This window comes from Allobosea sp. 05L423 (genome assembly GCF_056397745.1).
This window is the reverse complement of the sequence record NZ_JBFTOA010000003.1, coordinates 776,823-892,165: the sequence shown is the minus strand read 5'-3', so window position 1 is coordinate 892,165 and position 115,343 is coordinate 776,823. Positions and strand designations below refer to the sequence as shown.

95 protein-coding genes, 1 tRNA gene and 2 pseudogenes (1 of these 98 only partly in view) are annotated in these 115,343 nt (G+C 64.4%); 41 read left to right on the top strand and 57 right to left on the bottom strand.

Annotation, left to right across the window (positions count from 1 at the left end; translation table 11 throughout):
• Positions 1-147 precede the first annotated feature (147 nt).
• Positions 148-1,062: an AEC family transporter gene (locus AC1DNE_RS12420; protein ID WP_441472091.1), complete on the top strand. Its 915-nt coding sequence runs from the start codon at positions 148-150 to the stop codon at positions 1,060-1,062.
• A 100-nt stretch (positions 1,063-1,162) separates the two neighbouring features.
• A complete protein-coding gene (locus AC1DNE_RS12415; RefSeq protein ID WP_441472090.1) occupies positions 1,163-1,414 on the top strand; it encodes a hypothetical protein in 252 nt (83 codons plus the stop codon).
• A gap of 27 nt (positions 1,415-1,441) precedes the next feature.
• On the opposite strand, the gene dprA is transcribed toward AC1DNE_RS12415, so the two are convergent.
• The 4 genes from dprA to AC1DNE_RS12395 all read right to left on the bottom strand — a co-directional run bounded on the left by dprA (position 1,442) and on the right by AC1DNE_RS12395 (position 5,698).
• Entirely contained in the window at positions 1,442-2,659 is a 1,218-nt protein-coding gene (gene dprA / locus AC1DNE_RS12410) for a DNA-processing protein DprA (protein ID WP_476766478.1), read from the bottom strand.
• Positions 2,660-2,677: 18 nt separating this feature from the next.
• Positions 2,678-3,301 carry a glycerol-3-phosphate 1-O-acyltransferase PlsY gene (plsY, locus tag AC1DNE_RS12405; protein WP_441472089.1) on the bottom strand — a complete coding sequence of 208 codons (624 nt, stop codon included), beginning with the start codon at positions 3,299-3,301 and terminating at the stop codon, positions 2,678-2,680.
• Positions 3,302-3,434: 133 nt separating this feature from the next.
• Entirely contained in the window at positions 3,435-4,736 is a 1,302-nt protein-coding gene (gene pyrC / locus AC1DNE_RS12400) for a dihydroorotase (protein ID WP_441472088.1), read from the bottom strand.
• 17 nt (positions 4,737-4,753) lie between these two features.
• Positions 4,754-5,698 carry an aspartate carbamoyltransferase catalytic subunit gene (locus tag AC1DNE_RS12395; protein ID WP_441472087.1) on the bottom strand — a complete coding sequence of 315 codons (945 nt, stop codon included), beginning with the start codon at positions 5,696-5,698 and terminating at the stop codon, positions 4,754-4,756.
• A 157-nt stretch (positions 5,699-5,855) separates the two neighbouring features.
• Here AC1DNE_RS12395 and AC1DNE_RS12390 point away from each other — a divergent pair, with 157 nt between their 5' ends.
• Positions 5,856-6,992 carry a serine hydrolase domain-containing protein gene (locus tag AC1DNE_RS12390; protein WP_441472086.1) on the top strand — a complete coding sequence of 379 codons (1,137 nt, stop codon included), beginning with the start codon at positions 5,856-5,858 and terminating at the stop codon, positions 6,990-6,992.
• A gap of 28 nt (positions 6,993-7,020) precedes the next feature.
• On the opposite strand, the gene panB is transcribed toward AC1DNE_RS12390, so the two are convergent.
• Complete coding sequence (panB, locus tag AC1DNE_RS12385) at positions 7,021-7,839, bottom strand: 3-methyl-2-oxobutanoate hydroxymethyltransferase (protein ID WP_441472085.1); 819 nt, start codon at positions 7,837-7,839, stop codon at positions 7,021-7,023.
• Between the two features lie 209 nt (positions 7,840-8,048).
• Here panB and topA point away from each other — a divergent pair, with 209 nt between their 5' ends.
• Together topA and AC1DNE_RS12375 are read left to right on the top strand one after the other, a co-directional pair.
• Entirely contained in the window at positions 8,049-10,709 is a 2,661-nt protein-coding gene (gene topA, locus AC1DNE_RS12380) for a type I DNA topoisomerase (RefSeq protein WP_441472084.1), read from the top strand.
• A gap of 198 nt (positions 10,710-10,907) precedes the next feature.
• A complete protein-coding gene (locus AC1DNE_RS12375; RefSeq protein WP_441472083.1) occupies positions 10,908-11,378 on the top strand; it encodes an aminoacyl-tRNA deacylase in 471 nt (156 codons plus the stop codon).
• A gap of 139 nt (positions 11,379-11,517) precedes the next feature.
• On the opposite strand, the gene AC1DNE_RS12370 is transcribed toward AC1DNE_RS12375, so the two are convergent.
• Positions 11,518-12,603 carry a DUF2778 domain-containing protein gene (locus tag AC1DNE_RS12370; RefSeq protein ID WP_441472082.1) on the bottom strand — a complete coding sequence of 362 codons (1,086 nt, stop codon included), beginning with the start codon at positions 12,601-12,603 and terminating at the stop codon, positions 11,518-11,520.
• Between the two features lie 459 nt (positions 12,604-13,062).
• On the opposite strand from AC1DNE_RS12370, the gene AC1DNE_RS12365 reads away from it, so the two are divergent.
• Entirely contained in the window at positions 13,063-14,322 is a 1,260-nt protein-coding gene (locus tag AC1DNE_RS12365) for an MFS transporter (protein WP_441472081.1), read from the top strand.
• A 157-nt stretch (positions 14,323-14,479) separates the two neighbouring features.
• On the opposite strand, the gene AC1DNE_RS12360 is transcribed toward AC1DNE_RS12365, so the two are convergent.
• Entirely contained in the window at positions 14,480-16,804 is a 2,325-nt protein-coding gene (locus tag AC1DNE_RS12360) for a bifunctional salicylyl-CoA 5-hydroxylase/oxidoreductase (RefSeq protein WP_476841067.1), read from the bottom strand.
• A gap of 235 nt (positions 16,805-17,039) precedes the next feature.
• Here AC1DNE_RS12360 and AC1DNE_RS12355 point away from each other — a divergent pair, with 235 nt between their 5' ends.
• From AC1DNE_RS12355 to AC1DNE_RS12325, 7 genes are all read left to right on the top strand, one after another.
• Positions 17,040-17,795, top strand: coding sequence for an SDR family NAD(P)-dependent oxidoreductase (locus AC1DNE_RS12355; protein WP_476766459.1), 756 nt, complete (start codon positions 17,040-17,042; stop codon positions 17,793-17,795).
• 1 nt (position 17,796) lies between these two features.
• Positions 17,797-18,345 carry a MarR family winged helix-turn-helix transcriptional regulator gene (locus AC1DNE_RS12350; RefSeq protein WP_441472078.1) on the top strand — a complete coding sequence of 183 codons (549 nt, stop codon included), beginning with the start codon at positions 17,797-17,799 and terminating at the stop codon, positions 18,343-18,345.
• Complete coding sequence (locus AC1DNE_RS12345; protein ID WP_476766460.1) at positions 18,345-19,178, top strand: enoyl-CoA hydratase family protein; 834 nt, start codon at positions 18,345-18,347, stop codon at positions 19,176-19,178. The genes AC1DNE_RS12350 and AC1DNE_RS12345 overlap by 1 nt, the downstream gene beginning before the upstream one ends.
• A gap of 1 nt (position 19,179) precedes the next feature.
• Complete coding sequence (locus AC1DNE_RS12340) at positions 19,180-20,424, top strand: acyl-CoA dehydrogenase family protein (protein ID WP_476766461.1); 1,245 nt, start codon at positions 19,180-19,182, stop codon at positions 20,422-20,424.
• Positions 20,390-22,030 carry a benzoate-CoA ligase family protein gene (locus AC1DNE_RS12335; RefSeq protein ID WP_476766462.1) on the top strand — a complete coding sequence of 547 codons (1,641 nt, stop codon included), beginning with the start codon at positions 20,390-20,392 and terminating at the stop codon, positions 22,028-22,030. The genes AC1DNE_RS12340 and AC1DNE_RS12335 overlap by 35 nt, the downstream gene beginning before the upstream one ends.
• A gap of 48 nt (positions 22,031-22,078) precedes the next feature.
• Entirely contained in the window at positions 22,079-22,486 is a 408-nt protein-coding gene (locus AC1DNE_RS12330; protein WP_441472074.1) for a RidA family protein, read from the top strand.
• A gap of 137 nt (positions 22,487-22,623) precedes the next feature.
• Positions 22,624-23,256, top strand: a complete 633-nt coding sequence (locus AC1DNE_RS12325) for an EF-hand domain-containing protein (protein WP_476841066.1) — start codon at positions 22,624-22,626, stop codon at positions 23,254-23,256.
• An 82-nt stretch (positions 23,257-23,338) separates the two neighbouring features.
• Here the strand turns inward: AC1DNE_RS12325 and cysN are convergent, their stop codons facing one another.
• The 6 genes from cysN to AC1DNE_RS12295 form a co-directional block, all read right to left on the bottom strand.
• A complete protein-coding gene (gene cysN, locus AC1DNE_RS12320; RefSeq protein ID WP_476841065.1) occupies positions 23,339-24,994 on the bottom strand; it encodes a sulfate adenylyltransferase subunit CysN in 1,656 nt (551 codons plus the stop codon).
• Positions 24,994-25,896: a sulfate adenylyltransferase subunit CysD gene (cysD, locus tag AC1DNE_RS12315; RefSeq protein ID WP_441472071.1), complete on the bottom strand. Its 903-nt coding sequence runs from the start codon at positions 25,894-25,896 to the stop codon at positions 24,994-24,996. Before cysD ends, cysN begins: the two co-directional genes overlap by 1 nt.
• Positions 25,893-26,717, bottom strand: coding sequence for a phosphoadenylyl-sulfate reductase (locus tag AC1DNE_RS12310; protein ID WP_441472070.1), 825 nt, complete (start codon positions 26,715-26,717; stop codon positions 25,893-25,895). Before AC1DNE_RS12310 ends, cysD begins: the two co-directional genes overlap by 4 nt.
• Positions 26,718-26,942: 225 nt before the next feature.
• The gene (locus tag AC1DNE_RS12305; RefSeq protein ID WP_441472069.1) at positions 26,943-30,356 is read right to left on the bottom strand and encodes an error-prone DNA polymerase; all 3,414 of its coding nucleotides are present in this window, start codon (positions 30,354-30,356) and stop codon (positions 26,943-26,945) included.
• Positions 30,353-31,897 carry a Y-family DNA polymerase gene (locus tag AC1DNE_RS12300; RefSeq protein WP_441472068.1) on the bottom strand — a complete coding sequence of 515 codons (1,545 nt, stop codon included), beginning with the start codon at positions 31,895-31,897 and terminating at the stop codon, positions 30,353-30,355. The genes AC1DNE_RS12305 and AC1DNE_RS12300 overlap by 4 nt, the downstream gene beginning before the upstream one ends.
• Positions 31,803-32,669 carry an ImuA family protein gene (locus AC1DNE_RS12295; RefSeq protein ID WP_441472067.1) on the bottom strand — a complete coding sequence of 289 codons (867 nt, stop codon included), beginning with the start codon at positions 32,667-32,669 and terminating at the stop codon, positions 31,803-31,805. The genes AC1DNE_RS12300 and AC1DNE_RS12295 overlap by 95 nt, the downstream gene beginning before the upstream one ends.
• A 320-nt stretch (positions 32,670-32,989) precedes the next feature.
• Here AC1DNE_RS12295 and AC1DNE_RS12290 point away from each other — a divergent pair, with 320 nt between their 5' ends.
• Entirely contained in the window at positions 32,990-33,559 is a 570-nt protein-coding gene (locus AC1DNE_RS12290) for a hypothetical protein (protein WP_441472066.1), read from the top strand.
• A gap of 53 nt (positions 33,560-33,612) precedes the next feature.
• Here AC1DNE_RS12290 and AC1DNE_RS12285 read toward each other — a convergent pair whose 3' ends face one another.
• Positions 33,613-33,756 (bottom strand): hypothetical protein, encoded by a 144-nt coding sequence (locus tag AC1DNE_RS12285; RefSeq protein ID WP_441472131.1) that lies wholly within the window; start codon positions 33,754-33,756, stop codon positions 33,613-33,615.
• On the opposite strand from AC1DNE_RS12285, the gene AC1DNE_RS12280 reads away from it, so the two are divergent.
• The gene (locus AC1DNE_RS12280) at positions 33,704-33,928 is read left to right on the top strand and encodes a hypothetical protein (protein WP_441472126.1); all 225 of its coding nucleotides are present in this window, start codon (positions 33,704-33,706) and stop codon (positions 33,926-33,928) included. The genes AC1DNE_RS12285 and AC1DNE_RS12280 overlap by 53 nt on opposite strands.
• Positions 33,929-34,316: 388 nt before the next feature.
• On the opposite strand, the gene AC1DNE_RS12275 is transcribed toward AC1DNE_RS12280, so the two are convergent.
• Positions 34,317-35,051, bottom strand: a complete 735-nt coding sequence (locus AC1DNE_RS12275) for an ImuA family protein (protein WP_441472065.1) — start codon at positions 35,049-35,051, stop codon at positions 34,317-34,319.
• A gap of 145 nt (positions 35,052-35,196) precedes the next feature.
• Between AC1DNE_RS12275 and AC1DNE_RS12270 the strand changes: the two genes are divergently transcribed.
• Positions 35,197-35,496 carry a hypothetical protein gene (locus tag AC1DNE_RS12270; protein WP_441472064.1) on the top strand — a complete coding sequence of 100 codons (300 nt, stop codon included), beginning with the start codon at positions 35,197-35,199 and terminating at the stop codon, positions 35,494-35,496.
• Positions 35,497-35,663: 167 nt separating this feature from the next.
• Positions 35,664-36,278 carry a hypothetical protein gene (locus AC1DNE_RS12265; RefSeq protein WP_441472063.1) on the top strand — a complete coding sequence of 205 codons (615 nt, stop codon included), beginning with the start codon at positions 35,664-35,666 and terminating at the stop codon, positions 36,276-36,278.
• A 113-nt stretch (positions 36,279-36,391) separates the two neighbouring features.
• Here the strand turns inward: AC1DNE_RS12265 and AC1DNE_RS12260 are convergent, their stop codons facing one another.
• Entirely contained in the window at positions 36,392-37,570 is a 1,179-nt protein-coding gene (locus AC1DNE_RS12260; RefSeq protein ID WP_441472062.1) for a pyridoxal-phosphate-dependent aminotransferase family protein, read from the bottom strand.
• Positions 37,571-37,712: 142 nt separating this feature from the next.
• The gene (locus AC1DNE_RS12255; protein WP_441472061.1) at positions 37,713-38,099 is read right to left on the bottom strand and encodes a cupin domain-containing protein; all 387 of its coding nucleotides are present in this window, start codon (positions 38,097-38,099) and stop codon (positions 37,713-37,715) included.
• A gap of 71 nt (positions 38,100-38,170) precedes the next feature.
• Between AC1DNE_RS12255 and AC1DNE_RS12250 the strand changes: the two genes are divergently transcribed.
• Both AC1DNE_RS12250 and AC1DNE_RS12245 read left to right on the top strand, forming a co-directional pair.
• Positions 38,171-38,545 carry a VOC family protein gene (locus AC1DNE_RS12250; protein ID WP_441472060.1) on the top strand — a complete coding sequence of 125 codons (375 nt, stop codon included), beginning with the start codon at positions 38,171-38,173 and terminating at the stop codon, positions 38,543-38,545.
• 230 nt (positions 38,546-38,775) lie between these two features.
• Positions 38,776-38,982 (top strand): hypothetical protein, encoded by a 207-nt coding sequence (locus AC1DNE_RS12245; protein WP_441472059.1) that lies wholly within the window; start codon positions 38,776-38,778, stop codon positions 38,980-38,982.
• A 67-nt stretch (positions 38,983-39,049) separates the two neighbouring features.
• Here the strand turns inward: AC1DNE_RS12245 and AC1DNE_RS12240 are convergent, their stop codons facing one another.
• Together AC1DNE_RS12240 and AC1DNE_RS12235 are read right to left on the bottom strand one after the other, a co-directional pair.
• Positions 39,050-39,610, bottom strand: a complete 561-nt coding sequence (locus tag AC1DNE_RS12240) for a DNA-3-methyladenine glycosylase (RefSeq protein ID WP_476766467.1) — start codon at positions 39,608-39,610, stop codon at positions 39,050-39,052.
• A gap of 504 nt (positions 39,611-40,114) precedes the next feature.
• A complete protein-coding gene (locus tag AC1DNE_RS12235; RefSeq protein WP_441472057.1) occupies positions 40,115-40,399 on the bottom strand; it encodes a BrnA antitoxin family protein in 285 nt (94 codons plus the stop codon).
• Positions 40,400-41,181: 782 nt separating this feature from the next.
• Here AC1DNE_RS12235 and AC1DNE_RS12230 point away from each other — a divergent pair.
• Together AC1DNE_RS12230 and AC1DNE_RS12225 are read left to right on the top strand one after the other, a co-directional pair.
• Positions 41,182-41,700, top strand: coding sequence for a cupin (locus AC1DNE_RS12230; protein ID WP_476766468.1), 519 nt, complete (start codon positions 41,182-41,184; stop codon positions 41,698-41,700).
• An 83-nt stretch (positions 41,701-41,783) separates the two neighbouring features.
• On the top strand, positions 41,784-42,233 hold the full coding sequence (locus tag AC1DNE_RS12225) for an MOSC domain-containing protein (protein ID WP_476766469.1): 450 nt from the start codon (positions 41,784-41,786) through the stop codon (positions 42,231-42,233).
• Between the two features lie 27 nt (positions 42,234-42,260).
• Here the strand turns inward: AC1DNE_RS12225 and AC1DNE_RS12220 are convergent.
• The 3 genes and pseudogenes from AC1DNE_RS12220 to AC1DNE_RS12210 form a co-directional block, all read right to left on the bottom strand.
• Positions 42,261-42,979, bottom strand: a pseudogene (locus AC1DNE_RS12220) (IS3 family transposase); the annotation flags it as partial.
• Positions 42,980-43,039: 60 nt separating this feature from the next.
• Positions 43,040-43,279 carry a hypothetical protein gene (locus AC1DNE_RS12215; protein WP_476766470.1) on the bottom strand — a complete coding sequence of 80 codons (240 nt, stop codon included), beginning with the start codon at positions 43,277-43,279 and terminating at the stop codon, positions 43,040-43,042.
• Positions 43,280-43,353: 74 nt separating this feature from the next.
• Positions 43,354-45,090: a hypothetical protein gene (locus AC1DNE_RS12210; RefSeq protein WP_476841064.1), complete on the bottom strand. Its 1,737-nt coding sequence runs from the start codon at positions 45,088-45,090 to the stop codon at positions 43,354-43,356.
• 1,203 nt (positions 45,091-46,293) lie between these two features.
• On the opposite strand from AC1DNE_RS12210, the gene AC1DNE_RS12205 reads away from it, so the two are divergent.
• The 10 genes and pseudogenes from AC1DNE_RS12205 (at position 46,294) to AC1DNE_RS12160 (ending at position 58,117) form a co-directional block, all read left to right on the top strand.
• Positions 46,294-47,739: a phospholipase D-like domain-containing protein gene (locus AC1DNE_RS12205; protein ID WP_441472051.1), complete on the top strand. Its 1,446-nt coding sequence runs from the start codon at positions 46,294-46,296 to the stop codon at positions 47,737-47,739.
• An 88-nt stretch (positions 47,740-47,827) separates the two neighbouring features.
• Positions 47,828-48,625: pseudogene (locus AC1DNE_RS12200) on the top strand (endonuclease/exonuclease/phosphatase family protein); the annotation flags it as partial.
• A 346-nt stretch (positions 48,626-48,971) separates the two neighbouring features.
• Positions 48,972-49,520: a chromate transporter gene (locus AC1DNE_RS12195; RefSeq protein ID WP_441472050.1), complete on the top strand. Its 549-nt coding sequence runs from the start codon at positions 48,972-48,974 to the stop codon at positions 49,518-49,520.
• Between the two features lie 10 nt (positions 49,521-49,530).
• On the top strand, positions 49,531-50,067 hold the full coding sequence (locus AC1DNE_RS12190) for a chromate transporter (protein ID WP_441472049.1): 537 nt from the start codon (positions 49,531-49,533) through the stop codon (positions 50,065-50,067).
• Positions 50,068-50,148: 81 nt separating this feature from the next.
• Entirely contained in the window at positions 50,149-50,859 is a 711-nt protein-coding gene (locus tag AC1DNE_RS12185) for a GntR family transcriptional regulator (RefSeq protein WP_476766473.1), read from the top strand.
• Positions 50,860-50,979: 120 nt separating this feature from the next.
• Positions 50,980-51,942: a dihydrodipicolinate synthase family protein gene (locus AC1DNE_RS12180; RefSeq protein WP_441472047.1), complete on the top strand. Its 963-nt coding sequence runs from the start codon at positions 50,980-50,982 to the stop codon at positions 51,940-51,942.
• 82 nt (positions 51,943-52,024) lie between these two features.
• Positions 52,025-53,026: a 4-hydroxyproline epimerase gene (locus AC1DNE_RS12175; protein ID WP_441472046.1), complete on the top strand. Its 1,002-nt coding sequence runs from the start codon at positions 52,025-52,027 to the stop codon at positions 53,024-53,026.
• 160 nt (positions 53,027-53,186) lie between these two features.
• Positions 53,187-53,756 (top strand): TetR/AcrR family transcriptional regulator, encoded by a 570-nt coding sequence (locus AC1DNE_RS12170; RefSeq protein WP_441472045.1) that lies wholly within the window; start codon positions 53,187-53,189, stop codon positions 53,754-53,756.
• Between the two features lie 40 nt (positions 53,757-53,796).
• Entirely contained in the window at positions 53,797-54,978 is a 1,182-nt protein-coding gene (locus tag AC1DNE_RS12165) for an efflux RND transporter periplasmic adaptor subunit (RefSeq protein ID WP_441472044.1), read from the top strand.
• Positions 54,979-54,982: 4 nt separating this feature from the next.
• Positions 54,983-58,117 (top strand): multidrug efflux RND transporter permease subunit, encoded by a 3,135-nt coding sequence (locus AC1DNE_RS12160; RefSeq protein WP_441472043.1) that lies wholly within the window; start codon positions 54,983-54,985, stop codon positions 58,115-58,117.
• A gap of 17 nt (positions 58,118-58,134) precedes the next feature.
• On the opposite strand, the gene AC1DNE_RS12155 is transcribed toward AC1DNE_RS12160, so the two are convergent.
• The 21 genes from AC1DNE_RS12155 to AC1DNE_RS12055 all read right to left on the bottom strand — a co-directional run bounded on the left by AC1DNE_RS12155 (position 58,135) and on the right by AC1DNE_RS12055 (position 83,887).
• Positions 58,135-59,313, bottom strand: coding sequence for a Gfo/Idh/MocA family protein (locus tag AC1DNE_RS12155; protein WP_441472042.1), 1,179 nt, complete (start codon positions 59,311-59,313; stop codon positions 58,135-58,137).
• Between the two features lie 69 nt (positions 59,314-59,382).
• Positions 59,383-60,348 carry a substrate-binding domain-containing protein gene (locus AC1DNE_RS12150; RefSeq protein ID WP_441472041.1) on the bottom strand — a complete coding sequence of 322 codons (966 nt, stop codon included), beginning with the start codon at positions 60,346-60,348 and terminating at the stop codon, positions 59,383-59,385.
• Between the two features lie 26 nt (positions 60,349-60,374).
• Positions 60,375-61,391, bottom strand: coding sequence for an ABC transporter permease (locus AC1DNE_RS12145; protein WP_476766475.1), 1,017 nt, complete (start codon positions 61,389-61,391; stop codon positions 60,375-60,377).
• Positions 61,378-62,898, bottom strand: coding sequence for a sugar ABC transporter ATP-binding protein (locus AC1DNE_RS12140; RefSeq protein ID WP_476841063.1), 1,521 nt, complete (start codon positions 62,896-62,898; stop codon positions 61,378-61,380). The genes AC1DNE_RS12145 and AC1DNE_RS12140 overlap by 14 nt, the downstream gene beginning before the upstream one ends.
• Complete coding sequence (locus tag AC1DNE_RS12135) at positions 62,895-64,112, bottom strand: ROK family protein (protein WP_476766813.1); 1,218 nt, start codon at positions 64,110-64,112, stop codon at positions 62,895-62,897. The genes AC1DNE_RS12140 and AC1DNE_RS12135 overlap by 4 nt, the downstream gene beginning before the upstream one ends.
• A gap of 315 nt (positions 64,113-64,427) precedes the next feature.
• On the bottom strand, positions 64,428-65,213 hold the full coding sequence (locus tag AC1DNE_RS12130; RefSeq protein WP_476766812.1) for a LuxR C-terminal-related transcriptional regulator: 786 nt from the start codon (positions 65,211-65,213) through the stop codon (positions 64,428-64,430).
• Positions 65,214-65,996: 783 nt separating this feature from the next.
• Complete coding sequence (locus AC1DNE_RS12125; RefSeq protein ID WP_441472036.1) at positions 65,997-67,031, bottom strand: glycosyltransferase family 2 protein; 1,035 nt, start codon at positions 67,029-67,031, stop codon at positions 65,997-65,999.
• Between the two features lies 1 nt (position 67,032).
• Positions 67,033-68,487: a polysaccharide pyruvyl transferase family protein gene (locus AC1DNE_RS12120; protein WP_441472035.1), complete on the bottom strand. Its 1,455-nt coding sequence runs from the start codon at positions 68,485-68,487 to the stop codon at positions 67,033-67,035.
• Entirely contained in the window at positions 68,484-69,824 is a 1,341-nt protein-coding gene (locus AC1DNE_RS12115; protein ID WP_441472034.1) for a protoporphyrinogen/coproporphyrinogen oxidase, read from the bottom strand. Before AC1DNE_RS12115 ends, AC1DNE_RS12120 begins: the two co-directional genes overlap by 4 nt.
• Before the next feature lie 37 nt (positions 69,825-69,861).
• Entirely contained in the window at positions 69,862-71,016 is a 1,155-nt protein-coding gene (gene rfbG / locus AC1DNE_RS12110; RefSeq protein WP_441472033.1) for a CDP-glucose 4,6-dehydratase, read from the bottom strand.
• A gap of 96 nt (positions 71,017-71,112) precedes the next feature.
• On the bottom strand, positions 71,113-72,441 hold the full coding sequence (locus AC1DNE_RS12105; protein ID WP_476766810.1) for an NAD(P)H-dependent oxidoreductase: 1,329 nt from the start codon (positions 72,439-72,441) through the stop codon (positions 71,113-71,115).
• Between the two features lie 38 nt (positions 72,442-72,479).
• A complete protein-coding gene (gene rfbC, locus AC1DNE_RS12100; RefSeq protein WP_476766809.1) occupies positions 72,480-73,049 on the bottom strand; it encodes a dTDP-4-dehydrorhamnose 3,5-epimerase in 570 nt (189 codons plus the stop codon).
• 184 nt (positions 73,050-73,233) lie between these two features.
• Positions 73,234-74,688 carry a lipopolysaccharide biosynthesis protein gene (locus AC1DNE_RS12095; RefSeq protein ID WP_476766808.1) on the bottom strand — a complete coding sequence of 485 codons (1,455 nt, stop codon included), beginning with the start codon at positions 74,686-74,688 and terminating at the stop codon, positions 73,234-73,236.
• 19 nt (positions 74,689-74,707) lie between these two features.
• Positions 74,708-75,361, bottom strand: a complete 654-nt coding sequence (locus AC1DNE_RS12090; protein ID WP_476766807.1) for a PIG-L deacetylase family protein — start codon at positions 75,359-75,361, stop codon at positions 74,708-74,710.
• Positions 75,362-75,363: 2 nt separating this feature from the next.
• On the bottom strand, positions 75,364-76,260 hold the full coding sequence (locus AC1DNE_RS12085) for a glycosyltransferase family protein (RefSeq protein WP_476766806.1): 897 nt from the start codon (positions 76,258-76,260) through the stop codon (positions 75,364-75,366).
• 51 nt (positions 76,261-76,311) lie between these two features.
• Positions 76,312-77,883, bottom strand: coding sequence for a tyrosine-protein kinase family protein (locus tag AC1DNE_RS12080; RefSeq protein ID WP_476766805.1), 1,572 nt, complete (start codon positions 77,881-77,883; stop codon positions 76,312-76,314).
• A 382-nt stretch (positions 77,884-78,265) separates the two neighbouring features.
• The gene (locus AC1DNE_RS12075; RefSeq protein ID WP_476766804.1) at positions 78,266-79,621 is read right to left on the bottom strand and encodes an O-antigen ligase family protein; all 1,356 of its coding nucleotides are present in this window, start codon (positions 79,619-79,621) and stop codon (positions 78,266-78,268) included.
• Positions 79,618-80,631, bottom strand: coding sequence for a glycosyltransferase family 2 protein (locus AC1DNE_RS12070; protein WP_476766803.1), 1,014 nt, complete (start codon positions 80,629-80,631; stop codon positions 79,618-79,620). Before AC1DNE_RS12070 ends, AC1DNE_RS12075 begins: the two co-directional genes overlap by 4 nt.
• 40 nt (positions 80,632-80,671) lie before the next feature.
• Positions 80,672-82,018 carry a glycosyltransferase gene (locus tag AC1DNE_RS12065; protein ID WP_441472024.1) on the bottom strand — a complete coding sequence of 449 codons (1,347 nt, stop codon included), beginning with the start codon at positions 82,016-82,018 and terminating at the stop codon, positions 80,672-80,674.
• 18 nt (positions 82,019-82,036) lie between these two features.
• Positions 82,037-83,422: an exopolysaccharide biosynthesis polyprenyl glycosylphosphotransferase gene (locus AC1DNE_RS12060; protein ID WP_441472023.1), complete on the bottom strand. Its 1,386-nt coding sequence runs from the start codon at positions 83,420-83,422 to the stop codon at positions 82,037-82,039.
• Between the two features lie 261 nt (positions 83,423-83,683).
• Complete coding sequence (locus tag AC1DNE_RS12055; RefSeq protein WP_476766800.1) at positions 83,684-83,887, bottom strand: hypothetical protein; 204 nt, start codon at positions 83,885-83,887, stop codon at positions 83,684-83,686.
• Between the two features lie 88 nt (positions 83,888-83,975).
• Here AC1DNE_RS12055 and AC1DNE_RS12050 point away from each other — a divergent pair, with 88 nt between their 5' ends.
• The 7 genes from AC1DNE_RS12050 to AC1DNE_RS12020 all read left to right on the top strand — a co-directional run bounded on the left by AC1DNE_RS12050 (position 83,976) and on the right by AC1DNE_RS12020 (position 95,483).
• Positions 83,976-84,686: a WecB/TagA/CpsF family glycosyltransferase gene (locus tag AC1DNE_RS12050; RefSeq protein WP_476766799.1), complete on the top strand. Its 711-nt coding sequence runs from the start codon at positions 83,976-83,978 to the stop codon at positions 84,684-84,686.
• Positions 84,687-84,698: 12 nt separating this feature from the next.
• Entirely contained in the window at positions 84,699-85,958 is a 1,260-nt protein-coding gene (gene wecB / locus AC1DNE_RS12045; RefSeq protein ID WP_476766798.1) for a non-hydrolyzing UDP-N-acetylglucosamine 2-epimerase, read from the top strand.
• Positions 85,955-87,145: a glycosyltransferase family 2 protein gene (locus tag AC1DNE_RS12040; protein ID WP_476766797.1), complete on the top strand. Its 1,191-nt coding sequence runs from the start codon at positions 85,955-85,957 to the stop codon at positions 87,143-87,145. The genes wecB and AC1DNE_RS12040 overlap by 4 nt, the downstream gene beginning before the upstream one ends.
• A gap of 50 nt (positions 87,146-87,195) precedes the next feature.
• The gene (locus tag AC1DNE_RS12035) at positions 87,196-88,185 is read left to right on the top strand and encodes a hypothetical protein (RefSeq protein WP_476766796.1); all 990 of its coding nucleotides are present in this window, start codon (positions 87,196-87,198) and stop codon (positions 88,183-88,185) included.
• Positions 88,186-88,853: 668 nt separating this feature from the next.
• Entirely contained in the window at positions 88,854-91,031 is a 2,178-nt protein-coding gene (locus AC1DNE_RS12030; protein WP_476841062.1) for a hypothetical protein, read from the top strand.
• Positions 91,032-91,264: 233 nt separating this feature from the next.
• Positions 91,265-93,511 (top strand): type I secretion system permease/ATPase, encoded by a 2,247-nt coding sequence (locus AC1DNE_RS12025; protein WP_441472017.1) that lies wholly within the window; start codon positions 91,265-91,267, stop codon positions 93,509-93,511.
• On the top strand, positions 93,498-95,483 hold the full coding sequence (locus AC1DNE_RS12020) for an HlyD family type I secretion periplasmic adaptor subunit (protein ID WP_476766794.1): 1,986 nt from the start codon (positions 93,498-93,500) through the stop codon (positions 95,481-95,483). Before AC1DNE_RS12025 ends, AC1DNE_RS12020 begins: the two co-directional genes overlap by 14 nt.
• Before the next feature lie 82 nt (positions 95,484-95,565).
• Here the strand turns inward: AC1DNE_RS12020 and AC1DNE_RS12015 are convergent, their stop codons facing one another.
• The 6 genes from AC1DNE_RS12015 to recJ all read right to left on the bottom strand — a co-directional run bounded on the left by AC1DNE_RS12015 (position 95,566) and on the right by recJ (position 102,420).
• Entirely contained in the window at positions 95,566-96,174 is a 609-nt protein-coding gene (locus tag AC1DNE_RS12015) for a sigma-70 family RNA polymerase sigma factor (RefSeq protein ID WP_441472015.1), read from the bottom strand.
• A 97-nt stretch (positions 96,175-96,271) separates the two neighbouring features.
• Positions 96,272-97,558, bottom strand: a complete 1,287-nt coding sequence (locus tag AC1DNE_RS12010) for a polysaccharide biosynthesis/export family protein (protein WP_441472014.1) — start codon at positions 97,556-97,558, stop codon at positions 96,272-96,274.
• A gap of 23 nt (positions 97,559-97,581) precedes the next feature.
• Complete coding sequence (locus AC1DNE_RS12005) at positions 97,582-99,156, bottom strand: Wzz/FepE/Etk N-terminal domain-containing protein (protein WP_476841061.1); 1,575 nt, start codon at positions 99,154-99,156, stop codon at positions 97,582-97,584.
• Positions 99,157-99,287: 131 nt separating this feature from the next.
• Entirely contained in the window at positions 99,288-100,001 is a 714-nt protein-coding gene (locus AC1DNE_RS12000; RefSeq protein WP_476766792.1) for a DUF3102 domain-containing protein, read from the bottom strand.
• 430 nt (positions 100,002-100,431) lie between these two features.
• A tRNA-Glu gene (locus tag AC1DNE_RS11995) sits at positions 100,432-100,506 on the bottom strand.
• A 117-nt stretch (positions 100,507-100,623) separates the two neighbouring features.
• Entirely contained in the window at positions 100,624-102,420 is a 1,797-nt protein-coding gene (recJ, locus tag AC1DNE_RS11990; RefSeq protein ID WP_476841060.1) for a single-stranded-DNA-specific exonuclease RecJ, read from the bottom strand.
• Between the two features lie 128 nt (positions 102,421-102,548).
• On the opposite strand from recJ, the gene AC1DNE_RS11985 reads away from it, so the two are divergent.
• Complete coding sequence (locus AC1DNE_RS11985) at positions 102,549-104,204, top strand: FAD-binding dehydrogenase (RefSeq protein WP_441472010.1); 1,656 nt, start codon at positions 102,549-102,551, stop codon at positions 104,202-104,204.
• Positions 104,205-104,229: 25 nt separating this feature from the next.
• On the opposite strand, the gene AC1DNE_RS11980 is transcribed toward AC1DNE_RS11985, so the two are convergent.
• From AC1DNE_RS11980 to AC1DNE_RS11950, 7 genes are all read right to left on the bottom strand, one after another.
• Positions 104,230-104,892: a helix-turn-helix transcriptional regulator gene (locus tag AC1DNE_RS11980; protein WP_476766790.1), complete on the bottom strand. Its 663-nt coding sequence runs from the start codon at positions 104,890-104,892 to the stop codon at positions 104,230-104,232.
• A gap of 140 nt (positions 104,893-105,032) precedes the next feature.
• On the bottom strand, positions 105,033-106,031 hold the full coding sequence (glpX, locus tag AC1DNE_RS11975; protein WP_441472008.1) for a class II fructose-bisphosphatase: 999 nt from the start codon (positions 106,029-106,031) through the stop codon (positions 105,033-105,035).
• Positions 106,032-106,078: 47 nt separating this feature from the next.
• Complete coding sequence (locus AC1DNE_RS11970; protein ID WP_441472007.1) at positions 106,079-107,425, bottom strand: homoserine dehydrogenase; 1,347 nt, start codon at positions 107,423-107,425, stop codon at positions 106,079-106,081.
• A gap of 76 nt (positions 107,426-107,501) precedes the next feature.
• Positions 107,502-108,314, bottom strand: coding sequence for a class I SAM-dependent methyltransferase (locus AC1DNE_RS11965; protein ID WP_476766789.1), 813 nt, complete (start codon positions 108,312-108,314; stop codon positions 107,502-107,504).
• A 147-nt stretch (positions 108,315-108,461) separates the two neighbouring features.
• Positions 108,462-108,893, bottom strand: coding sequence for a hypothetical protein (locus tag AC1DNE_RS11960; protein ID WP_476766788.1), 432 nt, complete (start codon positions 108,891-108,893; stop codon positions 108,462-108,464).
• Between the two features lie 111 nt (positions 108,894-109,004).
• A complete protein-coding gene (locus tag AC1DNE_RS11955) occupies positions 109,005-110,225 on the bottom strand; it encodes an LL-diaminopimelate aminotransferase (RefSeq protein ID WP_476766787.1) in 1,221 nt (406 codons plus the stop codon).
• A 183-nt stretch (positions 110,226-110,408) separates the two neighbouring features.
• Positions 110,409-110,864, bottom strand: a complete 456-nt coding sequence (locus AC1DNE_RS11950) for a hypothetical protein (protein ID WP_441472003.1) — start codon at positions 110,862-110,864, stop codon at positions 110,409-110,411.
• A gap of 116 nt (positions 110,865-110,980) precedes the next feature.
• On the opposite strand from AC1DNE_RS11950, the gene AC1DNE_RS11945 reads away from it, so the two are divergent.
• Positions 110,981-112,804 carry a PHA/PHB synthase family protein gene (locus AC1DNE_RS11945; RefSeq protein WP_441472002.1) on the top strand — a complete coding sequence of 608 codons (1,824 nt, stop codon included), beginning with the start codon at positions 110,981-110,983 and terminating at the stop codon, positions 112,802-112,804.
• Between the two features lie 277 nt (positions 112,805-113,081).
• On the opposite strand, the gene AC1DNE_RS11940 is transcribed toward AC1DNE_RS11945, so the two are convergent.
• Complete coding sequence (locus AC1DNE_RS11940) at positions 113,082-114,398, bottom strand: OmpP1/FadL family transporter (protein ID WP_441472001.1); 1,317 nt, start codon at positions 114,396-114,398, stop codon at positions 113,082-113,084.
• A gap of 427 nt (positions 114,399-114,825) precedes the next feature.
• On the opposite strand from AC1DNE_RS11940, the gene AC1DNE_RS11935 reads away from it, so the two are divergent.
• Positions 114,826-115,343 carry the 5' portion of a fumarylacetoacetate hydrolase family protein gene (locus AC1DNE_RS11935; protein ID WP_476766785.1) on the top strand. Its footprint extends 331 nt past the window's final position, so only the first 518 of its 849 coding nucleotides appear in the window; it begins with the start codon at positions 114,826-114,828; the stop codon falls past the right edge of the window.

Here is a 115,343-nt window from a genome sequence, read left to right as displayed (position 1 = left end):
AATCGCGGCAGCATTGCGGCACGGACACAACGCCTCTCCGTCAACACCCTTGCCGGCTGTGGGCCGCCATGGAACAGGATCGTTCGATCCTTGTCGCTTCAACCGATGACGGGTTCCGTTGTTCCTGCCCCACTTTGCCGGCCTGCCATGCTCGATAGCCTGATCGCCGTTTTCCTCGTCATCGCGACAGGGTGGGTCCTGAAAGTCCGTAACCTCGTTTCGCCCTCGCATTGGCTGGGCGTCGAGCGCCTGACTTATCAGGTCCTTTTCCCGGCCGTCGTCATCCATACCCTCGCCATGGCCGATCTGCGCAGCGTACCGGTCATTGCCATGGGGGCGAGCCTCGTCCTTGCCATTCTCAGCGTCGCTGCGCTTCTGCTCGTGACTCGGCCGCTCCTGGCCCGAGCGGGCATCGGCGGGCCCGCCTTCACCTCGATTTTCCAGGGCTCGGTCCGCTGGAACACCTTCGTCGCACTGGCGCTCGCCGCCGGCCTGCAAGGCCGCAACGGCGCGACTCTGATGGCGATCGCCGTCGCCGCGATGATCCCCTTGCTCAACGTCATGTGCGTCGTCGTCCTCGCGCGCTTTGCCAACGGCAAACCAATGAGCGTTGGCGGCACAGTGCGCTCGATCCTGTACAACCCCTTCATCTGGTCCTCTGCCGTGGGCCTTGCCCTCAATCAGGTCCAGTGGCTGCTGCCTTCGGCTTTCACCGGCTATCTCGACGTCCTGGGGCGGGCTTCCCTCGGCATCGGCCTGCTGGTCGTAGGCTCTGCGCTCGATCTCAATCGCCTTGCGCGCCCTCGCCTGGCCCATTGGGTCGCGGCCGGGTTGAAGCTCGCGGTGATGCCGCTGGCGGCGTGGCTCTATGCCGGCTGGTTCGGCGTCACCGGCCCGGCCCTGACCATGACGATCGTCGCCGGCGCCGTCCCTACCGCGACAGCCGCCTATTTCCTCGCCCGCGATCTCGGCGGCGACGCACCGCTCATGGCCGAGATCACAACCCTTCAAACCCTGCTGGCACTCGCAACGCTTCCAGTCGCCGTACTCCTGCTGACGTAAGCAAGCAGAGCTTGAAATTTTCAAGAGAATACAATTTATAATTGCATATCGTAAGGGAACGCCTGCGAACGAGTTCCGTGCCTGCCAGACGAGGGAATCCATGCGCATGAAGCCGAAGGCGCGAAAGCTGGTTCCGCCCGAACCGGACCTCGACGAGCAGGACGACACCATTCCCGATCGACCGATGACCGCGCTGGAGGCTGCATCCTTCATCGAGAGCATGGCAGCCGAGCTGCGAGGCATGGCGCGCGGCACGAAGCTCGAGACCTTGTCCTACTTCCTGGAGATGACGCGGATCGAGGCGTCCGCCGAAATCGAGCGCCTGATCAAATCGAACGGCAAGGACCGGTAGACCTCAGCCATCCGAACACGAAGCAGGTCAGAAGCGCGCCCGCGACAACGCCCCTCCGGGGTGACGGCGCACTTGCCCTTCGATTTCCAATTCGACCAGTACCCGGTTGATCTCGCGCGCGGCATGACCGCTCGCGCGGACGAGGTCATCGAGCGCGATTGGCGTCGGTCCCAGCAATTCCAGCACGAGGCGCCCGAGACCTGGCTGCAAGGTAGCCCTCTTGACCTTCTCGGCCGATGGCGGGGGATCGAAATCCCCTTCATGTCGGATGAACCCCGGCGCCGGCGCCACCTCCGGCAGATCGAGTTCATCCCACATCGCCTCGCTCGCCGGTTCGCCGGCGGCCTCCCGCAGCGCCGAGCGCTCCAGCCAGGAGGCCGGGCCCTGCCGGCGCAACGGCGCGAGCGCCTCGATGACATGCGCCGCTTCGGCGCAAAGCGTCGCTCCCTCCCGAATCAGATGGTTCCCGCCTTCGGCACGTGGATCGAGCGGCGAGCCCGGCACGGCAAAGACCAACCTGCCCTGCTCGTTGGCGAAGCGCGCCGTGATCAACGAACCCGAGCGACGTGCCGCCTCGACCACCACAGTGCCGAGCGAGAGGCCGGAAACCAGCCGGTTACGCCGGGGGAAATCGCGCGCCCTTGCGACCCAGCCGAGCGGCATCTCACTGACGATGGCGCCCTGCTCGGCGATGCGTTCCGCCAGAGGGATGTTTTGCGGCGGATAGATTTCATCGAGCCCGCCAGCGAGCACGGCGATCGTGCCGGTATCGAGGCTGGCCTGGTGGGCTGCCGTGTCGATGCCGCGGGCGAGCCCCGAGACAATGGCGAAATCGGCCTCGCCGAGCTCGCGCGCCAGCCGGCCGGTGAACTTCATTCCTGCCGCGGAGGCATTGCGGGAACCGACGAGGGCGACCGCCGGCCTCTGGAGAGACTGCACCTGCCCGAGCACCGCGATCAGCGGCGGCGCCGAATCGATCGCCCGCAGCGGTATGGGGTACTCCGCTTCGCCGAGCGCGATCAGGCAGCCGCCGAGACGTCGCAGCGCCTCGATCTCGCGTTCCGCCTCGGCGGGCTGGCAGATGCGGATTGGACGGCCTGCTCGTCGCGCGAGGTCGGGCAAGGCCTCGAGCGCAGCACCAACCCCGCCGAAACGGTTCATCAGGGAACGGAAGCTGCGCGGGCCGATGCTCTCGCTGCGGATCAGCCTCAGCCAATCGAGACGCTGGCGATCGGAGAGGACGATGCCAGCCATGTTCAGCTCTCAGCCCTTCTGGCCGATCTTGCCTTCGCGCCCGGCCAGAAGCCGGGCGATATTGGTCCGGTGCATAATCCAGAGCAGCACGGTCAGGATGGCCATGACGATGGCCGCCTGGTGCATGCCGGCCCAGAACCAGAGCAGCAGCGGCGTCAGCAGGCTGGCCACCAGCGCCGAGAGTGAGGAGTAACGCGAGAGATAGGCGACGCTCAGCCAGACCGCGGCGAAGACGAGCGCGATCGAGGCCTTCACGCCGATCAGCACGCCGAGATAGGTCGCGACGCCCTTGCCGCCCTTGAAGCCGACCCAGACCGGGAAGAGATGGCCGAGAAAGGCGCCGATGCCCGCCGCCAGCGCCGCCTCCGGCCCGCCGAGCAGGCGCGCGCCGACGATGACCGCCACCGTTCCCTTCAGCATGTCGCCGACGAGGGTAGCGGCCGCGAGCTTCTTGTTGCCGGTGCGCAGGACATTGGTCGCGCCGATATTGCCGGAGCCGATGCTGCGCAAATCCGGCCCGCCCGCCAGCCGCGTCAGGATGATGCCAAAGGGAATGGAGCCGAAGAGATAGCCGACGACGAGCGCGATCAGCGTTGCGGAGCCGGAAAGGCTCCAGTTCAGAACATCGGTCATGCCGCCCTATTCCCCACAGTCCACGGGCAGCCTAGAACATCGGACCGAAAAGTGGAAACCACTTTTCGGGCAAATCCGGTGCTACGGCAAAGAGATAGATTGCCACTTGGCGTCCGGAAGGACGCGCGGCGATCTAGCCCGGCTCGCCCTCATACACCACCCGCCCGGCGACGATCGTCGCGGCTACGATGCCTTCCAGGCGAGCCTCGTCGAAGGGCGAGTTCTTGGCGCGCGACTTGAGCTTGCGCTTGTCGACGACGAACGGCGCCTCGGGGTCGAACAGGACGAGGTCGGCGGGAGCACCCGGAGCAAGCCGGCCCGATGGCAGGCCGAGCAAGGCGGCCGGCCGCGCCGACAGGGCGGCGAGAAGCTGGGGCAGCCCGATATGGCCCGCCTGCACCAGCCGCTGCGCGGCCGACAGCATGGTCTCAATGCCGAGCGCGCCGTCCGCTGCCTCGGCGAAGGGCTGGCGCTTGGTCTCGACGTCCTGCGGATCATGGTCGGAGACGACAGCGTCGATCACGCCTTCGGCGAGCGCGGCGACCAGAGCGAGGCGATCATCCTCGTGGCGAAGCGGCGGCGAGACCTTGCAGAAGGTCCGGTAGTCGCCGACGTCGTTCTCGTTGAGGGTGAGATTGTTGATGGAGACGCCGCAGGTGATGCGGGCGCCGTCCTGCTTGGCGCGGCGTACGAGTTCAGCCGATTCCGCGCAGGAGATCATCGCGGCGTGATAGCGGGCGCCGGTGGCGCGGGCGAGGCGGATGTCGCGTTCCAGCATCACCGTCTCGGCCTCGAGCGGGATGCCGGGCAGGCCCTTGCGACTGGCGAACTCGCCCTCGTTCATCACGCCGGAACCGCGCAGTTCCGGGTCCTCGACATGGTTCATGATCAGCGCGTCGAAGTTGCGGGCGTAGATCATGGCGCGGCGCATCACCTGCGGGTTGCGCAAGGCCCTGGCGCCGTCGCCGAACGCGACCGCTCCGGCCTCTAGAAGCAGGCCGAATTCGGTGATCTCCCGGCCTTCCAGCCCCTTGGTCAAGGCGGCGCAGGGCAGCACGTTGACGATCGCCTTGTCGCGGGCACGGCGCTTCAGGAAGTCGATGATGGCGGGATCGTCGATCGGCGGGTCCGTATCCGGCCGGCAGACGATAGTGGTGACACCGCCCGCGGCAGCCGCCTGCGAGCCCGAGCCGAGCGTCTCGCGGAATTCGGCGCCGGGCTCGCCGAGGAAAGCGCGCAGGTCGATCAGGCCCGGCGTCAGCACCTGCCCCTTCGCGTCGATGCGGCGCACGCCCTCGCCCGTCGCGGGGTCAGCCCCCCATGCGACCGAGGCGACGGCGCCGCCGCTCAGCAAGACGGAACCCTTGCCCTCGCGCCCGGACGCCGGGTCGATGAGGAGCGCGTTGACGATCGCGATATCCTGCGTTTCAGCCATGTTCGGTCCCGCCACGCTCAGATATTCGGCAGATGCTGGGCGAGGGCATCGAGCACGGCCATGCGGACGGCAACACCCATCTCGACCTGCTCGCGGATCAGCGACTGCGCGCCATCAGCCACTTCCGACGAGATCTCGACGCCGCGGTTCATCGGTCCCGGATGCATCACCAGCGCATCGGGCGCGGCGCGCTCGAGCTTCTCGCGATCGAGGCCGTAATAGCGGAAATACTCCTTCGAGGACGGCACGAAGGCACCGTGCATCCGCTCGAGCTGCAGACGCAGCATCATCACGATATCAGCGCCTTCGAGCCCTTTGTTCATATCGGTATAGAGCTCGACGCCCATGCGCTCGATGCCCGCCGGCATCAGGGTGGAAGGCGCGATCAGCCTCACCTTGGCGCCGAGCGCGTTGAGCAGGATGATGTTGGAGCGGGCGACGCGCGAATGCAGGATGTCACCGCAGATCGCCACGGTCAGCCCCTGGATGCGGCCCTTGTTGCGGCGGATCGTCAGCGCGTCGAGTAGCGCCTGCGTCGGGTGCTCGTGAGCGCCGTCACCGGCATTGACCACCGAGCAGCTCACCTTGCGGGCGAGCAGATTGACCGCGCCGGCAGCGTGGTGCCGCACCACGATGATGTCCGGCCGCATCGCGTTGAGGGTCGCGGCAGTGTCGATCAGCGTCTCGCCCTTCTTCACCGAGGACGATGCGACGGACATGTTCATCACGTCGGCGCCCAGCCGCTTTCCCGCAAGCTCGAAGGAGGCCTGCGTGCGGGTCGAGGGCTCGAAGAACAGGTTGATCTGGGTGCGGCCGCGCAGCGTCGCCGTCTTCTTCTCGACCTGCCGGGAGAGCGCGACATAGGCCTCGGCCCGGTCCAACAGCCCCTCGATGTCGAGATGGGACAACCCCTCGATGCCGAGCAGGTGGCGGTGCGGATAGAGCGGGGCTGGCGATGTCATTTGAAGGTCGCTGTTTAGGCGCGACTCGCCCCCGGCGCAAGCCGCCCGAATAGAGAAAGGCTGTCATGCCGCGCGCAGCGGTGGAGCTTGCGTCCGATTGGCGCTAGGTCAGATGCCTCGCCGTTCGCTCCCCACGTTTTGCCGAAGGGATCAAGCCTTGTCCGCCTCCACGACCGCCTTTGTTCCAGCGTCTCACGGCATCGAATGGGAAGCCCTCCCCCCGGCCGAGGCCGGCCTCGACGTCAGCAGGCTCGCGGCAGCGGTCGCCTTTGCCCAGGATCACGAAAGCCCCTGGCCCCGCAGCCTCTACTATCCGGACGGCAGCTATGTCGGAAATGTCGAGTGGAATGAGACGGGTCCCTGGACGGAGATCGTCGGGCCTGTCCGCGAGCGTGGCGGCCCGGCAGGGCTCATCCTGAAGGGTGGTCGCATCGTTGCCGAATGGGGCGACACGAGCCGCACCGACATGACCTTCTCGATCGCCAAGAGCTATCTGTCCGTGCTCGCCGGCATCGCCTTCGACGATGGGCTGATCCGGGACGTCGAGGAGCCGGTCGGCAAGAGCGTCGACGATTCCGCCTTCGCCGGCCCCCACAATGGCGCCATCACCTGGCGCCATCTGCTGCAGCAGTCGAGCGAATGGCAGGGCGAGCTATTCGGCAAGTCCGACCAGGTCGATCACAACCGCCAGATCGGCCCCGGTGCCGACAACAGCCGCAAGGGCCAGCGCCGCGAACTGCGCGAGCCCGGCAGCTTTTACGAATACAATGACGTGCGGGTGAACGTGCTGAGCCACGCCCTGCTCAAGCGCTTCCGCCGGCCGCTGCCGGAGGTGCTGCGCGAGCGGATCATGGACCCGATCGGCGCCTCGCCGGACTGGCAGTGGCAGGGCTACAGCACATCCACCGTCACGATCGACGGGCGCGAGATCCAGTCGGTGCCCGGAGGCGGGCATTGGGGCGGCGGGCTCTTCATCGGCGCACGCGACCATGCCCGCTTCGGCCTGCTGATCGGCCGCAAGGGCGCGTGGAACGGCCGCCAGCTCCTTTCGCAGGCCTGGGTCGAGCGGATGCTGAGCCCCTCCCCGACGCTGGGCAATTACGGCTATCTCTGGTGGCTGGCACGCGGCCCGGCCGCGCGATCGGGGGTTCCCGAGACCGCCTTCTCGGCGCTCGGCGCCGGCAGCAACGTGATCTGGGTCGAGCCCGAGCGCGACATCGTCGCCGTGCTGCGCTGGATCAACGGAGCTTCGACCGAAGGCTTCATCGACCGCCTGCTGGCGGCGCAAAGCTGAGAGCGCGCCGCGTTCGCCCGGTTCGCGCTCAATCCTTCACCGAATAGACGTGTTCGGGCCCCGGAAAGCGCCGGGCCCGAACCTCGGCAGCGTAATCCGCCACGGCCTTGTCGACATCCTCGGCAAGGTTGCCGAAGAGCTTGACGAATTTCGGCACGCGCCCGGTCAGGCCCAGCATGTCGTCGAGCACGAGCACCTGGCCGTCGCAGGCGGCGGAGGCTCCGATGCCGATGGTAGGGATCGCGATTCTGGCCGTTATTTCGGCCGCAAGCGGCTCGGCCACCGCTTCCAGCACCACGGCGAAGGCGCCGGCTTCCGTCACCGCCGCGGCATCGGCGGCAATCGCCGGCCACTCGGCCCGGCTGCGCCCCTGCGCCTTGAAGCCGCCGAGCACGTTGACCGCCTGCGGAGTCAGCCCGACATGGGCCATCACGGGGATGCCGCGCTCCACCAGGAAGGCGATGGTCTTCGCCATGCGCTGCCCGCCTTCGAGCTTCACCGCGCCACAGCCGGTCTCCCGCATGACGCGGGCCGCGTTGCGGAAAGCCTGCTCCGGGCTTTCCTCATAGCTGCCGAACGGCATGTCGACGACGACCAGTGCGCGCTGCGAGCCGCGCATCACCGCCTGTCCGTGCAGGATCATCATCTCCAGCGTGACCGGCACGGTGCTGTCGAGGCCATGCACGACCATGCCGAGAGAATCCCCGACCAGCAGGAAATCGCAATGGCGATCGGCCAGCGCCGCCATCGGCGCCGTATAGGCGGTCAGGGAGACGATCGGCTCCGCTCCCTTGCGGCTGCGGATGTCCAACGCCGTCCGGCGCCTGATCTGTGCTTGCGAAGACACGCTCGCCTCCCCATTTCGTAGCCCAAGCCGGAGAATGGCCCTAAACGGTCCCGTGCAACACGCAAAGCGCAATCGCCGTTTGACACGGCCCGCCCGCTGAACCACTTTCGCGCGCATCATCCGAACCGCAGCGGTCTTGCGGGTCGCGGAACCGTCCGTTAGGGCCGGCTCCGCGCTCTGATCAGAGCCGTTATCGAGACACGAAAATCATGAAGCTCCTCGTCGTCGAGTCGCCGGCCAAGGCCAAGACGATCAATAAATATCTCGGCTCCGACTACGAGGTCATCGCCTCGTTCGGGCATATCCGCGACCTGCCGGCCAAGGACGGCTCGGTCGAGCCCGACAACGATTTCGCCATGAAATGGGAAATCGAGGGCCGCGGCGCCAAGCAGGTCTCCGAGATCGCGCGCGCCGTGAAGGGCGCCGAGAAGCTCATCCTCGCCACCGACCCGGATCGCGAGGGCGAGGCCATCTCCTGGCACGTGCTGGAGGCGCTCAACCAGAAGAAGGTGCTGAAGGGCATCCCGGTCGAGCGCGTCACCTTCAACGCCGTCACCAAGGACGCCGTGCAGAAGGCATTGGCCAATCCGCGCGCCATCGACCAGGCGCTGGTCGATGCCTATCTGGCACGCCGCGCGCTCGACTATCTCGTCGGCTTCACCCTTTCGCCGGTGCTCTGGCGCAAGCTGCCGGGCGCCCGTTCGGCCGGCCGCGTGCAGTCGGTGGCCCTGCGCCTCGTCTGCGACCGCGAGCGTGAGATCGAGGCCTTCCGGGCGCGCGAATACTGGTCCCTGGTGGCGACGCTCGCCACAGAATCCGGCCAGACCTTCGAAGCCCGGCTCGTCGGCGCCGACGGCAAGAAGATCGCCCGGCTCGACATCGGCAACGCCGAGGAGGCCAAGGCCTTCAAGGAAGCGCTGGAAACAGCGCTCTTCACCGTGAGCGAGGTCGAGGCCAAGCCGGTCAAGCGCCACCCCTACCCGCCCTTCCAGACCTCGACGCTGCAGCAGGAGGCCTCGCGCAAGCTCGGCCTGGCTCCGGCGCGGACGATGCAGCTCGCCCAGCGCCTCTACGAAGGCGTCGACATCGGCGGCGAGACGGTCGGCCTCATCACCTATATGCGAACCGACGGCGTCGACATGGACGGGTCGGCCATCGCCGCCGCCCGCCGCGTCATCGGCAAGGAATTCGGCGACCGCTACGTGCCCAACGTGCCCCGCAAGTACACGGTCAAGGCCAAGAACGCGCAGGAGGCCCACGAGGCGATCCGCCCGACCGATCTCGGCCGGCTGCCGGCGATGGTCGCGCGCCAGCTCGAACCCGAGCAGGCGAAGCTCTACGAGCTGATCTGGAAGCGCACCATCGCGAGCCAGATGGAATCCGCCGAGATGGAGCGCACCACGGTCGACATCGCGGCGAAGGTCGGCGCGCGCCATCTCGATCTGCGCGCCACCGGACAGGTCGTCCTCTTCGACGGCTTCCTGACGCTCTATCAGGAGAGCCGCGACGACGAGGAAGACGAGGACTCCAAGAAGCTGCCGGCGATGAAGGCGGGCGACAAGCTGGAGAAGCGCGCCATCGCCGCCGATCAGCACTTCACCGAGCCGCCGCCGCGCTTCTCGGAAGCCAGCCTCGTCAAGCGCATGGAAGAGCTCGGCATCGGCCGGCCATCGACCTATGCCGCGACCCTCTCGACCTTGCGCGACCGCGAATATGTCCGCATCGAGAAGAAGCGCCTCGTGCCCGAGGACAAGGGCATGCTGGTCACGTCGTTCCTGGAGAGCTTCTTCAAACGCTATGTCGAGTTCGACTTCACGGCGAACCTCGAGGAAAAGCTCGACCGCGTCTCCAACGCCGAGATCGACTGGAAGGCGCTGCTGCGGGAGTTCTGGGAGGAGTTCCAGGCCTCGATCGGCGAGACCAAGGACCTGCGCGTCGGCGACGTGCTGGAGGCGCTGAACGGCATCCTCGGCGACTATATCTTTCCGCAGAAGGCCGATGGCTCCGATCCGCGCGTCTGCCCAAATTGCGGCAACGGCCAGCTCTCGCTCAAGCTCGGCAAGTTCGGCGCCTTCGTCGGCTGCTCGAACTATCCCGAATGCCGTTACACCCGTCCGCTCTCCGTCCCGGCGGCTGAGGGGGAGGCTTCCGCCGAGGGCGGCCAGGGCACGCCCGGCGTGCGCGTGCTCGGCACCGATCCGGTGACCGGCCTCGAAGTGACGCTGCGCGACGGCCGCTTCGGCCCCTATATCCAGCTCGGCGAGGGCGAGAAGCCGAAGCGCTCCAGCTTGCCCAAGGGCATGAGCCCGGCCAGCGTGACGCTGGAGAAGGCGCTGGCGCTGCTCGCCCTGCCGCGCGAGGTGGCGAAGCATCCCGAGTCGGGCGAGCCGATCCTGGTCGGAATCGGCCGCTACGGACCTTATGTCCAGCACGGCAAGACCTACGCCAATATCGACAAGGACGACGATGTCCTCGAACTCGGCGGCAACCGCGCCATCGACCTGATCGTCGCCAAGGAGAGCGGCGGAGGTGGCCGGCGCGGTGGCGCGGCGACGCCGGGACGGGCGCTCGGCGAGCATCCGGCCGGCGGCACGCTCGAAGTGAAGGCGGGCAAGTACGGCCCCTATGTCGCCTGGGGCAAGATCTTCGCGACATTGCCCAAGACGATGGCGGCCGAGAGCATCACGCTGGAGCAGGCGATCGAGCTGGCGAACGCCAAGGCCGAGACGAAGGGCGGCGCCAAGGGCAAGGCCAAGGCCGCCGCCGGCGCGAAAGCCAAGGCTCCGGCGAAGAAGGCGGCCGCCAAGAAGGCGCCGGCCGAGAAGGCAGAAAAGGCGCCAGCCAAGAGCAAGGCCAAGGCTGCGGGCTGACCTGCGCCACCGGCGGCGGAGAGCGGAGCCATGCGCCTGGCAACCTGGCTCCTATTGGGAAGCGGGGCGGTCCTCTGCGTCGCGACTTTCGCGGGCAGGATTTGGCTAAACAGGCTCGCCCGACGCCGTTGACTTCGCCAGCGATGGGAGGAGGATAGCAACACTGATGCGTCACCACGCAAGAGAGGGGCGCCTATCATGACCATCGCCAAAAAGCTCCAAAGCTATATCGACGGCCGAGGCATCGCCTATGACACCGTCGCCCATAATCGCACGGCTACCAGCAGCCAGGCGGCGCAGGCGGCCCATATTCCCGGTAGCAAGCTGGCCAAATCGGTCGTCGTCCATCACGAGACCGGCTATGTCCTCGCTGTCGTGCCGAGCACGCACCGGATCGAGCTCTCGCGCTTGCAGGATGTGATGGAGAGGCGGCTCGGCCTCGCCTCCGAGGACGAGATCGGCTCGCTATTCTCCGATTGCGACATCGGCGCCGTCCCACCGGTCGGGTCGGCCTATGAGGTACCGGTGATCCTCGACAAGAGCCTCGGCGACGCCAAGGAGGTCTATTTCGAAGGCGGCGACCACCGGACGTTGGTGCATGTCAGCGGTGCCGACTTCCTCAGCCTGATGAAGGATGCGCGGCTGGCAAGCTTCAGCCACCCATCCTAGATCGCCGCGCATCCGATCGGATGCGCTATCGGTGATCGGTCTCGGGATATTTATCGGTGTAGCGTGAGACGGACGCCCTGCGGCATGCAGCGTGATGAAAACGCGGGTCTCGGCCGGCGGCGGATGCGCCGGCCGGAAGTTAGGCGTTTCCTGCGACCACGACGATGCGCCGCACCTCGCCGCGCAGGAAGGCCTGCAGGAAGCGCTCGTAATCCTTGAAGGAAATGCAGCCGTTCGAATCGCCGCGCGGCCCGAGCAGATAGGTGTGCGCCAGCAGCCCGGCACGGCCATGGATGGCGCCGCTGCCACCGACCGGGTTCAGGCGGATGGCGCGCACGCCGTGGAACAGTGCCTCGCGTTCGGTCAGCGTATAGGTGTGCGGCGGCGTGACGCCCTTCATCCGGACGTGGGCGTAGCTCGGGTCGTCCATCATCTCGCCGAGGCCGGAATGCGCCTCGAGCCGCTCGCCATTGGGCATGTAGACCATCTTGGCGCTGATGTCGTAGATCGCGGTGCCCGCCTCGGCGGTGCGCGGCGGCGTGCCGGCCGAGGGGCTGAGCCTGGCGACGCGGCCGCGGTCGATGACGTCATCCTGCGGCGCGGCATAGGCCAGCGCCGTGCCTGTCGGCTGTTGCTTCTGCACGCCGAAGAGCTTCTCGAAGAAACTGCGGTTGTCCTCCGGCGTCGGCGCCGCAGCAGCCGTGCGGTTGCGGCGCGGCGAAGTCGGCTGCGCCACTCGCGGCTGCGGCTGAGGCTGAGGTTCAGCCTTCGGCAGCAGGTCCAAGGGCCGCGGCACCGGCATGGGCATCGGCGCCGCCTTCTCAGCCAGCGTGACCGGTGGCTGCGGCGGCAGAGGTAACACCGGCTCGGCGGCCGCGATGGAGGACGACGACGCGGGCGGCTTCGCCGGCTGGAAGGCGGAACGGGCGGGAGTACCCTGGGCGAAGGACGCGGCCTTGCCGCCGGACAATGCGGGATCGAGCAGGCCGCTATAGGCGGGGGCCGGCTGCGTCGCGGCGCGGCCGGCAGGCGCCTTGCGGGCAGCTGCAGAAGGAACACTACCGGCGTCAGGCGCCGGTGCGCCCTGCCCCAACATCCAGAAGCCGGACATGGCGCCACAACTCAGGGCGGCGGCGAGGAAGAACCCTTTCAGCAAAGGCCGGCGGCGTCGGCGCGAGCGCACATAGGGCACGCCGCCTTCCCGCACATAGGTCGCATAGGTCATCCGCCGCACTCTCGATACACTTACGCCACGCCCCGCGGCGGACACGGCTTCGCCGCTCGCGCCCCGGTCGAGGGAGGCGCGATTTGCGTTGCGATGTGGCCGAGTATGCCGGGAGAACCCAAACTTCTTTCTGCTTCGATAAGGCGCTGTGTTGGTTAATCGCCGGTGAACCGCATCGATAATTTTTGCGGATGAGGAAGCTGCGGTTGTCAGGCCGCCGCGGCGCCGCAAGACGATGCAAAGGCGGCGCGATCAAGGCCGCCGGATGGAGGAACGGAGACAAAGATTTTTACCTGGCCGCCGCGATTGGCCCATTTTTTTCGGGCAGGGCTGGCGTGTCAGCCCATTTCTCCCAACCCGGCTCTCGAATCGGATATGTCGCAAGCATCGCAGCCGCAGGGCTTGTCGCCTCGAGAATCTCAGGCCTTCATGGCGGCTGCGCAGGGGGGCGGGACCGACGTGACCGAAGCAGCCACCGAGCCGAGGACGAGCTCTGTTGCAGCGCTGGGTGCCATCGTCAGCGGCGCGCTCATCCTTCAGGTCGCCGCCACGATCGTGAACACGGCGGTGCCGCTGAAGATGGCGCTGGAGCAGAAGGCCCCGCTGCTGATCGGCCTCGTCGGCTCGGCCTATTCCGTCGGCTTCCTCGCCGGCTGTTTCGTCATCCCCGCCTTCATCCGCCGTGTCGGGCATATCCGCGCCTTTGCCGTCTTCGCGGCCTTGCAGGCCGTGCTGACGCTGGGCTTCTCGGTGACGCCGCTCGACGTCTGGGGCATTTCACGGCTGGGGATGGGCTTCGCCGGCGCCGGCCACGCCATCTGCATCGAGAGCTGGATCAGCGGACAGGCCAAGGCCGGCCAGCGCGGCCGCGTCTTCGGCTTCTATCAGATCCTCAACCGCCTCGCCCTGATCGGCTCGCAGATCGGCGTCGGCTACGTCTCGCTGCAGTCGAACGACATCTTCCTGCTGGCGAGCGCCGCCTTCTCGATCGCGCTGATCCCCGTCGGCATGACGAAGGCGAAAGGGCCGGAATCGGGCGAGGTCGTCTCCGTCCGGCTCAACACGATCTGGCAATACGCGCCGGCCTCGGTCATCGGCTGCCTCTATGTCGGCCTGATGGGTGGCGCGCTCACCAATGTCGCACCGGCCTACGGCATCCTGATCGGTCTCGACCAGGCCTGGGCGATCCTGCTCACCGCCGGCATCCAGATCGGCGCACTGGTGCTGCAGTGGCCGCTCGGCCTGCTGGCGGACCGGGTCGAGAGCCGCATCATCATGCTGAGCGCCACGCTTTCGGTGGTGCTCTGCTCGCTGGCGCTGGGCGCAGTGCTCTGGTTAGCCCTGCCCCATGCCCGCTTCTGGCTGTTCGGCCTGTTCGCGCTGATCGGCGCGGGCTCGATGCCGATCTACACGGTCGCCGTCGCCCATGCCTATTTCCGGCTCGGCCGCGAGCGGGCGCTCGGCCTCTCGGCGCAGCTCCTGTTCCTCTGGGCTACAGGCTCCGCCATCGGCCCGCTGGTCTCGACCGCCTTCATGCAGGTGGTCGGACCGAACGGACTGCTCGCCTATCTCGGCCTGCTTTCGGCGGCGGCGGGCGCCTATCTCGCCTTCCGGCTGCGGCGCAACCCGCCTTCGGCCAATCCCTTCGGGGAGCGCCCGGCCACTGCGCCGACCATCCCCGACGTCTCGCCCTCCGGGCGCTCTCAGGGCGGCAAATAGGACAGCGTTCCATCGCCTGGCTGAAACGCGAGTCAATCCGGCCGCAGCGAAGCGGACGGCCGGGTTTCACGCCTGAGCGTGGTTCGGACACGCTCCGGCATGGCTTCCAGGTCAAGCCCGCGATGACGGCGGTTGTTCGGGGGAGGCGGAACGAACGCTACGCCTGGACAGCATGGCGGCTGGGCTTGGCCTTGAGCTTCAGCTCCTGCAGCTCCTCGCGCTCGCGCGGGGTGTTGCGCATGAGCTGGTCCTTGCCGGGCTGGTACTGCACGGGCTGGGCGACATCGACGCCGTACCAGGCCGCCGCACGCAGCACGAAGGACGGATCGGCGAGATGCGGGCGCCCGAGCGCGACCAGATCGGCACGGCCGGCGGCGATGATGGTGTTGACCTGATCGGCCGTGGTGATGTTGCCGACGCACATGGTCGCGACCTCGGCCTCGTTGCGGATGCGGTCCGAGAACGGCGTCTGGAACATGCGGCCATAGATGGGGCGCGATTCCCTCGCGGTCTGGCCGGTCGAGACGTCGACGAGGTCGCAGCCCTCGGCCGCGAAGGCCTCGGCGATCGCGACAGAATCCGCCGCCGACAGACCGCCTTCGACCCAGTCGGTCGCGGAGATGCGCACGGACATCGGCTTCTCACGCGGCCAGGCCTCGCGCAGTGCCCGGAAGACCTCCAGCGGGAAGCGCAGCCGGTTCTCGACCGAGCCGCCATAGTCGTCCGTGCGCTTGTTGGTCAGCGGCGAGAGGAAGCTCGCCAGCAGATAGCCATGGGCGCAGTGCAGCTCCAGCATGTCGAAGCCGATACGCTCCCCACGCTCGGCAGCGGAAACGAACTCGGCCGTCACCCGATCCATGTCGGCGCGAGTCATCTCGCGCGGCACCTGGCTCTCCGGGTAGTAGGGCAAGGCTGAGGCGGAGACGATCGGCCAGGCGCCTTCCGACAGCGGCCGGTCCATGCCCTCCCACATCAGCTTGGTCGCTCCCTTGCGCCCGGCATGGCCGAGCTGGAGGCAGATCTTCGCGGCCGAATGACCGTGGACGAAGCCGACGATGCGCTTCCACGCGGCCTCCTGCTCGTCATTCCAGAGGCCGGCGCAGCCGGGGGTGATGCGAGCATCCGGGGCGACGCAGGTCATCTCTGTGAAGATCAGCCCGGGACCACCGATGGCGCGCGAGCCGTAATGCATCAGATGCCAGTCGCCAGGCATGCCATCCTGCGCGGAATACTGGCACATCGGCGAGACCGTCATGCGGTTCTCGACCCGCATCTCGCGCAGCTTGAAGGGCTGGAAGGCCGGCGGGACGGGCGAGCCGTCCTTGCGCCGCTTCGCCAACGGACCCAGCCCATCCGCGACGAGCCTATCGACGGCTGAGACCATTTCCGGGGCGCGCAGCGCCAGATTGTCGTAGGTGATCGCCTTGGAGCGGGTCATCAGGCCGAAGGCGAAGCGTAACGGCTCGAAATCCCAGAAGCGCCTGAGCTCCTCGAACCAGACGAGCGAGACATCGGCGGCGTGCTGGGTCTTCTCGACCTCCTCGCGGCGCTGCGTCTCGAACAGCTTGAGCCCGGCGGCAACGTCGAGCTTCGCCTGCCCCATCGCCTTGTGCAGCGCGATAGCATCTTCCATCGCGAGCTTGGTGCCGGAGCCAATCGAGAAATGCGCCGTCGCCTTGGCGTCGCCGATCAGCACGACGTTCTCGACGACCCAGTGGCGGCAGCGGATCATCGGGAAATTACGCCAAAGCGAGCGGTTGGTGACGAGCCTGTGGCCCTGAAGCTCCTCGGCGAAGACGCCCTCGAGGAAAGCGGCCGACTGCGCCTCATCCATGGCACCGAGCCCGGCCTTCTCGAAGGTCTCCGGGTCGGTCTCCAGCACCCAGGTCGAGCGCCCGGCCTCATACTGGTAGCAATGGGCGATGAAGACCCCGTGCTCGGTTTGCTTGAAGAAGAAGGTGAAGGCGTCGAAGGGGCGGGTCGAGCCCATCCAGGCAAATTTGTTGGGGCGCAGGTCGGTTTCCGGCTGGAAGCGCTCGCGCCAGTTCTCGCGCAGGCGGCTGTTGACACCGTCGGCGGCGACGACGAGGTCGTAGTCACGCTTCAGCGTTTCGACATCAGCGATGTCATCGCCGAAGTGCAGGTTGACGCCGAGCTCGCGCGCCCTCGCCTGCACCAGCATCAGCAGCGAGCGACGCGAACAACCGCAGAAGCCGTTGCCGGGCACGCGGTAGCTGTCGCCCTTGAAGTGGATCTCGATGTCGTCCCAGTAGGCGAAGTTGTCGCGGATAGCGGCATAGCTCTCGACATCCGCCGCCTTGAAGGTGTCGAGCGTCTGGTCGGAGAAGACCACGCCGAAGCCGAAGGTGTCGTCCGCCTGGTTGCGCTCGAAGACATCAACCGAAATCTCCGGCCAATCCCGCTTCATCAGCAGCGCGAAATAGAGCCCTGCCGGCCCTCCGCCAACAACCGCGATACGCATCGACGCCTCCATCAGGGAACCGGCCGATCCGGTCTTGAAAATATTTTAAACCTGAAATGATTTTGAACTCAAGAGCCTTTGGCGACCTTAGCGCGAAGCGCCGCGGAAAAAGCCACGAGCTCACATAAGTTACGTGCCGCGCTGCAAAATCTGCGGTCCGTCGACCGGCGAAAATCAACAGGCTTGCAAATTGATTGAGGTTTAAAATATATTCGAGGACGGAGGTCGAACGGTCATGACTCTGCAGGGACAGCACGCGCTGGTGACGGGGGGTGGACGCGGCATCGGCCGAGCCATCGCCGCCGCACTGATGCAGGCCGGGGCGCGGGTCAGCATCCTCGGCCGTGACGAAGCAGCGCTGCGGGACGCCGTCACAGCCGGGGCCGCCGCCGATTTCGCCGTCTGCGACGTGCGCGACGAAATCTCGGTTTCGGCCGCTCTGGACCAGCTTTCCCGTGAGCACGCCTTCGACATCGCGATCGCCAATGCCGGCGCGGTCGAGACCGGTCCGTTCATGCGCAGCGACAGCGAGCGCTTCCGCCGCATGGTCGAGATCAACCTGATCGGCACGGTCAACCTGTTCCATGCCGTGCTGCCGGGCATGCTGGAGCGCCATCGCGGGCGGCTGGTCGCCATCGCCTCGACGGCCGGGCATCGCGGCTACCCTTACGTCAGCGCCTATGCGGCCGCGAAGCATGCCGTGATCGGCCTCACCAAGTCGCTGGCGCTGGAAACGGCTCGCAGCGGCGTCACCGTCAACGCCGTCTGCCCCGGCTACGCCGACACCGACATGGTCGCAGGCGGGCTCGATACGATCACGGCCAAGACCGGCAAGAGCCGAGAGCAGGCCCTGGCCGAAATGGTCAAGGACAATCCGCAAGGGCGCCTGATCGCTCCCGAGGAGGTCGCAGCTGCCGTCCTCTATCTATGCGGGCCGGGCAGCGATGCCGTCACCGGCCAGTCGCTTCTGATCAATGGCGGGGAGTTCTGAGATGGAGACGCCCTCCTCCACATTGATGCTCGACCGAGAAACCAAGGCGAGCGAACGCCCCGGCGACCATAAGGACGAGTTGCGCCTGTGGCTGCGGATGCTGACCTGCTCGACGCTGATCGAGACCGAGATCCGCAACAGGCTGCGCGAGGAGTTCAAGACCACCCTGCCGCGCTTCGATCTGATGGCCCAGCTCGACAAGACCGCAGTCGGCATGACGGTCGGCGAAGTCTCGCAGCGGCTGATGGTCTCGAACGGCAACGTCACTGCCGTCGTCGCCGGGCTCGTGACGGACGGGCTCGTCGACAAGCGCTCCGCGCCGCAGGATCGGCGCGTGCAGATCCTCACTCTGACGGCGCAGGGCCGCAAGGCCTTCCGGGCCATGGCCGAGCGCCATGAAAGCTGGATCGCCGAGTTGTTCGCCGGGCTCGACCAGCCCGAGATCGGGCAGCTCTTCCGGCTGCTCGGAGAGACCAAGACCTCGCTGCATCGCGCCATCGCCGGCCGGGCGAAGGACGCAGCCGACGGGGCCGCGAAGGGAGACGCCTGATGACCACCGCCAATGCCACAACCCTGCCGCTGGCGGGCTTCACGCCGCAGCATTTCGCCCTCGCCGTCTCCGGCAAGGTCGCGACGGTGACGCTGAACCGGCCTGAGAAGAAGAATCCGCTGACCTTCGCAAGCTACCGCGAACTCACGGATTTCTTCCTTGCGGCGCAGAAGGAAGAAGAGATCAAGGCGATCGTCGTGACGGGTGCCGGCGGCAATTTCTCTTCGGGCGGCGACGTCTTCGAGATCATCGGCCCGCTGGTCGCGATGGAGACCAGGGACCTCCTGAAGTTCACCCGGATGACCGGCGATCTGGTCAAGGCGATGCGGGCCTGCCCGCAGCCGATCGTCGCGGCCATCGACGGCGTCTGCGCCGGCGCCGGCGCCATCGTCGCGATGGCATCCGACCTCAGGCTCGGCACTGCGGGCAGCAAGATCGCCTTCCTGTTCAACCGCGTCGGCCTCGCCGGCTGCGATATGGGCGCCTGCGCGATGCTGCCGCGCATCATCGGCCAGGGCCGCGCCGCAGAACTCCTCTATACCGGCCGCGTCCTCAGGGGCGAGGAAGCCGAGCGCTGGGGCTTCCTCAACCGGCTCTGCGCGCCTGAGGCCGTGCTGGCCGAGGCGCAAGCGCTCGCGACGGAGCTTGCGGACGGCCCGACCTTCGCCAATGCGATGACCAAGCGCATGCTCGAAATGGAATGGGCAATGTCGGTCGAAAGCGCGATCGAGGCGGAAGCCGTGGCGCAGGCGTTGTGCATGCAGACCGAGGATTTCGCCCGCGCCTATCACGCCTTCGCCGAGAAGCGGAAGCCGGTCTTCGAGGGCAACTGAGATGAGCAGCGCCCCTCGCCTCGGCCTCGATATCCTCGGCGACACGCTGGACTGGCCGTTCTTCGAGGAGCGCCATCGAACCTTCGCCGCTGAGCTCGCCGGCTGGGCCGATTCCTATCTTGCCGATCTGCCCCACGACGATGTCGACGAAGCCTGCCGGGCGCGCGTAGCGGCGCTGGGCGCAGCGGGTTTCCTGAAGGCGGCCGTGCCGGCCGCTTATGGCGGGCTTTCCGACAAGCTCGATGTCCGCACGCTTTGCCTCGCCCGCGAGATTTTGGCTGCTCATGACGGGCTCGCCGATTTCGCATTCGCCATGCAGGGGCTCGGCACCGGCTCGATCAGCATCGCAGGCTCCGAGGCGATGAAGCAGCGTATCCTGCCTGGTGTCGCGGCTGGCAAGTGGATCGCCGCCTTCGCCCTCTCCGAGAAGGAGGCGGGCTCCGATGTCGCAGCCCTGGCGACGACCGCGACGCCGGATGGCGCCAACCATGTCCGCATCGACGGCGAGAAGAGCTGGATTTCGAATGGCGGCATCGCCGACCATTACGTTGTCTTCGCCCGGACCGGTGAGGCGCCCGGCGCGCGCGGGCTTTCCGCCTTCCTGGTCGAGGCCGATGCGCCCGGCCTGGCCATCGCGGAACGCATCGAGGTGATCGCGCCGCATCCGCTGGCGACCTTGCGTTTCGAAGGCTGCCGCGTGCCACTCGAGAACCGCATCGGCGGGCCGGGCGACGGCTTCAAGGTGGCGATGGCGACGCTCGATATCTTCCGCTCGACGGTCGGCGCCGCCGCGCTCGGCTTCGCGAGGCGGGCGCTGCACGAGACGCTTAGCCATGCCAATGGCCGCAAGCTCTTCGGCGCCACGCTCGGCGACCTCCAGCTCTCGCAGGCGGCGATCGCCGAGAGTGCGGCTGAGGTCGATGCCGCCGCCCTTCTCGTCTACCGCGCCGCCTGGACCAAGGACCGCGGCGCCGCCCGCGTCACCCGCGAGGCAGCGCTGGCGAAACTCGTCGCGACCGAGAACGCCCAGCGCGTGATCGACCGGGCCGTCCAGCTTCATGGCGGCCTCGGCGTCACCAAGGGCGTCAAGGTGGAGGAACTCTACAGGGAGATCAGGGCGCTGCGCATCTACGAGGGTGCCAGCGAGGTCCAGAAGGTCGTGATCGCGCGCGACCTGCTGAAAGCACATGCCGCAAAGGCAGGGGAACGAGATGACAGCAACCGGATTCGCGAGATCGGGACTTAAGGACAGTTTCGCGCGGGACAACCTGCCGCCGCGCGAAAGCTGGCCCGATCTGAGGCTGGAAGAGGCGGGGCTGAGCTACCCGGAACGGCTCAACTGCGTTGCGGAGCTGCTCGACAGCCATATCGCTGCAGACCACGGCGGGCGCACGGCGATCATCGCCGCCGATCTGCAGTGGAGCTATGCCGACCTCGCCGACAAGGTGAACCGCATCGCCAATGTGCTGACCCGCGATCTCGGCCTGGTCAGCGGCAACCGCGTGCTGCTGCGCGCCGGCAACACGCCGATGATGGTCGCCGCCTATCTCGCCGTCATAAAAGCCGGCGGCATCGCAGTCGCGACCATGCCCATGCTGCGGGCGGGCGAACTCGCCTATCCGCTGCGCAAGGCCAGGATCGCGCTGGCGCTCTGCGACCACCGCCTGACTGCCGAGCTCGATGCGGCGAAGGCGCAGGTGCCGGGCCTTGCCCGCATCGTCGCCTTCGGCTCGGCGGGCAGCGAGCTTGAAACGCTGATGGCGCAGCCGGGCTACGAATCTTTCGAGGCCGCCGACACCGCCCGCGACGATGTCTGCCTGATCGCCTTCACCTCCGGCACCACCGGCGAGCCGAAAGGCACAATGCATTTCCACCAGGACATGCTGGCGATCTGCGATGCCTATGGCGCACGTGTTCTGAAGGCCTCGCCCGAGGACCGCTTCACCGGCTCGCCGCCGCTCGCCTTCACCTTCGGGCTCGGGGGGCTCGTTCTGTTTCCGCTGCGGATCGGCGCGGCGATGGTACTGCCCGAGAAGGCGGGCCCGTCCGATCTCATCGATGCGATCGAGCGCTACAAGGTCAGTGTCGTCTTCACGGCGCCGACCGCCTACCGCGCCATCCTGGACAAGCTCGACGGACGCGACATCGCCTCGCTGCGCATCTGCGTATCCGCCGGCGAGGCGCTGCCGAAAGCGACGTTCGACGCCTGGCAGGCGAAAACCGGCCTACCGCTGCTCGACGGCATCGGCGCGACCGAGATGCTGCATATCTTCATCGGCGCACCGCGCGAGGCGATCCGGCCAGGCTCGACCGGGCTGCCGGTGCCGGGCTACGAGGCGAAGATCGTCGACGAGAACGGCAACGAGGTCGCGGACGGCACTCCCGGCAGGCTCGCCGTGCGCGGGCCGACCGGCTGCCGCTATCTCGCCGACCCCMGGCAGGCCAAATATGTCCTGAACGGCTGGAACATCACCGGCGACACCTATCTGCGCGATGCCGACGGCTATTTCTGGTACCAGGCCCGCTCCGACGACATGATCATCTCCGCCGGCTACAACATCGCCGGGCCGGAAGTGGAAGCCTGYCTGCTGACGCATGAGGCAGTGGCGGAATGCGGCGTCGTCGGCGCGCCCTGCCCCGATCGCGGCCAGATCGTGAAGGCCTATGTCGTGCTGCGCGAGGGCGTCAGAGGCGACGAAGCGCTGGTCAAGGCGCTGCAGGAGCATGTGAAGGCCGGCATCGCGCCCTACAAATATCCGCGCGCCATCGAATTCGTCGCGGCCCTGCCGAAGACGGCGACCGGCAAGCTGCAGCGTTTCGCCCTGCGCCAGATGGCGCAGGCCGAGACCTGATTCCCCCGTTCAACCAGAGCCAAACGGCCGAAACCAAGGCGACCCTTCATGTCCGAACTTCCGCAGTCCCGCGCCATCCTGCCCGAGGGCTGGCCACAGCCGCGCGGCTATGCCAACGGCATGGTGGCGGACGGTCGCGTTCTGGTCACGGGCGGGCTCGTCGGCTGGAACGCCGAGGGCATCTTCGCGCAAGGCTTCGTCGGCCAGTTGCGCCAGACCTTCCTCAACATCAGGGCAGTCGTCGAGGCCGGCGGCGGGCGCGTCGAGGATATCGTGCGCCTGACCTGGTACGTTACGGACATCCAGAGCTACCGCGACAGCCTTCGCGAGATCGGACCGATCTATCGCGAGGTCTTCGGCAGGCATTTCCCGGCGATGGCGGTGGTCGCGGTCACGGCGCTGGTCGAGCCGCAGGCGCTGCTGGAGATCGAGGCCACGGCGGTGGTCGCGCACTGAGCAGGACGGCGTCGTCCCCCGCATTCATGCGCCCGTGAAAATACTCGCACGCGACGCCGTTTATTAGGTGTTCACCAAGATTCCAGGCCGAGACTTCGGGAGCGTCGCACGCTTGCGGCGTTTTCCGGAGTATCTCCATGTCCAATGTCAGCGGTATCGGTGGCGGCTTCCGGCCACACCACAAACCTCCCAGCTTCGACCAGATCGACAGCAACAGCGACGGCGGCATCAGCCTCGATGAATTCGAGAGCGCCGCGCCCAAAGGAGCCGACAGCTCCAAGAGCGAAGAGCTCTTCAAGAAGATCGACGCCGATGGCGGCGGCTCGATCAGCAAGGCCGAGTCGGATGCGTTCAAGGACAAGGCCAAGAAGGCCGACAGCCTGCTGCAGTCCTTCCTGTTCTCCCTCCAGGCCGACGGAACACAGAATGCGCAGGCGGCTTCGACCAATGATTTCGCCTCGGTGTTCAAGCAGATCGACGGCGATTCCAGCGGCGGGATCAGCCAGGGTGAGTTCACCTCGGCCTTCGGCGACAGCCGGTTGGGCAGCGACCGGCTGAACCAGCTTTTCAGTGCTCTGGACAAGGATAGCGACGGCTCCGTCTCGCAGGACGAGGTGAAGGCCTTCCAGTCCACGCTGCAACAGTCCGGCGAACGACACCACCGGCGGCCGCCCCCGGAAGCTATCCAGAACGCCTCGCAAGCCTATGTCTCCGCCTCGCAGCTCCGCTCGCAGGGAACCACGGAAACGAACTACACCCAGGCGGCCTGAATTCCGCCGCCCGGTCGCCGCGCTGACCCGAGGCAACCGCAAGACCCTCGACGCCGACGGCAGAAGCCGCTGGCGCCGCTCTTCAGATCCCCGCGCCGTCCTGCAAGGTCCCAATCGGCGCCTTGCGCCAGAGCCGCATATGCAGCGCCCGCAGGCCAGGACGCAGCAGGATATCGCCGAAGGCGAGCGCCAGAGAGACCGGCGCATTTGCCGTCAAGGCAAAGGCCGCCAGGAACAACCCCGCCGTACTCAGCACGCGCCAGCTCGCTGCCGCCAGCCAGGCCCGGCGATCCGGCGTACCGCGCCGGCCGACTATACGGATGACGTTGCGCCGGAACCGGGCCGCTACGCCGCCTTCGCCGATCGCGCCGTGTTGCTCGGCATCCCCGCCCGGCTCGACGAAGCCGAAGGCGACGGTCTCGTTGCTGATCCGATCGACCAGGATGAAGCCGCCGAGCTCGTGGCTCTCGGCATAGGGCTGCGAAACCAGCGGCCTGTCGAGCCGGAGCGTCACCAGCCCGATGCCGTTCATGCGCAGGGCTTGCGCCGGCAGCGGCCGGAAACCCTCGATGTCGATGCTGTGGTGCAAGGTCTCGACCGTCGCGCTGGCGCTTTGCGTCGCCAGTTTCAGCAGGAACTGGCCGCCCTCCAGCATGGCGCGTTCGCCCGTCCAGAGCAGTCGTGCCGTGAGCCCGCGGCTGACCGGCAACGCCGTGTCCGCAGCGACGATGACGTCCCCGCGCGAGATGTCGATGTCGTCTTCGAGAGTGACGGTCGCGGCCTGACCGGCGGCGATCTGACTGGCGTCGCCAGCGGCACCAATCAGCCGGGCAATGCGGCTCGTGCGTCCCGAGGGCAGCGCTACGACCGGATCGCCGACGCGGGCGCGGCCGGCGACGGGCGTGCCGGCATAGCCGCGGAAGTCGAGATCCGGGCGATTGACCCACTGCACCGGCAGGACGAAGCCTTCGCCGCTGCGGGCAGCGCGCGCGATCGCAACGCTTTCGAGATACGGCAACAGCGCCGGGCCGTCATACCAGGCCATGAGTGAGGACGGCCGCATGACGTTCTCGCCGTCGCGGGCCGAGACCGGGATGAAGCTGATCGAGGCAAAGCCGAGGCTCTTCACCGCGGCGCGGTAATCGGCCGCGATCCGCTCGAAGACGGCCTGATTATAGCCGACGAGGTCCATCTTGTTGATCGCGACCACGACATGGCGGACACCGACCAGCGAGACGATGAAGGAGTGGCGGCGCGTCTGCGGCAGCAGGCCCTTGCGTGCATCGACCAGGATGATGGCGAGATCTGCTGTGGAGGCGCCGGTCGCCATGTTGCGGGTGTATTGCTCGTGGCCGGGCGTGTCGGCGACGATGAAGCTGCGCGTCTCGGTCGCAAAATAGCGATAGGCGACGTCGATGGTGATGCCCTGCTCGCGCTCGGCCGAGAGGCCGTCGACCAAGAGGGCGAAATCGGGCGCCGCGCCTTGCGTGCCGAATTTGCGGGAATCGTTGTCGAGCGCGCTGAGCTGGTCGTCGAAGACCGCGCCGGCCTCGTAGAGCATGCGGCCGATCAGCGTCGACTTGCCGTCGTCGACCGAGCCGCAGGTGATGAAGCGCAGCAGCGAATGTCGGCCGGTTTCGGAGGCGGCTGGCGTATCGTTGGCGGGGCGAAGATTCTGGGCCGGTTTCGACGTCTTCAGGTTCTTTTTGGCCAGGTTCCTGGCGATAGCGAAGCCCATCAGAAATAGCCTTCCTGCTTCTTCTGCTCCATCGAGCCTGAGCCGTCATGATCGATGACGCGGCCCTGCCTTTCGGAAGAGCGCGAAGAGCGCATCTCGGCGATGATGTCGGTGAGGCTCGCCGCCTCGCTTTCGACCGCGCCGGTCAGCGGGTAGCAGCCGAGTGTGCGGAAGCGGACCATGCGGGTCTCGACCACCTCGCCGGGAAGCAGCTCCATGCGCTCGTCGTCGCGCATGATCCAGGCGCCGTCGCGCTGCACGACAGGCCTGGCTGCGGCGAAATAGAGCGGCACGACCGGAATGTTCTCCAGCGCGATGTAGTCCCAGATGTCGCGCTCGGTCCAATTGGAGAGCGGGAAGACACGGAAGCTCTCGCCGCGGTGCTTGCGTGTGTTGAAAAGCTGCCAGGGCTCCGGGCGCTGGTTCTTCGGATCCCAGCGATGCTCGGGCGAGCGCAGCGAGAAGACACGCTCCTTGGCCCGGCTCTTTTCCTCGTCGCGGCGAGCGCCGCCGAAGGCCGCATCGAACTTGTGCAGGTCGAGCGCCTGCTTGAGGCCTTGCGTCTTCATGACGTCGGTGTGGATGCGCGAGCCCGAGGAGAAGGGGTTGATGTCGGCTTCGACACCCTCCCGGTTGATGTGGACGATGAGGTCGAGCCCCAGGCGTGCCGCCGTCTCGTCGCGAAAGGCGATCATGTCGCGGAACTTCCAGGTCGTATCGACATGGAGCAGCGGGAAAGGCGGCTTGGCCGGGTAGAACGCCTTCATCGCCAGATGCAGCAGGACCGCTGAATCCTTCCCGATCGAATAGAGCAGCACCGGCTTGTCGCAGGTCGCTGCCACCTCGCGGATGATGAAGATGGCTTCCGCCTCGAGCTTCTGGAGATGGCTGAGCTGGATCATGCGTGAGCTCCCGCCGGTGCGGCTTTGCCGCGCGCCAGCTTTCCGTCCGGCCCGACATGCAGGCCGCATTCCTTGGCAGCGTCGTCCTCCCACCACCAGCGCCCGGCCCGCTCCGGCTCGCCGGGGCGGATGGCACGGGTGCAGGGCTGGCAGCCGATCGAGACGAAGCCCTGCGCGTGGAGCGGGTTGAGCGGCACGCCGTTCTCTTGCGCGAAAGCGAGCGTGCGCGCGCGCGTCCAGTCGATCAGCGGGCTCGCCTTGACGAGCCGGCGTGCCAGATCCGCCTCCGCGAACGGAACCGCGCCGCGCGCCGCCGACTGGTCGGCGCGCAAGCCCGTCAGCCAGACGTCGGCGCCCGCCAGCGCGCGGCCGAGCGGCTCGACCTTGCGGATGTCGCAGCAGGATTTGCGAGCATCCCGCGAAACATGGAAGCCGTTGATGCCGTTCTGGCGGACATAGAGTTCGACCGCGTCGTGCCGCGGGTAATAGGGCCGGATCAGGATGCCGTAGCGCTCCTCGGTCTGCTGCCAGAGCGCATAGACCTCGGGGAAGAGCCGGCCGGTATCGAGCGTAGCGAAAATCACCGGCAGCTTCGCCGTGGCGATGAAATGGGTCAGGACCTGATCCTCGAGGCCGAAGGATGTGGTGAAGACCACCGCCCCCTTCGCTCCCGCAACGGCCCCGGCGAGGCGAGCCGGAACATCGACCGCGCCGTGCGCAGCATTCAATGTTGTGGCACGGCTTGCCAGCATTTCGGCGGCACCCTCGTCCGGTGCCGTTTCAGTCGCTTTCGCCTCGTCCTGGCCGGGGCTTTCCGCCATTGTCCTGCCGTGCCGCTTGTTCGGTAAATCGAACAGACGACTTATACCCGCAGGGGTCAAAGCTCAATTCACATACAGTAGCGGGTTTTTTCTTATTTCACTTTCAGAGGAGAAGATTGTTTTAACGAACGCTGCACACCCGCAGGCGAGTGATGTTCCGACGACGACCGGACAGCGGCATTCAGCGGGGCCACGCAGGAGGCGAAACGAACGAGTGCCTGCTTCTCAATGGAAATCCCGCGATTTCGGCAGGATCCGGACATTGCGCGGATGGCGGTGGCGCGGCAGCGGCGGGTTCTTCAGCTCGTCGACGGACATGGGGACCTCGGCGCGGTGCGTGTCCGACAGCGAAAGCAGATCGGCCGAGCGGTCGACGATACGCTGGGCCATGAGATGGACGACGCCTTCGACGCTTTTCTGCACCCTGCCCTCGACCAGCATCAGCCGCGCGCCCATGACCTCACGGCGGAAGCGCTCGAACAGCCGCGCCCAGATCACGACATTGGTGATGCCGGTCTCGTCCTCCAGCGTGACGAAGATGGCATTGCCGTTGCCCGGGCGCTGGCGCACCAGCACGACGCCGGCCGTGCGGACGAAGGCGGCGTCGGGCTTCGCATCGGTCTCGGCGCAGCTCAGGATGCCCTCGCGCCGGAAGCGCGTACGCAGCAGTTGCATCGGGTGCCCCTTCAGCGAGAGCCGGACGGTCTGGTAATCGGCGACGATATGCTCGGCGAGCGGCATGACCGGCAGCGCCATGCTCCGCTCCGAGCCCAGCTCGCGCGCCTGCGCAGCCTGGAAAAGCGGCAGAACGGCATCGTCCGGCAGGCGGCGCACGGCCCAGAGCGCCTCGCGCCGGTCCAGCCCGAGCGAGCGGAAGGCATCGGCATCGGCGAGCAGGCGCATGGCGCGGGCGGGAAGGCCGGCGCGGCGCATCAGTTCCTCGACGTCGCGGTACGGGCCGCCTGCTTCCCGCTCCCTGGCGATGGCCTTCCCCCATTCATCCTTGAAGCCGTCGATCTGACGGAAGCCCAGACGCAGGGCGAAGGGGTCCCTTTTGCTCTCCTGACGCGGCCGGTCATGGTAAGAGCTCGATTCCGAAACGGCTTCCAAGCTGTTGTCCAAAAAGCTGGAATTGACATCGGCCGGCCGCGCTTCGACGCTACCGTTCTCTTCCGCCTCACGGACAATCTGGGCCGGAGCGTAGAAGCCCATCGGCTGGGAATTCAGCAGCGCGGCGGCAAAAGCGGCCGGGTACCATCGCTTCAGGAAGGAGGAGATGTAGACCAGCTTGGCGAAGGAGGCGGCGTGGCTTTCCGGGAAGCCATAGCTGCCGAAGCCCTTGATCTGCTCGAAGCAGCGCTGGGCGAAATCGCGCTCATAGCCGCGCGCGACCATGTTTTCGATCATCTTGTCCTTGAAGTGATGGATAGTGCCGGCGTTACGAAAAGTCGCCATCGCTTTGCGAAGACCATTGGCATCGACATCCGAAAAGGCTGCGGCCACCATTGCAAGTTTCATTGCTTGTTCTTGAAAGAGCGGAACGCCAAGGGTTTTTTCCAGGACCTCTTTCAATTCATTTTTGTCGTGAGGGGGCTTTGGCGATGGATAATCGACCTTCTCCTCTTCGTTTCGTCGCCGCAAATAAGGATGAACCATATCGCCTTGGATCGGACCAGGTCGGACGATCGCTACTTGTATGACGAGGTCGTAGAATTCCCGAGGCTTCAGCCGCGGCAGCATGTTCATCTGGGCGCGGCTCTCGACCTGGAAGACACCGAGCGACTTGCCCTCGCAGAGCATGTCGTAGGTCGCCTCGTCGCCATCCTTGAGGTCGGCGAGCGCGTAATCCTTTCCCCCGTTCGCCTTGATCAGATCGAAGGCCTTGCGGATGCAGGTCAGCATGCCCAGCGCCAGCACATCGACTTTCATCAATCCGAGCTCGTCGATGTCGTCACGGTCCCATTCGATGAAGGTGCGGTCGTCCATTGCGGCGTTGCCGATCGGCACGGTCTCGTCGAGCCGCCCGCGCGACAGGACGAAGCCGCCGACATGCTGCGAGAGATGGCGCGGATAGCCGAGCAGGCGGGTGGCGAAATCGACGGCGCGGCGGATCGTCGGATTGGTCGGATCGAGCCCGGCCTGACGGACGCGGGCATCGCCGATCTCGCTGCCCCAGCTCCCCCAATTGGTATCGGCGATGCGGGCGGTGACGTCCTCGGTCAGGCCCAGGACCTTGCCAGCCTCGCGAATGGCACTGCGCGGCCGGTAATGGATCACGGTCGCGGCGATGCCGGCACGCTCACGGCCATAGAACTTGTAGATCCACTGGATCACCTCCTCGCGCCGCTCGTGCTCGAAATCGACGTCGATATCGGGCGGCTCCTTGCGCTCGGTGGAGATGAAGCGCTCGAACAGCACGTCATTCTCGTCCGGGTCGACCGCAGTGATGCCGAGCACGTAACAGACGGCGGAATTGGCGGCCGAGCCGCGGCCCTGGCAGAGAATGCCCCTGCTGTTAGCGAATTCGACGATCTGGCGGATCGTCAGGAAGTAGCGGGCGTATTCGAGCTTCCCGATCAGATCGAGTTCCTTCGCCAGCAGCTTCTCGACCTTCTCCGACACGCCGTCGGGATAGCGGATCAGGCAGCAGCGGCGGACCAGTTCCACCAGCCAGTCCTGATCCTTCCAGCCGGGCGGGATCGGCTCGTCCGGATATTCGTATTTGAGCTGTCGGAGATCGAACTCGATGCGGGAGAACAGGGCTTGCGTTTCGGCGATCGCCTCGGGCGCGTCGCGGAAAAGACGGGCCATTTCCTGCGGCAGCTTGAGATGGCGCTCGGCATTGGCTTCCAGCAGACGCCCGGCCCGCTCGATGGTGGTGCCCTCGCGGATGCAGGTGAGCACGTCCTGCAGGTCGCACTGCCCGATGGAATCGTAGAGCGCATCATTGGTCGCGATCAGCGGCGTGCGAGTCGCTGCCGCGATCACCTTCAGGCGCGCAAGGCGGCGGCGGTCGTCGCCGCGCCGGTGCATGCTGGCGGCGAGCCAGACAGCGCCGGGCGCAGCATCGTCCAGCTTGGCGAGCAATGCAGACAGGCCATCGAGGCTGCGCGCAGGCATCAGGATCAGCAGCAGGTCGCGGGCATCGTTCAGGAGGTCGTCGAGAACGAGATGGCACTCGCCCTTCTTCACGCCGTCCTTCAGGTTGCCATGGCTGAGCAAACGGCAAAGGCGGCCCCAGCCGACGCGATTGGCGGGATAGACGACGATGTCGGGCGTGCCGTCGGCGAAGACGAGACGGGTGCCGGTCGCGAGCTTGAAGCCATCGGCCTTCGCTTTCATCTCCTCGGGCGTGAAGGGCAGAGCGGCGAATTCGGGGTTCTCGGCCCAAAAATACTCCCCTGGGCTGCCGCCTTCCCTGACCTTGTCGGGCGCCGGCAGACCGTACTCGCGCACTTGCTTCAGTGCCGCCCAGGCGCGCACGACGCCGGCCACCGTGTTGCGGTCGGCGATGCCGATGCCGGAATAGCCGAGCAGCAGCGCCGTCAGCACCATATGCGGCCCCGGGGAGGCTCCGCGCAGGAAGGAAAAATGCGTGGCGGCAACAGGTTCGGCGAAGGCATTCGCAATCTGATTCATGCGAAGAGCCCGTGCAGGAACCAGCGCGGCGGGGCGCTGTCGGCCTCGTAAAAGCCGGTGCGATAGAGCCAGAAGCGACGGCCTTCGGCGTCTTCGACGCGGTAGTAATCGCGCATCGGCTCGTCGCTGCCGTCGCGCCACCATTCGGGCGCGATGCGCTCCGGCCCCTCGGCGCGGGCGACGTCATGGATGAGGCGGCGCCAACGGAAGCGGATCGGCGGGCCGTCCGGCACTTCCGCGATGGCCTCGACCGGCTGCGGCGGTTCGAAGAGCTGGAGCGGACGGGCCGGCGGCTCCGCCGGCTCGGGCTCGGGCCAGATCGCTTCCGGCAGAGGCGCGGCGGCCGAGAGCGCTTTCGCAGCGCGGACGGGATGGTGCGTGTCCTGCACCGCGAAGCGCAGCACCCGGTCACGGCCAAAGCGGGTGACGAGCCGGTCGACGAGATCGGCCACGGCCTCCTCCTCGACGGCGCGGCCATCGAGGCTGTGTTGCGGCGTGTTCAGCGGTTCGCAAACGGGCACGGCGAGCTTGATCGCATCGAAACCGAAGCCCGGGTCCAGCGGATCGGCCAGCGTCTCGACACGCTCGCGATAGAGCCGCAGCAGCGCCTTGGCGTCGCGCGACGGGCGGCCGGTCTCGATGGCGAGACGGCGGACAGCGCCGTCGCTGCGGAAGAAGCCGATCTCGAAGAGGCGCCCGCCTTCGCCACGTGCCTCCAGCACACGAGCCGCCTCCCCTATCAGGCGGATGACCACCGCCTCGAGGCTCGCAGTATCGGCGAAAGGCTCGGCGAAATGGCGCTCGACCACGCAGTCCGGCGGCTGGCGCAGGGGTGTGATGCGCCGATCCTCGCGGCCGAGGATGCGCCTGAGCTTCGTCGCCAACGCCTCGCCGAAGCGGGAGGACAAGGTTTCAGAGGGGCGCTCCGCGAGATCGGCCAGGCTCTTCAAGCCGGCGCGGGAGAGTGCAATCACGGTCTCTGCTTCTGCCTCCAGAGCCGCGACCGGTAGCGGGCGAAGCGCCGCTTCGTCCCGCCCCGGCGGGATAATGCCGCCCCGGGCGAAGCGGGCGCAGGCGCGGGCGGCGTCGGGCGTGCCTGCGATGGCGGCTTTCAGGCTCAAGCCCATCCGGTCCATCACCCGCCGCACAAGGCCGACCATCCCCTCCTCGCCGCCGAAGAGATGGGCACAGCCGGTGATGTCGAGCATGAGGCCATGCGGCTCGTCGCGCGCGACCAGCGGGGTGAAACGGTCGCAGAAGGCAGCGAGCGCCTCGATGAATGCGCTGTCGACCTGCGGCTGCGCCTCCAGCGCGACGAGATCGGGGATGCGGGCGCGGGCATCGGCCAGCGTCATATCTCGCGTCAGGCCGAGATCTATGGCGCGCTTGTCGCAATCGACCAGGCGCAGCGCGTTATGCTGCGTCTCGACCAGGACATACGGCTTCTCAGCCGGCGCGCCGAAGGCCGGAATCGCGCCCATCCGCCGCAACCTGTCCGTCGCCAGGAAGGGAAACCAGAGGGCGAGATAGCGGCGCGGCATGGTCTGTCCGGGAAGCCCGTCTGTCGGATCGGTCGAAAAGGCTGCGTTCCGCGAAAGATCGTCGGTCACGGTCCCACTCCACACGCCACTCACGTTCCGCCGCGCCGCCGCGCTGGCGCAGCAATCTCACCGCAAAAGCCGGGGCACCCGGGGCATTGGCCTCCAGCGCCCGCGATGCGAGCGCCCGGACCTGCCAGCGCGTGCGCGCCGCGCTCGGCGCCTCGGCCGCCGCCACGCGCAAAAGCAGAACCGGCACGCCCGAGCTCTCCGCCGCCAGGGCGAGGCGGCGGCTCGCCGTCAGATCGAAGGAGCGCGGCTCGCCCCAGGGTTCGATCAGCACGGCACCGAGCGCGGGGCAGCGCGCCGCCTCGGCGCCGGCCCGTAGCGCGCTTTCGCCGTCGCGCGCCCGCACCAGGAGCAGGCGCGCCGGATCGAGGCCGAGCTCGTTCAGGCCCGGTGCATGGAGCCGCCCAGCCTCGGCATCGACGAAATCCTGCCGCGCCCAGAGGATGGGGCCTCCGCCTCCCTTCCATTCGATCCGCCCCGCCCGCAGCGCGAGGCCGAGCGCGAAACCGGTCGCGGCGGCGAGATCGGCAACCTCAGCGGCGTAGACCTCGTGCAGCGCCGCCCGCGCGAGCCCGCCATTCAGGGCCTCGTCCAGCGAAGCCACGCCCAGACCGATCCGCGCCTGCGAAGCCGGGCCGGCGCGCAGGGCCGCCTCGGCAAGACTACGGCGCAGATCGGACAGGGTCGGGGCGGTGGTTACGGTCATGGGATGATGCAATTGTTCTCTCTTTGTTCTTTTATAGACCTCTCCCCGTCGGAAGGCGAGTCGAGTCTCGCCGCCCTCCGTCTCGCCCCTGTGTGCCAACACACGAAGTTTGTCGGCACGAGCGGGTAGTGTGTCGGCATTGGTAGCCAAAATGTGTCGGCAGCCGCTGCTCCACTTGATCTGAGCCCTTTCATCAGGTGAGTGAGAACGGGGTAGCGCGCACAACCCGGCCCAGCGCCCGCGTCGTTGACCTGACCGCGACATCGCTCGACGCCCAAGCTTTCTACACAGGTGCATATCTAACCGACCTGGAGCGAGCCGTGCGCGTTCGCTTGGCCAGCCAGATCGCAACCTCTCGGGCGGACGCTGAGCGTAGGACAGCCGAGCAAAAGGCCAATGAGGAGAGGGAACGCGCCGACCGCCAGGCCAGGCTGGAGAAGGAAAGAGCCGAACGGGAGGCCGCTGCGGCGCATGCCGAGGCGCAGCGGATAGAGGCCGAGACCCGTGCCAAGGCTGCTCGGGCCGAAAGGACCGAGCTCCTGGAGAAGACCCGAGACCTTATTCGGACGAAAACACTCGCCTGCATCGGCAAGGAAGGGGCGACGATGCTCTTAACCGACGAGAAGGCGGAAGTTGTCGCGAAGGCGGCCATGATCTTCTGCCAAAACGACATCGACGCGCTCGTGAAGGTCACCACCGAGCTGGTGGAAAACGAGTCCGGTGGGCCGTCAGATCGCTCATTGGTTCGGAAGATCGCGGAGGATCGTGTCCGGGAGGTCGTCACCGCTTATGTCATCCGGTCACGCGGCGATCTGATCGGGAAGAACCTGAAGGAGCAGCAGACGCCTTCGAAGCCAGCCGAGAGTTCCAGAAATTCCCCCACCCTCTAGCTCGGCGACCGCGGCTGCCTGTGCAGGCCGGTGGAAAGGACGCTTCATGGGATTCAGGTTTCGGCGTTCCGTTCGTCTCTTTCCCGGCGCAGGGTGAACTTCAGCCTCAGCGGTGTGAGCGTGAGCGCCGGCGTGCCGGGAGCGATGATCAACATCGGCCCGCGCGGCAGCCGTCTGACCATGGGCCTGCCCGGCACTGGCATTTCCTACACTCGCAATCTGAGTTCGCCTCGCCCCGTAAGACGAGCGTCGACCCCAGCTGAGGTCTATCTGGAGCCACCGGTTCCACCCGAGCCGATGCACCCGGACCAGAGCCGCAGCCAGGGCCCTTGGTCGGGGAGATCAAGAGCGCCGAGGTGGCGAGCCTGACCAGCCCGGACCTCGGGGGCCTAAAGCAGTTGATCAACGATGCGGCGCACCAGAAGGTCTTGCTCCAGTCGGATCTTAACGAAGCGGTCGCAGATCGGCGTCGCGCCTGGCGGAAACTGCGACGTCGCGAACAGTTGCCACTTCGCGTTGTGATGAAGTCGTCCATCCCGACCGCGCGCGTTGCTTTCGAGGAAGCGGAAGAGGAGGCCTTGAAGGTCGCGGCAGCGATCATCGCGACAGAGATCAAGGTGGAGATCGATCTCAACGATCAGACATGGGCGGCGTGGGCTGAAGTGACGAAGACGTTCGATCGGCTCTCCCAGGCCGCGAAATTCTGGGATGTCACATCATCCGTCGCTGTTGACCGCTTCCGCACCCGGTCCGCCGCTCACGAGCCATCCGCCGGAACCGATCGATCGACCAGTTCGGGAGGAAGACCGAGACGACCCGTGTCATCGCATGCCTCCAATTCGAAATCCGCGCTCTCGCCCGCCCTGGCCCTGATCAGTTCAACAAGCCAGCGCGGTCGTCCCATTCCAGGCACCGGCAACACTGTCGATGGCAGAACCGAGACGCGCCATCGGGTCATCGCCGCCGTGGGCTGACCGAAATCGGAGGCATCGACCTCTCGTCGCCATCGTCGCAGCGCGATGCCGATAGCACCTGTCCCCTCCGCAGCCAGCTGAAGGCGACGTGACGCCGTCATGGACAAGCGGGCTACCTCGCCGACGACGGAGCCCAGCCCGCCATGGCGCAGGCCCTCTTCCATGCAGGCGAGCACCGTCTTGTCATCTCCTGCCTCGACATAGATCACGCGGTCAGGGATCAGCCCCGCCTGCGCCATCGCCGGCGCGAAAAGATCGGCTCGGGTGAGACACCAGAGCACCTTGCCACGACTCCTGGCGGCAACTCCGGCGCTAAACAAAGCCGCTGCCGCACCATCAATCGCCCCATTTCCGCCGCCGGCGACTTCATGGAGTGCCCCCAGCGTTAGGCCTCCACCAGGCAAGCGCGAATCAAGCGTCGCGATTCCGAACGGCAGCACAGTCCGACCGCGGGCGCCTCGGCCCTCGATCCGCTCAATCTGGTCGCGGAGCGACTGAAATACCGGCTGTGGCCGCAACGGGCTTTACCTGCCAGAACGATGCCTGATGTTCCCTTTATGTTCTCGTTGACAGACCAAGAGTCAAGCTCGGTGTTTGGCGGGAACACAGCGACACGACGGGAGGTTGCCGAGGCACAGCCTCTTCCTCCAAGCAGGAGTACTGATGATCTCCGATGATCCAACCGAAATCGTTGAGCAGTCCTACGAGGTCGTCGCTTGGCGAGGGCTGGCACTGGCACTTCTAGCGCAGATCCTGGTTCCAACGCCGGAGAATGAAGGGGAATGCTCCCAGTTCCTTCACACCGTCTTGGCAGATATTCTCGATCAGACGGTCAACAGCGAGGCAATGCCTGCCGAACTCGATCGAGGCGCCTTGCGGGCCGAACTGGAAGGCGTGAACGAGCGCCTCCGGCAGGAGCTCGCTGAAGCGCAGCTCGATCGCCAAAAGCTCCGAAAAGAGTAGCTGAAGTCGGGAGCCAACTGATCGCCAACAGAGTATCGACGACCTTCAGGACGCCCACGTACTAGGGAGCAACGTACGTGCCGCAGCCACCAGGAACATAGAAGCTGGGAACACGCGATCGATCCGTGCGATTAATCCCGGGCCCGCAATCCTGAGCAGAGCATCATGTGAAGCGCACCTCAACGCAGCTCGCCGAATGGCCTCTCCCATCTACAATTACACTTGGATCGCCGGTCCGCGCCAAGGGAATCGAGCGGGAAATGAGGCGGCGGCTTCCTTGGTCGACGCGGAAGCACCTCACGGTCGAAACCGGCAAAGCGATCCTTCACATGCCGGACGCCGAAGCTGCTGAGTTTGACGCTCGATCTGCGATCGTAGCGGATATGTTGGCCGATATTGCCGAGTTGCCCATCCTCCCCAGCGAGGCCGAGGACATTCTCTCCATTTCATCTCGTGAGCGCCACAAGTGGCTCAATGATGGACGACTGCAGAGCGCGGGAACCAGAACGGTCAAGCTGCGTGGCCGAGCCAAAGCCGTCACATTCCACGTGTTCACCCCAAGTTTCATCGAGCAAGTCCTCGATAGCGGCCTGCCGGAAATCTGGCGGGAAGAGGATATCGCAACGACAGCAGAGAACCGGCGGCGAGCAGCAGGGAAAGCAGCTTTGACGCGCGCGGGAAAGCGTTTGGCCAAATCCCGTAAGGCAGCGACCGGTCCGGACGAACAGAAAACCGGCCTCGACGGCTGGGAAGAGTTTGAGGCTGAAGGTTTGCTTCGGTGAGGTATGCCGCCCGGAGGGACGGGAGAGAAGCTATCCAGCTATCGCCTGCACCTGTCGGCATGAGCGACACCCCGTCTGTTCAGGGCCTCCATGCGGCATAATCGCCGTATCTTTCACGCGGCGGCGGCCAGGCTGGCGATTGCGGCTGCCACACCACCCGGGCCGTGCGGGATTTCTTTGGCTTGAAGCGCCATCTCAACGGCTCCGAGCGCTCCAATAAGCGCCGCAGCGTTGAAATGACCCATGTGGGCGATCCGGAAGGCTTTGCCGTGATAATCTCCAATCCCGAGGCCGAGCGTCACGCCACAGACGTCGCGCGCGAAGGCGGTGATGACGCTTACGTCGACGTTAGGCGTTAACACCGCCGTCACAGACGGCGCTCGCTCGGATCCCTCGGTCACTCCGAAGGTGAGAGCCTGACCACTCGACCAGAGTTCGACGGCAGCATGTGTCGCCTTGGCAAGGGCGGCGTGGCGGCGCCAGATCGCCTCCAGCCCTTCCTCGAAGATCATGTCGAGCGCGGCACGCTGTCCGAAGAGGAGATGCTCAGGCGCAGTGCCGCAATGCTTCATGTAGGCCAGCACGTTCATCCGGCCACTCCAATCCCAATAGCCGGTGCGCAGGTCGGCGCGCTTATGGGCGGCCAGAGCTTTCTCGTTGGCCGCGACGAAGGCGAGGCCTGGCGAAGACATGAGACCCTTCTGCGAGGCTGAGACGCCAACGTCGATGCGCCAGGCATCCATCTCGAATTCCATGCAGCCAAGGGAGGCAATGGCATCGACCATGAACAGAGCGGGGTGACCGGCGGCGTCGATGGCCCTGCGAATGGCCGGGATATCGTTGACGATTCCTGCTGCGGTATCAATCTGAACGACCATCACAGCCTTGATCGCGTGCTGCGTATCGTTGCGTAGCCGGGCCTCGACTGCTGCGGGATCGACGGCCCGGCGCCAGCTACCGGGGAGCATCTCGACATCGACGCCCATGAAGCGGGCCATCTCACCCCAGCCGACGGCGAAGCGGCCGCTTTCGAGCACGAGAACCCTGTCGCCTCGCGACAGAACATTGCTGAAGGCCGCCTCCCATCCACCATGGCCGTTGGCGGCGTAGACGAAGGTTTCGCCGTCAGTCCGGAAGACGCGCTTGAGATCGGAGAGAACCGTTTCGGTCAGGCTCACGATGCTGTCGGAACTGAGTTCCTCAGCCGGCCGCATCATCGCCTGGAGCACGCGATCGGGAATATTGGTGGGGCCTGGCATCGCGAGTAGCGGCCGACCATTCGCCAGGGACATGCCGAATCCTCAGGACAGTAAAATCACCACAGCAGAGATCCGCCAAGCGCGTTTCCCGGGCAAGTGCGTGCGCGCATTGCTCGACATCTCGCGCTGCATGACGCGTGTGCCGACTCGATCGGCAGGCGGCGTCCAAAAATCTCTATGAGGCGTTCGGGCTGTACCTCCGTTTCAGCTCTCCGCTGTCGTCGTAGCTGGCCTCGAAAACCGGCGAAGCGAGAGTGGCGCGAACTTTCAGTGTTCCGGCTCCGCTGTTCGTAAATCCATGACGGCTGCCAGCGGGCACGATGACCGACTGGTTGGGCAAGACCGACATAACCTCGTCCTCGATGCGGATCTCGGCCTGCCCCTCAATGACCTCCAGAATTTCTTCGACCGTATGCGAGTGCATCGGCGCGCCAAGGCCTGGTTGGCAAAGCTGCTCGAAGATGCAGAGCTGGTGCGATCCGACGACGGCTGAAACCCGCATCGAGGTCAGCACGCCCTCTCGCCACTTTTCGAGCTCGGCGTTGGGCTCAATCACGCGCATGCGTTGGTTCCTTTCAGCGGCTCCCCCACCCTACGATGCAATGACCTCACGCAGGACTTTCGGAGAGAAACATGTTCACGCACATCATGATCGGCAGCAACGACCTGGAGCGATCCAAGGGCTTCTACGACGCCACATTCGTCGCGCTTGGAGGTCAACCGGGTGAGGTCGATGCCAGAGGCAGGCTGATCTACGCCCACAGCGGCGGCCGGCTGATGATAACAACTCCGATCGATGGCAATCCGGCAACCTTCGCCAACGGCGGGACTATCGGCATCGCTGCGGCTAGCCGAGAGCATGTCCAGGCCTGGCACGATGCCGGAACGACGCATGGGGGAAAGTCCATCGAGACCCCGCCGAGCGAGCGTCCCAATGGTGCTTTCGTCGCATACCTTCGCGACCCTGACGGGAACAAGCTCACCGCGCGCTCTCAGCCGACGAAGTAGGCTTGGCCCTTTAACGATGTGCAACTAGCTCGGCACCGGCGCGCCATCCCGGGTGGAACAACGGACGATTTCCACCAGCAGCCACTGACGCCTCCGCGGGCGAAAGGGTAGCCCATCCCGCGAACGGCCGCCCATCGCGCTGCTTCCGCAGGGCTCAACGCTTGGCTGCCTTGGAACAGAGGCACCGCGGGCCTTTTCCTCGTCCAGGCGATACAGCTTGGAGACGACAGGTGTGCATTTCCAACCAAGATGAATATCAAGCGGCCGTCCAGCGCCCGGCCGCCGTGAGCGACGCTCTCCGCGTTTCCGAAAAGGGCCGCGAGTTCCAGAGCCTGACTTCGGCAATTCGCGAATGGGATGAGGCCCACAAGGGTGAGAATGCGAGCGGCCCCGAGCCGGACCAGAGCCTATTACGGCCGGACGATCTCCCGTTCTGAGGGCTGCCTGGCAATCTCGGAAAGCTTCAAAAAGATTGACCATGAGCCACTCAGCCGCCGGCCAGAGCTATCTGCCAGGTTTTGGGAACGGCTTGCTCACAAAGCGCGAGCCGGCTAGGCCATATCGCCATGGCTGCTCGGCGGCTTTCGAAATCCCAATCCGGGCGCTGCAAGAAATCTCCGGCGCATGTGTTCGGTCTACGATCGAGAAAGGGCTGCGTTCCAAGCTCAATCCATCATGAGCGCTTGTTATCCCGAGCGCCTGGGCCAAGCGCCCTGGCCCATTGCAGAGATTGATCATGCTGCCGCGGCGCGCCTGCATTTCAGCCAACCCATCTGTCGGTTCGATGGCTCTGATCAAGACCGCGCCATCGCCCGCAGCGACAATGTTAAAGCACCAGTGCAGCCCATAGGACCGATAAACGTAAGCGTGCCAGGAAGGCCCAAACATAACCGCATTCCGCGGTGTCGGGCCTCGGAAACTGTGCGAAGCTGGATCGTCAGCGAGATAGGCCTCGGTTTCGACGATGGTTCCTCCTACGCCATCAACGAGCAGCCCGACGCCAATCAGGCGTGGTGCAAGCTCCAGCGCGGTCAAGGCTTTCAGCTCGGTCAAAGTTGATGGCATTTGTTCGATTGCGGGCTTGCTGATGGCGCGGACTTCAACTCGCGCCCTGAAGCCTGCAGTAATCAGCGCAGCAGCGGGAGAACGGTGGCGGCGGCGATCGCCACGACGATGGCACCTCGAATGAGGATGCCATTGATCCGAGCCATAGAGGCATCTGAGCTGTCAGGCGTACGCATAACTTCGCCTCCCTCGAAGTGCGGCTTCGGACCCAGTACGCGCGGATGCAACCCCATGAATAGCAATCCGTCACACTCTCCTCTCGTGTGACCAGGCCGCCACGACGTTACAACTGCCCCGGCGATTCCGGTTTGCTGCGTTAATCCGAAGCTTGGATCGCACTGGGTGCAGCTGACGCCGAACAATCTGGCCTGTTAGGGATAAAGCTGGCTCGGTGCTTCGCGTCGCGGCGCAGCGCGCCAGGCCCGTATCGCGTCTCGCGATTCTGGCCGGAGCTATATCAGCCAGTGCTGCACGGTCATCGAAGTGGGGCTCGCGGGCCGATTATCAGCCATCGTTCGACGAGTTAAGCTCGTCCGGCCTCAGCCCCTCATCAAGGGCTGCTGGGATCGCCTTTCTGAGTGCGTCGTTGATCCGGTCCTGCCAGCCGGGGCCGCCATCCTGAAAGTGCGCCAACACCTCGCTGTCGATCCGAAGAGTGACCATCTCCTTGGCGCCCGGCAGAACGGTACGCTTCTCGATTGACGCAGGTGGCGCCACTTTCGGCGCAGCAAAAAGGGCTTCCGCCTTGTCCCGCGCGCTCGTCGGGCGGCGCGTTCGATCGTTGCTCATGAAGTCCTCATACCCGGCACCTGATAACCGATAGTAACAGGGACTGGATGGAAAAGGGGCGTAATCCTGTACCCGCTCAATCCTGGAAAGTTGCTTCGACGGAGGGCGCCTATCACGTAGACGTCAGTGGGAACGCCACTGACCATGATGGTTCTTTGGTGGTTCGGGAATCCGGCAGTGCCAACCTCTTCCGAAGTCGCCTAGTCCTCAACAAAGCGTTCGACGAATCCCGAGGGGACGTGATCTGGATGCGAGCCGATCCACCCTCTATGACCCAGTTTTCGCGGTGCCGGCGGATCTCGACGGTTGCGCTCACTGCCTGCTCTCCCCGCCCAATTTGTCGCGGCGCAGCTCCCTCTCCACAGCCTCGGCGGATGAACCAGCGGCAGGCACGGCATCTTAAAGCCGTGCTTTGGAGACGCCGAATTTGTCGTTCCAATAGCGCACCTCGTAGTCTCATTGAGATTAACCCGCGACCGATCCTGTGCACCACAGCTGCTCTTGTCGTCTGGCTGATCCTCCTGGCGCTAAGATCCCCAAAGGAACGGACGGTTCCGGCATTGGGGACACCTCCCAGGGCAGTTTCGCCCGAGCGAGTGTCAGGAGGGGAGGAAAGCTGTTCCGCGGCGTCCACCCGAGTGGTCCCTGGGTTGCGCCAAGCCGAAAGGCGCTCAGGAGATAATTACGCCCTCGCTTGGATCCGCTGAATCAAACCAAACTCTCGGCGAGGAACGGCCATGAGACGACTGCGTTCAAGGATCGTCTTTGGGAGATACTAGGCTATGCAGACCACCGTGACCGCCCTTCGTTTCGAGCCCTGGAGCTTCGTCCCAAACAATCCCCGGCTTCCCGCACTGATCTATGAGGGGGCGTTCGGTCCCGATGCTGCCGATCTGGCGACGCTCATGGAAAAACGGTTCTCCGAAAATGGCTGGCCACCGCAATGGCGCGATGGAATCTACGATTTCGATCATTATCACTCGCAGGGTCACGAAGTGCTCGGCATCGCGGCAGGGCACGCGAAGCTGATGCTGGGGGGCGATACGGGCCGGGAGGTCAAGGTGACGGCCGGCAATGTGGTGGTTCTTCCAGCGGGAACGGGTCACCGCCAGCTCAGCCAATCTAACGATTTCCTTGTTGTCGGCGCGTACCCGCCCGGCCAGACCGGCGACATCGTCCGGGAGGAACCGACGTCGGCCATGATCCAAAAGATTTCGATCTTGAGCTTCCCGCCGCGGGATCCAGTCGTTGGAGTCGACGGCCCGATGCTTCGCCTATGGGCTGATGCGAGCGTTACCTGAGTGATTGGGCGCATTCCAGTACGGTAGAACGATTGATGCCTCTGAACCCCTCCTCCCCGCTTGCGCAGCTCCTGAACGCTCCCATGAAGACTGGGCAGGTTGTGTGGTTGGGCATTCGGCCGGCGCGTAGCGAACCAATGGTCGCGCTCCAAAGCGCCGATTTTGACATTACCCGCGGTGTTGTTGGCGATCGCCACACCCGCGCCGCGGGCAAGCGCCAGGTGACTCTGATCCAAGTTGAGCACCTCTCCGCGATTGCCAGTTACATAGCCCGTTCAAAAATTCACCCGGGCGAATTGCGACGCAATGTTGTGACCCGCGGTATCAATCTGCTCGCGCTGAAGGATAGGCGCTTCAGAATCGGTTCCGCGATCCTCGAAACCACGGGGGAGTGTCATCCCTGCTCCCGGATGGAGGAAATCCTCGGCGTGGGAGGATACAACGCTGTTCGGGGCCATGGCGGCATCACCGCGCGCATCATCGAAAGCGGATCGGCCAGCGTCGGTGCTGCCGTTGCACCGTACCCAGGGTAGCTTTCACGCGATCCCGAGAAGCCCCCTAAACTCGTCAATTACGTTCAGCATGCGGTACTTCCTCCCATCATGGGTGCGGTCTTCGACGAAGTCGTAGGACCACACGTGATTGGGCCGCTCTGCACGCAGGCGGATGCGAGATCCATCCGCGAGCGAGAGGCGGCCGCGCTTGGGTTGTCGGGCCGGAACCTTCAGCCCCTCACGTCGCCAGATGCGCTCAACCCGCTTGTCGTTGACGACCCAGCCTGCCGTCGAGCGCAGCAGCGCGGCGATCTTGCGATAGCCATAGCGGCCGTAACGGCGGGCCAGTTCGACGACGTCGGCGATGAGCTTTTCCTCGTCGTCTCGTCCATGCGGGATGCGGCGCTGTGTCGAGCGATGCTGCCCGAGCACGCGGCAGACCCGCTGCTCCGACACCTTCAGGACGACCCGGACATGCTCAATGCACGCACGGCGACGCGCGGGGCTCCGTAGTTTCCCGACGCGGCTTCCTTCAGGATCAGCTTGTCGAGCGTCAGGTCCGCGACGGCGCGACGGAGCCGGGCGTTCTCGGCCTCGAGCTCCTTCATCCGCCTCACCTGATCCGTCTTCAGGCCGCCGAACTCGCGGCGCCAGCGATAGTAACTAACCTCCGTCACGCCCATAGAGCGGATCGCGTCGGCAACGGATTGCCCCTGCGAGACCAGCACATCGACCTGGCGTAGCTTCCCGACGATCTCTTCGGGCTTGTGGCGTTTCTTCGGCATCTCGGTCCTCCTGTCTGCCAAAACACATACTTCAGGGTGGACCAATTCAACGGGGGTGGATCAGCCGCCGAAATTATGTCGCTTGGAGCCATTGAAGACGATCAGTTCGCCGCCACCGATGGATTCACCACTGACTTTGGCCAAACCCAATCGCCCGAAGGCTTTGCAGGCTTCGACCTGAAGTTGAGGAGAGGTAGGAAGAACGAGCGCCCAGGGGCCGCTGACCGGATAATCGTTTGCCGAATGCGCTACCCCAGATGACAATACGAAGGCAAAAATCACGTAGAATATTCGACGCATCTCGGACCTCATGCTCAGTTCGTTATAAGTCTACGCATTGGGTTGAGAGCGAGGTTGTCACCACGCTCTCGCGTCTATTGATATGCGATAGGTCGCGATCTCTTCGAATTCTTATATTCCTGCTGGATCTCATACCATCGAAACAACGCCGTATCGAATAATCTCTCATTTACGAGCGCGGGCTCATTGCGAAGCCGGCCTTGAGGATCGTTCTGCCGAAGAGAAGCAAGCTCATACGAAGCTGCCAAGGTTGGTTGGCAATTGTATAACTTACCATCCTGACGATTGAATACGTAGGTGGCCATCAAGGGGGAAAGCATACCGTAGAGTCCAAACTGGCGTCCCTCAGAGGTGCCAAGGCCGGCTGATTTCTTGGAGACAATCGTAGGTTGACCCTCTAGGCGGACCCATTCTTCCAACGCCAGGCCCGCGAACGCCGGGGCGCATTCACGTTGGTCGCGAGAACTCCCCCAGATGTTGTGGTGCAAAATATTTTCTGTACTAAAAGATGGCGGCCCCTGCTCCGCAACCAAAGCATTCTGAGCGTCTTGTAGTTTATCAGGCGAAACAAGGACGGAGTGCATGAGTTCAAAAACCCGTCCTGGCAGATTGGGAACTGTCATGATTGCGACAAACTCGGAGCCGTCACGGTTGACGTACAAACGCCCACCAAACTCCACTTGCCAAAGGCCATCCCGGTTTCTGAAGCTGCTGTCCGTTCCGAGAAATTTATGATTGGCTGTCGGAAGATCATAGACAGATTCGACTGCCATTTTCCGCCTGATCAGCTGGTCGGCCTCTCGAACCGGTTGGCCGAGCCTTACGCCAAGTAACTCCGGCCCGTACCCTTGGGGGTCCAGCATCCGGACAGCAGGTTCGACAAGGACAGGGAAGGTGGGAAACGCGGGTTGCGGCAGCACGGGGTTGGCCGGGCAAGCGGCCTTTCGGTCCGCCGGAAACGCTTTGCAGGCACAAATGAACTCGGGCTCATTGAGACTGGCGCCTAGATCCTGGAACCCACAGGCTTCATTCGTCGCATTCCGCATGAGTTCATAGGCGTTCATCTCTTTCAGGCAAGCACCATTGGCAATCCAGAGCGCTGCGTGCGCAGCGACAAGTTTCGGGTCTGCGTCAGGCGGTGGAAAATTATGCAAGAGTTCTTGATCGGCCGCTTGAAGTCGCTTGAAGCAAATCTCAACGGAATTCGCGGCGTTTGAGCTGATCGAATTGTCGAAATATTTCGTCCGGCATTTGAGATTGTCGCCATCATCTTTGGTCGAAATCATGCAATAATTTAGAATCGTTAATCTCAGTTGCTCCGCAAATTTTACCGCCGCGACATTGTTCCAATTATATCCGGTACGCATCTGATAGACGAATTCTTCGAAATTTTTGCCAGGAAGCCCAAGCTGCCTGAGCGCGATACCTTCGCCGGCGCGTATTGTGTTCCGCCTCTCGATGGCTTGATCGATATCTCTTTGAAGAGCCGTTCTATTGGTGCAGTTTCCGCATTGATCCAGAGCCTTGCGCAACGTCAGTATACGTAGCTTAAGCTCCTCCGAAGCCTGAAGGTACTGACCAATCGCGGCGCCCGGCGCAAGCAGTTTCCCGGTCGCGGGATCTCGGCCGTCGAAGGATTGGCCAAATAATGGCTGCAGGAGTGAAGCCGAAAATAGCAAAACGAGCGCAAGCCAGAACGGCGCCCTCGAAAGGGGGCGATATCGACGTCTCCGCGTGGAGCGCGATCTCAGTAGGCTTGGGAGCTCCAGACGGAGGTGGCCGGATAGAGCAGAAAAAGCGCGCACGCTCATCGTACCCTCCTTTTCCCTTTTGACTGCCTTGTCATGTGGAACGCTGCAGCCGGCCGCATTATTACGTTAATCTGCCCATGACGCTAGGTTAAGTTGGCCCGTATGCGCCTTCAGAAGAGTGTGACTGAAACCAGATGGGGTGGATGCGCCCGCTCGTAATTTTAGGTTCGAGCAATCCCAAAATCCGCCTCTTCCGCGGTAGGCGCTGCCTTCAAGATTGCGCCACAAGCGGTCGTTGAATTAAGCCCGGAACCGGTCGCTCGCGGCTCTGATACGAGACGTCGTATTCCCGAGCTCCCAGAGCGATCATCGTGGGATCGTTGTCATGCCCCCGCTTTCCAATCCGTCCATGGCGTCCGGAAACCGCGCTGAGGCGCATCGGTCGACGGGACGGAATTTTGTCGATCTGAACGTCGCATTTCGCGCGAGCCGCAGGGGCATGCTTGGGGCTTGTGCTGTGTTAGCCCCCCCGCACGGAAAATTCCCGCTCCGCTCTGGATGACGACAGAGGGCTCTTCAACCACAGTTGTCGATCCCTGCGTTGGATCGTATCGCTACAGCTTAAACCGATCTATCAACGCTTTCGGGTTCAGCGATTGACGAGGACGATGGCGGACGACAGCAGCTCGGTGCGTAAGCGCTTGGGGCAGTTCTATACCCACAGGTCGGAGGCGGAATCACTCGCAAATTGGGCCGTTCGCACGGGGATGGAGAGAATCCTCGAGCCCAGCGCGCTGCGCGACAACCGCCGCCCCAACCGATGAGTTCGCGGCGGTCGATCTAATCTTGGTCGACGCCGATAGCCCGCCCGGAGCGCGGCGCGCTCAATCGGAGATCTACAACTTCTTCCGCTAGCGAAACCGCAATCGGCCCCGAGCAACTCTTTGCTCGGGGCCGATTGCGTTGCGCGTCCGCGCGATGATTTTCCTACTGTTTCAAGCCAGTTTTGCCGGCCTAGGGCCTCATTTCCGTGGCCAGAATGCCGACAGACTATAGCCTCAAATGCCGACAGACTTCCTGCAACGCCGAAATTCGATATCAACAATATCAGAGACTTACAAAGGCGACTGCCGACAATCTATGCGTTCCGCACACCCTGACGGGTGATGACACCGAACGGGATGCTCCGGCCTTCTTGGCCGTCGGGATGCCCCCAAACCGCCGCCATGGCGGATCGGCCGCCCACGCGCTAGCTTCACAGGCATGTGGGGGATTCTCCAAGCCTACTGGCCGCATATCCTTGCCGCCATCTCCATCGTGATGGCGGCTATCGCCGGCGCGCATGCGGTGATGACGAAGGACGAAGTGCGCGCCGCCATCGGCTGGACCGGCGTCATCATCCTTTCGCCGATCGTCGGCCCCCTTCTCTATGCGATTGCCGGCGTGAACCGCATCCGGCGCGCCTCGCTCCTCGCGCAACGGACCGGCCACGGCCGGGCAGCGACGCATTTCCACGTCGGCGACAAGGCGGTCGGGGCGCGGTTCGGGCAACGTTTCACCGCGCTCAAGACGCTGGGCGACCGTGTGGCCCGCCACCCTCTGACCACCGGCAACAGCATCGAAACCCTGCGAACCGGCGACGAAGCCTATAGCGCCATGCTGACCGCCATCGCGGCGGCCGAGCGCAGCGTCATCCTCGAAAGCTACATCTTCGACCGCGACCCGATCGGCCTGCGCATCGCCGATGTGCTGATCGCCGCGCATCGGCGCGGGGTTGCGGTGCGCGTGCTGATCGATGCGGTCGGCGCCCGCTATTCGGTGCCCAGCATCGCCGGCCATCTGCGCGAGGGCGGCGTCGCGGTCGACGTGTTCAACGGCAACATCATCATGGGCCTCAGGCTGCCCTATGCCAATCTGCGGACGCACCGGAAGATCATCGTCGTCGACGGGACCGTCGCCTTCATGGGCGGCATGAACATCCGCCAGGGCTTCACCCGCGAGTTCGCCGGCGACACCTATGCCCATGACACGCATTTTCGCCTGACCGGACCAATCGTCGCCGATCTTTTCACGGTCGCGGCGGAGGACTGGCGCTTCGCCTCCGGCGAGGCGCTCGAAGGCCCGGCATGGGAAATCACCTTGCCTGCCGCCGGTGAATTCGCCGCGCTCGTGCGGGCCGTGCCGTCGGGTCCCGACAGCTATCTGGAGACCAATCACAAGCTCTTGATGGGCGCACTTTCGGTCGCGCGGCGCTCCGTCAGGATCATGTCGCCCTATTTCCTGCCGGATCAGGAATTGATCAGCGCACTCGTCACGGCGGCGCGGCGCGGCGTCGACATCGACATCATCGTCCCCTCCGTCAACAATCTGGTGCTGGTCGACAGGGCGATGACCGCGCAATTCGACCAGATTCTCAAGAATTATTGCCGAATCTGGCGCTCGACCGGCCCGTTCGACCATTCCAAGCTCTTCGTCGTCGATGACTGCTGGGCCTATGTCGGCTCCTCCAACCTCGACCCACGTTCGCTCAGGCTGAATTTCGAGATCGACATCGAAGTGCTCGACCATCATTTCGCAGGCGGAATCGCCGAGCGCGTCGAGGCTGTGATGGCCCAGGCGACGCCGGTCACGCTTGCCGGCCTGCGCGCACGCCCTTATGTCTTGCGTCTGATGGACAGGTTGATCTGGCTCGGCTCGCCCTATCTTTGAGCCGAGCGGGTCGCAGCCCTGGCGCCACGGATATGCAAAGCTTCGTCCTGTTCGATTCGAGCGGGCCAAAGCCTCAAACGGCAGAGCGATGCAGAAGAAGAGCCCGAGCCTGCGCGCCAGCATCATCGCCTCGCTCCGCCAGCGGAAGAACCGCGATGAAGCGTCCAGGCATGGGCCGGGCGAGCGGCCGGCAGGCACGCTGGTCGCCTCCTACAATGTTCACAAATGCGTCGGCGTCGACGGCCGCTTCGATCCTGGCCGCATCGCGCAGGTGATCCGCGAGATCGCCCCCGACATCATCGCGCTGCAGGAAGCCGACAAGCGCTTCGGCGCACGCCACGGCCTGCTCGACCTTACCAGGCTGAAGGAGGAGACGGGTCTCCTCCCCGTTCCCATCGAGAGTGCCAACGCCGCCGCCCATGGCTGGCACGGCAATGTCGTTCTGTTCCGACAGGGGCTTGTGCGAGACGTCCATCAGGTCTCGCTGCCCGGGCTCGAACCCCGCGGCGCGCTGGTCGTCGACCTCGATCTGGAGGGCGGCAGGGAGGTGCGCATCGTCGCCGCCCATCTTGGCCTCCTGCGCCGCTCGCGCTCGCAGCAGACGCGCATGCTCCTCGACGTGATGAGGAACCGCGACGAACGCCCCACCCTTCTGCTCGGAGACCTCAATGAATGGCGCCTCGGCGACCGCTCGTCGCTGAAGGAACTCGGTCCCACTTTCGGCACGCTGCCGATGCCCGTCCCGAGCTTTCCCTCGGGCCTGCCGCTGCTGGCACTCGACCGGATCATCGCCAACCGGCCGGAGATGCTGTCCGACGTCACGGTCCATGATACGCCGCTGGCGCGCATCGCCTCCGATCACCTGCCGATCAAGGCCATCCTCGACCCGAGCCTCGCGGGCCTTCCCCTGCCTACTGCCGCGCTCGGGCACGCGGTCAGTCCGGCTGCCGCGATCATCGGCTTTCGGAGCGGCGCCGCGCTTGCGGGACCAGAGGAGGGTCCCTTGCCGATCTCGGAGCTTCCGGACGGAAGCGAAGGCAGCAACCGGGCGCTCGTGCGCAAGGCGGGCGACCGGCTGAAGCGCGCGGTCAAGCGGACCCTGCGCCGGGCCTGACACACCTCCTTGGAAGCTATCGCGGTCCAGCGTCATGACGCGCATGCGTTCCGACGCTGGCAACATCCGACAAATGCTGCTTTCTGGCCCTGTCAGCTGCAAGATGGCGTGGAATCAGATGCCGGATGCCTTGGCCGAGCGCCCAAGCGCGCTGCAACTCTTCCTGATCTTCGCGCGGATCGGGCTGACCAGCTTCGGCGGCGGCTTGAGCGGCTGGATGCTGCGGGAATTCGTGCAACGGCGCCGGCTGATGAGCGAAGAGGATTTCCTCAACGGGCTCTCGATCGCGCAAGCCCTACCCGGCGTCAACGTCACCAACATGGCGATCTGGATCGGCTACAAGCTCGGCGGACGCAGCGGGGCGATCGCCTGCTGGCTCGGCATCGTGTTGCCGGCCGCCATCGTCATCGTGCTGATCGGCACGCTCTTCTCTTCACTCGGCGGCTATGCAGTCACCCATGTCGCCCTCAACGGTGCCGCCTCGGCCGCGATCGGCCTCTCGCTGGCCATGGGATTGACCGCGGCACGGCGCGTGCCGCGCCGGGTCTTTCCGCTCGCGATCATGGCCGCGACCTTCTTTGCCGTCGCGATCCTGAAACTGCCGCTGCTCTGGACCGTGCTCGGCGCCGGCTCGCTGAGTGTCGCCGTGACCTATTATCGGGGCTGAGCACCGGACGATGCCCAATCTGCCGCTCAGCATCCTCGTGGTCTTCCTGCCGCTCTCGCTGGTGACGATCGGCGGCGGCCAGAGCGCCATCGCCGACATGCACCGCCAGATCGTCGACGTGCATCACTGGCTGAGCGCCGCGCAATTCGTCGACGCCTTCGCGATCGCGCGGCTGGCGCCGGGGCCGGGCTCGCTCCTGGCGACGCTGATCGGCTGGCAGATCGCCGGGTTCTGGGGCGCGCTGGCCGCGACCGTCGGCATCTTCGGGCCGACCGCCTTCCTCATCTATGGCGTCGCCCATATCTGGTCGCGCTATGAGGGCGCCCGGCTGCTACGCGCGCTGGAAAAAGGCCTGCGCCCCGTCGCGGCCGGCATGATCCTGGCCGCCAGCTATGTGCTGATCCAATCGCTCGACGGCGGCTGGCTCGGACGCGGCACCGCGCTTGTCTCGACAGCGCTGCTGATGCTGACGCCGATCAATCCGTTGCTGCTGATCGCCAGCGGCGCCGGCTGCTTCGTCGGGCTGCATCTGCTGGCGCTGATCTGAAGAAATGACGGGGCCGGGCGCGTGGTTCGTTGATCGGGCCACGCAGCTTCACTATCCCTCTTGTCGACAAGAGGTGTGCGAATGAAACCGGCGAAGACGACCACAAGCGCAGTGCCCGAGCGCAAGCGCGGCTCCGGCGTGAAGCTGGTCTACGACCTGCTGCGCGACGAAATCCTCGATCTGGTGCTGCCGCCGGGCAGCCCGATCGACGAGGTGCAGCTCGCCGAGCGCTTCGAGATGTCGCGCACGCCCATCCGCGAGGCGCTGGTGCGGCTGGCCGGTGAAGGGCTGATCGTCACCCTGCCCAACCGCTCGACGATGGTGTCGAACCTCGACTTCCTGAATCTGTCGCCCTTCTTCGACGCCCTGATGCTGATGTACCGGGTGACGACACAGCTTGCGGCGCAGAACCATCGCCCCGAGGATCTGGACGTGATCCGCGCCCGGCAGGCGGAGTTCGCCGCGGCGGTGAAGGCCCAGGATGCGCTCGCGATGATCGCGACGAATGCGGATTTTCACGCCGCCATCGCCGAAGCCGGCCGCAATCCGTATTTCAACAGCCTCTTCAACCGCCTGCTCGACGAAGGGCGCCGCTTCCTGCGGCTCTACTATCAGTCCTATGACGACCGGCTTCCGCAGCAATTCGTCGACGAGCACGAGGACATGATCGCGGCTATCGCGGCGCGCGACATGGCGGCCGCCGAACGCCTCGGCCGCGCTCATGCCGAGCAGATCATCCAGCAGATCCAAAAGCTTACAGTGGGCGACAAGCGACTGGAGATTGCCCTCTGAACTGCCTGTCGAATTCTTGTCGACAAATAATATGCAATGTGAGATAAGAGCGCCGGGGAGAGGCGGATCGCTGCGCGACACGGTTCCTCTCCCGTCCCACAAAGCCAGCAGGAGAGCGCGATGAAGGCCAAGATTTTCTCGGGCGTGATCCCCGCCCTGATGACGCCCTGCAAGGCGGATCGGACGCCCGATTTCGATGCGCTGGTGCGCAAGGGCAAGGAGCTGATCGCCGCAGGCATGTCGGCCGTGGTCTATTGCGGTTCGATGGGCGATTGGCCGCTGCTGACCGATACGCAGCGCATGGAAGGCGTCGAGCGGCTGGTCAAGGCCGGCATCCCGGTCATCGTCGGCACCGGCGCGGTCAATACGGCCTCCGCCGTGGCGCTTGCCGCCCATGCGCAGAAAGTCGGTGCGCAGGGTCTGATGGTGATCCCGCGCGTGCTCTCGCGCGGCACGGTCGTCCTCGCCCAGAAGGCGCATTTCAAGGCGATCCTCTCGGCCGCGCCCGATCTGCCGGCCGTGATCTACAACAGCCCCTATTACGGCTTCGCCACCCGGGCCGACCTGTTCTTCGCCCTGCGGGCCGAGCATCCGAACCTCGTCGGCTTCAAGGAATTCGGCGGCCCGGCCGACATGCGCTACGCGGCCGAGAACATCACCAGCCGCGACGACGACGTCTCTCTGATGATCGGCGTCGATACCGCCGTCTTCCACGGCTATGTGAACTGCGGCGCGACCGGCGCGATCACCGGCATCGGCAACGTGCTGCCGAAGGAAGTGCTGCATCTGTGCAGGCTGTCCGAGGCGGCAGCCCAGGGCGATGCCGAGGCGCGCCAGCGCGCGCTCGAGCTGGAGCAGGCGCTCGGCATCCTCTCCTCCTTCGACGAAGGCCCCGATCTCGTGCTCTATTTCAAGCATCTGATGGTGTTGAAGGGCGACAAGGAATACGGTCTGCACTTCAACGAAACGGACATGCTGACCGAGAGCCAGCGCGGCTATGCCGAGGCGCAGTTCAAGCTGTTCAACAGCTGGTATGCCGCCTGGACGAAGCAGCCCGGCGCCGTGCAGAAATACGCCGCCTGACGAGCGAGCATCGACCGCGCCTGTGGCGATGGAGGCCAGCCCCTTCGCCACGGGTTCCAAGGCGCCTCGAGAGACCGGATCCATGGCCAGCTACACCTTCTCCTGCCTCGACGGCCACACCTGCGGCAACCCCGTCCGCCTGGTCTCGGGCGGCGGCCCCAGGCTCGAAGGCGCAAACATGCTGGAGAAGCGCGCGCATTTCCTGCGCGAGTTCGACTGGATCCGCACCGGGCTGATGTTCGAGCCGCGTGGGCACGACATGATGTCCGGCTCGATCCTGTATCCGCCGACCCGGCCCGATTGCGACGTCGCCGTGCTCTTCATCGAGACCTCGGGCTGCCTGCCGATGTGCGGGCATGGCACGATCGGCACGATCACCATGGGCATCGAGAACGGCCTGATCACACCGCGCGAGCCCGGCCGGCTCTCGATCGACGCACCGGCCGGCAAGGTCGACATCACCTACCGCCAGGAAGGCCGCTTCGTCGAAGAGGTGCGGCTCACCAACGTCCCGGGCTTCCTCTACGCCGAGGGGCTGACGGCGGAGGTCGAAGGCCTCGGCGAGATCGTGGTCGATGTCGCCTATGGCGGCAATTTCTACGCCATCGTCGAGCCGCAGAAGAACTTCCGCGACATGGCCGACCATACCGCCGGCGAGCTCGTCGGCTGGTCGCCGAAGCTGCGCGCGGCGCTCAACGCGAAATACGAATTCGTCCACCCGGAGCACCCGGAGATCCGGGGCCTGAGCCATATCCAGTGGACCGGCCGGGCGACCCAGCCGGAAGCCCATGCCCGCAACGCGGTGTTCTATGGCGAGAAGGCGATCGACCGCTCGCCCTGCGGCACCGGGACCTCGGCGCGGATGGCCCAGCTCGCCGCCAAGGGCAAGCTCAAGGTCGGCGACGAATTCGTGCACGAGTCGATCATTGGCTCGCTGTTCAAGGGGCGTGTCGAGGCGGCGACCACCGTCGCCAACCGCGAGGCGATCATCCCCTCCATCGCCGGCTGGGCGCGGATGACCGGCATCAATACGATCTTCATCGACGATCGCGACCCCTTCGCGCACGGCTTCGTCGTGAAGTGAGCCCGGCGCTTCCCACCGCTTAAGCGCAAGCGCCCTCACCTCTCAGAACGACGCAATCCGACGCTGCCCGACAGATGTCGAGTGCGCCGCGCATGCGGCTCGCCTTGACTTATCGCACCTCAATAAATATCCAACCGGTTGGATATTTATTGGAAAACCCATGGGCAGGCACAGAACCATCGACCGCGAGGCGGTTCTCGACGCGGCAGAACGGGTCGTGATGCGGGCGGGAGCCGCGCATCTGACGCTGGATGCCGTGGCGGCCGAGGCCGGCATCAGCAAGGCCAGCGTCCTCTACGACTACAAGAGCAAGCGCGCACTGATCGGCGCCGTCATCGAACGTCGCGTCGGCACCGAGGAAAAGCGGATCCAGGCTTTCATCGCGGCCGAAGCCGGCAAGCCGGATGCGGATATTCACGGGCGCCTCGCCGCCGCCTCGCGCTCATCGTCGGAAGAAGACCGCGCGGTCGCCCTCAACCTCTGCGTCGCCCTGGCACAGGATGCCGAGTTGCGCGGGCCCGTGCAGAAGTCGCTGCAGAACACGCTCTCCGCCATCGCCGCATCCTCGACACATCCGCGCGGTGCACTGCTCGCCTTCCTCGCCGTCGAGGGATTGACCCTGCTCGACTGGTTCGGGCTGCTCAGCTTCCCGGAAGCCGAGCGCGACAGGTTGATCGCCGAGATCGGCTGGTTGGTCGGGCAGTCGCCGAGCGCACTTCCCCAAACCTGAAACGCAACCAGATCACATATCGAGCGCCGAGCCCGAACCCATGCCTTTCTCGTCTTTGACCCTCTCCCGCATCCTCGTCATCGCGCTGCCGCTGTTCGCGGCCGCCTGCAGCGAGGAAAAGCAGCCGACCAAGACCGCTGCCCAGATGCCACCCGTGACGGTCGGCATCGTCACGGCCGAGGCGCAGAACCTGCCGGTGACCAACAACCTGCCGGGCCGCATCGCGCCGACGCGCATCGCGGAGGTGCGCCCGCGCGTCACGGGCATCGTCGTCGAACGGGTGTTCCAGCAGGGCAGCCTCGTCAAGGAAGGCGACGTCCTCTACCGGATCGACCCGGCCCCGTTCCGGGTGCGCGTGGCCAGTGCCGAGGCGACCCTGAAGCGCGCGGAAGCGACGCAGTTGCAGGCCCGCCAGCAATCCGACCGCATCATCGAGCTGCGCGAGCGCAACGTCGCCAGCGCGCAGCAGCAGGAAAGCGCGACCGCGGCGCTGGCCCAGGCCGATGCCGATGTTGCGGCTGCTCAGGCGGGCCTCGCCGCGGCGCAGCTTGACCTGCAATACTCGGAGGTCCGCGCCCCGATCAGCGGCCGGATCGGCCGCGCGCTGATCACGGAAGGCGCGCTCGTCGGCACCGGCGCCGCCGACATCCTGGCGACGATCCAGCAGCTCGACCCGGTCTATGCCGACTTCACCCAATCCGCCGGTGAATTGCTGGCGCTGCGCCGCGCTCTCAAGCTCGGCGCACTGACGAGCTCGGACCCAGGTGCAGCCAATGTCCAGCTGCTGTTCGACAATGGCGAGCGCTATCGCCATTCGGGCAAGCTGCTGTTCTCGGAGGCCACCGTCGATGCGACGACCGGGCAAGTGACGCTGCGCGGCGAGTTCCCGAACCCGGAAGGCGATCTCCTGCCCGGCATGTATGTCCGCGTCGAGATCGAGCAGGGCGTGCAGAGCAACGCCATCGCCGTGCCGCAGCAGGCGATCCAGCGCGATGGCCGCGGACAGGCGCAGCTCTACATCCTCAAGCAGGACGGCACGCTGGAGCTGCGGCCGGTCCGCGCCGGCCGGACGCTGGACAACCGGCAGGTGATCGATGACGGGCTGAAACCCGGCGAACAGGTCGTCGTCGAAGGCTTCCAGAAGATCCGCCCGGGCGCGAAGTTCACCGGCGCACCCTGGCAGGCAGCCGCTCCAGCCAAGACCGCCGGCAAGCAGGGCTGATACGATGCCGAGCTTCTTCATCGACCGGCCGATCTTCGCCTGGGTCGTCGCGATCTTCATCATGCTCGGCGGGATCATCACGATCCCGATGCTGCCGATCGCGCAATACCCGAACGTCGCGCCGCCGCAGATCACGATCAGCACCAACTACCCCGGCGCCTCGCCGGAGGACATCTACCAGAGCGTCACGCGCCCGGTGGAAGAGGAGCTGAACGGCGTTCCCGGCCTGCTCTATTTCGAGTCCACCTCGGAGGCGAACGGCCGCATCAACCTGACCGTCACCTTCGCGCCCGGCACCAAGATCGGCGAGGCGCAGGTCGAGGTGCAGAACCGGATCAGCCGCGTCGAGCCGCGCCTGCCGCGCTCGGTCGTGCAGCAGGGCCTGCGCGTCGAGCAGGCGGGCACCAGCTTCCTGCTGCTGGTCACGTTGACGTCGGAAGATGGCCGTCTCGATGCCGTCGGGCTCGGCGATTATCTCAGCCGCAACGTGCTCGGCGAGATCCGGCGCGTCTCCGGCGTCGGCAGCGCGACGCTCTTCGCGACGCAGCGCTCGATGCGCATCTGGATGGATGCCGAGAAACTGCTCGGGCTCAAGCTGACCGCGAGCGACGTCATCGCCGCCGTGCAGGCGCAGAATGCGCAGGTCGCGGCCGGCCGCGTCGGAGCCCAGCCCAATCCGATCGGCACGCAGCTTTCCGCCACGGTTCTGGTCAGGGGCCAACTCACCACGCCGGAGGAGTTCGGCGCAATCGTGCTGCGCGCCAATACGGACGGTTCTTCAGTGCGGCTGCGCGACGTCGCGCGCGTCGAGGTCGGTGGCGAATCCTACAACTTCTCGACCCGTCTCAACGGCCAGCCGAGCGCAGCCATCGGCGTCCAGCTCTCGCCGACCGGCAATGCGCTGGCGACGGCGACGGCGGTGCGCGCCAAGATGGACGAACTCGCCCGCTTCTTCCCCGCCGGGCTGAAGCAGGAGATTCCCTACGACACCTCGCCCTTCGTGCGGGTCTCGATCGAGAAGGTGATGCACACGCTGCTCGAAGCGATGGTGCTCGTCTTCGTGGTGATGTTCCTGTTCCTGCAGAACTTCCGCTACACCGTGATCCCGACGCTGGTCGTGCCGGTCGCGCTGCTCGGCACCTGCGCGGTGATGTTCGCCGCCGGCTTCTCGATCAATGTGCTGACCATGTTCGCGATGGTGCTGGCGATAGGCATCCTCGTCGACGACGCCATCGTCGTGGTCGAGAACGTCGAGCGCATCATGGCCGAGGAAGGGCTGCCGCCAAAGGAGGCGACCCGCAAGGCGATGGGCCAGATCAGCGGCGCGATCATCGGCATCACGCTGGTGCTGACGGCGGTGTTCGTGCCGATGGCCTTCTTCCCCGGCGCGGTCGGCATCATCTACCAGCAATTCAGCCTGACCATGGTGGTCTCGATCCTGTTCTCGGGCTTCCTGGCGCTGACGCTGACACCGGCGCTCTGCGCCACCTTCCTGAAGCCGATCGCCAAGGGCGGCCATCACGAGAAGAAGGGCTTCTTCGGCTGGTTCAACCGCGGCTTCGACCGCGCGACGAACCGCTACGCCGGCGCCGTCGGCGCGATCACGCGCAAGCCCGGCCGCTACATGGTGATCTATCTCGCGCTGCTCGCCGGTCTCGGCTGGGGCTTCCTGCGCCTGCCCTCGGCCTTCCTGCCGAACGAGGACCAGGGCTATCTTCTCGTCGACATCCAGGCGCCGCCGGAAGCCAGCGCCAACCGCACGCTCGAAGTCCTCCAGCAGGTCGAGAAGATCGTGCTGGCCGAGCCTGCGGTCTCCCGCATGGTCGGCATCTCCGGCTACAGCTTCGCCGGCGCCGGCGAGAATGCGGCGCTTGCCTTCATCACCCTGAAGGACTGGAGCGAGCGCGGCCCGAACGATTCCGCCGCGGCGATCGCGCAGCGGATCAACGGCAAGATGTTCCAGATCAAGGACGCGCAGACCTTCGCACTCTCGCCGCCGCCGATCTCGGGCCTGGGCAACTCGACCGGCTTCAGCTTCCGCCTGCAGGATCGCGGCGGCCTCGGCCAGGAGGCACTGTCGGCGGCGCGCACGCAGCTGCTCAATGCCGCCACGCAGAGCCCGGTGCTCGCGGGGGTGCGCGTCGAGGGACTGGCCGACGCCGCCCAGGTCAACCTGATCATCGACCGCGAGAAGGCGAATACCTTCGGCGTCGCCTTCGCCGACATCAACGCGACGATCTCGGCCAATCTCGGCTCCTCCTATGTCAACGACTTCCCGAACGCCGGCCGCATGCAGCGCGTGACCGTGCAGGCCGATGCGAGCCAGCGCATGCAGGCGGCCGATCTGCTGCGCCTCAACGTCCGCAACGTGCATGGCGGCATGGTGCCCTTCTCCGCCTTCGCTACGGTCGAATGGCAGAAGGGGCCGACGCAGGTCGTCGGCTACAACGGCTATCCGGCCGTGCGCATCGCCGGGCAGGCCGCACCGGGCTATTCGTCGGGCGCGGCGATCGCGGAGATGCAGCGGCTGGCGCGCGACCTGCCGCAAGGCTTCGGCTACGAATGGACCGGCCAGTCCCTGCAGGAGATCCAGTCGGGATCGCAGGCGCCGTTCTTGATCGGGCTCAGCATCCTGTTCGTCTTCCTGCTGCTCGCGGCGCTCTATGAGAGCTGGTCGATCCCCATTGCGGTGATGATGGTGGTGCCGCTCGGCGTCATCGGCTCGGTCGCGGCGGTGACGCTCAGGGCGATGCCCAACGACGTCTACTTCATGGTCGGCCTGATCGCGATCATCGGCCTCTCGGCCAAGAATGCGATCCTGATCATCGAGTTCGCCAAGGACCTCCATGCCGAAGGCAAGCCGCTGCTGGAGGCGACGGCCGAGGCCGCGCGGCTGCGCTTCCGCCCGATCCTGATGACCTCGCTCGCCTTCACGCTCGGCGTCGTGCCGCTGGCAATCGCGTCCGGTGCGAGCGCGGCGAGCCAGAACGCGATCGGCACCGGCGTGCTCGGCGGGATGATCTCGGCGACGGTCCTCGCGGTCTTCCTCGTCCCGGCCTTCTTCGTCTTCGTGATGAATCTGTTCCGCCGGGAAGAAAGCTCCAAGCGGGCGCCGCTGGAGATCGTGGAGCAGAAATGAGGGCTGGGGGCGGCGTTTCAGCCGCCCCTTTGCCTGTCGAAGCGCAGCCAGCGATGCTCTGCCGAAGAGGCGACCGCGCATTCGATGAAGCGGACGCCGCGGGCGCCGTCGACCACGGTGGGGTAATCGGCATCCAGAGGATCGGCCACGCGCCCCGCCTGACGGGCGCGGATATCTGCGAAGACGCCGCGATAGATGTTGGCGAACGCCTCGATGAAGCCTTCCGGGTGACCGGGAGGGATCCGCCCTGCCCGGCGTGCCGATTCACACAGCCAGGGCGACGCGCGCGTCAGGACCTGCATCGGGCCGTCATTGCGGTGATGGACGAGCCGGTTCGGCTCCTCCTGCCGCCATTCCAGCGTTCCGAGTTCGCCCGAGACGCGCAGCCGGAGGTCGTTTTCCAATCCGGCATTGATCTGCGAGGCGACGAGCACGCCCCGCGCCCCGCCGGCAAGGCGCAGCAGGATGCTCGCGTCGTCATCCAGCGCCCGGCCGGGCACGAGCGCACCGAGATCGGCGACGAGTTCCTCGATCGCGAGCCCCGTCACGGCCGAGACAAGGTTTTCGGCATGCGAGCCGATATCACCCAGCGCTCCGGCGATGCCGCTGCGGGCGGGATCGGTGCGCCACCCAGCCTGCTTGTTGCCAGTCTTCTCCAAAGCGGTGGCAAGCCAGCCCTGATTATACTCGACTACGACCTTGCGGATGGCGCCGAGCGCGCCGGAGCGCACCATCTCGCGCGCCTGCCTGATCATCGGATAGCCGGTGTAGTTATAGGTCACGCCGAAGACCGTTCCGCCTGCCGTCACCGTTTCGACCAACGTATCGGCCTGGGCGCTCGTATGAACCAACGGCTTGTCGCAGACGACGTTGAAGCCCGCTTCGGCGAAGGCCTGCGCGATCGGGAAATGGCTATCGGTCGGAGTGACGATGACGACGGCATCGACACGGGCCTCCGGCGGGCGCTCCAGTTCCGCCTCGAGCAACGCCTGCCAGCTTGCATGGTTGTTCATATCGCTGAGGCCGAGAGCGCGCCCGGAGGCCAAGGCCTTCTCCGGCGTCGAGGACAGCGCGCCGGCCGTCAGCTCCGCCTGCCCGTCGAGGGCGATGGCATGGCGGTGCACGGCGCCGATGAAGGCGCCGTGACCGCCGCCGACCATGGCATAGCGCAGCCGGGTGGGAAGTGCGTCGGTCATCGGCCTGTCCATGCGTGAACTGGTGGCCGCCCCGGAAACGGAGCGGCCGGGAAGAGATCCGAAACGCCTTCAGAACGGCGAGTCGGGGAAGTAGAAGTCCTTGGCGTTGCTCTTGTCGATCAGCACCGAGGGGATAATCGTGGTCGCCGGCAGCTTCTCGCCCTTCAGCCGCGCCTCGGCCGTCAGCTTGATCGCGTCGTAGATGAACTTCGGCGAATAGCTGACATTGGCCTGGATGCGCGGGTCCTTGTTGTCGAGGATGACCTTGACCATGTCCTTGGCGCCGGCCCCGCCGAAGATGATCTTGATATCCTTGCGGTTGGCCTGGTCGATGGCGCGGATCGCGCCGAAGGCCATGTCGTCATCCGCGGCCCAGAAGGCGTCGATGTCCTTGAAGCGCGTCAGGAAGTCCTGCGTGACCTTGTAGGCGTCGTCGCGGTTCCAGTTGGCGAACTTGGCGTCGAGCAGCTTGATGTCGGGATGGCCCTTCAATACGCCGTTGAAGGCGTCCATGCGCTCGGTGTCGAGCGTGGTCGGAATGCCGCGCAACGCGACGACCGTGCCCTTCCCGTTCAGCGTCTTGGCGATGTACTCGGCCGGGATCTTGCCGAAGGCGGTGTTGTCACCCGCGACATAGGCGTCCTGGGCGGAGGTATCGGTGAGGCCGCGGTCGACGACCGTCACATAGGCGCCCTTCGCCTTCACATTGGCGACCGGCCGCGTCAGCGCCGCCGACTCGAAGGGGAAGACGACGAGCGCATTGATCTTGTTGACCGTGCTCAGGTCCTGAAGCTGGTTCGCCTGCTCGGTCGCGTTGGCCGCCGTGCGGATCGTGATCTTGAGGTCCTTGTGCTTGGCCTCCAGATCCTTCTTCGCCTGGTTCGCCCAGTAGTTGATGCCGCCCATGAAGCTGTGGGTCGCGGCGGGGATCGAGACACCGAGATTGACGGGCTCGGCGGCGGCACCGCTCGCCGCGAAAGCGAGGCCCGCTGCCGTGGCGGCGAGCAAGAGGCTGCGTCTGGTCTGCGTGGACATCGCTTCTCTCCCTATCCGGCTCGCCTTCAGCGGCGGCCTTTCTGCAAAAACGCGACGGTGATGATGACGAAGCCCTGCACGGCGGCATTGAGATAGACGCTGATCAGGCTCGTCAGGTTGAGGATGTTGCTGATCACAGAGAGCAGGATCGCGCCGATGACCGTGCCGGTGATGCTGCCCTGCCCGCCCTTGAGCGCGGCGCCGCCGACGATGACCGAGGCGATGGCCTCCAGCTCCCAGAGCAGGCCGGTGGTCGGCGATGCCGAGCCGAGACGCGGCACATAGAGCAGCGTGGCGATGCCGACGCAGATGCCGAGCAGCATGTAGGTGAGGATCTTCACCCGCTCGACATCGACAGCCGCATAGCGCGCGACCATCTCGTTGGAGCCGATGGCCTGGACGTGGCGGCCAAAGGGCGTCTTGTTCAGGATCAGCGCGCCGATGACGGCGACCAGCAGGAAGACGATGACGGGTACGGGCACGCCGGCGAGGCTGCCATAATAGACCGGTGCGTAGATGTCTGCGAGGCTGTTCTCCAGCGTAAGCGCGCCGCCATCGGCGAAATAGGTCAGGTAGGCGCGGAAGATGCCGAGCGTGCCCAGCGTGACGATGAACGGCTCGATGCGCCCCTTGGCGATCAGCACGCCATGGATCAGGCCGAAGGCCGCGCCGAGCAGCACGGCGAGCCCAGCCCCGCAGAAGACCGCGAGCAGAGGCGAGCCCAGCGCGCCTGCCGCCCAGTTGATGAACATGATGACGCAGCCGGCGATCAGCGCCGCCATGGAACCGACTGAAAGATCGATGCCGCCGAGGATGATGACGAAGCACATCCCCACCGCGATGATGCCGATGAAGGCGGTGCGGGTCAGCACGTTGAGGCCGTTGTCCAGCGTGGCGAAGTCGCCGTTGAGCAGCGCGCCCAGGCCGCAGAGCAGGATAAGGCCGACGATAGGGCCGATGCTGGCGATGCGCTCGGCCAGCGGCGTTCCCGCCTCGCGACGCGCTGCTGCGGGTCCGGCCTGCAAGGTCTCAGGCTGCGACATGGCGCGCTCCCGTTGCGTAGGCGATCATCGTCTCTTCCGTCATCTCGTCGCCGGTCACGGTCGTCACCAACCGTCCCTCGCGCATGATCGCGACGCGATGGGCTAGCCCGATCAGCTCGATCAGCTCCGAGGAGATGACGACGACAGCGAGCCCCTGTGCCGCCAACTTCTGGATCAGGAAGTAGATTTCACGCTTGGCGCCGACATCGACACCGCGCGTCGGCTCGTCGAGCACCAGCACTTTCGGCTGCGGGTGGAGCACCTTGGCGAGCGCCAGCTTCTGCTGATTGCCGCCCGAAAGGGAGCCTGCGCGCGCCTCCAGCGACCCGGTACGGATACCAAATTCGGCGACAGCCGTCTTCAGCGCCTCGCGCTCGGCGCCCTGGTCGAGCCAGGGTTTGGCGTAACGCTCCAATGCCATGAGGGTCAGGTTCGGACGCAGCGGAAAGGCGACGTGCAGCCCCTTTCCCTTGCGATCCTCGCTCAGATAGGTGAGCCCGTTGCGGGCAGCGTCGCGCGGCGAGCGCAGCGTGATCGCCTTGCCGCCAAGCCGGATCGCGCCGCGGCCGGCCCTCAGCCCCATGATGCCTTCGAACAGCTCGGTGCGGCCAGCCCCGACCAGCCCCGCAAAGCCGAGAATCTCGCCCGGCCGCACCGCAAAGGAAATATCCTGCGCCCAGCCGGGTACCGTGAAGGCATCGACCTGCAGTGCCGGCGCGGTCGAGGCGTCCGGTTCGATCTTGTCGGGAAAGAGATCGGAGATCGCGCGGCCCACCATCATCGTCGCCATGTCGTGGCGGGTCAGGGAGGCGGTGGGCGCGCGGCCGACCAGCCTGCCGTCACGCATCACCACCACCTCGTCGGTGATGCGCTCGACCTCGTCGAGCTTATGCGAGATGTAGACGATGGTGACGCCTTGCGCCTTCATCCGCTCGATCAGCCCGAAAAGGCGCGCCACCTCCGATGGCGTCAGCGTCGCGGTCGGCTCGTCCATGATGAGGAGGCGTGCCTCGCGCGAGAGCGCCTTGGCGATCTCGACCAGTTGCTTCTCGGCGACGATCAGGTGGCGCACCGGTTCGTCCGGGTCGCGGGCAAGACCGACCTCCGCGAGTGCAGCTTCAGCTTCGCGGCGCATGACGCGTTCGTCGAGGAACCAGCCCTTGCGGCGCTCATGGCCAAGAAAGATGTTCCCGGCGATCGTCAGATCCTCGGCCAGGTTGAATTCCTGGTGGATCAGCACGATGCCGCGCGCCTCGGCATCGCGGGAACCGGAGAAGGGAACGGGTTCTCCGTCGACCACCACCCGGCCTTCGCTCGGCTGCTCGTAGCCGGCGAGTATCTTCATCAGCGTCGACTTGCCGGCGCCGTTCTCGCCGAGCAATCCGTAGACACGGCCGGGCTCGAGCGCGAAGGAGACGCCGTGCAGGACCTGGACCGGACCAAAGCGCTTGACGATGCCGTCAAAGGCGACCGAGAGACCCGCCCGCTCCTGCCGCGTTCCGCTCATGCCGGGCTCCCGCTGCGCAGGGCCTCGCGCATCGCGAGCACGCCGGCGCCGATCAACCCCGTCTCGGAGCCGAGCGGGGCGGCAGTGATTTCGAGATGCCGGGTCGAGAGGGCGAGCGAACGCTGGTTCACGCTCTGGCGGATGGCGGCAAGAAACATCGGGCCAATCGCTGCGACGCCGCCGCCGATAAAGATGTGGGACGGGTTGTAGAAATTGACGAGCGCCGCCAGCACCTGGCCGATCAGCCGGCCGGAGCGGCGCACGATCGCATCGGCCTCCGCATCACCGGCGCGGCAGGCCGCGCCGACATCGATCGCTTCCACCCTGCCCTTTCCGGCGAGCTTCGCCGCAAGCGCCGGGCTGCGTCCGCTCCGTGCAGCCTCCGTGCCCATCGCCACGATCGCGGGCGCCGCAGCCATGGCTTCGACACAGCCGCGATTGCCGCAGCGGCAGAGCGGCCCCTCTGGATCGGCGCAGATATGGCCGATGTCGCCGGCTGAACCGGTCGAGCCGCGATAGAGTTCGCCATGGCAGACGATGCCGCAGCCGATGCCGGTGCCGACCTTGATGACGAGGAAATTGTCGATCTGCTTGCGCTGCCGCCAGAGCACCCCGAGCGCCATCAGATTCACGTCGTTGTCGACGAAGACCGGGGCATCGGTGATCTCGCCGAGGTCGTCGCGGATCGCGTAGCTGTCCCAGCCCGGCATCAGCGGCGGATTGACGAGCTGGCCAATGGCGAAGTTGACCGGGCCGGGCACTCCGATGCCGATGGCGAGAACACGGTCCGGCTCGATGCCGTTCTGCGCGAGCATCGCGGGCAGCAGGCTGCGCAGCCGAGCCATGATCGGGCCCGGCCCGGCTCCGACATCGGCCTCCTGCGAATGGCGCGCGATGATCGAAAGGTCCGGCTGGAGCAGAGCCACGTCGAGGCTGGTCGCGCCGATGTCGACCCCGACGAGGATGCCGATCCGGCCATTGACCCGCAGCGTCTCGGGGCGGCGCCCGCCGGTTGAATGCTGGACCCCGGCCTCGTCGAGCAGGCCCTGATCAAGCAGTCCAGCTGCGAGCGCATTGGTCTTGCTGCGCGAGAACTGCAGCGTGTCGGCCAACGCATAGCGCGCAACGCCCCCGGACCAGAAGGTCGCTTCGAGCAGCGCGAGCTCATCCGGGCTCAACCTGTGCCAGGGCAAGGCTATGACCGTCCTCCCCATCCATTCGATCTTGTCGCGACCGATTGCCGAACAGGCTAGGAAAGCTGCCGCGGATGCTCAAGACCGAACTTCGGCCAGATTACGGCAAAAGAGAAACGGAAGGCATCGCCCGGGCTTGCGGGGCCCGGGGACGACCTTGCCGGGCTGCTCGTGCTGGCGCAGCCGAAATGCTCGACGAGCCCCGCAACGGGGTAGATGAACCGAGCCGTCTCAGCATCGAGAGATCGCGAAGCGGACATGATCGCCGGACCGGCCCGATCGAAGGCGGAAGCCTTCACCACGCCTGAGGGAGGAGGCGGCGACCTGATGAACTCATCAGACTTGATAGACGCTGACGGCGGACTTCAAGAGCGTTTTGTCCGCATCTGCGGACGAGAACTGGGAATTGTTGTTCGCCGGCTGCAGCTGCAATGCGTTGTTCATTCCCCAAATCGCAGCCTGTGTTCGGTTCTGAACCCGGATCTTGCGCAGGATGGCTTTGACGTGGACCTTTACGGTCGCCTCGGCGATATCGATCTTTCGCGCGATCGACTTGTTGGCGTCCCCTTCGATCAGACAACGCAAGATCGCCATTTCCCGCGGAGAAAGCAGCGGTGCGCCCGCGCTCTCCGGTGGAGAGCATGGCAAAACCGGCTCGTCGTCGACGGGAACGGGGACGGCTTTAGGGCGGCGATTTTTTTTGACGGAGGACGTCGATGACGGGAACGTCGGGGGGAACACCGTCTCACCCAGCATCACCAGTTCAATCGACTTGACGAAGGAGTCGCAGGAAATGACGTTGGCGAGGTAGCCGCTGGCCCCGGCCTTGAATGCCAAAGCTGGCTCGTTCGGCTCGTAGTGATCCGTGACAACAGCGATCGGCACGTCCGGATGCTGGTCCTTTACAAGCTCGATTTCCGCTACCGCGAGGTCGAAGTCATCGCTGGTGTGAGCGATGAGAAACATGAGCCTCTGGGCACGAATCTTGCTCGCCAATTGCTCTTCATAGGACGCCGAGGAAAGGATGCGAAAATTCTTCTCCAGTAAAACCCGGGCAATGCCCTCTTTCATCAGGGAGTATTTTCCGATGAGGACGATACCATACGCTTTACTCTCCCTCATTCGTCCCTCCTGAACCATCAGGAAAACTCATATCCCCTCTAGGTAGGCCAGGCATCGGCTTTAGTCGTCAGCGGAAATCTTTATATATCGAAATTGCAAGATTATATTCTACCGAAATCCATCTTGCTAATATTCGACGAATAAATACTCATCGACGCAAACTTTCGACGGTCGATATTCGATCGGCCTTTTAATCGCCTCAGATCGTTAGGGAAACTTTCAGCCAGTGAAATGCCCGTAACGTGTCAGTCATCAGCTCGACGTGGAGTCGAACGGTCGGCATCGGCAGAACTTATTATTAGCTAAAATTCGCACGGCCGGCAAGCCAATTAGCAAATCATTAACTCTCGCACCAAGGCTTCGCACTGACGATGCCCTTGCGTCATGCCGCATCGAATGTCGAATAGCGAATTGTTTTTTATCGATTAAATTCTGAAGAGCGGCGGATTAACCTAAAATATGAATGACAGACCGTCCCCCGCGTTAGAGTCCTGTCTCTGAGCCGATAGCTCAGTGTCGCCGCAACATAGACAGCTGCAAGCTCATCCGGCCCCGGGCGTAAGAAAAATGCCGCTCCGCGCGATCGAAATCGGCTCTTCAATCTGCGACATGGCCGCCGACCGAACATGCCGACCACCAAGAATCTCGTAAATTGCCCAGCGTGGTTTCCCAACACACCGCCCGCCCGAGATTCCATGAAGCAGCGCCGGGCGTGCTTCACACTCAACTTTCTCGCCCGGAGCGAGCTCCGGGCCAGATTGAGCCCACCCTCAAGGTCGAGTGTCATCCCCCTTTCGATGTCGCGCGCGCACCTCTCAGCATATAATGCAGACGAATTCGTCCACTTAGCATCCGGAACGTTTCCTTCGGATTCAGGATCAAATCGAATGCCTTTGCCGCGATACCGACAGAAAGCTTACGCCCATCAAATTGATACCCAAGCTCTCGCAAGCGCTCCGCATGGTAATCCCAGAATTTCTTGTCCTTAAATTTGAAAGCACTGGCAGAAAGATAAGAATAGTACTGATCCAACAGCTCTCCGACGCGCTCTTCACGCTCACGCTTGGTCAAGTACCAGTCGCCATACTCTTGGCAGTCGCTGATTTCTGCCGAGACATAGGCATTGAATTCGAGAGAGGAGGTCGTTGCCCTCTGGTAGTGAATTCGCTCGTGCGCAAGAACCTGATGCACAAAGCCGAAATCCGCATATCGCAGATGCTTCAAGCAGGCACTGATATCCGCTTCCTGGGTCGGATTTGGAAAGAACTCGTCAGTATTCCGCATCAGATCTGACCGATACAGAACCGAGGTCGGGTTTCCCAGCACTCTCTGCGCCCCGAGCAGGTGAGCGCGACAGATATCTCGACCCGAAACCACGGTTTGCGAATACGGCAACCCAACGTTCCGAACGTACCAGATGTCTTTGGCACCGCTCAGTTGATAGGCGCCGACGATCCCTACCGACGGATTCTCCTCGGCGACACCGACCATCTTTTCAAGGCACTCCGGGTAGATCCAGTCGTCACCCGAGACCACTTTGCAATACTTGCTGTCTGCGGAAATCAGGCCAAACGCCTTGTTATGGTTTGCTATAATCGGCAACAGAGTTTCATTGCTGACAACACGAATGCGGCTGTCCCGCCGACGATACTCCTCAGCAATGTCGAGCGTCCCATCGGTGCTGGCATTGTTGAGAATGATGTATTCGAAGTTCTCGTAGGTCTGAGACAAGACGCTTTCGATACACTCCCGAAAAAACTCTCCGCCATTGTATACAGGCGTCACAACGCTAACCAGCGGACCAGCTTTCGTGTTCATCTTAGGCCCCCTCTTGAGAATAAGTCGTTCCCTCGGCGTAGTTTTCTTTGCTTTCCAGGAGCAAATTATCGAACTGCAGATTTAACTGCGATCGAAATTGCTCGGCGCGACTGCCGATACGAGCCTTGACCTCGTCCATATTGGCTATCAGGCGATCGGCCATAGCCGTCAGCCCTTCCGCATCGGATCGGGAAATTTCGACGCAGTACTCTGCCAAGCCCAAGCTTTCCATCAAAGTGGTAACCTTGGGATGCGGCGCCAAAGCGATAGGCGGCACGTTCGACAACGACGCAAATATCACGCCGTGAAAGCGGCATGTCACGTAAAAATCCACATGCGAGAGCGCCGCAAACATGTCGTTGATGTTTTCGACAGGTTCTCGCGTAACACGATCCGACGCCAAGGTCGGGCAATTCTTGCGGATCGCCGCATCAAGATCTGCAATCGCCTGGGAATCGAACCAGATGTCGCTGCTGAAGAGCTTGATCCGATAGCCTCGCGCCAGCATTCGGCCGCAAAATTCGACCAGGTTATCGATCAGGTGCCGATAGCCTTGATTGTCGTTGACCCAATGCCGGGAGGAGTCGCCGTAGGCCATCGGCCCAATGCCGATCACGCGCTCTTCTCCCAACTCGATCGGCTTCGTCGCCGGCGGGTCAGGCAGCCGAAGCCCCCATACCGCGTCCGCGACAACCTTCATCTTGCCCCGGAAGCCGATCTTGCGGAGCAGCTTGCCCGATGCCTGATCTCGCAGAGACACATAATCGGCCATGTCGAGCGTGCGCCTGACGAACCAACGGCTAAGCGAGGAATCCAGCGGACCTGCACCGCTGTTCAGGAAAACGCATTTGACGTTCAAGCACTTGGCGAGAAGTATCCATTTGAACAGCGTATAGGGAAACGCCCAGGGGCCGCCCCAATCGAGGAGCTGCCCTCCTCCGCAGATGATGATCATATCGAGTTCGCTGACAAAAAGAAGCGAACGCCCTAGAAACAGGATCTCGCGAATGAATTGAGCGGGTCGTGTGATCAGCACGTCCTTCATTGTCTTGGCCACGAGAAACAGGGGCCCGGCCTTCTTGGCAGCGGCCTTCAGCCTGCTCGCAAACCTGCCGGGATCAGCAGGAGGCAACGCCGATGACCATTCCTGCTGGAACGGGAAAACGCTTTGGCGCATCGCGACACAGGGGATTCCGTGCCGGCGCGTGGTGTCTGCCGGATCCATCGAGAGGCCGACGACGGAGACCTCGGGGGACCTGCGCGTGATGTTATCGAGCACCGCGGCTATGGAAGCCTCATCGCCCAGATTGCCCGTGCCGCAATGCGCCAAAAGCCCGATGCGGTTGGGCTTCTGGATCGCTGCATCCGCGGATTTGGCGCAGCTCTCCTGCTGCCCGGACCAGGGTCGATCGACGGCCTCGGCGGCGCGAACATAGATGTCGATCTTGTCGCTCATGCAGAACGCACTCGCTGCTGAACACGAAACGCCGCAAATCTCGATAGCGCCGCCGCTGCCGCGGCCTCCCCGCTTTTGAAGCTTTCGTCGGTCCACATGTAGCCCCAGTCGCCATAGCGACCGCAGTATGAGATCCCGATATCATCGAGATAACCGTGGACCGTCTTGAGGGCTGCGGCGCGATCGAGGTCGAATATTATGTTGGCATAAGGCAGATACATCGCCGTGCTGAACACGACCTGGTCGCTGTCGCGCAGCAGACCGCATCGGCGGAGATCGTCGATGACCGGCTGCACCCAGTCGTCAGGCTTCCCAGTGAATGGCTTGTATTTGTCAGAGAAATAGATCTCCGCCTGAATGCTCCCCATACCCTTCGGGGCATTGTTCTCGGAAAGCATGTGAGGGAAGCCGAGCCGCGTGAAGCAAATGTCTTCGTCGTAGAAATACGACATATGCGCGCTGGAGATGTCCTCACGATCCACGCCGATATTGACCAGAACGCATGACGAGCAGGCAAGCTTGCGCGATGCTTCCAGGACGTCGCTCGGCGCCCCCTCGATCATGCGAATGAGGTCGGGAAGCGGTACGGACGAAATCAGGGCGTCGTATTCCGTCCGCACGCCGTTCGAGAATTCGAGCACGCGCGTCTGCGGATTGACGGACACCAGCTCGTGATTCAGCTGGATACTTCCGAACGGCACGAATTTCTGCAGATAGGATACGAATCCGCCCTGCTTCGGATAGCGGAAATGCGTGATGTAATGAATGTTCGGCGACGACGCCGAAATCGCGCCGCGAAGCACTTCTTCCAGCGTCGGCCGGTAGATACGCGGCCCCAGCCAATCGGTGCTCATGTTCTCGGCTGTGGTGAGATGATACTTGCGCGTATACTGTTTCGGGAAGAGCTCGGCGAAAGTCGATCCGAAGCTGGCCACCAGCCAGTCGTTATAGTTGTTGATCGCCCCGTCAGGTTTTTGCCGTTCCTCCACGAAGTCCGCGATCACCTTCACGATCACATCTTCCGGAAGGCCATGCAGGTGGAGCTGGACAGGATGTTGCGGCCAGTAGCCCCGCCAGTAGTTGTTCAGATTGATCTGGATGGTTTCATAGAGCTGGTCGACACTGTCGGCGAACAGCTCCTGAATGCGTTCGTCCTTCGTGAAGGAAATATGCGGTCCGATATCGAAGACGAAACCGGGCTCGTGACGAAACGACATCGTATGGCCGCCATAGTACGAATTCTTGTCGTACATGATCGGCGTGATGCCTTCTTCCCGGAGTCGGTGTGCTGCACCGAGGCCGGCCATTCCAGTTCCAAGCACGACGACGTTTGGCATTGATGCACGTCCTTTGGGTTGCCGCGCTGTTGCGGTGTCAACCTTCGGCCATCGGGAGCATAGGCATCGGAGCGGCTGCTTTCGGTCGCGCAGCGTGAGCGTTCTGGGCGGCATAGTCCTGCAGCAGATATTCGTAGCGCTCGATCTGCCGGCGCGTGAGGGATTGGAGATCCTGCCCCGCCTGAAACGCGTGATACCATTCGACGATCCAGGCCAGGCTCTGGTCGAGCTGGAGAACCGGGTGCCAGTCGAGAGCTGCCCTCGCCTTGGCGGTATCAAGGCGCAGCAGCTGCGCTTCGGCGGGATGTGCCGCTGCGTCGAGCGTCCAGGAAGCCCCCTCGCCCCATAGCGTCACGAGCTTGTCGACGATCCAGGACACCGGCTTGGCATCCGTCTCCAACGGCCCGAAATTCCAGCCCGACGCGTAGCGGGCTCCGTCCTCGGCAAGCCTCTCGCACAGCAGCAGGTAGCCGTGGAGCGGCATCATGACGAACTGCCACGGCCTGATTGCCGAGGGGCTGCGGATGCGGCAGGGCCGGCGACCCAGAAAGGCTCGGACAAGATCCGGGATGAGCTGGTTGGCTGTCCAGTCGCCGCCTCCGATGGCATTTCCGGCGCGGACGCTCGCCAGCGCGACGCCATGTTTGGACAGGGTATCCGGCGAGAAATACGAGTCGCGATAGGCGCTGTTCACCAGCTCCGCGCAGCCCTTGGAATTGGAATACGGGTCGTGACCACCCATCGGGTCGCTCTCGCGATAGCCCCAGACCCATTCCTGGTTCTCATAGCATTTGTCGCTGGTGACATTGACGACGACGCACGGACGCTTGAGCTGGCGCACCGCCTCCAGCAAATGGACCGTACCCATGACGTTCGTCGCATAGGTCTCGACCGGTTCTTCGTAGCCGTAGCGAACCACGGATTGGGCCGCCATGTGGATGACGACATCGGGCTTGCATTCGGCGAGCGCGGATTTGAGATGGGCGTAGTCCCGAACGTCGCCACGGATCGAGCGCACGCATTCGCCGACCCTCGCCTGCTCGAAGAGGCTCGGCTCGGACGGCGGCTCGAGCGCGTAGCCCGTGACGTCCGCCCCCAGCGCATCCAGCCACAACGACAGCCAGCTGCCCTTGAAGCCCGTATGTCCGGTGACGAACACTTTGCGGTTCTGCCAGAAAGAACGGTTCAGCATGACTGACCTAGCCCCGCGGTAAAAAGGTTATCCGGTTATTCCTGAGCGCTTCCGAACTCCGCGCCGGTGAGACTGTTCGCGCAGCGACTTGCCCGGTCACGAGGCCGCCGCGACGAGGACACGATGCGGCGAAGCTTCCACTTCGCGCATCGGCCACCGCAGCTGCTGCTCGCGCCAGAGCACATCGGCCCGGCGCCCTGCCGGCAGGATGACATCGTCGAACGAGACGACGTCGTCCTTCTTCCGGTCGCGCCGCAAAATGCAGTTTTCGGACAGACCGATCGGCAGCGCGTCTGCCGCGCGCGCATCGACGGCGTTCTCGATCAGGCCGTATGCGCAGAACCCGCCGATGCCGTCGAGGCGTTCGCCGGCCTTCAGATCGCGCTTTGCGACCGTGACGACCTCGCAGACCGGTCCCGCCAGCGGCGCCACGGTCGGATCGTGCTGGATGACCGCGCGCCCGATGGTCGAGGCGATCTGAAGATGCGGCAGATGGAACGGTGTGTAGAAGACGTAGAACGGCCCCTCGCCGAGCTTGTAGTAGGCGAGCTGAGCCTTCTTCAGCGGCGACTCTTCGTGCACGACGACAAAGGCGCCGGTGTGGGGCGCCGCGCCCAGAGCATAGTCCACCAGCCCCGTCTCAAGCATCGCGTCCGCGGGCAGGCGTTCTCCGATCTCCCGAACGTCCTTGCAGGCCGGTCCGAACATCCCGCGGCGACCGACGCGGAAACCGGTCGCATTGGCCAGCACCGTCGTTTCCATCGACAGCTTCGTGGCATCGGCGAACGAGGTGACCTTGCGGGCATCCTGATCGTTCTTTTCGGCGAAGGCCCGCTGCGTGTCGGGGTTCCGATAGTAGTCGACCATTCCCTTGATGTTGCCGGCGGCAACCGGCCGCAGCCCGAGCGTCCGCAGATAGCGCAGCAGCGTCATGGCAACGCCTGGTTCATCGCCATCCGTGTTGGTGAGCACCACGCCGGCTTCGCGGGCGCGCTCGTTCAGAATGGGGCCAATCAACGAGTCGAGCTCGGCATTGACCATCACCACATGCTTGCGATGCGCGATCGCGTCGAGAACCACCGACGCACCGGCCTCGACCGTCCCGGTGACCTCGAGGATGATGTCGATGGCCTTGCACGCGGTCAGCACGCTCGGATCGTCCGTCAGAACCGGCGTCCCGCCAGCAATGGACCGCTCAGCCTCCAGCGCCGACGAGACGCGGCTCCAGCCCTGAATGTTCGCTTCGCGGAAGGCCCGTTCAGCATTCGCGACGGTCCGGTTAGCGATTGCGACGAGGCGCATTCCCGGCACCGGAGTGCCAAGCTGGAGAGCGATCGCGCGGCCGGTAGCTCCCGCTCCGACCATTCCCACGCGGATCGGGTGCCCCGCAGCCTCGCGCTCCCGCAAAACGGTATCGACAGCCATAGCCTGGTCCCCCCATCCGATCACGCCAGCAAAAGCAATCACACGGTCACGTACGGAGCAGATGCGACATGGCTGGGCACAGGTATTGCCGGCGGCCAGTTGCGGTCCTGCTCTGAAATTTCGGTCACTTCCAAGGGCCACACGATGCCGAAGGCCGGATCGTCGAAGCGCACGCCCCTGACGGCGGCCGGCGCATAGAAGGCCGAGGTCATGTAGTGCATCTCGGTATCCGCCTCGAGCGTCTGGTATCCATGTGCGCAGCCCTCCGGCAGATAGAGCATGCGTCCGTTGTCGCCGCTCAGCACCACGCCGTACCAGGCGCCGTAGCTCGACGATTCCGGCCGCAGATCCAGGACGACGTCGAATATCGCCCCCCGCGTGCAGCGCACCAACTTGGCCTCTCGGGCAGGCGCTTCCTGGAAGTGCATGCCCCGGACCGTCCCGCGCTTCGTGCTGAGCCCCATATTCGCCTGGACAGGCTCGAACGCCATGCCCTGATCGGCGAATTCCTTGAGGCACCAGGCGCGCATGAAACGCCCGCGGCTATCGGCGTACGGAGCGGGGTCGATTACCATCGCCCCATCGACACTTGTCTTCGCGAAGTGCATCCGCCACCTCTGGAATTCAGGCTCCTATACAAGAATAATGCCGGTCATATTGCCGGAGTTCCGGCGCAGAACTACGCCGGGCCAGAGATTTGCTTTATGGATCAGAGAGTTTCGCGACCGCGCCCGCCCGGCATGCCGGAGTCCGTCTTGACGGGCGGTCAATCAGGCGGATTTCGCAGCTGCATCAGACGGAGGGCGTGGCTCTCGCATCGCGAAAGAGGTCGAGATACAGCGCCTTCTCACCTGCGATGAGAAGCAGGGCTGCGACATAGGCTGCGCCGAACGAGCCGACATCCAGCATGAGACGCAACACCGGCGACAGCGCCGGCGCGGCGAGTCCATGCACCACATAGGCGATCGCTCCCGCGACCAGGCTTGCGGCCAGCGGGCTCGCCAGTGCCCCGACGAACTCGCGGTATCGAACCCCGGTGCCGTACAGCGCCCAGATGGTGATCGGGATCACCTTGAGCACCATGACCGCGGAATATGCCATTGCGACACCGCGTGGACCGTAGGGAAGCCCGATCAGCACGCCCGTGATCATGAGCGGGGCAGAGAACAACCCGATATGCACACCGCGCTTGACCATGCCGAGCGCATTGAGCAGCCAGCCGAGCGGACTGGAAATCGCGAACACCATGATCGTCGGCGCGAGAATCCTGAATATCTCAACGGCACTCGTCCATTTCGGTCCGAGGATGACGATGATCAGATCATCGGCGAAGAGCGTACAGACGATCGTCAGAGGCAACGTCAGCGTCACCACCAGCGAATAGCCCTTCAGGAAGTAGCGCCGGAAACGATCGGGATCGCCCTTGGTCCGCGACAGCGCGGCAAACGCGACCTCTCCGATGGTGGAGTTCAGATTCTCGGTCGGGAAATTGATCAGGTAGAAGCTCCGGCTGTAGAGGCCGGTCGCCTCCGTGCCCCATACGCGGCCGAGCAGAAGCTTGTCGATGTTGTTGGTGATATAGGACAAAAATCCGATCAACGTTGTGCCGACACCGAACCGCAACATGGAGCGGAGCCCGGCGACGATCCGCGGCCGGCCGGGGATCCAGCCGCTCGACAACCACAGCCCGATGGTCGTTGCCAGCGGCAGGGTGATGGTCATCGAGACGATCGCCCAATAACCATAGCCGCTCACCGCCATCCCGATCGACACAGCTGTCGCGATCAGGAGCGAGCTGATCTCGATCTTCGCCGACGTCCCGAATGCCATGCGACGCTGAAGCAGCACGCCGTGTTGAACGCCCGCCGCCGTGATGACGAAGGTGAAGGCGATCACATCCATGATCGCCAGCAAACGCGGCTCGCGATAAAACGCGCTGACCAGGGGCGCAGCGACGATGGCCGTCAGCGTGAGCGCCGCGCCAAATGTCAGATTCAGCCAAAACAGCGACGACGACTCGTCTTCGCTCAGCGTGTCGCGCTGGATGGCGGCCTGAAACAGGCCGAAGCAGCCGAACATGTTCAGCACGCCCGTGAAGGCTGTCACCATGGTGACGAGCCCGTAATCGTCCGGCGTCAGCAATCGCCCGAGAACCATGAGCGCACCGATACGAACCGTGAAGCCGAGTCCGCGCGAGCCGACATTGATAAGTCCGGCGCGAACGGTCTTGTTCTTCAAATCGTGCATGACGTTCTCGATTGCCGGTTCAGAGCATCAGCTTCCGGGCATAGAATGCCTCGGCATATCCGCTGGGCGCGTTGCATTCCATTCCGCGCAGCCGCATCAGTGCCATGAAGGTCGAGCGGTCAAACCAATGCTTGTTGCTTTGGGACTTGAAGGTATTGAGGATCAGATCGACTTTCTTTTCGCAGACATCGTCTGAAAGAGCATTGAAGACGATCGGCTGCCCGAGATCACCGTCATACTTCGGAATCTCGTATTCCAGGATCAGGTGACTGCGAAACGTGTTCCAAGTCAGCTCGGCGATCAGCCGGTGGTCCTGATGCGAATCGTGACGGTTGTGCGTGAAGATGATGTCCGGCGACACCTCTCGCTTGAGCTCTTCGAAGACATTCTTGATGTCGGCTCCAGCGAAAGGCATGTAGCCATCCTGAAAGTCCTTCAGGACGACCCGCTTCATGCGGGCGGGGTCGACGAATTGTCGCGCCCCGTTTTCCGCTTCCGATGCGCGAACCCCGTTCGCGCTGAAGACAACCCAATGGAACACCGCGTCCGGGCGCTCCGCTGCGAGCTGCAGCACTGTTCCGCCGCAACCGATCTCAATGTCGTCGGAGTGGCAGCCCAGGCACAGGACCTGCAAAGGGGCAGCACCGCCGCCATCCGGCTTCAGGCGAAGCATGGTCACGCCACCTGCGTCATCGTGGGAGCCGCTTGCGGCATGGCGGGAGCCCCTTGCGGCATCACGGGAGCCGCTTGCGGCATCGCGGGAGCGACCTGCGTCATCGCGGGGTATGGCACCGCGGCGCAGTCCTTCCACACCTTCCACGGCGGATTGGTGTCATTGAGTTCCTCGAGGCGCTGCTTGTCCTTGAAGGTGTCCATGCACTGCCAGAAGCCGGTGCACTTATGCGCCAACAAGGCTTGTTGCTGGATGAGCCGCGCGAACGGCTCCCGCACCAGCTCGTCGCCGGGATTGATGTAGTCGAAGATTTCGTTCCGGAAGACGAAGAAGCCGCCGTTGATCCAGATGTCCGAATGGCTCAGCGCCGACACCTCGGCGATCTTGCCGTCCGGCGCGGTCCTGACGATATCGAAGCTCGCCGTCGGCTGGACGAGAAGCAGGGAGCCAACTGCGCTGCTCTGCTGCATCTCCTCGATCATCGTCGGCAGGTGCAGATCGCTGAGGCCATCGCCGTAGTTCGCGAGGAAATACTCTTCGCCGCGCAGATAGGGCTGCACGGCCTTCAGGCGTTCACCGATCGTCGCGTGCAGGCCGGTCTCCACGAAGGTGATCGTCCAGTCGTCGCTATCGCGATTGATGAAGTCGATCTTCTGGCCGCCGCGGGACCAGACGAAGTCGTTCGAGATCGACTCGTCATACTTCAGGAAATAGTCCTTGATGGCATAGCCCTTGTGGCCCAGGCAGAGAATGAAGTCCTTGTGACCGAAATGGGCGTAGTACTTCATCAGATGCCAGAGAATGGGGCGCGAGCCGATTTGCACCATCGGCTTCGGCACATCATCCACATAGCCCCGGAGCCGCATGCCGGCACCACCGCAAAAGAGTACGACCTTCATGATACTCTCCTTCCGTAAATGCCCGCGGACCGTGGCCCGATTTTTCTTATCTCAGGAAGCGGTAACGACCTTCATTTCTTCAGGCCGCCTGTATCCATAACGTTTCATCGTCGCTTCATCGGCCATGTTGAGGACCGTGCCGATAAATTTAGGCCGGGCCTGACCGGTGGATTGAAAAGCCTGCCGGACAAGCTCGGATTCCGTCGCTCCCCATTTCACGACGAGCAGGAAGCCATCCAGCGACTGGGCGGCGGCTCGCACCTCGGGGCCAGCGACGAGCGACGGCATGTCGACGATCACCAGGTCATAGGAGCCTTCCGCGGCTCTCAGGATGTCGTCCAGCAAGTCGCGCCGCATTGGACGGAGCCGTCCCTCGGGCCGTTCGGCCAGCGGGAGGACATGCAGCCCTGCCTGCGCCTTGACGATGCAGCCGAGCACTTCGGTCTCCTGATCTGCTCCAGAACCGAGCGGAGAGCGCGAGAGGCTCGCAACCCAGCGCGAGACAGAGGGGTTTTCCGGTACGGCGTCGATCAGCAGGACACGCTTTCCAGAGGCTGCCGCCATCTTCGCCAGACCGATGGCAAGCGTCGTAGCCCCCTCACCCGGCAAGGTCGACGTCACACCGATCGTCCGCGGTCCGCGCAGGGAGGTGTCCTGCAACGTGGCAGCCACGCGTCGCAACACCTGGGCTTCGGATGCGAGCAGATGCCGGGCGGCGGTGTCCTCGCCCGATGAACCGAGGCTCTGGAAACGGGGCACGACCCCCAGGCACTCCAGATCGAGGACGTATTCCATCTGTTGTGCGCTGCGGATCGTATCGTTGATCACGTCGAGCAGGATGGCGGCGGCGGCGGCCGCGCCCAGGCCGAACAACGCCGCGGCAGCAAGGATCAATATCGCCGGCGGTCCGTCTGCCTTGACCGGCGGCTCCGCTTCCGAAACCACCTGAGCGCTCGGGCCAAGGCTTTGATAGAGCTCGCGTAGCGTTGGCGCCTTCGACGAGGCCGCATCCGACGCCCGTCCGCGCTCCTGCAAATAAATACGGATCACGCTGTTGACGATGCGAGCGGCCTTCTCTGGGTCCGAGGCTTTGAAACTCACCGTGATCATATGGCTCGTTCCGACCTGGCGAACACCGAGTTTGCTGTTCATCGCTTTCAGCGCTGCGCCATAGGCCGAGCCGTTCTGGCCAGCGGCCGCCGAAGACTGCGCGGTATCGGCCTTTTGCGGCTCGGACGGCGCCCGGCCGTCGGCCGCAAATTCAGGGTCCTTGGTCAGTTGCAGTTCGTCGATGACCTTGACCAGCACGTTGCCGGACCGAAGAAGCTCCATCTGGTTCTGAACCATCGGGAGATCGGCCCGGCCTGGCAGGACCGCCATATCGGGCCCGGTCAGGACCTGCCTGATGTAGACGAGCACCTGGCTGGAGGCGGTGTATGTCGTCGAGCGGGATCCGACATAGAAGCCGGCGATCGCCAGACAGAGCAAGGCACCGATACCCAGCAGCCGCTTGCGGCTCCGGAGACTTCCCAGACCGAACGACGGCCGCGGCCGCGTATCGATCCGGTAGTCGGACCTCTCCGTGCTATCTGTGACCGGTGGGTAGCTGCTCTTGTCCAGCATGGGGCTCAATCGAAAAGAGGGCCTCGGTTCCGATGCCGGTTCGGCTCGACAGATTTGCAGATGAGGAGAAACACCCTGCCGGCGCGGTCGCGTCGTGATGCGACGGTAACTTTAGCGCCTGCCCTTCCCCCCACCCGGCGCCGTCCGCCTGCAGTGGCATTCATAGAGCAAACGCCGGACGGTCAGCCCCCGTTCCTGCGGCGCATGCTTCAGAACTGCATTGAAACGCCTGACGGACAGGGGAAGATGAAAGGCAGAGGCCGGGCCGGTCGGTCAGGTGCGGATGGGCCGGAGCCTGCGGCCGAAGCGAGATCGTTCGGCAGCGAAATCGGCTGGCGGCTTTCGTCCGATCACTGCCCGCCGCAGGGGTGCTTTCCAGCCGCTATATGACCTTCCGACGACTTCTACCGGGCGCCGCAAGCATTTCTTCCCGGCGGATCCAGGCATAGATCGTGCCCATGACAAACCAGAAGTACCAATTGAAGGACAGATAGAAGTGCATGTTGTCCGAATAGGACTCGAGCACATAGGTCATCAGGACACACAACATGACCAGAAGTCCGGGCGGATCGCGCGGCAGCCCCCTCACCAGGCGATAGGCCACCCAACCGATGAGCCAAGCGAATGCAAGAAGGCCAAGAAGCCCGAGTTCGAAGCTCATCTGCAGATAGAAATTATGGCCGTCGATGCCTTGGGGGCCAATCAGCGGAAAGAAGCCAGGCGTCGCCGGCTTGAACGACTCCAGGCCATGACCCAGGAGAGGCCTTTCCAGCGCCTGCGGAATGGCGGATTCCCACAGCGCCTGCCGCCAGACGTAGGAATTCAGCCGGTTGCTTTCGTTGAGCTGCGCGAAGTTGTCCACCTCTGTTGCTGCGGTGACATCCGTCAACCGGTCCATCAGGCTCGGATATGCGACGAACAGCACCGGCACCAGCAGAAGGCCAGCGAGGAAACGGCGGTCGATCTTGAGCGCATACACCAGAAACATGAGCCCGCAGACCCCCCAGGCGCTGCGCGTTTTGGTGAGCATCAGAAATGCGGTCAGGAGCGGGATGTAGAGCGTAACCAGCATGTAGATGCGCGGGCTCACGCGAATGATCCGCGATGCTCTGACGTAAAGCGACAGCCCCAGCACCAGCACGAGATAGAAGGCATAGATGTTCGGATGCGAGAACGTGCTCTGCAGGCGGAATTCGGTCAGATCGGACAGCCCGCGCGCAATGTCGACGAAGGCGTAAAGCGTGGGTGGGATGGACGATCCGATCACCACGAGGACGAACAGGGAGACATCGCGGGAAGACCGCAAGATGAAGAACGGAATCGCGAAGAACGCCCAATAGGATACCAGCACGAAAGCAAGGCGCGCCGCGGCCGTGAAATCCGGCGCATAAAGTGTCGAGCCAAAGGCGATCAGAAGGAACGGCCCCCATAGCGCCAAGACAGGAAATGGCGCCCTCAACGGCTCCCGCGCGAGAAAGACGATTGCAAGCGCGATCACGAGCACGTTGAAGAGGGCGCCCACGCCCATAGACGAGGCGCCGGCGTCTCCTGCCAGCAGATTGAAGATCGGGTCGGAAGAGGCCCGGATCAGCAGAACGCCGAACACCGCAGCACGCAGGAATCTCCAGATCGCTTCATTGTTGGCTGCTCGCACAGAGGCCGTCTGCCAGACGCGATCCCCGTCGCCCTGAAGCGTGCCGCCATGGACAGCGCCGACCGAGCCGGATGTCGGTTTCATGCTTCCCGCTCCCTGGCGCCGATCCATGCTTGAGGACGCTCCGCGCTCACCTGGCTGGCATCACGGATCGGTTGCAGCCAGAGCTCGACCTCCTGACGCCAGGAGACCGGAACGGCGGCGGCGGCCCGAGCCTGTCCGACCCGATCCGTCGTCTGCGGCGCGATCAGCGCGGCGGCCACGCGCGGCAGCTCCCGCCATTTGCCGTGCCTGAACGCAAGCGCCGTGAAAATGGATGCGGCCCGCCACCGCGCCCCCCCTCGCAGAAGCTGCCTGGCGAGATAGCGCTCGTGCCCCGCCTCATCCGAGCTGACGCCATAGGCCGCCGCCAGTACCGCGTATCGCTCGGCGATGACCAGACGCCCCGTCCGCATGGGATTGATGTTCATCGACAGCGATTGCCGGCCCAGGCGATAAGCGATCAAGGGCCGGTCGACGGCCGCCAGCTGCGAATGCTGGGCCAGCCTGATCCAGAGATCCCAATCCTCGGAGCCGCGCAGCGCGGTGTCGAAGCCTCCGACCTCCCGGACAAGATCGCGTTCGGCGATCACCGTCGATCCCGTCGGGATTCGGTTGCTTTCAAGCAGGCCCGCCAGCACGTCTCCACCCTCGACGTGGTGGTGACCGATGATTTGCAGGTTCTCGTCGACAACCGCGACACCCGTACACCCCCACCGCGCCGAACCGGCGCGCAATGCGGCAAGCTGCGTCGCCAACTTGTCCGGCGCCCACAGATCGTCATCGTCGCAGAAGGCCACCCATCGCCCGCTGGCGCGAGCAAGGCCGGCGTTCCGCGCGCCCGATATGAAGCGCGGCTGCGCGTGGTGCACGACCGTGACCCGCGGATCCGCTGCAGCGAGGCGATCGAGCCAGGGGCGTGTCTCGTCGGTCGAGCCATCGTTGACCACGACGAGTTCAATCGAGACGCTGTGCTGGCGCAGGATGGAATGGACTGCCTGAGGCAGCATGTGCCGGCGATTATGCGTCGGAACGATGACGGTGACATCAACCACTCAGGCGCTCCTCGTCCGTTTCATGCACACCACCGCTTGATCACCCATTCGCCCAGGCGGAGTGGCCGGGCCTAAGCGTGACCACGTTGTCCGCTCTCGCTCCCTGGCCATCGGCGACCGCTGTCTCATAAGCGGTCGCGGGCTCTTCGACCTGCTCGGCCCCGTCGATAGGAGTCGGCATCTCCAGGCCCTCCGCCCTGAAGAGAGCGGCCAACCTCCGGCATTCCTGGACGATGTCGTGCTGCTCCAGCACACGCTTTCGCCCTGTGGCGCCCATGGCCTTCACGACAGTGTCGGGCGTATCCAGGCATTGTCTGATGGCGCCTGCGAGCTGATCGATGTTTCCTGCCGGAACGAGCCAGCCGCAGGCCTGGTCCGTAACCAACTCCGGAATGCCTGCGACATAGGTCGTGATGACCGGGCGGCCGAGCGCCAGCGCTTCCATCAGGACGACCGGCAACCCCTCGGCGAAACTCGGCAGGACCAGCGCCCTTGCCTCCCGTATGGCGGCGCGCACCTGGGCGTTGCTCATCCAGCCCGCCAGCACGACCTGCTGTTCCAGCCCGAGCTCCCGGATGCTTCGCTCCAGTTGCGGCCGCAGCGGGCCGTCTCCGACCATGGTCAGCCTGAACGGCACGCCTTCACGCGCGAGAACGGCAAGGGCATGGAGCAAAACCAGTTGCCCCTTCTGTTCGCTCAGGCGGCCAACGGTCACGAGCTGAGATTTGGGAACGATCTTGAGCGGCTGCGTGCTCAGGAAATCGGAGTCCAGTCCGCAGCGCACCAGCTTGATCTTCGCCCACTCCTCCGGAGGGATCCAACGGCAGAGCTGGCTTCCAGTAAACGAACTCACGACACAGACGAACGCGGCATGCTTCACTTTGGCGGGCAAGCCCAGATACTCGGGCCTGTCGAACTCGTCCGGACCATGCACGGTGAAACTGTACGGCACACCGGTCAGAATATGGCAGAGCATGGCGACTTCCGCGCCATTCGTTCCAAAATGCGCATGGACGTGCTGGATGTTCTCCTGCATCACCCACCGCGCAAGGACCAGCGCTTCGGCAAGATAGGCCAGGTGGAGCGGCGCCGGGCGACTTGAGCGCCGCATCATTTTCAATGCAGCCCAGGTGGTTTTCGCCAGCGCTTTTGGCCTTTGCACCAAGGCGTCGGCAAAGGCCGCAGCAAACTTGGCGAGGTTGCCGTCGAAGATATAGCGCGTGCGCTCCCTCTCGCGGACATCGTCCGGATCGACCAGCTTGCGGCCATTATTTCGAAGCGAAACACGGAGAACCGAAATCCCGTTCCGCTCGAGCTCGACGATCTCCCGCCGAATGAAAGTGTGCGAGACCGCGGGATATTCGGACACGAAGTAACAGATCCGCATCGACGCTTCCCTTGTCGTTCAATAGGCGTTGGTGTACGCGCGCTTCGATATGACGGTCAGGACCATGATCTTCAGATCGAAGAAGAATGACCAGTTATCGACGTAGTAGAGATCGTGTTCGATCCGCTTCTGCATCTTCTCGAACGTATCGGTTTCGCCCCGAAGGCCATTGACCTGGGCCCAGCCGGTGATGCCCGGCTTGACGTTATGCCGGCGGAACATCCTGCGGATCTGGTCCGCAAACATGTGATTATGCGCGACGGCATGCGGCCGCGGCCCGACGATGGACATCTCACCCCTGAGAACGTTCAACAGCTGGGGTAGCTCGTCGATGTTGGTCCGCCGCAGCACCCGTCCGATGCGGGTCACGCGCGGATCGTTCCGGACGGCCTGACGAAACTCGTTGGTCGCGTCGTCCAAAGTCGTCATGCTTCGGAACTTCAAAACCAGAATTGGCTCATTGTTGAAGCCAAGACGTGTCTGCCGAAAGAGCACCGGGCCGCGCGAGTCGAGCTTGATCAAGGTGGCGATGACAACGAACAACGGCCACAGAAGCGTCAGCGCCGACGCGGCGACGACGATATCGAAAGTGCGCTTCAGCAGCCGGTCCCGCAACGAGCACGGCCCGCAGAACAATTCGAGCACCCGCTGTTGGCCATAATGTCCGATGCGGCTGCGGCGCATGAGCTCGGCCAGTTCCACCGGCAAAAGCTGGATGCGGACAGGAAGCTCCGACAGCGCCCCAACTGTACCGGCGACAACCTCCATATTGTCCGAGCCGAACAGAATGAGCACCGCGTCGATAGGCAACGCCCGGCATTCACGCCGGATCTCTGAGAGCTGCTCCTCCAAGGAAGCATTCCCACCGGCCTGCCCGGACGCAGAGGGAAAGTCGTACCACCGCAGGATATGCTCGTGCCGTGCCGCCAGCCGCGCGCGAATATCTCCTACGGCCTGTGCGCCGGGCATGATCAATACGACCATGCTTTCCCGACGCCATTGCCCGCGCCGGCGCACATGATCGATGACTTGCCAGAGAACCGCTCTGATGGCGATCTGGCCCAGCAGCGCGGCCACCAGCTGCGCGAGGAACGTGCCGCGAGAATAATCGTCGAGATTGTCGGTCACGTAGCCGATCGTCAGCAGAATGACGAATGAAAGACCGATAGCGGCGCCGCCCCGCGAACGGCTGTGCTCGTTCCATTCCGGGCCAAGCAGATCGTACTGGTTGTCGGCAATGCACAGGGCGACGTACAGCGCTCCCGCCGCGACGGAAGCCAGGGCGTATTCGGCCCGGAAGAAGATCACGCCGTAAACAGCCGCCGAATAGGCGACAAATGCGCCGTATGCGCAGGCGACGACCACGACCATCTCGAGGCAGGCCACCACCACGGTCCAAAACACCTGCGTCCTGTGACTGAGCGCAGTTGCGGAATGATGCTGGGTTCCGGGAGAAACAACATTTGTTGACATTGGCTCGCCAAACGCTCCCGCAGTTTTCCAAAGACTCTCGACGCCCGCAGAAGCTCAATGCGGGCGAGAGGCGCGGGTTCTTTACGTTCGGTGAAGTTTGGTTTTCGCACGAGATCGTGAGCGTAATCGACGACCAAAAGCGCAACGGGTTGCGCTTTTGGTCGTCGCGTTTCGCTGAGTGACGCAACGTCATCATTTCGCTTTCTTGGCGATGGACCAGATCATCCCCAAAAGCGGCAAGTCCCTCACCGCGAACAAACCATCGGCTTCGACCGTTAGCTCTTCAGACGGCGTGCAACGCAACGCGCGACGGCCTCCCGCCGCGACGGCTGGTGATTCAGCCATTGCTTTCGCTTGAGGACTTTTGCCTGAGGGATTGTCCATGCCGTCAGACACAGTTCAGCTTCCCGCATCTGAAGCAATACGGCCCAGTCAGACCCAGATTCTGAACGGTCGCTTCGACAAGCTCTCGGCAAAGCAGACCGTGGAAGAACTCATTCGAGCCATCCACGCAGGAGAGCGCGGCGTCCTGTCCACGGTGAACGTCGCGATCCTGATGATGATGCGATCCAACCCACGGCTGCAGCGCTTCGTCGATTCATCGCGCTGGACGGTCGCCGATGGACAGCCGCTCGTCTGGACATCGCATCTTTGGCAACAGCCCTTGCCTGAGCGCGTCACCGGGATCGATCTGATCGATCAGCTATGCGCGCGCGCAGTGCAGGAGCGCATCGGCGTCTATTTTCTCGGCGCCGAGAGTAGCACGGTGCGCGCGACCGTCGACGTGCTCCAGAACCGACATCGCGGCCTCGATGTCCGCGGCCATGCCGATGGCTATTTCGGGCCCGAGCAGGCCGAGGCACGCGCGAAAGCCGTGGCGGAAAGTGGAGCCGAGCTTCTCTTCATCGCGATGGGCGTGCCGCGGCAGGAATATTTCATCGAGGAGCAGTGGGACAATCTCGGCGCCCGGGTCGTCATCGGGGTCGGTGGCAGCTTCGATGTCATCGCGGGACTGCGAAAACGGGCGCCTGCCTTCGTCCAGCGCGTCGGGCTCGAGTGGGCCTATCGCCTCGCCCAGGAGCCTCGCCGGTTGTTCAGGCGCTATCTGGTCACGAACTCGCAGTTCCTCGGCCTGATTTCCTGGAGCGCCATCGCCCAGGCCTCCCATTTCCGACGTATGACCCCGCGACCCTAAACGAGGGCTGAGATGGCTCCCCGCAAACGAATTCTTGTCGTGATGGGCACGCGGCCCGAGGCAATCAAGCTCGCCCCCCTCATTCTGACGGCGAAGGCCGACCCCGAGCGCTTCGAGGTTCTGGCCGTGCGCACCAGCCAGCATCGCGAGATGCTCGATCAGGTCGTGGCCTATTTCGACCTGCCCATTCTCGCGGACCTCAACATCATGCGCAAAGATCAAGGCCTCGCGCATGTGACGATGGCAGCCCTCGAAGGCCTGCAACGGGTGATTACGGAAGTCCGGCCGGATGTCGTCGTCGTGCAAGGCGACACCACGACGAGCTTCGTCGGCGCGCTCGCAGCGTTCTACGAGAACGTCCCCGTCGCGCATGTCGAGGCCGGGCTGCGAACCTACGACAAGCGGGCCCCCTTTCCGGAGGAGGTCTATCGCCGCCTGACGAGCGTCATCGCAGACTATCATTTTGCTCCGACTGAAACGGCCAGGTACAACCTGCTGAAGGAAAATGTGCCGGCAGAGACGATATGGGTCACCGGCAATACGGCGATCGATGCGCTTTTTCTGACACTCGCGAAAGCCCGCCCCGCGGCGCAGGTTCGAGCGCCCTCTCCCACCCTTCTGCTGACCACGCATCGCCGGGAAAACCACGGCGAACCGATGCAGCGCATCTGCGAGGCTGTCCTGATCCTGCTGGAGGGTTTCCCGGATCTGCAGGTGGTCTGTCCGGTGCACCTCAGTCCGCGCGTCCGGCAGGTGGTCGGCCCGATGCTGGGTTCTCATCCGCGCGTGTCGCTCATCGAGCCGCTCGGCTACGAGCAGTTCGTGCTGGCGATGAACAGCGCCCACATCATCCTTTCCGACTCCGGAGGCGTTCAGGAAGAAGCGCCCGCGCTCGGGAAGCCGGTTCTTGTCCTCCGGGACACCACCGAGCGCCCGGAAGCCGTCGAAGCCGGCACCGCGCGCCTCGTCGGCACGGAAGTGGACGCGATCGTTTCGGCCTGCAAGGAGCTGCTAACGGACCCCGAAGCGTATCGCGCCATGGCGCAAGCCAAAAATCCGTTCGGCGACGGCCACGCCTCCGAACAGATACTCGACGTGCTCGCCAGGTCGCTCGGCAGCACCGAGCGCCGCGAACAGGCCGATTCGACAAGAGCGCCCGAGAACCTTGCGCTGGCGCCGAGAGTGCCGGCCGAAGCGATCCTCCAAGCGGCGCTCGCCGCAGAGGGCCCGGCGCGGATGCCAACGAGCGTTCAGGGACCGGGTTCATCATGACAGCCGTGATCGGGACAGCCACCTTCGCACTGGTGATGCTGGGTCTCCTGACCGCGATCCCGGTCGCCTTTCTCTTTATACAGATTGGCGCGGCGCTCCTGCCGACGAGGCGATCCACGTCGACCGCCTCCATGCCCTGTCCGCGCTTCGCGGTGATCATGCCCGCCCATAACGAAGAAGCGATCGTCGCACACTCGATTGCTTCGATAATGGCTCAATTGCCCCCGGCCGGGCGCCTGCTGGTGGTGGCCGATAATTGCTCCGACGGCACCGCGCAGGTGGCGGCAGGCGCGGGCGCGGATGTGACCATCCGCCAGGACACGACCCGGATCGGAAAAGGCTATGCGCTGGATCACGGGGTCCGGTCGCTCGGCGCCGATCCGCCGCAGATCGTCATCGTCATCGACGCCGATTGCGAAGTGATGCCTGGCGCGCTCGAAACTCTGGCAATGCAATGCGCCGCGACCGGGCGGCCGGTCCAGGCACGATACTCGATGCTGGCACCTCCATCGCCGAGCCCGGCGGACAAGGTCTCGCGGCTGGCCTGGACGATCAAGACCTTCGTGCGACCGCTGGGCTCGGCGCATCTGGGATGGCCGTGCCAGCTGATGGGCTCCGGGATGGCCCTGCCCTTCTCCCTCGCCAGCCAGCTCGATCTTGCGACCGGCCATCTGGCGGAAGATCAGAAATTCGGCGCCGAGCTCGCAATCGCTGGAAAGGCGCCGTTCTTCTGCCCCGACGCGCAGATCGTCAGCCAGCTTCCCCAGGGCGAAACAGGCAAGCGTCAGCAACGCACGCGATGGGAGCACGGACATCTTGCAATCATCGGAGAGTTCTTCCTTCCGCTGATCAGGCGCGCGCTCTCGAAGCGCAGCCTGCACCTCTTCGCATTCACGCTCGACCTCTGCATTCCACCGCTAACACTGCTGGCAATGTCGATCGTGCTGATGGCGGGCCTGAGCCTCTCATGGTTCGTCGTGACGGGTGCCGCGAGCCCGCTGGTCGTTTCCTTCACCGTGCTGGCCTGCTTCACCGGAGCTATCGGCGTCGCATGGTGGCGCTTCGCCCAGGAGATCATTTCCTGGCGCGAGCTGGCGGCGGGGTCGGCCTATTGCCTGCTCAAGATCCCGTCGTTCATCCGCTTCTTCGTCAACCGCCAGATCGATTGGGTCCGGACGGAGCGATGAAGGCGGCCTGCGGCCGGGTTTGGCGCATTCCTCTCGAGGCAGTCGGTCGGATGAGATCGCATCGCACACTGCAAAGCCTTTGGGCTCTGCCCTTTCCGGTTCTGGCCTTGCTCGCCTGCCCGCTCGCGATCGCCGCGGCCACCGGGTGCTGTTCATCCGCTTTGGCAAATGACGCGCGGAATGCTGCCAACGAAAGACCAAGCGGTCAGTTCACCCTGGGCGAGCGGCCCTTCGTAGCCAGCTCGTCCTGGAACACGCCCATCGCCTCGAACGCCACTTTCGAAGAGATCGATTGGCCAATGGGCGCCCGGTTCGGCGTCGCCTGGAGCAGCTATTCTCCTGCCATTCATGTGAGTTCGGCTTCGGACCCCGTCGTTTCCGTCGAACACCCGGCAAGCTGGGGACTTCCCGCAGGCACCCTCAAGATCCGCATCCCCGCGGATGCGGATGGCGCTCCGGGGACCGACGGGGAATTGCTGGTGATCGACGGCGATACCGTTCACAACTTCTGGCAATTCAAGCGGCTGAGCCCCGAGGCGGCGACGGCGCGGTCCTATGCCGCGACGAACCTCGTCACCGGAGACGGCTGGGGGCGCAGGTCGCCCTTTCTCGGCGCCGGCATCGTGGCGGCGGGATCGAGCCAGCTCGCCGGCTTGCTGGTCCAGGCGGAAACCGACCGCGGCGACATCTCACACGCGTTGCAGATCGCGGTCGATATGGCCTACGCGAAACCGGGCCGCGTCGGCGAGGCGATCAATGGCGACGGCGTGAATCCGGATGGGTTGGTTCAGGAAGGCGAACGCCTGGCCATTCCGTCCAGCGTGGCGATGCCGCGAGGCTTGTCACCTCTCGGGCAAAAAGTCTTTCGCGCCTATCAGGTCTACGGAGCATTTGTGATCGACGTGGCTGGAGGCGTCACTAATTTGCGCGCCCAGGCGAATGCCTACGACCGTATGACGATCGTGGCACTGCAACAGGACCTTGCCCGGATCTCCCCGCTGCTTCAGCGCGTGGGGCAGCCAAGCGAGGGAAATCCCTGACCATCCCGGGAGGGGCGCAGGCAAGGGCCTGTTCGAAACGATCGTCTCGATCATTGCATTAAACGCATAGCGGTCAGCCATACGGCTCGATAGGCCGCCTTTTGCGCATTGCAGCTTCATTCTGCATGTCGAGAGAATCGCTGATTCTATATAGCGTTTAGCCAAAAGCGCAGATCATATAGTCAAGATATCCCCAGATTTTCGTGCCCAAACAATTTCATTTTGGCATCACATTCCAAACACGATATCTGGCCACGTTCGCTGGTGGATGGGCCTTTGATTCGCCGCCTCATATGGCGATGACCCGTCATCCGACCGCTAATCGCGCGGCGTGCCTGTCTATTTCGCTGCGTTTCCACGGAACGGCGAGGACTACCCGGCTGGCCTACTAATTCCGCTCCCGTTCCTTTCTATATAAAACTAAGGAAAATAGGCTTATGAGCTCACTCGAAACTCGCCCATTTACTGCGTCTTCGAGTTGGAATACAGAAGTAGCTAGCGATGCAAACTTCACAAAACTCAATTGGCCCGCGTCGACAGGCTACAATTACAGCGTTGCATGGAGCAGTTATTCCCCAGCGGTTTACGTTGCTTCTTCTTCAGATCCACTTGTACAAGTCACTTATCCCCCGGGATGGGGTTATCCTGGCGGCACCATCAGCGTTCACATGCCGGCCGCCGCGAATGGCGCCGCGGGTACTGATGGCGAACTAATCGTCATCGATGGCGACGTCGCCTACAACTTCTGGCAGTTCAAAAGAACCAGCAACACGAGCGGTTCGGCCGCTTCATTCGCGTCCGAAAACATCGTCACGGGCGATGGCTGGGGCAGCAAGTCGCCCTTCCTCGCCGCGGGCATCACGGCTGCCGGCGCAAGTCAGCTCGGCGGTCTGCTCGTCAAGGCGGAAACAGACGACGGGGTGATCGATCACGCGCTGCAGCTCGCGGTCGACTTCTCGCTCGCCAAGCCCGGCGCTGTCGGCCAGGCCATCAACAGCGACGGCAGCAGCGCGTCGGGCATCGTCCAAGAAGGGCAGCACCTCGCGATCCCGCCGGGTACCCCTATGCCTGCCGGCCTCTCCCCACTTGGCCAGCAGGTCTTTAAGGCCATGCAGCAGTACGGCGCCTATGTCATCGACGTAGCCGGCGGCACGACCAATATTCGTGCGCAATCCAACGCCTATGACGACGCAACGATGACCGCGTTGTGGCACGACATGGGGAACATCACGCCATTGCTGCAGGGCGTGAGCGGTGGCACGCCGGGTTCGGGCAATTCGGGCACCAATCCGACGAACCCGACCAATCCGACCAACCCGACAACACCGACGAACCCGACGAACCCAACCACGCCCAGCGGCGACACGACTGCGCCGACGGTGCAGTGGGTTGCGGCCAACGGGCCGGGGGTCACGAATGGTACCGGCACGGTCAAAGCCGGCGACACCGTGAGCCTGACGCTGAAGTTCAGCGAGTCGGTCAACGTCAGCGGCACGCCGACTTTGTCGCTCAACAGCAGCGGCACCGCCAAGTATGTCGGCGGCGCCGGAACGGACACCTTGCAGTTCGAGTACAAGGTTGCCGCAGGTGAGAATGCTGCCGATCTCGAGATCAGCGGTTTCAACCTGTCCGGTGTGAAGGACCTGGCCGGCAACGCCGCCAATGTGACTGGTGCCCCGCACCAGCCCGGCGGAACGCTTGCCATCAACACCACGGCGCCCGTCGACCCTGCGAAACCGGTCGATACAACGGCGCCGAACGTCCAGTGGATCGCTGCCACCGGGACGGGCCTCAGCAACGGCAACGGCACGGTCAAGGCCGGCGACACCGTTCGGTTGTCGGTCAACTTCAACGAGGCGATGACTGTCAACGGCACGCCGACCTTGTCGTTGAACAGCAACGGCACCGCCAAGTATGTCAGCGGCGCCGGCACCAACACCCTGCAGTTCGACTACAAGGTGGGCGCCGGCGAGAAGGCCTCGGACCTCGCGGTCTCCGGGTACAATCTGGGTGGTGTCACGGATCTGGCGGGTAATGCCGTCAATCTTGCCGGCGCGCCGCTCCAGCCTGCCGGAACGCTGGTCGTCGACACCAAGACGTCGTCGGCCGACACCACGAAGCCCAAGGTCCAGTGGATCGCGGCCAACGGGTCCAGTCTCAGCAATGGGAACGGCACCGTTCGCGCCGGCGACACTGTCCGGTTGTCGGTCAACTTCAACGAAGTTGTCACCGTCAACGGCACGCCGACCTTGTCGCTGAACAGCAACGGCACCGCCAAGTACGTCAGCGGCGCCGGCACCAACACCCTGCAGTTCGACTACAAGGTGGGAGCCGGCGAGAAGGCCTCCGACCTTGCGGTCACCAAGTACAACCTGGGTGGTGTCACCGATAAGGCAGGCAATAGCGTCAACCTCTCCGGCGCGCCCCTCCAGCCCGCCGGAACGCTTGTCGTCAGCACGACGTCGGCCAGTCAACGGACCACAGCACTCACCTCGTCGGCGACCGCTCTTGCGGCCCCTGCGACGGTGGCGTCCACTGTGGACCCGTCGGCTAGCAGCTCGTCCTCGACTTCACCGACCGCCACAGACACCTCGCTTAGCACCACCAGCCAAGCGAAAAATCTGTTGGACCTGACGTTCGGTAGCCGCAAGACGGTTGGTTTCCCCGGCTTCCAGGATCAAGGCGCAAGCGCTGCGCCGTCCGACAGCTCGGTGACGCCCAAGCTTGCCCTGTTGAGTCAGTATGCGGCATCGAGCTTCGCCGCGCCTTCGGCGACATCCAGCGCTGCTCAGATGCAGGGATGGTTGAACAACGTCGCCCAGACCCTGGCGAAGCCACACGCGTAATGCATCAGCCCGAAAGGTGGCATCCCACCTTTCGGGCATCCGATGCGTCAACGATGACGCCGTGCGCCCGGAAGGGCGCACGGCGATCTGAAACGACAATCAAAATCAACGAAACACCGAATCTGGCGTCTTCGTATCAACGCGGCATGAGAGCGTTCTGACGCTCGTCGTGGTTTGCATGTGGGGGAACTCCCCGCGCATGCGTCAACGATTTATACGCGGGACAGAAAAGCTTGAAAAAGCCCGATAACGACACCCTTCCGTTGCCCGATGGCGGCCTGGCCGCGCTTATGTTCATCCTGAGCAGTCAGGGCGTGAGCGTAACCCCGGAGCAGATCCAGCATCAGTTTCCCGGCCGCCGCATCGGCGTCGTGGAGATGATCCGCTGCGCCAAAAGCCTCGGTCTCAAAGCCCGGTCTGTGACGACGAACTGGGAGCGCCTGGCGCATACGCCGCTCCCCGTGATCGCCGCCATGCGCGACGGAAGCTTCCTCCTGCTCGGACGATGCGGCGAAGACAGCATCCTCGTCCAGGCCCCGAACGCCCCACGGCCGAGCATGATGTCTCGGGCCGAGCTGGAAGCGGCTTGGGACGGCCGGCTCGTGTTGATGACGAAGCGGGCTTCGCTGACCGATCTCGCCCGCCGTTTCGACGTCACATGGTTCATGGGCGCCATCCATAAGTACCGGTGGCTCCTCACCGAAGTTCTGGTAGCGTCCTTCTTCCTCCAGCTCTTCGGCCTGATCTCGCCGCTGTTCTTCCAGGTCGTCATCGACAAGGTTCTCGTGCATCGAAGCATGAGCACGCTGGACGTGCTCGCTTTCGGGCTTGTGGCCATCGCCGTGTTCGAGGTCGTCCTCGGCGCCTTGCGAACCTACCTGTTCTCACACACCACGAACCGGATCGACGTCGAGCTCGGCGCGCGCCTGTTTCGTCACTTGCTGGCGCTGCCGATCGGCTATTTCCAGGCGAGGCGTGTCGGCGATTCCGTGGCCCGCGTACGCGAGCTCGAGAACATCCGTAACTTCCTCACCAGTTCAGGGCTGACCCTCGTCATCGATCTGTTCTTCACGGTCGTCTTCGTCGCCGCGCTGTTCTTCTATTCGCCGCAGCTGACCTGGATCGTGCTCGCGTCGCTACCCATCTATGTTGCGATATCCGCGGGCGTGACGCCGCTCTTTCGTCGGTATCTCGACGAGAAATTCGCCCGTGGCGCGGAGAACCAGGCCTTTCTGGTCGAGAGCGTGACGGCAGTCGAAACGCTCAAGGCCATGGCGATCGAACCCCAGATGCAACAGCGCTGGGAGGAGCAGCTGGCGGCCTATGTCGCAGCAAGCTTCCGGGTGCTGAGCCTGGGCAACGTCGCCAGCGAGACCGTTCAGCTCGTCAGCAAGATCGTGACCGCAGCGATCCTGTATGTCGGCGCGAAGCTGGTCATCGGCGGCAGCCTTTCTGTCGGCGAGCTCATTGCGTTCAACCTGCTCGCCGGGCGCGTCAGCGGCCCCGTGCTGCGGCTGGCGCAGATCTGGCAGGAATTCCACCAGACGCGGCTGTCGATCGCCCGCCTCGGCGATATTCTCAACACCACGCCAGAGCCGGCCTACAACCCCAGCCGCACGGCCCTTCCGTCGGTCCGCGGCGACATCTCCTTCGAGCATGTCACGTTCCGTTACCGGATCGACGGGCCGGAGATTCTTCGCGACGTCAGCCTCAACATTCCGGCCGGGCAAATGATCGGCATCGTGGGCCCATCCGGGTCCGGCAAGAGCACCCTGGCCAAGCTCGCCCAGCGGCTCTACGTGCCGGAAAGCGGCCGGGTTCTGGTCGACGGGGTGGATGTCGCCCAGATCGATCCTTCCTGGCTGCGCCGTCAGATCGGCATCGTTCTGCAGGACAATATCCTCTTCAACCGCTCGATCCGCGACAACATCGCCTTGGCCGACCCTGCTCTTCCGGCGGAAAAGGTGATCGAGGCCGCGACGCTGGCAGGCGCGCACGATTTCATTCTCAAACTGCCCGAGGGCTACGACACGATCGTCGGCGAGCGCGGCGGCAGCCTGTCGGGCGGGCAGCGGCAACGCATCGCCATCGCTCGCGCCCTGGCGACTAATCCGCGCATCCTGATCTTCGATGAGGCGACGAGCGCACTCGACTACGAGAGCGAGCACATCATCCAGCAGAACATGGCGCAGATCGCGCGCTCCCGGACCGTGCTTATCATCGCGCATCGCCTTTCCACCCTGCGGATGGCCGATCGCATCGTGACTATCGAAGGCGGCCGCCTGATCGAGGATGGCACGCACGAAACACTGATGCGGACAGGCGGCCGGTACGCCACGTTGCACCGCCTCCAGTCCGGATTGCCGGAGGCCGGAAGCACGCCGGCGGCGGCGAGCCAAGCGGCCGCGCGATCCGCGACCACGAATACCATCGAGACAACCGCTCTTTCCATAGCCCAGGGGACTCATGCGGCGCGCTGATTTCCCGGAGGGAAACAGCCGCGGCGAAGCAAACGCCATGCACGCGCTCACAAACGATCAGTCTGGCCTTCTTGCTCTGGAGATGCTGCTGCGGCTGCGCGGCGTCGCTGCCACGGTAGAAGAGCTTCGCCGCCATATCGGCAACGGCGCCGTCGGCATCGCCGAGATGCTCCGAGGTGCTCGGGCATACGGCTTCGCAGGGCGGTCTCAGTCCGTCACCTGGGACAAGCTCGCCGATCTTCCGCTGCCCTGCATCGCAGAGCTTCGCGGCGGGGGTTTCCTGCTGCTTGGCAAAGTGAGCGAGGAAAAGGCGGTTGTCGTGGCCTCGAACATCACGCAGCCCACCTTGCTGACGCGGGCCGAATTCGAGGCCCAATGGGCGGGGCGTCTCGTCTTGCTGAAACAGGCCGAGGAAGTCGCGGGGCTCATGCCCCGCTTCGACAAGGCTGTCGCGATCCGGGCACGCCAGGCTCTGACGACGACGGCACAATGGGGCGAGCGCAGTACCCGCGCGGCGGTGACGGGTCTAGCGACCCGCTCGCAAGCCCTTCAAAAGGCAATTATCGCACGATCCATGAATGAAAATCGTATGAGATCCCAGGAACTTGCGTTCCTGCCGGCTGCGCTCGAGATCGTGGAAACCCCGCCTTCGCCTTTGGGGCGCACCATCGGCCTGAGCATCATCGCCGTCTTCGCCGTCGCGTTGGTCTGGGCGTGCATCGGCACCGTTGACATTGTTGCCGTTGCACCCGGGAAAATCATTCCCAGCGGCCGGACCAAAACGGTCCAGCCATTCGAGACCGGCGTCGTACGCGCGATCCGGGTCCATGACGGCCAGAGCGTCAAGGCCGGCGATGTGCTGGTCGAGCTCGATACGACCACCGCCGATGCCGAGCTCGGACATCTGCAGAGCGACCTGATGGCCGCGCGCCTCGATATCGCCAGGCTGCAAGCAGGGATCGCCAACAAGGACGACCCGCTTTCGGCATTCAACCCGCCTGAGGATGCCCCGGCCGATCTGCTCCGGATGTACCGTGGCTTCCTTGTTAGCCAAAACGGCGAGCAAAAGGCCAAACTCGCCGCCATTGACGGTCAGCTCGCACAAAAGGGAGCCGAACGCGATACGATTCAAGCCTCCGTCGACAAGCTGAAGTCCACCATCGTCCCGCTCCAGCAACGGGTCGAAATTCGCGAGCAGCTTTTCCAGAAGGAGCTCGGATCCAAGGTGACTTATCTCACCGAACTGCAGGATCTCGTCGGCCAGCGCCAGGACATCCTCGTTCAGGAGAAACGCGGCAACGAGACAAATGCCGCGGTTACCGCACTGATGGAGACACGCACGAAAACCATCGCCGAGTACGAGCGGACCCTTTTCGACGAGCTGACCAAAGCCCAGCAGAAGGCAGCTGGCCTCAAGCGGGATATCGTGAAGGCCGAGCAGCGCAAAAGCCTGCAAAGGCTGACGGCACCGGTCGATGGCATCGTGCAGCAACTCGCGATTCACACGATCGGCGGCGTCGTGACGCCCGCACAGTCGCTGATGTTCGTCGTTCCTGCGGAAAACCGGCTGGAAATCGAGGCGATGATCTCGAACCGGGACATTGGCTTCGTGAGCGCCGGCCAGGAGGCCGCCATCAAGATCGATACCTTCAATTTCACACGATACGGCCTGCTTCGCGGAACCATTCTCAGCGTTTCGCAGGATGCTATCGCGCGCGACAAGATTCCCGACAGCTCAAGCGACAAGACGTCGGGCGCGAACAATGACAGCAGCGAGCCGCGCGGCCAGGAACTGCTCTATTCTGCGCGCATTTCCCTCGACCGCACGCAACTGGCGATCGAGGACAAGCAGGTCAATCTATCGCCCGGCATGGCTGTGACGGCGGAGGTCAAGACCGGACGGCGGCGGATCATCAGCTATCTGCTCTCGCCGCTCTCCCGCTATCAGCACGACAGCTTGCGCGAACGGTAAGCGCGGCTGTCTCGCCAGAGCTCCGGGCGGGAACGTTCGGAGAGCCAAGAACCATATCGCCGGAGCTTACCTGCTCCGGCGATCAAAAAAACCACCGCGTGGAATCGCCGCCCTGATGGCCGACCATGACCGCGCGTGTCTGACTATCGGAACCGATCTCGCTGACGCTCTCGATCGCAAGCAGCGCCGCGAGTCGCGAGCGGGCTCGGTTGATCCTGCTCTTGATCGTTCCGGTCGTGGTGCGGCAAAGCGTGGCCGTATCTTCGTAGGATAGTCCGGCCGCGCCGACCAGCAGGAGCGCCTCGCGCTGGTCGAACGGGATTTCTCTCAGAGCCGCGCAGAACTCCTGATATTCAAGCTGGCCTTCCTGCTCCGGCGCCGAGCGCAACGCCTCGGAATAGCAGCCGTCCGCGTCCTCCACCTCATGCCGGCGCCTCCGGAGATCGGAGAGGTAGCAGTTTCGCAGGATCGTCGTCAGCCAGGCGCCAAGGTTCGTGCCCGGCCGAAAGGTGTCGATTTTGCTGATGGCACGCAGCAGCGTTTCCTGCACCAGATCGTCGGACCTGTCTGCGCTGCGACTGATGGACATGGCGTAGGCACGTAGCTGCGGCTCAAACGCCAGCATCTGCTGCTGAATGGAGGGCCCACCAGCTTCCTTCGTCTTCCCGGAACCATTGTCTCCGAAGGCCATCGTCGATCTCCCACTCACATCCACGGGACGCAACAATCCATCACTCGCAAGCGAAACGAGGCCGGCTCGCGGCTGCGCAGATCGCGCAGCCGCGCTGCTACTGCTTGACCCGCGCAGGAACCATGACGTTGGTCTGTTCAAGCGGACCGATACCCAACCCGCCCGGAAGGATGCTCCTCTGGACCCTGAGCACATCTCCGGGCAGGAGTTCGGTGCTCTCCAGCGCGTCGATCGTCTGCGCCTTCCCGTCCTGCATGCGCACGACCGTCAAGCTGCGGGTTTCGACAGCGCCGTCGGAATTGCCGACCAGGGTCGGGATCGTCACTTGGGCCTCGACCAGAAGACTCCTGTTGGTCTCGAATTTGACGCTGATGTCGTCGAGATCCATCCGGACTTTCTGCACTTCGGCAGTCAGGGACGCATTCCGTTCGCTCTTCAGGTCGAAGATCCTCTGATCGGCCTGCGTGATGTTCTGGCGCGCCCGCAAGATCAGCGTCTGGAAGCCCTGCTCGTTCATATCGAGCTGGGCCTGCATCCGTTCGAGGTTCGTCAAACGGCTCAGGGTCGACAGGCCACGCTTGACCAAATCCCGAACTTCCACGAGCTCCTTTTCAACGCTCGCATATTGGGCCTTGGTCGCTTGGATCTGGAGCTTGATCGCGTCGATCTCGCGTTCATACAGGCCGCGATTCCGCTCGACGCTATCGATCTGGGTTTTGAGCGCGTCGACGTGAATGTTCAGAAGCGAGCGCTCTTCGTCGATCAACTGCCGTACCCCCGTGTCGTTCTGCGACCGCGACACGAGATCGGACGGAAACTGGATATCGGCCTTCATCACCAGCTCGGCGTTCAGGCGAGCCCGGCGCGCCGTCAGCTGCTGATACCGTCTGACGAGAGTCCGCATTTCGCCGGTTATGTTGATGCTGTCGCGATCCAGCCGCATCAGGCCGGGATCGTTGAACCGCAGCCACCCGCCGGACAGGCTGACGACCTGCAGAACGGTCATTCCCGGACGGAATGGATACTCACCGGGCTTCTGCACGTCGCCCAGGACATAGACCGGCCGTGTCTCGAGAATCTCGACCGACGCGCCGGGCTTGTCGGAAATGCCCGCACGGATAAAGCGGTCGGAAATCTGGTTCGCGATCTCCTTGGCCGAAAGGCCGTCGACCGGAATATCTCCAACGGGAGCAATCGAAATCGTACCGTTCGCGCGAACCGTGTATTCGCCGCTCAGCTCAGGATACTGGAAGATCTTGATCTTGAGCTTGTCGTTGGCACGAACACTGTAATCGGATGTCGCACGGACGGCACTTCCGCTGAGGACGCACAGAACCAAAGAAATTGATCCGGCGACGTTAACCCATGAACGGTTCTGCTTCATTGTAGCACCTCTCCGATTCATGATTACACGGCGGCAGGCTCGGCTGGCATCGCCAGTCCGAAGGGGAGCCGTCGGGTAGTCGTTGCTGCTTCCGCCTCCCAGAGCTTGTCTCCGAACTGTCCGATCATCCGATCGTCGACCATGTTCAGGACCGCTCCGATGAAGTCCGATGGCATAGCGCCAGATACTGCGAAGGCGCGCTCGACCCGTTCCGTCTCCGTGTCACCCCACTTGATAACCAGCAGGATCCCGTCGAGGTTCTGCGCGGCCATGCGAAATTCGGCTCCGCGTTCAAGCGGCGGCAAGCTGACGACGATAAGGTCATAATCGACCGAGAACTTTTGATTGCTGTGCATCCACCAGTTTGCGGCGCCGTCGATATTGTCCGAGACCGAAGTCACGAGAACATCGGGGCCGCTTCCACGGTTGTTCCGGAGGCTGCCGTCAAGCGGCCGCACGTTCGTATCGGAAGCAGCTGCCCCCCCGGGCGGCACTTCTTGAGCAGGGGTGCGCGACGTCCGGTTCCGATCGAGTTCCACAAGCAACACTCTCCGCTGGCTGCGAGCGGCCAGGTGCGCGAGCTGCCTTGCAACGGTCGTCGCCCCCTCTCCTGCTATCGAAGAAGCAATGCCGACGACGCGCGCCTTCGATGCTTCGATCGCCACCGTCATCCGAAGCAGCGTCTGGTTCAGCAGCGGAGCGGGCAGAAATTGATCGTCCCTGGCCGACTCTTTTGTCGAATGGAGCGACCCCGAAACCGCCGGAACACCGCTTTTCAGCAAAGGGATCGCGCCTATGCATTCCAGGCCGAAATCTTCAACCTGCGCGGCAGTGCGGATCGTCTTGTCCTTGAAGTCCAGCAACAGAGCCAACACCGATCCGACGGCAAGCCCGGCAATGACGGCCGCCAGGATGACGAGAATCTTCCGCGGCCCGCTCGGCTTGTCCGGAGCAAGGGCCCGCGTCATCACATACACGCTGGGACCCAACCCCTGCAGCCGCTCCCGCAGCAACGGCGACCTGCTGCCGTCCTCCGCGCTGACTCGCGCCTGAAGCATGATCTGGCTGATGCCGTTCGCGATCCGCTCGGACTTCTCCGGATCGGAGGTCGTTACGTTGACGAGAATCGTGTGGCTTGTTCCAACCCGCTTCAGTTCGATGCGCTTGGCGAGCGTGTCGACGGCGAGCTCCTGTCTGCCGCGGCTTTCATCGGGCGTCGCCGACGGCGCGCCAAACAGCCGCTGCGCGATGCTATGAAACGGCATCGCGGTCGGAACGAATTCGGGATCCTCGGACAAATTCAGCGATTGCACGACCTTGGTCAGGGTGCCGCGCGAGCGGATAATCTCGATCTCGTTCTCGACCTGCGTCAGATCGGCACGCCCCAGAAATATGACCAGATCCGGACCCGGCTGAACTTCCTTCACATAGATCAGGAGTTGGGTTGATGCGGTATAGTTCGCTGGCTTGAGGAAAGCGAAAAACAAGCCCAGCATCATGGACAATACGACACACGCACCAACGAGCTTCCAGCGGCGACGGAGGCTGCCAAAGCCGAGCGGTGTTAAAGATTGGCGCTCTCCAATATAATCCGGCATCGGGCTTCCGATCTTTATCTACCCGCCATCCGATGCCCGCGCGGCGATGTCGTCTCTTGAAAAGACTGCATTAACGCCCTCACTCGACTTCGGTACGGCAGAGAACGAATAAAAAACAACCGCAACAATTGTCACTGCAACTTGGCCGGCAGCGCCTCGAAGCTCTGAGCGGCAGGAGCGTTGGACAAAGTGAGCTCTACCCGTTCGGAATCCACGATCCGTGCGGCCCTCATCCAGACGAAAGCCCGGTTCCACACTTCCCAACTCATTCCTTCCATGATGCTCTCGTAGTCTTGCGGGCTGAGACGACGAAGAATCAGTTCAGCCACCATCCGGGCGCGGTCGCCGCCCGCATTGCTTCGCTTCTCCTCGGTCCTCCTCAGAAGTTCGGGCTTGGAGAAGAATGACGAGGCAATCTCTTCGCGCACCGGGCGATCACCTGCGTCCACCTTTTCCTTCGTCCTTGAATCCGAAACCTGAGAATAAATATCGCTGCGCGACACGCGCTCGCCGCTCTCGAGCCGCTTCAGAATGGTGTTACGGACCGCAGGCGGAGTTTTCTTGGAGAGGTAGACGCGAAGCGTCGAGGGGACCATCAGCGCGACAAGTTTCGTATCGGACTCTGCCTCACGCGCAAGCTTCATCAAGTCCTGCGCGGTCCTTATCTTGAACTCGCACGCCTTTTCGACCCATTTAACGAAAGCGCCATGGGGCATCTTTTCTTTAATGCAGAGAAGTTCACGCCCGATTTCGACAGCGTGTTCAGTCGCCGCCCGTCGAAGTGCCTTGATCCTCTGTGCGGCATCATGCAATTCCGTCGCGGAGATTTCTGCGTCCGATGCCACGATTACATCCTCACTACTCAACCCACGAGAGCAATGAGCTTACGCTTGGAGCAGTGCACAACGAAGCGAGCAAAGGGATTCCCGCCCGCACAAATGAGGTAGCCCTTCTGGATTACCTCGAAATTCGTCGCGTATGCTCTGAAGATCAGGCGAGGCGCCGGATGAGGCCATGGCGGACGTGATATAGAGGGATGCGCCGACCGCGTAGATCACATCCCGGCGTCATTCCCGGGCCGCCGGGCGCGCCAGATCCAGACGAAGAGCGCCCTACGAACCCTCGGGCTGAACGGCGAGAGGCGAGCCCATCGCGTTTGGCTTTCGCGGCTTGGTCGCCCGCACCTTCAACGACGAGGCAGCACGAGGGGCTTCCTCGATTCCCGCAACAACATGACTCGTTGCTTTCAGCAACTTACGCCACACACCGAATCAGTGGCGCGGTCTACGGGAATCGAACCCGTCTTCCCAGCGTGAAAGGCTGGTGTCCTAACCGATAGACGAAGACCGCTTTGTCTCGAACCGTGTAGATCCGTGCCGAAGCGGGGCGAGGTATAGTGGCAGGCCTGCCGCTCTGCAAGCGCCCGTTCACAAGAAATGTGGATGACGTGCCTTGGCGGGCAGGCAGCTAGACCGGGCGAGCAAGATCGAGGATGCGCAGCTCCGCCGTTTCACTGCCGCCCCAACGGTTGAGCGAGAGCGTCGCGGCCAGATGCACGGTCTCGCCCCGTGCCGCCAGCAGGGCTTGCCCCAGCGGCTCCTGGGCCGCGCGGAAAGCGATGCCGCCAATGCTGGCGCCATCGCCCGAGCGCAACTTGATGCGGACATGCCCGCCGCTGCCGATCTCGATGGCGTCCGTCAGGCGGTGCGCCGGAAAGACGAAGACCGGCTCCGGGCTGCCGGAGCCGAACGGTCCGGCCTTGTCGATCTCGGCGATCAGGCGCGGGGTGGCACCGCCCGCGCTGAGTGCGGCATCGACGAGGAGCGCCTCTGCCTCGCCGGCGGCGCCGACCTCGCGAGCGAGATAATCGTTCAGGAACGCGTGGAACGGCGCGGCCTGCCCGCTTGCCAGCGTGACACCGGCCGCCATGGCATGGCCACCGCCCTTGATCGCCAGGCCGGCCTCGACGGCGGAGCGCACGGCCCGCCCGAGATCGACGCCAGCGACCGACCTGCCGGAGCCCGTCGCCCCGCCCTCACCGTTCAGCGCGAGCGCAAAGGCCGGGCGGCGGAAGCGCTCCTTGAGCCGCGCCGCAACCAGACCGACGATACCGGGGTGCCAATCGGCGCTGCCTGCGAGCAGGACCGGCAGTTCGGCCATGCCGGCAAGCTCATGCTCGGCCTGCGACACCGCCTCCAGCACGGCGAGCCGCTCGATCTCCTGACGCTCCTGGTTGAGGCGATTGAGTTCGGCGGCGATGCCGCGCGCCTCCACCTCGTCATCGCTCAGAAGCAGGCGCGCGCCGAGCGCGGCGTCTCCGATGCGTCCGCCCGCATTGATGCGCGGCCCGAGCAGGAAGCCGAGATGCCAGGGCTGGATCGGGCCGTCGAGGCCCGAGACATCCATCAGCGCCGCAAGGCCCGGCCGGGCACGGCTGCGCATCATCGCCAGCCCCTGCCGCACGAAAGCGCGGTTGAGCCCCTGCAGCGGCACGACGTCGGCGACCGTTGCCAAGGCGACGAGATCGAGCACCGCCAGCAGGTCGGGCTCGCCGCCGCGCGCCGCCCAATGGCCCTGGCGGCGCAGCGCCCGGCTGGTGGCGACCAAAGTGAGGAAGACCACGCCGGCGGCGCAGAGATGGCCGAGTCCGGAGAGATCGTCCTGCCGGTTCGGGTTGACCAGCGCCTCGACAGCCGGCAGCCGCTCGGGCGCCTGGTGGTGATCGAGGACCACGACATCGAGGCCGAGCCTGCGGGCCTCCGCCAGCGGCTCCTCGCTGGTCGTGCCGCAGTCGACCGTGACGAGGAGGGTCGCGCCCTCGCCTGCGAGCATGCGGATCGCCTCGCTGTTGGGGCCATAGCCCTCGATCAGCCTGTCGGGGATATGGATCCGCGGGCGGGCTCCGCCTTGTGTCAGGAAGCCGGCGAGCAGCGCGGAGGAGCAGGCGCCGTCGACGTCATAGTCGCCGAAGATCGCGACACGCTCGCCCTTCATCGCCGCCTGGGCGAGCCGCGCCGCAGCGGGCTCCATGTCGGTGAGGACGGCCGGGTCCGGCAGCAGATCGCGCAGCTTCGGCTCGAGGAAGCGCGCAGCCTCGGCGGGCTCGACACCGCGGGAGGCGAGCAGGCGCGACAGGATATCGGACAGCCCCTCGCGCTGGGACAGCGCCTCCGCCCGGCCGAGACCCGCGGTATCGAGCCGGTCGCGCCAGGGGCGGCCAAGCGCCGAACGGGTCACACCAAGGAAAGCGCGGGATTGCTGCATCGGACTCATCGTCCCAACGGCGTCGCGCAAGCTGGGCGCCAGGTCAACCGGCGTCGACCTTGGCCCGGCTCTATACCGCCGCCATACTGCCACCAAGCCGCCAGCCAAGGCGGCGCCCGGGGTGGATCATGCAGCACGAAACCGATGTGGCGATCGTCGGCGCAGGGCTTTCGGGCCTCGTCGCGGCCTGCGAGATCGCGGAAGCCGGGCGCAGGGTCGTGCTGCTTGATCAGGAGCCGGAGCAATCGCTCGGCGGTCAGGCGTTCTGGTCGCTGGGCGGGCTGTTCTTCGTCGACAGCCCCGAGCAGCGGCGGCTGCGCATCCGCGATTCCCGCGAACTGGCGCGGGACGACTGGTTCGGCTCGGCGGGCTTCGACCGGCCGGAGGATGAATGGCCGCGGCGCTGGGCCGAGGCCTACCTCGAATTCGCAGCCGGCGAGAAGCGCAGCTGGCTGCATGCGATGGGCATGCGCTGGTTCCCGGTCGTCGGCTGGGCCGAGCGCGGCGGAAATCTCGCGACCGGCCATGGCAATTCGGTGCCGCGCTTCCATGTGACCTGGGGCACGGGCCCGGGTGTGCTGGAGCCCTTTTTGCGTCGGGCGAGGGGGGCGCAGGCAAAGGGTCTGCTCTCCTTCCGCTTCCGCCATCGCGTCACCGGCATCACGCGCCGCGGCGGCGCGATCGACGGCATCGAAGGCGAGGTTCTGGAGCCGAGCGACGTCGCGCGCGGCAAGAAGAGCGGGCGCGGTGTCACCGGCTCCTTCAAGCTGAAGGCGCAGGCCGTGATCGTCACCTCCGGCGGCATCGGCGGCAATCACGAGCTCGTCCGGGCGCATTGGCCGGCGCGCCTCGGAACGCCCCCTGCCCGGCTGCTCTCGGGTGTGCCCGACCATGTCGACGGCGCGATGCTCGCCGTGGCGCAGGCTGCCGGCGGCCGGCTGATCAATGGCGACCGGATGTGGCACTATGTCGAGGGCATCGCCAACTGGGCGCCGATCTGGCCGCGCCACGGCATCCGCATCCTGCCCGGCCCCTCCTCGCTCTGGTTCGATGCACGCGGCAATCGCCTGCCAGTTCCGCTCTTCCCGGGCTTCGACACGCTCGGCACGCTCGAGCACATCATGAAGACCGGCTACGACTATTCCTGGTTCGTGCTGAACCGCAGCATCATCGCCAAGGAATTCGCGCTGTCGGGCTCCGAGCAGAACCCGGACCTGACAGGCAAGAGCTGGCGGCAGGTGCTAGGTCGCGCCGGCGGAGGCGTACCCGGCCCCGTGCAGGCCTTCATGGACAAGGGCGAGGATTTCATCGTCGAGAGCGATCTCAGCCGCCTCGTCGAGCGCATGAACGAACTGACCGGTGAAAAGCTGATCGACGAGGCGTATCTGCGCGGGCAGATCGAGGCGCGCGACCGGGCCCTCGCCAACCCCTTCGGCAAGGATCTGCAGGTCACGGCGCTGCGCGGCGCGCGCAACTATCTCGGCGACAAGCTGATCCGCACGGCCAGGCCCCATCGCATCCTCGATCCGGCCCATGGCCCGCTGATCGCTGTGCGTCTCAACATCCTGACCCGGAAATCGCTCGGCGGGCTGATGACGGATCTGTCGTCGCGCGTGCTGGACGCGGCGGGTGAGCCGCTGCCGGGGCTCTATGCCGCTGGCGAGGCCGCCGGCTTCGGTGGCGGCGGTGTCCACGGCTATCGCGCGCTGGAGGGCACCTTTCTCGGCGGCTGCATCTTCTCGGGCCGAGCCGCCGGGCGCGCGGCCGCTGCGGCCATAGCCTGAGGGCGCAATCCCTTCCATCAACAACTTACGGTGGTGTATTTCCGAAAAGCCGCGCCACGGCTTGCGCGCGGCTGCGGGCACCGAGTTTGCGCTTGGCATTCTCGACGTGGCTGTGGGCGGTCGTCTGCGCGATGCCGAGCTTTTCGGCGATCTCGCCATCGGACAGGCCATCGGCGACATAGGCAAGGCAGTCACGTTCGCGTTGGCTGAGGCCAAGCGCAAGCGGGGCGGGCATGGCGGTGAACCGTGTCATCCGCTCATGTGTCAGCACGGCAGCCAGGGCGATGACCTGAATGTCGCGCGGGGAGAAATCGAAGCGCTCGAAGCTCATGCTGATGACACCGACGCGCCCGTCCGGCTCGTGACAGGGAACGGCCAGGCCATCCTCGACGCCGATCTCGCGCGCAAGCTCGAGGCCGCGCCAACCGGTCAGCTCCGGAAAGCCCGGCGCGCTCCAGCGAAAGGGCGAGACGCGTCTTGCCGGCGCGAAGATCACGGGGTTTCCCCGATCGAGCCCGCGCCTCATATATTCGTCCAGCCAGCCGGGCGGCGAGAACTGCGCATAGCGCCGACCACCGGCAACGATGCGCTCCAGGGGCAGCGCTGGAGAGGCGGGAAACGACCCCGCAAAGAAACCGCAACTTCCAAGCGGAGACAGCGCCTGACGTAGAATAAGCCCTGCAGCCATCGGCGACGCGGCCCGATCGAGGCCGCCGACGAGGTCGATAGCTCGGGCGAATGCGGGCAAAACAAACCCCGGAAAGATTGCTTTCCGGGGCTAGCACAAGTTCCGCTAGGTTAGAATGTCATTCGACATGTGAAACCCGCTCAGTCGAGCTGGAACTTCGAGAACTCGCGGTGCTCGCCATAGATGCGGCGGACCGTGCCGGTGATCGAGCGGTAGACCAGCGTCTCGGTCTCGATCATGTCCTTGCCGAACTTCACGCCCGAGAGGAGGCCACCATCGGTCACCCCCGTGGCGCAGACGATGACGTCGCCCGAGGCCATCTCCGACATGTCGTACTTCTTGTTCGGGTCCTTGACGCCCATGCCCGCCGCACGCACGCGCTTCTCCTCGGTGTCGAGGATGAGGCGGCCCTGCATCTGGCCGCCGACGCAGCGCAGGGCAGCAGCAGCCAGAACGCCCTCGGGCGCGCCGCCGATGCCGAGATAGAGGTCGATGCCGGTCTTCTCCGGCTGGGTGCAGAAGATCACGCCGGCGACGTCACCGTCGGTGATGAGGCGGATCGAGCAGCCGGTCTTGCGGACTTCCTCGATCAGCTTGGCATGGCGCGGGCGGTCCATGATCAGCGTCGAGATCTCATGCGGCTTCACGCCCTTGGCCTTGGCCAGCGCGTTGATGTTGTCGGCCGGCGAGGCATCGAGGTCGACCACGCCCTTGGCATAGCCCGGGCCGATCGCGATCTTGTCCATGTAGACGTCCGGAGCGTAGAGCAGGCTGCCGGCGCCCGCCATCGCCATCACGGCGATCGAGCCCGGCATGTCCTTGGCGCAGAGCGTCGTGCCCTCGAGCGGATCGACGGCGATATGCACCTTCGGGCCCTGCTTGTTGCCGACCTTCTCGCCGATGAAGAGCATCGGCGCCTCGTCGCGCTCGCCCTCGCCGATGACGATCTCGCCGTCGATCGGCAGGCGGTTCAGCTCGCGGCGCATCGCGTCGACGGCCGCCTGGTCGGCGGCCTTCTCGTTGCCGTGGCCGCGCAGGCGGGCGGCGGAGACGGCGGCGCGCTCGGTGACGCGTACGAGTTCCATCGAGAGATAGCGCTCGATGATCTGATCGGGGGCGATTTGAAGAGCGACGGACATGAAATGGTTTCCCCTTGCAATGCTGCGGGTGGAATCGACCCGAAGGCCTATTCCCGCTCTATGCGGATGACTTGCGGCGGTTCCGCGACATGACCGTCCGCGGTGACCTTTTCGAGCGCGGCACGGATGGCTGTCTCGCTCGTGGCATAGGTGATCAGCACGACCGGAACCGGCGCGCCGGAACGGCCTCCCGGATCACGGTTGGCGGCTTCGGGCGAGCGGCGCTGGACGATGCTCTCCAGCGAGATGTCCGCCTCGGCCATGCGGGTCGCGATCGCGGCCGCCGCACCCGGCCGGTCCGCGACGGCGAGGCGGACATAGTAGCCGCCTTCATGACGCTGCATCGGCGCGCGCTTGGCCTCCTCCAGACGGGCAACCGGCAAACCGAACGGCAGGCCGGCCGTGCCGCGCGCGACATCGGCGATGTCGGCGACCACCGCGGAAGCGGTCGGATCGCCGCCGGCGCCCGGGCCGACCAGCGTGATCTCGCGAACCGCATCGGCATCGACGCTGACGGCGTTGAGCACGCCCATCACCTGCGCGATGGCGGAGGATTTCGGCACCATCGTCGGGTGCACGCGCTGCTCGATGCCGGTCTTGGTGCGCTCGGCGACGCCGAGCAGCTTGATGCGGTAGCCGAGCTCATCGGCCATCTTCAGGTCAAGTGGCGTGATCGCGGAAATACCTTCGACATGAATCGCTTCGGCATCGATCTTCGTACCGAAGGCGAGGCTGGTCAGGATCGCCAGCTTGTGGGCGGTGTCGAAGCCTTCGACGTCGAAGGTCGGATCGGCCTCGGCATAGCCCAGGCGCTGTGCGTCCCTCAGGCAGGCCTCGAAGGTCAGCCCCTCCAGCTCCATCCGCGACAGGATGTAGTTGCAGGTGCCATTGAGGATGCCGGAGATCCGGCCGACATTGTTGCCGGCCAGCGCCTCGCGCAGCGTCTTCACCACCGGGATGCCGCCGGCCGATGAGGCTTCGAAGGCTAGCGCTACGCCCTTGCTTTCGGCCAGTTCCGCCAGTGCCACGCCATGGGCCGCGAGCAGGGCCTTGTTGGCGGTGACGACATGCTTGCCGGCCGAGAGCGCGGCTTCGACCGCTGCCTTGGCCGGGCCGTCCGAGCCGCCCATCAGCTCGACCACGCAATCGACGTCGTCGGATTTCGCCAGCGCGACCGGATCATCGAACCAAACCAGGCCGCCAAGATCGACGCCGCGGTCGCGCTTGCGATCGCGGGCCGAGACGGCAACCACCCGGATCGACCGGCCGCAGCGTGCCGCCAGCGCATTCTCCTGCCGTTGCAGGATCTTCAGCACCGAGGCGCCGACCGTGCCGAGGCCGGCGAGGCCGATGCGCAGAGGGGACGATGAAGCTTGCGGCAGGGTCGAGATCATGGCGCCGGGTTGGCATGCGGCACGGGGCAAGTCAACGGAGAGCAATGCTGCACCGCCCTCCGAAATGTCGTCGGCGCTACTCGCGCCGGGCCGAAACAACGAAAGCGGCGATGCCTCCCTCGATCGGGCCTGAGCCGAACCGACGCTCCAGCGCCTTCGCCACAGCCTCGGTCGCAGCCATCAGCCCCGGCGCGCCCCGCGCCTCGATTTCGCCGCGGATCGGCGTCCCGTGGCAGAAGCCCGTCGCGACATCGATCGCGGATTCGGCTCGGGAGCGCTTCTCGACACGCTCGATCACCGGCCGCGCGAAGCCGCCGGCCAAGAGATCGAGTTCTATCGTTCCGACGTCATGATAACCATGCGGCGTGCGCTCGATGAAGCGAGGAGGATCGGCCGGGAACGTCTCCGCCAACGCGTCCAGCAGCACCCCCGCGAAGTCGTTGCTGCCGACCGCGTCCCAGACATTGAACAGATAGCGGCCGCCCGGCCGCAGCACGCGCCGCACTCCGCTATGGCTTTTCGGCTTGTCGGGAAAGAACATCGCCCCGAACTGGCAGGCTACGACATCGAAGCTCTCGTCCGCGAACGGCAGATCGAGTGCGTCCGCCTGCTGCCAGACGACCCTGTCGTCGCCCGCCAGCTGCGCAGCGGCAAGGTCGAGCATCGGCTGATTGAGATCGGTCGCGACGATGCTCGCGCCATCGAGACGCGCAGCCATCGCGCGCGTCAGCGCGCCCGTCCCGGCTGCAAGTTCGAGAATGCGCGAGGGCCGTGAGGCCATGACGCGAGCGGCCAGATCCTCGGCATAGGGTCGAAAGATCAGAGGTACGAGCAGCCGGTCGTAGATCTGCGGAATGGGACCGGCGAAAACCTTGTCCGTCGCTTCCATGGCAGCACCTGTTACAGCACCCCTCGGACAGGATAGCTCAGCGACTGACGTAACGAAACCGCATTATTCAAACCACCGCGCGCATGCGCGCGGTGGTGAAGCACCGGCCCGAAGGACACGGCGCTTCAGCGATTTCCGCAACCTGTCTCAGCCGAAATGGCAGACGACCTCGGCAGCGACGCGCTTCACCTTGCCGTCCTCGAAGCCGAGATAGATGCGCAGCAAGTTGCTGCCGAAGGCCGTCGCCTTGATGGTGTGCAACGCCTCGATGGAGTTGCCTTCGGAAACCGTGCTGTTCTCGACCGCCGGGGTCCAGAACCAGGGCTTCGGCGGATCGATCGTGATCTCCGTGAGCTTGCGCTCGGCGTCGGCCCGCTCCGTCCCGACGGGGATGAAACGGGAGACGATCTCGGTCGCGTCGCGGGCGCATTCACGCCCGTTCGTGACCGACAGCACTTCGGAAACCAGCGCCGAGCGGGTCTGCGGGATGCGCCCCTTCGAGTAGTCATAGGTCGCAACGAGGCAGACCAGGGCGAAGACGGCAAAAGCGACGCCGAGCAGGCGGCCTTTTCGGAGCATGGAGACGGGCCTCGGACGCGGTGCGGAGCAGGCTGTCCGCACCGCATCGGTTCCCATGTTTTGCGCCCCCGTGTCCAGAGGCCGCAGCACCACACCCTCCGGAGATCCGCCCTACCCCGCCTTCGGCATCTGGATGACGTTGTGCAGCGTGGCGTCGGCGCCCTTCAGGAAGCGGCCGATATTGCGCGCCGCCTGGCGGATGCGCTGTTCGTTCTCGACGATGGCGATGCGGACATAGTCATCGCCATGCTCGCCGAAGCCGATGCCGGGTGCGACCGCGACCTCGGCCTTCTCGATCAGGAGCTTGGAGAACTCCAGCGAGCCCAGATGGCGGAACTTTTCGGGGATCGCGACCCAGGCGAACATCGAGGCTTCCGGCGCCGGAAACTCCCAGCCCGCCTTGCCGAAGCTCTCGACCAGAGCGTCACGGCGCTTGCGGTAGATGTCGCGCATCTCGCGAATGCAGTCGTCGGGCCCGTTAAGCGCAGCCGCGGCCGCGACCTGGATCGGCGTATAGGCGCCGTAGTCGAGATAGGACTTCACCCGCGCGAGCGCGGCGAGCAGGCGCTCGTTGCCGACGGCGAAGCCCATGCGCCAGCCGGCCATGGAAAAGGTCTTCGACATCGAGGTGAATTCGACCGCGACGTCGATCGCGCCCGGCACCTGCAGCATCGAGGGCGGCGGGTTGTTGTCGTCGAAATAGACCTCGGCATAGGCGAGGTCCGACAGCAGGATGATGTCGTGCTTCTTCGCGAAGGCGACGAGGTCACGGTAGAAGTCGAGCGTCGCGACATAGGCCGTGGGGTTCGCGGGATAGCAGGTGACGAGCGCGATGGGCTTCGGCACCGAATGCGCCATCGCCCGCTCCAGCGCCGGGAACATCGCCGGGGTCGGCTCGGCGGGAACCGAGCGAATCACGCCGCCCGCCATCAGGAAGCCGAAGGCGTGGATCGGATAGCTCGGATTCGGCACGAGCACGACATCGCCCGGGCCGGTGATGGCCTGCGCCATGTTGGCGAAACCCTCCTTGGAGCCCAGCGTCGCGACGACCTGCGTCTCGGGGTTGAGCTTCACGCCGAAGCGGCGCTCGTAATAATTCGCCTGGGCGCGGCGGAGGCCGACAATGCCCTTCGAGGCGGAATAGCGGTCTGTGCGCGGCTTGCCGGCCGTCTCGACCAACTTCTCGATCACATGCTTCGGCGCCGGCAGGTCGGGATTGCCCATACCGAGATCGATGATGTCGACGCCCTTGGCGCGCTCGGCTGCCTTGATCTTGTTGACCTGTTCGAAAACGTAGGGCGGCAGGCGCTTGATACGGTGAAAATCGGTCATTTCGAACAGGTCCTCGGCCGGCGGCGCCGGCAGTGTCTTTTCGGGCGCGTGTCACTTCTTTGCGCAGGAGGTGCTTAGCACCGCATCTTTCGTCCGCACAGAACAAAAAACGCAATATTTTGCTGCTGCGACGAAATGGCGACACGAGCGCCGAACACCCCCTCTCTTCGCCGAGGCCGAAAATCAGTTCTGAGGAATCTTCGCAGGCTGAGGAGCGGGCGTCTCGCCCAGCGACTTCGCCTGAGTGCCGGCGCTTTCATTGGCCTGGCGCTTGGCCTCGAGCTGAGACTCGATCTTCTGGAAGTCCGAGCGCTTCTTGCACGGGTCATTGGGGCCGCGGGCCGGCTTCGGCGCCGCAAAGCGGGCCGCCTGCCCCGTCGGCACATAAGGAGCCGGTGGATTCGGCCCCGGGCAAAGCTGATCGACCCCGATCGTGCTGCCAACGGGGATGTATTGCGCATCCGCAGGGCGCGTCTCGCGGACGAAGCTCTTTGCCTCCTGCGGCGTCGTCGCCATGCCGGCCGCTTCCGCCACGCCCTTGACGCCCTCATCCCCGGCGCAGCCCGCCAGGGCGATGCCAGCAGCGGCCATCACCACCGCGATCCGAAGCGGCTTCCTCGCAGGCATCTCGATCGGCATGGGTTCTTCCAGCAAGTTTGTCGAATGTGCTTGGTAAAGCACAGCGGTTGCGTCCTTAATAGGACCAAAGTGGGAAGCCATGCGCTATCCTATGACGACAAGGGGGAAGACGACTCATGAACCGCCATGTCGACGACCGAGCAAAGGACCACAAAGGTTCCGCCGAGTCTCCGGTTCCTGACTTCGACCAGTTCGCGCAGAACATGGGACGGCTCGTAGAGGAATACGGCAAGGTCACCGCCGCCTATCTGAAGCCTCTGGAACGCGGCCAGACCAAGACCGGCCAGGCCGACGAGGCGAGCGACATGGTCAAGACGCTCGGCCGTGTCGCCGAGCAGTGGGTCAACGACCCCGCAAAGATCATCGAGGCGCAGGCTTCGTTGACCCGCGACTTCATGAATCTGTGGAGCGCGGCGCTGAAGCGCGCCAGCGGCGAGGAGGTCGCCCCGGTCGCCGAGCCCGACAAGCGCGACAATCGCTTCAAGGATCCGGACTGGACGAACCTCCCGACCTTCGACTTCATCAAGCAGGCCTATCTCATCGGCTCGCGCTGGGCCGAGACCATGGTCGAAAAGGCCGACGACCTCGACCCGCATACGCGCAACAAGGCGCGTTTCTACATCAAGCAAATCGCCGGAGCGCTCTCGCCGACCAATTTCGTCGCGACCAATCCCGAACTGCTGCGCGAGACGCTGCGTCAGAACGGCGAGAATCTGGTGCGCGGCATGAAGATGCTCGCGGAGGACGTCGAAGCCGGCGGCGGCGAGCTCAAGATTCGCCAGTCCGACGCCAAAGCCTTCGAGGTCGGCGTCAACATTGCGATGACGCCCGGCAAGGTGATTTTCCGCGACGACGTCATGGAACTGATCCAGTACACGCCGTCGACGCCGCAGGTACTGAAGCGACCGCTGCTGATCGTGCCGCCCTGGATCAACAAGTTCTATATCCTCGACCTCAACCCGGAAAAGAGCTTCATCCGCTGGTGTGTCGAGCAGGGGCTGACGGTGTTCTGCATCTCCTGGGTCAACCCCGACGCCCGGCATGCCACCAAGGATTTCGAAAGCTATATGCATGAGGGCATCTTCGCCGCCCTCGATACGATCGAACGCGCAACGGGCGAGAAGCGCGTTTCGGCCATCGGCTACTGTGTCGGCGGCACGCTACTTGGCATGACGCTCGCCTATATGGCCGCCATCGGCGACAAGCGGATCGAGAGCGCCACCTTCTTCACCACGCAGGTCGACTTCTCGCAGCCGGGCGAGCTTTCGGTCTTCGTGGACGAAGAACAGATCCACGCGATTGAAGAGCAGATGGCCAAGACCGGCTATCTCGATGGCTCGCGCATGTCGGGCGCCTTCAACATGCTGCGGCCCAACGACCTGATCTGGTCCTACGCGGTCAACAATTACCTGAAGGGCAAGACGCCCGCTGCCTTCGACCTGCTCTACTGGAACTCGGATTCGACCCGGATGCCGGCGGCGAACCATTCCTTCTATCTGCGCAACTGCTATCTCGACAACAAGCTCGCCAAGGGCGAGATGACGATCGACGGGAAGAAGCTGAATCTGCGGCGTGTGACGATGCCGGTCTACAATCTCGCCACGCGGGAGGATCACATCGCCCCGGCGCAATCCGTCTTCAACGGCTCGCAATGTTTCGGCGGCCCGGTGGAGCACGTCGTCGCGGGCTCCGGCCATATCGCAGGCGTCGTCAACCCGCCGAGCAAGGCGAAGTACCAGTACTGGACGGGCGGCCCGGCCAAGGGAAGCTATGCCGACTGGCAGGCGAAGGCCGAGGAACACCCGGGCTCGTGGTGGCCGCATTGGTTCGCCTGGCTCGAAGCGCAGGCACCGAAGAAGGTGGCGGCGCGCGAACCGGGGGGCGGCAAGCTGCCGGCGCTCGCGGATGCGCCCGGCACCTATGTCAAGGTCCGGGTCTGAGACGGTCCGAGGCGTGCCATCATCGGCGGATGGGCCGATACGCTGCGCAAGCCCGCGCCGCCTCGTCGAAGTCATCGAGAGGGCCAGGCATCGGAGCCCCGGAATAAGCAGGTGGATTGGCGCGCTCGCGAGCAGATGAACGAGCGGCCGATCCGCGCCTGCCGCTGAAATATCGGCCTGAACCCTTCGGGGCGGATCGCCGCCAACGACCTTGCCAGCATCGGAAACAGAAAAGCCGGCCCGAGGGCCGGCTTTTCGAGCACGTTCTGCGCTGAAGTCAGTACTTGCGAACCACCGGATGGACCGGGACGGTCTGAGTCGGGTCGTCCCAGCGATAGGTGATGCCGACCGAGGCGACGTGAACATAGGGCTTCGCTTCGGCGGTGTAGAACACGGCGCCCTGCTGCGGATGCGCGCCGTCGTAGTTCACCTTGGCCTTCTTCACGTCGATATAGGTGTAGCCGAGGTCGAGCTTGATCTTGTCGGTCAGCTGGTAGCTCGCGCCGGCGGAGAGCCAGAGCCGGTCGTTGTCGGAGATGAAGATCGTGCGGTTGCGGTCGTTGACGGCCGAGAGCTCATAGCCGACGCCAGCGCGCAGGGTCAGCGCGTTGCTGTACTTGTATTCCGCGCCGAGCGAGAAGAACCAGGCATCGTCATACTGGAAGTTCAGGCTCGTCGCCGGGATGCCGGCCTTGCTGACGACCGGGATGTTGCGGAAGCGGCTCCAGTTCGTCCATTCGACGCCAGCATGCACCTGCCACTGGTCGTTGATGACCTGCGAGACGCCGAACACCACCGAATCCGGCAGGTTGAGATTGGCCCTGACCGGGATGACCGCAAGTGGGGTGCGCAGCGTGCCTTCCAGCGTCTGGCGCACTTCCGAGCGATAGGCCAAGCCGATGTTGGTGCCCTGGAACGGCGTCAGCGTGAAGCCGAAGCGGTAGCCGAAATCGATCGTGTCGCCTTCGATGATGACCGGCGGTGCCGTCGGGCCGATGCCGGCTGCCTGCTTGAGGCTCGTATTGAGGTACTGGACCTGCAAAGCGGCACCGACGGAGAGCCAATCATTGACCTGGTAACCGATGGTCGGCGAGACGTTGATGGTCGTGACCTTGGCGGAACGGCCATAGATCTGAGCGGCATTCACCTGATCCTCGGCCTTCGAACGCAGGCCATAGGGCGCGCCGGTGTGCATACCGATCCAGAGGCGATCCGTGAGCTGCCAGGCCGAATAGGAGGCCGGGATGAAGCCGCCGTCACCGCCGATATTGCCCGTCCCGTTCTGGATCGGGCTGGCCGGCCCGAATGGCGAGCCGAGGCGTGTGACCGAAGTCGGATCGTAGCTGGCATTGGCGTTGAGGTAGGTGAAGTTCCAGTTGCTGGTGCGACCCGGGAACATGGTGATGGTCGCCGGGTTCCAGGCCATCGCGCCCATGCCGATGCCGCCGGACGCCGCGCCGGCAAACGCCATGCCGAGGCCTTCGGCACTCTGTCCGCTGCGGATCGCAAAGGAGCTCGCCGAAGCAGCGCCAGCAGCAAGGAGAGCAGCAAGTGAAACCGTGGCGGCTGCGGCAGTACGAACGAGGCCCTTCATCGAATCCATCCCGGCTAAGGTTCTTCGAGGTTACGCGCCCTCGCTTGATTCGAAGCATGCCGCGAGCGGTTTCCTGCCGCAATCCCGCCGGCATCGCCCAAAAACGGCCTCTGGATTTCCTTATTCGCGGTTGCGAGAGGCCAAAAATGGCCAAAAGCGACCGATTTCGCGACATCGCTCGCTCGATCGTTCAGAAAAGGATGGTTTATATCAGAACTATTGCCGATTTTGCGCCGGCAGCATCCCCCCGGCCTGCCGCGCACTCATCGTTGAGAAAGTCGCTTTGGAGCGCGCCGTTGCAATCGGGCAACATCTTGGGCACCCTGCTGCCGCGGGCGGGCCATGCACAGAGACGGACTTGTGTTTCGCCGTCACATCCGTTCAGAGTCAAAAACCCATTTAGATCGTTTGAAACGGGGGAAACACCTTGAAACTGCTCCGCTACGGCGCGCTCGGCCAGGAAAAACCGGCCCTTCTCGATGCCCAGGGCAAGCTGCGCGACCTGTCCGGCGTCATCCCCGATGTTGCCGGCAAGGCGCTGACCTCGGCCTCGCTCGCCAAGATCAAGGCGGTCTCGCCTGAATCGCTGCCGCTGGTGTCGGGCGCGCCGCGCATCGGCGCCTGCGTCGGCGATGTGCGCAACTTCATCGCCGTCGGCCTGAATTTCGCCGACCATGCCGCCGAGACGGGCGCGGCGATCCCCAAAGAGCCGATCCTGTTCAACAAGGCGCCGAACTGCATCGTCGGCCCCAATGACGACGTCATCATCCCGAAGGGCTCGAAGAAGACGGATTGGGAAGTCGAGCTCGCGATCGTGATCGGCGACGGCGGCTCCTACATCGAAGAGAAGGATGCGATGGCCGCGATCGCCGGTTTCTGCGTCTGCAACGACGTCTCCGAGCGCGAATTCCAACAGGAGCGCGGCGGCCAATGGGCCAAGGGCAA

Coding starts and splice junctions, on each gene's coding strand:
- AC1DNE_RS12420 (WP_441472091.1), top strand. CDS start 148: ATGCTCGATAGCCTGATCGCCGTTTTCCTCGTCATCGCGACAGGGTGG.
- AC1DNE_RS12415 (WP_441472090.1), top strand. CDS start 1,163: ATGCGCATGAAGCCGAAGGCGCGAAAGCTGGTTCCGCCCGAACCGGAC.
- plsY (WP_441472089.1), bottom strand. CDS start 3,301: ATGACCGATGTTCTGAACTGGAGCCTTTCCGGCTCCGCAACGCTGATC.
- pyrC (WP_441472088.1), bottom strand. CDS start 4,736: ATGGCTGAAACGCAGGATATCGCGATCGTCAACGCGCTCCTCATCGAC.
- AC1DNE_RS12395 (WP_441472087.1), bottom strand. CDS start 5,698: ATGACATCGCCAGCCCCGCTCTATCCGCACCGCCACCTGCTCGGCATC.
- topA (WP_441472084.1), top strand. CDS start 8,049: ATGAAGCTCCTCGTCGTCGAGTCGCCGGCCAAGGCCAAGACGATCAAT.
- AC1DNE_RS12375 (WP_441472083.1), top strand. CDS start 10,908: ATGACCATCGCCAAAAAGCTCCAAAGCTATATCGACGGCCGAGGCATC.
- AC1DNE_RS12370 (WP_441472082.1), bottom strand. CDS start 12,603: ATGACCTATGCGACCTATGTGCGGGAAGGCGGCGTGCCCTATGTGCGC.
- AC1DNE_RS12360 (WP_476841067.1), bottom strand. CDS start 16,804: ATGCGTATCGCGGTTGTTGGCGGAGGGCCGGCAGGGCTCTATTTCGCG.
- AC1DNE_RS12355 (WP_476766459.1), top strand. CDS start 17,040: ATGACTCTGCAGGGACAGCACGCGCTGGTGACGGGGGGTGGACGCGGC.
- AC1DNE_RS12350 (WP_441472078.1), top strand. CDS start 17,797: ATGGAGACGCCCTCCTCCACATTGATGCTCGACCGAGAAACCAAGGCG.
- AC1DNE_RS12345 (WP_476766460.1), top strand. CDS start 18,345: ATGACCACCGCCAATGCCACAACCCTGCCGCTGGCGGGCTTCACGCCG.
- AC1DNE_RS12340 (WP_476766461.1), top strand. CDS start 19,180: ATGAGCAGCGCCCCTCGCCTCGGCCTCGATATCCTCGGCGACACGCTG.
- AC1DNE_RS12330 (WP_441472074.1), top strand. CDS start 22,079: ATGTCCGAACTTCCGCAGTCCCGCGCCATCCTGCCCGAGGGCTGGCCA.
- AC1DNE_RS12325 (WP_476841066.1), top strand. CDS start 22,624: ATGTCCAATGTCAGCGGTATCGGTGGCGGCTTCCGGCCACACCACAAA.
- cysN (WP_476841065.1), bottom strand. CDS start 24,994: ATGGGCTTCGCTATCGCCAGGAACCTGGCCAAAAAGAACCTGAAGACG.
- cysD (WP_441472071.1), bottom strand. CDS start 25,896: ATGATCCAGCTCAGCCATCTCCAGAAGCTCGAGGCGGAAGCCATCTTC.
- AC1DNE_RS12310 (WP_441472070.1), bottom strand. CDS start 26,717: ATGGCGGAAAGCCCCGGCCAGGACGAGGCGAAAGCGACTGAAACGGCA.
- AC1DNE_RS12305 (WP_441472069.1), bottom strand. CDS start 30,356: ATGAATCAGATTGCGAATGCCTTCGCCGAACCTGTTGCCGCCACGCAT.
- AC1DNE_RS12300 (WP_441472068.1), bottom strand. CDS start 31,897: ATGCCGCGCCGCTATCTCGCCCTCTGGTTTCCCTTCCTGGCGACGGAC.
- AC1DNE_RS12295 (WP_441472067.1), bottom strand. CDS start 32,669: ATGACCGTAACCACCGCCCCGACCCTGTCCGATCTGCGCCGTAGTCTT.
- AC1DNE_RS12280 (WP_441472126.1), top strand. CDS start 33,704: ATGATCAACATCGGCCCGCGCGGCAGCCGTCTGACCATGGGCCTGCCC.
- AC1DNE_RS12270 (WP_441472064.1), top strand. CDS start 35,197: ATGATCTCCGATGATCCAACCGAAATCGTTGAGCAGTCCTACGAGGTC.
- AC1DNE_RS12260 (WP_441472062.1), bottom strand. CDS start 37,570: ATGTCCCTGGCGAATGGTCGGCCGCTACTCGCGATGCCAGGCCCCACC.
- AC1DNE_RS12255 (WP_441472061.1), bottom strand. CDS start 38,099: ATGCGCGTGATTGAGCCCAACGCCGAGCTCGAAAAGTGGCGAGAGGGC.
- AC1DNE_RS12250 (WP_441472060.1), top strand. CDS start 38,171: ATGTTCACGCACATCATGATCGGCAGCAACGACCTGGAGCGATCCAAG.
- AC1DNE_RS12240 (WP_476766467.1), bottom strand. CDS start 39,610: ATGCCATCAACTTTGACCGAGCTGAAAGCCTTGACCGCGCTGGAGCTT.
- AC1DNE_RS12235 (WP_441472057.1), bottom strand. CDS start 40,399: ATGAGCAACGATCGAACGCGCCGCCCGACGAGCGCGCGGGACAAGGCG.
- AC1DNE_RS12230 (WP_476766468.1), top strand. CDS start 41,182: ATGCAGACCACCGTGACCGCCCTTCGTTTCGAGCCCTGGAGCTTCGTC.
- AC1DNE_RS12225 (WP_476766469.1), top strand. CDS start 41,784: ATGAAGACTGGGCAGGTTGTGTGGTTGGGCATTCGGCCGGCGCGTAGC.
- AC1DNE_RS12215 (WP_476766470.1), bottom strand. CDS start 43,279: ATGCGTCGAATATTCTACGTGATTTTTGCCTTCGTATTGTCATCTGGG.
- AC1DNE_RS12210 (WP_476841064.1), bottom strand. CDS start 45,090: ATGAGCGTGCGCGCTTTTTCTGCTCTATCCGGCCACCTCCGTCTGGAG.
- AC1DNE_RS12205 (WP_441472051.1), top strand. CDS start 46,294: ATGTGGGGGATTCTCCAAGCCTACTGGCCGCATATCCTTGCCGCCATC.
- AC1DNE_RS12195 (WP_441472050.1), top strand. CDS start 48,972: ATGCCGGATGCCTTGGCCGAGCGCCCAAGCGCGCTGCAACTCTTCCTG.
- AC1DNE_RS12190 (WP_441472049.1), top strand. CDS start 49,531: ATGCCCAATCTGCCGCTCAGCATCCTCGTGGTCTTCCTGCCGCTCTCG.
- AC1DNE_RS12185 (WP_476766473.1), top strand. CDS start 50,149: ATGAAACCGGCGAAGACGACCACAAGCGCAGTGCCCGAGCGCAAGCGC.
- AC1DNE_RS12180 (WP_441472047.1), top strand. CDS start 50,980: ATGAAGGCCAAGATTTTCTCGGGCGTGATCCCCGCCCTGATGACGCCC.
- AC1DNE_RS12175 (WP_441472046.1), top strand. CDS start 52,025: ATGGCCAGCTACACCTTCTCCTGCCTCGACGGCCACACCTGCGGCAAC.
- AC1DNE_RS12170 (WP_441472045.1), top strand. CDS start 53,187: ATGGGCAGGCACAGAACCATCGACCGCGAGGCGGTTCTCGACGCGGCA.
- AC1DNE_RS12165 (WP_441472044.1), top strand. CDS start 53,797: ATGCCTTTCTCGTCTTTGACCCTCTCCCGCATCCTCGTCATCGCGCTG.
- AC1DNE_RS12160 (WP_441472043.1), top strand. CDS start 54,983: ATGCCGAGCTTCTTCATCGACCGGCCGATCTTCGCCTGGGTCGTCGCG.
- AC1DNE_RS12155 (WP_441472042.1), bottom strand. CDS start 59,313: ATGACCGACGCACTTCCCACCCGGCTGCGCTATGCCATGGTCGGCGGC.
- AC1DNE_RS12150 (WP_441472041.1), bottom strand. CDS start 60,348: ATGTCCACGCAGACCAGACGCAGCCTCTTGCTCGCCGCCACGGCAGCG.
- AC1DNE_RS12145 (WP_476766475.1), bottom strand. CDS start 61,391: ATGTCGCAGCCTGAGACCTTGCAGGCCGGACCCGCAGCAGCGCGTCGC.
- AC1DNE_RS12140 (WP_476841063.1), bottom strand. CDS start 62,898: ATGAGCGGAACGCGGCAGGAGCGGGCGGGTCTCTCGGTCGCCTTTGAC.
- AC1DNE_RS12135 (WP_476766813.1), bottom strand. CDS start 64,112: ATGGGGAGGACGGTCATAGCCTTGCCCTGGCACAGGTTGAGCCCGGAT.
- AC1DNE_RS12130 (WP_476766812.1), bottom strand. CDS start 65,213: ATGAGGGAGAGTAAAGCGTATGGTATCGTCCTCATCGGAAAATACTCC.
- AC1DNE_RS12125 (WP_441472036.1), bottom strand. CDS start 67,031: ATGAACACGAAAGCTGGTCCGCTGGTTAGCGTTGTGACGCCTGTATAC.
- AC1DNE_RS12120 (WP_441472035.1), bottom strand. CDS start 68,487: ATGAGCGACAAGATCGACATCTATGTTCGCGCCGCCGAGGCCGTCGAT.
- AC1DNE_RS12115 (WP_441472034.1), bottom strand. CDS start 69,824: ATGCCAAACGTCGTCGTGCTTGGAACTGGAATGGCCGGCCTCGGTGCA.
- rfbG (WP_441472033.1), bottom strand. CDS start 71,016: ATGCTGAACCGTTCTTTCTGGCAGAACCGCAAAGTGTTCGTCACCGGA.
- AC1DNE_RS12105 (WP_476766810.1), bottom strand. CDS start 72,441: ATGGCTGTCGATACCGTTTTGCGGGAGCGCGAGGCTGCGGGGCACCCG.
- rfbC (WP_476766809.1), bottom strand. CDS start 73,049: ATGCACTTCGCGAAGACAAGTGTCGATGGGGCGATGGTAATCGACCCC.
- AC1DNE_RS12095 (WP_476766808.1), bottom strand. CDS start 74,688: ATGCACGATTTGAAGAACAAGACCGTTCGCGCCGGACTTATCAATGTC.
- AC1DNE_RS12090 (WP_476766807.1), bottom strand. CDS start 75,361: ATGCTTCGCCTGAAGCCGGATGGCGGCGGTGCTGCCCCTTTGCAGGTC.
- AC1DNE_RS12085 (WP_476766806.1), bottom strand. CDS start 76,260: ATGAAGGTCGTACTCTTTTGCGGTGGTGCCGGCATGCGGCTCCGGGGC.
- AC1DNE_RS12080 (WP_476766805.1), bottom strand. CDS start 77,883: ATGCTGGACAAGAGCAGCTACCCACCGGTCACAGATAGCACGGAGAGG.
- AC1DNE_RS12075 (WP_476766804.1), bottom strand. CDS start 79,621: ATGAAACCGACATCCGGCTCGGTCGGCGCTGTCCATGGCGGCACGCTT.
- AC1DNE_RS12065 (WP_441472024.1), bottom strand. CDS start 82,018: ATGCGGATCTGTTACTTCGTGTCCGAATATCCCGCGGTCTCGCACACT.
- wecB (WP_476766798.1), top strand. CDS start 84,699: ATGGCTCCCCGCAAACGAATTCTTGTCGTGATGGGCACGCGGCCCGAG.
- AC1DNE_RS12040 (WP_476766797.1), top strand. CDS start 85,955: ATGACAGCCGTGATCGGGACAGCCACCTTCGCACTGGTGATGCTGGGT.
- AC1DNE_RS12035 (WP_476766796.1), top strand. CDS start 87,196: ATGAGATCGCATCGCACACTGCAAAGCCTTTGGGCTCTGCCCTTTCCG.
- AC1DNE_RS12030 (WP_476841062.1), top strand. CDS start 88,854: ATGCCGGCCGCCGCGAATGGCGCCGCGGGTACTGATGGCGAACTAATC.
- AC1DNE_RS12020 (WP_476766794.1), top strand. CDS start 93,498: ATGCGGCGCGCTGATTTCCCGGAGGGAAACAGCCGCGGCGAAGCAAAC.
- AC1DNE_RS12015 (WP_441472015.1), bottom strand. CDS start 96,174: ATGGCCTTCGGAGACAATGGTTCCGGGAAGACGAAGGAAGCTGGTGGG.
- AC1DNE_RS12010 (WP_441472014.1), bottom strand. CDS start 97,558: ATGAAGCAGAACCGTTCATGGGTTAACGTCGCCGGATCAATTTCTTTG.
- AC1DNE_RS12005 (WP_476841061.1), bottom strand. CDS start 99,156: ATGCCGGATTATATTGGAGAGCGCCAATCTTTAACACCGCTCGGCTTT.
- recJ (WP_476841060.1), bottom strand. CDS start 102,420: ATGCAGCAATCCCGCGCTTTCCTTGGTGTGACCCGTTCGGCGCTTGGC.
- AC1DNE_RS11985 (WP_441472010.1), top strand. CDS start 102,549: ATGCAGCACGAAACCGATGTGGCGATCGTCGGCGCAGGGCTTTCGGGC.
- AC1DNE_RS11980 (WP_476766790.1), bottom strand. CDS start 104,892: ATGGCTGCAGGGCTTATTCTACGTCAGGCGCTGTCTCCGCTTGGAAGT.
- glpX (WP_441472008.1), bottom strand. CDS start 106,031: ATGTCCGTCGCTCTTCAAATCGCCCCCGATCAGATCATCGAGCGCTAT.
- AC1DNE_RS11970 (WP_441472007.1), bottom strand. CDS start 107,425: ATGATCTCGACCCTGCCGCAAGCTTCATCGTCCCCTCTGCGCATCGGC.
- AC1DNE_RS11965 (WP_476766789.1), bottom strand. CDS start 108,314: ATGGAAGCGACGGACAAGGTTTTCGCCGGTCCCATTCCGCAGATCTAC.
- AC1DNE_RS11960 (WP_476766788.1), bottom strand. CDS start 108,893: ATGCTCCGAAAAGGCCGCCTGCTCGGCGTCGCTTTTGCCGTCTTCGCC.
- AC1DNE_RS11955 (WP_476766787.1), bottom strand. CDS start 110,225: ATGACCGATTTTCACCGTATCAAGCGCCTGCCGCCCTACGTTTTCGAA.
- AC1DNE_RS11950 (WP_441472003.1), bottom strand. CDS start 110,864: ATGCCGATCGAGATGCCTGCGAGGAAGCCGCTTCGGATCGCGGTGGTG.
- AC1DNE_RS11945 (WP_441472002.1), top strand. CDS start 110,981: ATGAACCGCCATGTCGACGACCGAGCAAAGGACCACAAAGGTTCCGCC.
- AC1DNE_RS11940 (WP_441472001.1), bottom strand. CDS start 114,398: ATGAAGGGCCTCGTTCGTACTGCCGCAGCCGCCACGGTTTCACTTGCT.